The organism is Mucilaginibacter lappiensis, assembly GCF_050433765.1.
Taxonomy (GTDB): Bacteria; Bacteroidota; Bacteroidia; order Sphingobacteriales; family Sphingobacteriaceae; genus Mucilaginibacter; species Mucilaginibacter lappiensis_A.
In genome coordinates this window covers 57,672-173,014 of record NZ_JBNPWP010000013.1, presented here as the reverse complement: position 1 = coordinate 173,014, position 115,343 = coordinate 57,672, and the positions used below count along the sequence as shown (strand labels likewise).

Genomic DNA, 115,343 nt, shown 5'->3' with positions numbered 1-115,343 from the left:
GAGAGGATGGAGCCAGGAGGATGTTGCAAAACGTGCGGATATTTCTATTCTGGCTTTATCAAAGATTGAAACTGGGCTAACCGATATTAATCTATCAAAACTTGAACGCCTGGCTGTTTTATTTGAAATGTCTGTAATTCAGTTAATTACATTGGAGGAGGTTAAATCAGGTTCCGGACATATGGATGAATTGGAGATGGCTAATAGACGCCTGATGGACCAGGAAGCTGAAATTATAGATCTGCAAAAAAAGATAATTGAATTGTTTGAAGAGTTGCGGCGTTCCAAAGCGACAGCATAAGTAATGCATATATATGCTTACTGATAAAATTCTGCTCTTAAGTTTCGGAAGTACATAAATGAGTCGGGGAATTTTTTGCCTTTCTGCAATGCGTTTGGTAGGTAATAGGGTGCTGATTATAAGCGCTGTCTGAGAGTCTTTCTTGCCAGCCGGTTGGCCAATGCAGTGAAACTTTTAAACTCACTGAAAACAGGGTAATCTAAGCTTAAATATAAAAAAAGGGAGAAAAGCACCCCTGCTAATCTCCCCACTATTAATTAAAAATAACCCACTTTTAGGTAGATTATATTTATCTAAACAATATGTGTGCCTAACTCGTAATTAGGTGTAAAAAATGTACTCAATATATGCTCAATACTCATTCAGCTTCAGAATTAGATAGTTAAGTATTATTATGTATTTTTAAATATTCTTATTTGTTGTATGTTTTTTTATAATGTGTGATTGATGCCACTTTTTTAGGACACATTGGCTTTTATTTGGATACATTGTATAACAATGATAACAAGGTAAACGCTCCATGAAAATTAGTCTTTTAACAGAAACAATTCTGCAAAGTCTGTTTGTTTAAAATAAGTTAAATGTAGCCGTTGCAATATTTATCCCAATAACTAAGCATTAGCTTTTTACCAAAGCTTGTAAAGTTCATTCCCATGGATGGCGTAGGTGTAAATTCACCAAAAACACAGCCTTTCCGGGTAGCATATAAATCAATCCGCACAAACATATCGTAGCTTTTGCTCAAAGTTTTAGCTGTTTTAACCATTTCTTTAAAACAAGCGGGGGCCTGCTGATTAAGTTTGGGCTTATAATTAAATTGTACTTTTTTTACCAGGTTCCAATCCTCATCATAAAATGCACCAAATCCGCTTTTAGGGCTTAATCTGTTAATGACATATAAGCATGCTATTTCGCCATTGAAACAATAAAATTTATAGTCTGTAAGTATGGCATGATTTCCTTCCTCGTTCTGTAAAAACTCTTCAACTAAAAATTCAAGATTTTGATTTTTAGTTACTTCCCGTTTCATGGTAGTTCTTATTTCTTCGTGTGTGTATTGTTTTTTATCAAAAAGATTTTGCCCGTTATCCATAACAAACACATAATTGCAAGAATGGCCTATGGTAGGGCGAATAACATAATAGGGTGGAAGTTTTGAAAAATCAAGGTTTTCAACATCGGCACCTTTCCAGTATAAATCCGGCACCTGGCACCCATGCATTTGGGCAAATTCACGTGCATTATATTTATTGCTTAATTTTCTTTGCCAGTACGGAGCTGCTTTCCATTTTTCAATGCAATCGTGCTGACTCATAGGCATATTTCTTATTTTTTCGGCCTGTGAATCATTCCAAAATGTCTCGTATCTTTTTTTTATCCTTTTTGAAAACTGTCCATGGTTTCTCAGATAATGAACAATACGATCAAACATATTAAAGCTTTTAATCAACATAAGTTATATGCGGTAATGATTTCACCGCAGTTTTGTTTATACAATTTATGCAAAAAAAATGAGTTACAGCTTAAAATATAGGCCTGATCAAAAATTGTGTAATAGTGTGTAGCCTGTGTATGGGAATTTTTTTTATTTGGTTTGTTCTTCTAATTAGTAATTAAATAAGTAAATAATACGCCTGCTAACATTTATACAATCAAGCAGTAACGCCCTCGGGCGCACGCCTTTATCTTTCAGTAGTTAAGACAAGCCTTTTGATACGTGACCCTGCCATTCCAGAACCTGAATACCAAAATTTAGCAACGTAATATCACCTTTAAGGAAACATATTCGTAAATTTCATCTACATTTTTTGTAGTTCATCTACAAAATTTCACGCATTATTCTATAATCCATTACTTAGTAAAATGCAGTATACCATAGCCTCCAACACCCAAAAAGCCATAGCAAAAAAAAGCACATGGATATACCTTGTCTACTGGGTTATTGTTACCGCTATTTTTTTGTATGACAGAACTTACCTTATTGTAAAAGCCGGCTTGCCCAGTTTTTTTATGTGTTCAATGGTAAGAATGGGTTTATTGATCGTGCTTGCCTGGGCTAATATCCATTGGCTTATACCACGTTACCTTTTACTTAAAAAATATGCAAGTTATTTTGGCCTGGTTATTCTGCTCATTATAGCCTACCTGTTTGTACAGAGTTTATATGATTATTATTTATTTGGGTTTGTGCTGGGGCCAAACAGAAACGCAAACTTTTCGTTTTCCCTTATCTATAATTTCACCCATACCGCGTTGTACCTATTGTTAATAATAGCACTTAAATTCAGTATTGACTGGTATGAGCAAAAAAAGTTACTACAGGAAATGCGGGTAGAAAAACTACAGGCCGAAGTCAATTATCTCCGCTCGCAGGTAAACCCACATTTTTTATTCAACGCGCTGAACAACCTGTACGCTTTAACCATACAAAAATCAGATAAGGCGCCCGATATTGTATTAAAACTGTCTGAGCTTATGGATTACATGCTGCATGAAAGTGATGAAGCCTATGTACCCCTTGAAAAGGAGATCAGGTATCTTGACAACTACCTGGAGCTGGAAAAGCTAAGGCAGGGCAATCATGCCGACATTAGGTTAACTGTTAACGGCGATGCCGGTAAGTACCTGATACCCCCATTTTTAATATTGCCCCTGGTAGAAAACGCTTTTAAGCATGGTATAAGCAGGGCCGTTCATAATGCTTATTTGCATATCAACATCCGCATAAATCAATCGCTTGAAGTTGTTATAGAGAATAATAAACTCAATTTTCATCAGCGTAATAAAAATGGGGGTATTGGCCTTTTGAACCTTAAAAAGAGGCTGGAGCTATTATATCCAGACAATCATGTATTGAAGATCACAGATCAACCCGACTATTATCATGTATTACTAAAAATAAACCAGCCATGTTAAACTGTGTTATCATTGATGATGAGCCTCTTGCCCGGGAGGTGCTGACCGGTTATCTGGAACGGGTGGATTATACCAAACTGGCAGGTAATTTCAGTAATGCATTTGATGCCCTGCAATTTTTGAAAAGCAATACAGCCGATGTTTTATTTTTAGATATTGAGATGCCCGAAATGAACGGGATTGACTTTTTAAGATCATTACCCCAGCCGCCGATCACTGTTTTTACCACGGCCTTTCGCGATTACGCTTTTGAAGGATTTGAATTAGGGGTTATTGATTTTTTGTTAAAGCCTATCTCCCGCAGCCGCTTCCTGCTCTCGCTCGAAAAAATAAGAGAATTTCTTGCTTTGAAAACAGAAGGTGCCAATATCGAAATTGACCATGATACCCCTGGGTTTATTTTTGTTAAGAGCGGTGTGCGTAGGATAAAGCTCTACTTTGAGGAGGTTTCTCATATACAGGGATTGAAGGACTATGCTATTATTTACACCTTCGACCAAAGAATCGTTATCAAGGGTTCTGTAAAATCAATGCAGGAGATATTTCCTGAAACACGCTTTATAAGGGTGCATAAATCATTTATTGTTGCTAAAGATAAAATACGACGGATAGAAAAGAACAGGATCATCATCAATGATCACCAGATACCAATAGGCCGCAACTATAAAGACGAAGTGGAAAGGAAAATTACAAGCAGTTAAAAACCATAAATAATATGAAAGCTGTAGCAAACATATTTACATTATTTTTAACCAGTATGTATATAACAACCATGCATACCAATTCGCAAGCAATAGTAGCCAATAACAATTCATCGGTTCCTGCTGTTTTCGTAGCAAGTACCCCTTGCAGTAGTGGTACAAAACCTTTGCCCGGTATCCCCAGGAAAGCTGATTGCGAACTCATTAGATGGGAGCTCAAACTTTTTGGAGACATAGGAAAACAAACAGATGGAACATACATACTGAATTGTGTTTATGGAATGCCAAAACAGGGCACAAGAGGGTTTATAAATGGTGGCAACTGTCTTCACCGGGAGGGGAAATGGACTATTATAAAAGGTAGGGGAACAAACCCTTCTGCCACTATTTATCGCTTGGATCCGGATAAGCCCCTGGTCTCGGTTTCATTGCTCCGCTTAAATGAAAATCTGCTTCATTTATTGGATAGCCATCAACAATTGATGATAGGAACCGGTGCGTGGAGTTACACACTTAACAGATTACAATGATGAAACAGCTTGTTTTTATCCTGTCTGTCTGTTTTGGTTTGTCATTAACCCATAATGTCAAAGGCCAAACAGCAGCTATTGACAATAAGGTGTCGGAAAGCATTACGTTCCGTGAAATGCCAAAGGGGACAGCAATTTACGGGATATTTGAAGGCCGTACACCGTGTTTTGAAATAAGCCGGCAATTGGGAACAAACCTGCCGCCCGATTGCGATCACCTGAAATGGCAGGTTATTTTTTTCAGGGATCCGCTAACGCTGAAACCGACCACTTATATATTGACAACAGAAATGTTTGATGGCCGGCCATTGAAAGGACAATGGAAGATCACCAGGAGAACAAAGACTGACCCAAACGCTACGATTTATGTATTGGAAACCAGCCTGCGGGGCAAACCTATTTATCTTTTGAAAGGCGATGAAAATGTTCTATTTATTCTGGATGAAAACCGTAAATTTAGGAGAGGAAACCAGGATTTTAGCTATACCCTTAACAGAGTTCACAAGGTACTGCGCTTGTCTGGTCAGTAAATTGGCAAAGCTTCATCCGGAAGTGTGAAAATTGCAGGCATAGTGGAGCCGTAGTTGCCAATTTCTGAAGGGACGCAAAAACGTTAAAACTCTACTATACTTGCCGTTCATCTACTATATTTTGAAGCGACTGAATGATATAGTTGTTTTGTTTCAGGAACCCCAATAAACAAAAACGCATCATGAAAAATTTAGCATTCATTTTATTTATTACTGTGCTGGCCACCACTTGTTTAGCCCAGACTAAAAAGGTTGGCGGCGTGTGCGAAGGCTGCGAGGCCATTTATGAGAGTCCTATTCCTTTTGAGCAATTGAAATCCTTTGTTTTGCTGCCGGGTACAACCTGGAACGGTAAAAAACCTTTAGGTATCAACGGCGTTGTTTACAAGGCTGATGGCAAAACCCCTGCTCCGGGCGTAGTATTGTACCTGTATCATACCGACGAAACCGGTCATTATCCCAAAAAAGGTGATGAAAAAGGCTGGGCCAAACGGCATGGCTATATTCGCGACTGGCTGAAGACAAATGAAAAAGGCGAGTACAAATTTGGCACGCTTCGTCCTGCTTCCTATCCGGATAGTCCTGTGCCTGCTCATATTCATGTTACTATAAAGGAGCCTGGCATCAATGAATATTATATTGATGAGTTTCTTTTTGCCGATGATCCGTTGTTAACAGCAGAAAAGCGAGACCACCTCCCAAACCGTGGCGGCAGCGGCATTGTAAAACTCATTGATGTGGGCAATATGTATAAAGGGGAGCGAAATATCTATCTCGGTAAGAATATTCCTGATTATCCGTTGAAATAAAAAGTCAGTTCTAAACAAACGATCCAAGTAGTTTTGTATATAGCTACGTCCGGACTTATAGCCCGGTAATACTATTCATCTAAAATGGGAACCTCTAAAATCAATAGGATAGCATTGTTGGAAAGGGCCTCAAATTCTACTTCGTCAACCTCCCATAGGGCCAGGCCGTCGCCCTCATGCATTAGCCGGTATTGTACTTCCAGTTCTCCCTGAATAACAAAAATAAATACACCGGTTTTAGGATTTTTTTTATGATAGATGGCTTCCTGTCGCCCCCTCAATTTACCAATGGTACCGGTATAGCCGGCATTTTCTGCCCCGGGTGTAATCTGGCTAAAAATCTCTATCAGCTGGTAGCTCTCCAAATCAAACTTTGATTCACAGGACAGTGTTTGATTATCAGTGGTTTTTATCCATAACTGCAAATATTTTACAAGATGATCAGTGTAAGGATTTTTTGTTGTACAGGTGCTGCCGGCTTTCAAATGCAATACCTGCACGGCGCCGGCTTCAACCAGGCCTTCGTGGCTGGTACTATCCCAAAATGCTACAACACCAACAATTGGGATTAAAATAATATCTGTATCTTCTTCAATCAGCCATTTTAAAGATTGTCCGCCGCCAAGCGTATCTTCGTTTAACACATAAAGCGAACCAAAAGGCTTTTTATGCTCCTGCTGATATTTGCCAAAATTAAAAGTATTATAACTGCGAAACCATTCCGTTTCATTAAGGCCGCGTTCTTCTGCCAGGTATATTTTTCCTTTAGATTGTGGTAACATCTGCACTTTTCTTTTTGAGGGAGTAAATACTTAAGTAAGGCTGCATGGAAAACATCTCAGTTAAAATACCGCCATGTTCATCCTGCACACCGCCATTAACCGAAACGAGTAACTGGTTGTCTATGGTATCATACCAGGTAAGTGGTTCTGATATGAAATTGATGCCTATCTGGTGTTTGGATATATCCCTGATATCAGAATTAATGATCTCGAACTGGTAGCCCTTAAACGGGAGAAACTTTTTTCCGGCATTGTTAATAATATCGGGCACTTTGCCGTTAAGCTGTTTTAGGTATCCTATAACCGAAGCGCTAACAAGGAAGTGTAATTTTTCGGCTCCCGGAACATGATGAATTAATTCGCCAAAAGTAAAATATTTTTTATCCGGGTTGATGGTTTGCGCCTGCATTAAAAATTCCTTGTAGGTATCTGCAAGCACCAATTTTTCCCATGGCTCCCGGGAGGCAGCAGTGATGATTTTTCGGTATAATAACCGTATGATGGCTTTTTCCATGAGATTAAAAATAAGCAAAGGCGTTATGAATAACGCCTTTGCCGGGTGGGTTATAGTGGATAGGGGAATTAAGCTGCTACATAAATGGTATGGGTAAGTACATATCCCGCTGAAACACTGCCGGTAACGGTTGACAGCTCATTGGCCAGGGAATCGCTGAACACCATGTCAGCTGTATTGGCCGTGTCTTGTTTCCCCCGGTTGGAATAAGGCGATACTGTGGTGTAAACAGTATCGCAAATGTCTGTTGGAAATGCGATCTGCGTGATGAGCAATGATGTACCTGATGAACTATAGATATGCGCGTGAATGTGTGGTGCCCTTGGTGAATACCACCCCGGGAAAATACTGGTAAATGTCACCAATCCATTAGCATCGGTAGTTTGCCTGCCGCGCAAAAAGTGCGAGGAGGTATAATCAACGCTTGCGTAACCACCGCCGGGGGTGTCTGTATATTCTGAATAATACCCTACGGCTGTACAATGCCATATATCAACCAATGCGCCGGATAAAGCTGCACAACTGTTATTGGTATTGCATATCGTTATTTTAATAGTGAGGGCTACACCGGTTTGTCCATCAACAATATTGCTTCTTACATAGGAGGAAGGGGTAATTGTAGGATAAGGGCCCGCGGTTTCAGAAGACGTTACTGAACATGAACCACTACTGGATGATGAGCCGCTGCCGGATGATGAACTGCTGGAAGATGTACTGGTTGTAGTTGTAGTATCTGCATCTTTTTTGCAGGAATTTGCCAAAGGTGCAATAAAAGCTACCCCTAAGGCAGCAATTCCGCTTTTAATGAATGATTTACGTTCCATAATAGTTTAATGGAGTGTCTGAATGCTTATGAAGTGAAATTATAAATTGAAACATTTTTGTTACAATTAGTGTCGATAAACGCCTGTATTGTATCGGTTAAAGCTGTTTTGCATTGTTAATTATCCTTGAAAGTACTTTGTGCTTCTCCCTTGGCTTCGTTAAATTCTTTTACGCCACGGCCTAAACCCCGCATTAGTTCAGGTACTTTTTTACCTCCAAATAATAGTAATACAGCTACAATGATCAGTATTAATTCAGGTGCTCCTAATCCGCCCATAACTTCAATTTTTAATTTGTTAATTATTAATAGTGATCAAATGTATTTATAGCCATATTGTTGTTATATAATGTATCGATGAATAATGCGGATGTGTCGGTTAAGCCTTTGTTAAAATGATGCGTTAGCGTTTATTGCGGTCGTTAATCCAGCTTTTGAATAAGCCAAAACTTACCGTAATCAATCGGCAATAAGTCCCTTTTGTCATCAAACTGCCATCATGTTTCTGTTTTTAAAATCTTTTAGGCACCTAATCGTCTTAGCTACATATGAAGAAACGAATCCCTGCCATCGTGCTGTTATGGCTGATCATTGATATTTACTTTTTTACAGCGGTTGAAACGCTGACCCATGATATTTCCCTATACCTGGCTTACTGGTTATTTGACGCCTTGTTGGCTGGTACGATACTATACAGCGTGATAACCGGAAAGACCAAACTCGTGTCCTGGCTAATGGCGCTGATGCTGCTGTCCTTTATACCCAAGCTGGTGGGCTCCATAGTCCTGATGCTCGAAGATATCACCCGCCTGTTCCGTGGTTTCCCTCCGCGCAGTTATGGTGTGAGCGAATTTGTGTTGGTTGTAGCCGGTACACTTTTTCTGCTATTGCTGTTCGGGATCACTCGTGGACGCCACTACTATAAGGTGCGCCGGGAAACGCTTTATTTTGATGATCTGCCCGAAACTTTTGACGGTTTTACCATTACGCAGTTATCAGATATTCATTCCGGAAGCTTCAGTGACAGGCAAGGTGTGCAAAAAGGGCTTGACCTGGTAAACGCCCAGGGAAGTGACGTGATTTTATTTACTGGTGATTTAGTTAACAACCAGGCAACTGAAATGGATCCCTGGATACCGGCCTTTGCTGAACTGGAAGCGCCCTATGGCAAATATTCGGTGCTGGGTAATCATGACTATGGCGATTACATGCAGTGGGAAAATAAAGCAGCTCAATATGATAACCTGAATCGCCTGAAGCAAGTGCACAAAGAAATTGGGTTCCAATTATTGCTGAACGAGTCCATGCAAATTCAGAAAGATGACCAGTCTGTCGCGCTGATCGGTGTTGAAAACTGGGGCAAAGGTGGTTTTCATAAATATGGCGACCTCGAAAAGGCGGCGGCCAATGTGCCGGATGGAGCTTTCCGGATCTTAATGTCACATGACCCCTCGCACTGGGACGCCGTAACGGTCGACCATCACCAGCACATCCACCTCACGCTTTCGGGGCACACGCACGGCATGCAATTTGGCTTTGAACTATTTGGTTTTAAATGGAGCCCGATCAGGTATATTTATAAGCAATGGGCAGGCCTTTACCAAAAAAGCGGCCAGTACCTGTATGTGAACCGCGGCTTTGGTTTTCTCGGCCTGAAAGGCCGCGTGGGCATCTGGCCCGAGATAGCAGTTATCACTTTAAAGCGTAAATCATTAGTTTAGCTGCATGAATCCAATGACCGGTCCCTTGTTGCCCGCTTCTTGCCTTGATTTTATGCGCGATCTTAAAAGTAATAATGCCAGGGAGTGGTTTGCTCAAAACAAGGAGGCTTACCAAACAGAGCTGGGCTTTGTTGAGGCCTTCGCCGATGCGCTATTAAATAATATAAGCACGCACGATATCATCGAAACACCTACCGGTAAAAAGAGCCTGCACCGCATCTACCGGGATACGCGGTTCTCTAAAGATAAAACCCCGTTTAAAACCAACTGGAGCGGTGGCTTCCGGCGCGCCACCAAATATCGCCGTGGCGGCTACTATTACCATTTTGAGCCGGGTAACAGTTTCGTGTTAGGCGGGTTCTGGGGACCAAACCCACTGGATTTAAAACGGATCAGGGACGACATCGCCTTTGATGCTACACCATTACGGGATATCCTCAGCAGTGTCACTTTTATCGACACCTTCGGTAAGCTGCTGCAGGGCGAACAATTAAAGACCAGCCCTAAAGGCTACGATCCGGCTCACGAAGCCATTGATCTGTTGCGCTATAAACAATTCCTCATTATGCGGCGATTTTCGGACCAGGAAGTTTTAAGTGACAATTTCTTCCTGGAGGTCTGCCAGGCCTTCCGGAATATGCGCCCATTTTTTGATTACATGAGCGAAGTGCTGACCGCTGATGTGAATGGACTTGCCGTTTAAGATAAACAGCTCCTCCCATCAATTCTTTATCTTTGGTTCATGCATCTCAAAGTGGGAGTAGCTCAAAAACAGGAAGACTGGCTTATTAAATAAATGATCATGTTACAGAATCGCGTTGATCCGCAAGGAAATATCATCAAAAGCAGCGCCCGCGGCGTTTGGATGGGCAATCGCGGTCAATTGCATGGTAGTGGGAAAACAATCCTTCGACCCTTTAAACATCAAGCCTGGATCATTTGCCTGCTGGAATTTAAAGGCAGGCACCGGCAGGTAATGTCGCCAAATCTTTGGACAGAATTATTTTTTTTGGATGAGGCTACGGCATTTTCGGCGGGGCACCGGCCTTGCTTTGAATGCCGCCGTGCAGACGCCAATAGTTTTAAAGCCGCCTGGCTGAAGGGCAATCCGGAATTTGAGTTTCCTGACAAAGTAGCCATAAGCAAAATAGATCAGATTATGCACCAGGAAAGGATAGCTAAAAACGGCGGCAAAGTAACATTTGAAGCAGCTGTCAAAAATCTGCCAAACGGTACCTTTATACAAATAGAAAATGAGCCTTACCTGTTAGCAGAACAGTTGATATATCACTGGATGCCATTTGGGTATGAAAAAGGCATTCCGCTGCCATCGTTATCAACAGTCACAGTGCTAACCCCAAAGTCTGTAGTCAATGCCTTTTACATGGGCTACCAGCCTCAGATGGCTATCCTTGAATAGAATAATTTTTTACCGCCGCTGATAAGGCCGATAGTATTGCTCATAAAACTGTTTCTTGAAATCTTTATAATGACTTACCGCGCCAATCATATTCAGCAGTTTAATATAATACCAGGCCAGATCGATCTGCATTGGCTTAAATCCGCTTCTGGCACTTTTGGGGAATAGATGATGGTTATTATGCCATTCGCCAGCTACAAGTCCCGGCCATAACTGATTGATGGATTTGTCTTTACGACTGTAATCGGTTCCGTCCCGTTGCTTGTCTTTGCCTTTTGCATGGCCTTCGTAATTAAAGGTACGTACCCCGATAGCCCAGAACCCGGCTGCACCAAATAAACAAAAGGCCAGGGCATGGCCACCCATCAGGTAAAACGCGAGGTACCAGAATGACCAGTTGAGTATCCAGGATAGTATTGCGCGCCATGGGTTTACATATGAGCCCCAGCGCTGGTATTGCAAATAAGTATTTGCTTTTACCCCTGTGTGTTTCATCAGTGACTTTACCCGGTTGTAATCATCCTCATTCAGTTCTTTGGCTATGGGCTGATGATTTACATCTGCTAAAAAACAATAAAGAAAACCAGCCTGTGCATTGTAAGGATCGCCTGGTTTATCAGATTTGGAATGATGCACGTGATGCGATATGACGTAAATTTCTTCGGGGATAACACAGAGCGTTAAGTTCTGGGTAATAAAACGCCAGAATTTGTTACGGAAGGTGTAAGCTCCATGCGTACAGTAACGGTGGTGCCAAATGGTACCATGTGTACCCATAATGATCATTCCATAAACAAAGGCGGCCAGTATGGTCCACCAGCTTAAAAAATAAATGACAAAGAGTACAAAGAAAGGAATCAGGTATAATACCTTTAGCCAGCTAAAAAAAGGAAGCCAGTTTTTACGGGTTTTAAATACATTTAACCTTGAAAAGAACTCGGTTAATATTTGTTTGACAGTGGGCTTAATTAAAACCGACTGTTCGTCCGTCCAACCGTAGGAGGGAGTTTGCAATACATAATCTAAAAAGGGCATCAGCTAAAAAATTTAAAGGTATCGGGCTCATATAATATAATAAGAAATGTTGATTTGATTCAGGATCGCTGCCGTTGGGGGTTAAAGGCAATAAGGTATTGCAAATGGTTTTTAATGACTGTTTTAGTATCCAATTTTTTTTCCGGATCGGATACAATCATCACTAATTTTTTTTTGATTAATTCAAATAATTCTGCTAATATTTCGGGTAATACTTTAGCCGATATAGTGGGGTAATATTTTTTTTCAAGGACTGATTTTTCATCAGCGGTGGCTAAAATAATCTCCCATGCTTCATCGGTTCTAAACCAGTGCTCTTTGGCGCTGTTATTCAGATCAAACAAAAACATTTTGGCCTGGAATTCAATTGTTTGACTTGCCATGTTAATTGTGTTTTTTATTGGTAGAAATGAGCTCCTCTTTGGAGGATGTGTTTTTGGAAGCCTGGTAATCAGACTGATCTTTTTTACTATTCAGGCTTGGTGCTTTTTTGTGGGCTTTACTGCCTTTATCTTTACTCATTGTTTTTTTGTTTAATGTTAATTTGATATTGATAATCTGCAGCCGCTGGTGCAGGAGCTGCATGGAATTTAAAATACTTTCCGGAGTTTAATGATCCGCATCCAGTGCATCAGTTTCATGATTGGGTAAACGGGGTCAATCTCAAACCATTTTTTGCCAAAGTTGGCGCTGTTGGGATGTTTGTGATGATTATTCTGAAACAGTTCGCCCAGCATTAAAAAGTCAAAGGGGGTAGTGTTTTTGGATTTGTCTTTATTGTCAAAATTCGTATAGCCATATTTATGACCGCACCAATTTACAATAGCGCCATGTATAGGGCCCATTAAAAAATGAATGGGTAGCAACAGGAACATCCACCAATGGGTGGCAAAAAACACATAAAAACAGGTATAAGCTACACCAAAGAGCAGTCTTGACAAGGTGGAAGAACCCATCCGGTCAATTAAAGGCCATTCCGGATAATGCCCACCAAATCTGGCTTCCGGATCCTTTATTCTTTTCAGATGGTCACCAAATGTTTTAAAAGTAGCCTTTGTCATTTGGATAACGTTGGTGAAAAAATGAGGTGAATGCGGGTCCTTTTCGGTATCGCTGTAGGCGTGATGTTCCCGGTGCATAATTGCGTAAGCCCTGGGATTTAAAAAGGAGGCGCCTTCAAAAAGATAGGCCATGATATAAAATACACGCTCCCAGAATTTATTCGTAGTGAACATGCGGTGAGAGGCGTAACGGTGCTGGAAAAAAGTCTGAAAAAAAAGTGACAGGAACCAGTGCGCAATAAAAAAAATCAGGATCAGCATAAAAAATGTATTAGTATTAATAGCAAGTAAGGCATAAGACAAACATGGTTACCCTTATAAAGGAATCATGCATGGTTAGTTAGATGGGATAGAAACAGATGAAGTTTTGTTCTCTGTGGCCTGGATCTGCCTGATGAGATGCAAGCTTGAAATTTAAGATGCGCTTGAGATCAACGGGTAAAATGTTTGTGGTTTAAAACCAAAAACTACAGGTACTGTATAGTCAATAATTAAGACTATTATATAATAGTTAAACGTTTTATACAATTATTTGTTGTTAATATTTTATAATTAATTTGTTAAGCCTAAAGACCCTTTTCCATCCAGACAAATTAATAATTAGTAACTTTACAATAAGTTTATTTCTAATTAAGACAACGTGGCGACAGATAAAATAACTATACTTTATGTGGATGATGAAGCAAACAATTTGTTTTCGTTCAAGGCTACTTTCCGGATAAAATATGAGGTTTTAACGGCGCTGGGTGGAGATGAAGCCTTGAAAATATTGACAACTAATAAGGTACATATAATCATCACAGATCAGCGCATGCCTAAAATGACAGGTGTTGAATTTTTAGAAAAGGTATTGGATAACTTTCCTGATTCAATAAGAATCCTTTTAACAGGCTATGCAGACATGGCAGCGGTGGTAGATGCAGTTAATAAAGGGAAAATATTTCACTATATAACCAAACCATGGAAAGAAGAAGAAATGGATTTGGCCATAAACGCGGCATATGCAGCCTACCTTGAAAAAGCTCAATTAAAAGAGATGAATGAAAAGTTGGAAGGCTCAAATGATCAATTAGAGTTTTTGCTAAGACAAAAGCTACTTTCTTAATAGTTGATTGGGTTAAATAGCAGATCTTATCTCCTTTAATAAGGAAACCAGTTTTTCTTTGGTAAGAGGTTTTTCTATGATGCTATTTACTGTTTCATAAGTAAGTATTCTGTCAATATCGCCGGGATGGCTTGCAGATGATAATATCGTTAACACAATAATCCTATAATTTTTTTTAGTCTCAGCAGGGAATTTTTCAAATTCTTCAACAAATTTTAACCCATTCATTACAGGCATTTGTAAGTCGAGCAAAATTATGGTAGGAATTGACGTATCCTCAATAATGGTTTCACTTATTATTTCCAGGGCATGTTGTGCATTTTGAAAAGTCTTAATAATTAAGCTCTTAGTACTGCGTTCTAAAAACTTCTGGGTAACAAAGCGGTCCAGTTCACTATCATCAATTACTATAAACGAAAATTCTATATTCATCAGATAGATGGAATTGTAACTTTAAAGGTTGTTCCCTTGTGCAAAACGGAGTTGACTTCTATTTGTCCGTTTAATTTTAATAATGCGTTTTTTACATTATATAATCCCAGGCCAGATCCTACTTCTGCAGAGTTTGAACGATAAAAAAGGTTGAATATTTCCCCAACGTGGCTCCCCAAAATGCCTATACCGGTATCTTTCACGTAAATTGTTGCTACTCCTTTCTGTATCTCAACAATAACCTCAACAGATTTATTGTGGCTTTTTTTATTCTGATATTTAAAAGCATTTGATAAAAGATTATTAAGGATGAGCCTTAACGGGGCTTTATCGTTACGAAAAATTTCGTCTTGTGTAACACTTATATTAAACGCTACATTATTTATTTTTGAATTTACTGTATAAATGGCTTGCAATTCATCAATAATTTCATTGAAATCAATTTCTGTTATTTTTAGTTCCCCTCGTTGTAAACTATAATAATCATGCATGCTTAAAACATAAGTATCCAGTTTCTTTAATGATTTTTCCATTAAGAACAACATCTCTTTCATATCTTCAATATCATCCATCTCACGTGCCAGGTTAATTGCTCCCAAAATCCCGGATAGAGGGCCCCTGATATCATGGCTAACACTATAAGCAAACTTATCCAGTTCTACATAGGCTTTTTGTAATTCATCATTTTTAACAGAAAGCATTGAACTGGCCATATAAAACTTATTAGCCTCATCTATTGCCGAAATAAGTTCGGCCTCAGTCCATGGTTTCTGTATATATCTAAAAATATTCCCTTTATTTATAGCGCCAATTATGGATTCAACATCAGCATAGGCCGTTAGTAGGATACGTACCGGAAGCGGGTGGCTGATCTTGATTTCTTCAAAAAAATCAACCCCGGTTTTTTCGGGCATACGGTGATCACAAAAAATAATCCTAATTTCAGGATGATTATTTAGGGAATCTATAGCCTGTGGGATGGTTACAGCTGTTAAAATTTGATAATCAAACCTTAAGGATGCTTTAAATCCTATAAGATTATCCTGCTCATCATCTACATATAATATTTTAATTTTTTCTGACATTTAGTAGATGGGAGTTTTTACATTTTTGTGAAGTTTATGGGTATTTGTAAAACAAATTCAGTCCCCTCACCCTGCAAACTATTAACATTAATAAACCCATTATGTTTTTTGATAGTATTATAAACAATTGACATACCCAAACCTGTGCCTTCTCCAACCTCTTTTGTTGTAAAAAAAGGTTCAAAAACCTTTTTTTGTGTTTGGGCATTCATGCCTGTTCCGTTGTCTTTTATGCTTATGAATATATTTTTTTCATCATGGGTTGTTATGATGGTTATTTCACCACCAGTATTTTCACCAAATCTCTTTTGTACGGCATAAATAGCGTTTGAAATAATATTTAAAAACGCCTGATTTAATTTTCCCGGGTAACATTCTATCTCGGGCAAATTACCATATTCTTTAATGATTTTTATTTTACTATTTAGCAGGTTATTTGCTATAATCATGGTTGAGGCAAGCCCCTCATTCACATCTGCTTTTTTTAACACATCTTCATCCAGGCGCGAAAAAATCTTCAGTCCTTTAACAATTTCAGCAGTCCGGTTGGCCCCTTCATTGATCCCTTTTATTAGATGGTTGATCTCTGATGTAAGGTAGTCAAAATCCAAATTTTCTTTATACTCCTTTATCTGTTTTTGTTTATCAGCAGGGGGGGAGTCAGACATACCTAAATTTTCAATCACCGTTAGGGCATTGAACATTATATCAATGTCACGTTTTAAAGGATTAATATTTGAAGTTACAAAATTAATGGGGTTATTAATTTCATGGGCTATGCCTGCGGTTAATTGGCCCAGGGACGCCATTTTTTCTGATTCTACCAGTTGGGTTTGGGTCTGCTTTAAATTTTCAAGCGTATTTTGGAGTTCCCGGTTTGATTCACTTAATTCAATAGTGCGCTCATTTACCTTTAATTCTAAACCTACATTTTGTTCGCGAATAATCCGTTCGTTTTCTTTTAAGGCATTTACTGTTTCTGCCTGCGATTTTTCCTTTTCGGCTTTAAATATATTTATCTTATCGGCCAATGCGAGCGACAACAAGGTAACTTCAAAAGCTGTACCTAACTGCATGGTATAGTTTGTGAAATTATTATAAGGTAATACACCTAAATTTCGCAATACAAACAAGATTATACCGGTCAAAAACAGCGTCCAGGCCAATAAAAAAAGTCTTGCTGGCCTGTAGCCATTGTAAGAAAGCTTAATTACAACTATATACACACTAAAGGTTAGGCATAATGCAGAAATATCGATCATCCTGTAGCTGGTTTGATCAAAGCCAAAAATTCTTAGCACAATAGCGGCTGCATACAGTAAGATCACCATTTTAAATACCCATCCCATTGCAGGCATTCGTTGTTTAACGCCTAAAAATGATTGTGCAAATATTAAAAGGGAAATACCCGCCAACGCCGGGAATATGACGATGCCTAAATTAAAGAGTTCCGGATGATCAGGAAAAATAAAGCGATAGGTGTAGCCCGATAATGAGGTTTGCGTAAGGCCAATTAATAAAGTATAGGATACATAATATAAATAACTGATGTCTCTGGTAGAGATGAAGACGAACAAGTTATAAAGTACCATGACTGATAATAACCCAATGAGTCCTCCCCAAAGTAAATCATGGGTAAGTTTTGATTCTGCTATTTTTAGTGGTGTACCTAAAACTAAGGGCAAAATCATCTGCTCATTGCTCCTCACCCTGAGGTAAAATGTAGATGTGCTGTCTTTTGGGATTTTTACATCGAAAAGAAAATCCTGGTGTTTATATTTTCTATTTCCAAAAGGTTCTTTATCGCTTAATTTTACTGCGTTGTATACCCCACTAACCGGAAAATGAAGTTCGCATAAACTTAAGGTAGGGTACTCCAGATTAAGCAGAAGCTGATCTTCTGAACTTTCATTCCTGATTGTAAACCTCAGCCAAAAATCTGATGAACTCAGTTGTAGATTTGGCACCTCAGACTGAGAACTCCTAAATCCGGAAGACATGCGCACTGATTCAATTTCAAGACGGCCGGTAGGATCCTCCAAAATAGAGACGTTTTGACCAATAACCATATTATCTCCCTTAAAAACAATTATTTTTTGTGCAAATCCTTTTGGTAAAACAAGGACTTGAAGAAATAAAAGTAGGAGATAAAACCTGTTCATATTAACTGGTAAAAGATTTAGGCCGGATGGTCAATTATAAATTGGTACAGAAATTTAATACTAATCTAACATTAATACTTCGTCTATTGGTAATCTATAAGCTTTTAATGCAGGTTCTTCGGCTACGGCAATCTTAGTAAAAAACACCTCAGCACGGTCATTTCCTAACACAGCAATTTCATCCATTTTTTTTCTTAAACCCATAAGCTCCTGAATAGTTTCGGTATCTAAACCTTCGCCCTTGCCATGTAATATTCTTGAAAACAAATAAAACGGAGAAATTACCGGATGTACGGCCAGATTAAGATTAGTAGCTTCTAACCAGAATCGCTCCATAGCACGTCCGCCTTCAAAAAAATTCATCAGATCGTATTTCGGCAAAGTAATCATACATAGTGCCGATGCTGTTTTCACGATTTTTTTTGCAAGAGAATCAAATCCGTATCCTCCCTTTAGCTTATTAATGGTTCTGATCACACTTTCGTCCCTAATGATGTTTAAAGCTGCCAATTGGGAATTAGTAAAGCCCAGGGTTTTTACATCGATGCCATCTTTTTTAATTTTTGCTTCTTCGGAGGTCCATCTCATTTCATGATTAATAAAATCATGATGTCCGGCCGGATTTAAAAGCCGAGCCCTGTCACATGCACCAACAATATCCCCCAATTCTTTTAGTTCATGCTCATCTGTAAAATATTGAAACCTTGCTCCCTGAATTGACTCGGTAATAGCTGCCAACTTTTGAAAAACACTTAACGAAAGTTCCGTTTTGGGCGAAGGGTTCCTATTGGTGTGGCGTTTAAAAATGGCTTTGTCGAGATTAATCAATTCAGGATTCAACTTATTTCCAGCTTTTTTGAAACGAATGGCTGCAACTAATTTTTCATTTTCAATATCGGGCAAAAATTCATAAAATGGTTCTATCCCTTTACTCAGCGCATGGATATACAAATTTTCATATGCAGCACCAAAAGAAATAAATGAAGCGCTTTTCTGAAAATCACCAAAAGAAAAAGAGCGGTATTGGTCATGATAAAGAAATAAGATCCCATCACGATACAACCATTTCCAGGGCTGGTCATTCCCTGTTGAAGGGGCAGCACAGGCAGCAGTAACCAACTCATTTATTATATCATGATCAGGAGCTATGGTATCAGCTTTATTTTCTGCCTGATACTTATTAACTAATAAACGCATTTCGTCTGCATGGAGCGGTAAAAAAGGATTAACAGGTACTTGTGAAATAAATGGTTCAGGTACCTTATCACTCACTATCTCATCCAGATCAATATAGTATCTTCCTGAATCGTGAAACTGGTTCAATAGAATACGTCTGCAAACGTCAGCCCCCACAGCTCCACCCAACGCAACAGAGCTTGCCAGCTGCGGCCAGGTATTTATGGTTTGTTCAACCTCTATCATAGAAGCCTTTATTCGTAATGATACATTTTCAATACCCAGCATTTGTAAAACAAGGGGTATTTTTTCTTCATTAGTTAATCCTTTTATACTTTCAGGATCTACATCTTCTACTGTTCCATGTAATATAGGCCGGTCTGGTTCCAGGTCAAACCGTTCTACATCCAGCATCCCCCGGTCACTGGTATCCATCACTACCGGTATTTTAAGCGCTCTTGCCTTGAAACGCGACATTATTTTTATATCAAGCCCATCGCATTCATCCACCAGGAGATCAAGCTTTCCATTTTTCAAAAAGAAATCATTCATATTCTCCTCAGTTAAACCTTCAAAAAAACAGGTTACATTAAGGAAAGGATCTATTTCAGCAATTTCCCGGGCCGCGATTACTACTTTGGGAAGTCCCATATTGCGAACCCCGGTACGAATGCGGTTTAAATTACTTAATTCTAATTCATCAAAATCAGCAAGGCGCAGTTCACCAAACCCCCGTTCCATTGCTAATGTTAGCGCTATAGACTGTCCAACAGAAAGACCAATAATGCCGATCTTCTTTGTATGTATTATATCTTGTTCTGCCCTGGTTATTTTATATTGATTCCTGTTCGTACGAACTTCAACAAATTCACCCTCGGCCAGCAGATGTACCAATTGTTGATTCCATGGATAATAAACCCATGTTCCATATTCCTGAATATCTTTTCCTGCCAAATGCTTAGTAATAAGTTCGGGATATTCATCTTGTTTAATTTTTATTGAAGGATTACGGCACTTGATCAGTTCCTGCAGCTGACTATATATTTCGTCACACACAAATGTAACTTTAGCATCTTCAAATAGCCTGTTAAAAGTTACTTTATCCGATTTATCATCCAGTCTTAATATGATTGGCTGGTAAACACTTTTTGTATTCTTAAAGTCTGCCAAAAAAGTTGATATGTTATTCATCTGTATTGTGATTAAGAAATTCTTAACGATTAGAATCTGAATAAGTTACCATTTATCAAAAATAAATAGTTTTTAAAAAAAGTCCGGATCGTTGTTGTCAGTTTTACTTTTCAAAAAAGTCTTTTGGGCCGATTCAATAGTTTGAAATAAATTCCATTTATCAAGGTTCGGGATCTGGAGTTCAAAATCAATGCTTATTTTCTTATTTTTTAATTCAAGTATCTTTAAATTATTAGGATTAGCTCTCATTTGAGATATCAAAAGCTTATCTTCCTCATGAGCTTTACTTAAAACCGGAACATCCTTTAAAATCATGGCTGTTGCAATAAGATCAAGTTTCGGATAATAAAATGTTCCTTTATTGCCGATACTGTCTTCGAGTACCATCCCACAATTCACAACCGGTTTTACAGTATAGGGAGCACATAATGCGAAGAGTGACTGTATGCCGATCTGGGATGAAATGGCAATGCCTGTGCGTATCAGCAAGGGGGTTCCTATTCCATATCCCGAAAGCTCATGCGAATTCCACAGACCACATATCTCCCCGGTGCCATATGGAGCATATTTCCGGACCAATTCAAAAACCGATGGATCTAATTTACCGGTAGCCTGTTCTATGGGCAAAGGCTCTGTCCCCCCTGAAACATGTACCCTTGCACCTCCATATACCTCTTTCCCATTTAATGACTCTACAATTATTACAAAAGCAGCAGGATTTTTTGCCCATTCATTTTTAGAAGATGTAACCTTGGTAACACCAATACTGGTTAATACCTGAGTATGGCCCTGAATAAACAACTCACAGGTTTCAGGTTCATCAATAGCCCTGAACGCCCGAAGCCTGATTTCCGGCTTTTCCCTATTTAAACTTTCTCCCATTTCATAAAAATGATAGCCATTAGTAAATATAACGGTCTCTATACTACATCATTTGGTCAACCCTTTTGATAGGGTATTGTAAACCGCATGCAACAGCCCTTGCCTGCATCACTGTCAATATATATACTGCCTTGCTGCAGATTGATAAGTTGCCGGCAAATATATAATCCCAAACCAGTTCCCGGTTTCCCGTCAGTACGGTTAGCCTGGTAATAACGGGTAAATAATTTAGCCTGATGTTCTTTTGGAATACCTATTCCCGTATCAGTGATACTTACATCCAGTTCGGCGGTATGCTCATTTATCGGGCGAATAAAGGTTTTGACTGTTACCCCACCATCGTCAGTATATTTGATAGCGTTGCTTAAAAGATTGATCATAATCTGTTTCAGCCTGAACGCGTCTCCTTTAACTTTGATTTCTACTTCATCTGTAAATTCGGAAGTTAACTTTATCCCTTTTTTTTCAGCCATAAACTTCATCGTTTCCACTGCTTCCCCAATTTCATGACAGGGATCAAAAGTAACCAGCGTAAGAACACCGGTTTGCTGATGATCCATTTTTCCGGCATCCAGAATATTATTAACCGTTTCTATCAGCATTGTTGAGGAAAGGTTAATAGAGGCCAGTTTTTTTTGCTGATCTTCAGAAAGCACGGTTTTATTGAGCATATAAATAGTACCGGTAATTACCGTTAGCGGGTTTCGTATTTCATGGCTCATTGTTGCCAGTATTTCTGATTTCTGACCCGCAAGCATAACCGCTCTCTCATTCTCCGCTAAATAATTTTGTTCAGCTACCCGGGCCTTACGAATGTATATAATGAGTAAGATAATAAAGATCAGCACCATGCTTATGGCTATTCCCGTGAACTTATTCATTTCACTGGTAGCTGCCTGGTATTGTTTCAGTATTTCGCTCCTGCCTTTTTCCCATAGGCCTAAATCAATATCCCTTAACTGTTGTAAAAGATCGTGTAGTTGCGTAACCAGGCTAAGGTTGGCTGCTATTAATTGTTTATTTGATTGAACAAGCCGACCATTTTTCTGATTTAATTCTTGCAATAATTTCCCAATAACTTCCCCATGTTTCCTGTTAAGGGACCGGATAACAGAATCCCTGACCTGTTTTTCCCTCCTAATGGTTAAAGTTTTGACCGTAGCCTGGTTTTTGTTAGTAATAGCATCCTTTAAACGCCTAAATAATCCATTCTTTTTCCCTTTGTTATTGACGCTTACTGTAGTATCTGCCGAGTACTTTTCTTTTATACTCTGTTTAAAGTAAGTAGCCCTGGTCAAATTCCCAGGCACTGCAGCATTAATACTTTCTATGGTAGTTACTCTCAAAAGGGAGTCGAAATCATGCCGCAACACAAATACCTTTTGAGAGAGCAGCAGCTTTTTTTCAAATGATTCTGAAATATGCTGTTCGCTCCCGGGGAAGTATTTAGCGCTATCCGCCTGGTATTCTCTTAATACAGATTCTATCCGGCTAAAGATGCTTTTGAGTTTAAGCTTATAGTCTTCCAGCTTGTCACTGTGTCCATATAAACCGGCCTGCTGAAAATCGTTTTCGGCCCTGTTCAAATCCAAAAGGATATTGCTAATGTCCTGTGTTTTGGATGGCTCACTAAACTGGCTGCTTAATTTGTCAAGCTTTTGTACAATGGAATACTTTAAGACCAATGAGCCGGCAGTAATCAGGAAGGTAAAAAGCAAAAAGATAATAAACAGGCGATAAAGGTTTTTTGATGCCGTTCCACGTTTTATTAGTTTTTTATTCATCAATAATATGCCAAGTCTTTAATTTTTCCTGCGATAGTCACTTCTATAACTTGGATCGGTTATGTCTGGTATCAATACAGGGCATAAATATATTGAGAAAAACGATATCACCTCATCAATTAAACCGTCATCATATTAATTTTTAACATCGTCCTGTCCAAATCTTAAAAACAAAAGAAGTGTTATGTCAGGTAGTTTAACTATTATAAAATGATACTGCTCCCCGCAAAAGCCGCCAATTGTTTATTTGTGCTGCCGGCTTACCGGCCTGCAATAGTTACGGGGTTAATACACAATTGGTTGCATTATCTTAACAAAAATTATAGAGCTTCACAATCATATTATCAAAAAGCCGTTAATGTAAGGCCAGGGGCCATTGAAACTAAATTTGGATATGTAAAGCCCCTGTCATTCCTGCAGCAGTGGTAACCCACTTAATCGATTCAAAGGGGCTATTTATCGATTCTTGGTCATTCTTATTTGCGCAGCATTGTACTTTTGATATGAACCAATCATCCGCTTTTATTTTCGGTGAGGATGCTTGTAGCTCTCAATGATTAATATGAAATTAAAAAAGATCCTTTTACTGCGGCAACCGATAGCTTGCCTGCTTATTATAGTAACCCTAAACTCCTGTAAAAAAGAGAAAATCGCAACGGCAACCATTAATCCGGTTACAGTTGGTTTGTATGAATATACCAGCGGGGGTGGTAAAAGGATATTTATCCCTATTACACAAATAGGTACCCAGTCGTTTAGCTATTTTGGGGTATTTGATACCGGGTCATCAGGTATAACGATAGATGCAACGGGCATCCTGCCAGCTTCCATGATCACCACATCGGGCATACAGGTAACCGGCGACTCGGTAGTTGTAAACGGGATTACCGTAACTTCAAAAACCGGTACAGTAAGTTTTGGCGATGCTACAGGCACCACTAAAGAATATGGCAACCTGGCCTATGCCAGCATTAAAATAGGTAATACATCGGGAAATTATACATTTAAACGCGTTCCCATTTTTTTGTATTATAAGATAGTTGATGGAGATGGTAAGAAAATGGCTGCACATTCGGCTGATGTTTTTGGAGTGGGGCCAGGTACAAGCTATGCCAACAGCGAGATAACAAGTCCGCTAAGATATTTTGATACAGGTACGGGCCTTATAAGCGGTTTTAAACTGGCCACCTTAAATGCCACGAGCTTTAGCAGCACCGGTACTTATGTTTCCGGACTGCTCACCATGGGGCTAACCACCTCAGATCTTTCATCAGCTGGTTTTATTATGCATCCGCTTACTTATTATTCAAGCGGTGGTTATTCGCCAAATATACCCGGAACCATTTCCTACAGCGGAAAAACCATTGATGCACAGTTCCTGTTCGATACCGGAACGCCATCGGTTACTATTATTGAAGATAAACTGGCCACAACTTCATTGGGTCGGTTACCTGCAAATTCTCAGGTAACTTTAACCACCAATAAGGGTTTTACCTATACATATACTACCTCAAGTACAGGTAACCTTACCGAGATACAAAATCCTAATAACACAGCCGATTACCGGACAATTCTGAGTATCGACTTTTTTTTAAAAAACGAATACCTTACAGATTATACTAATCACCAGATCGGGTTAAAGAATAATTAATCTCCTAAAGTTGTTTTCATTTTCCCGGTTCATCGATACATAGTTGCAGGCATTACTATGCCAGTAATAAGGTATCGTAATCAAAATTACTTAGCCTTATTGGTGTCTTATAATTATACCTCTGCTTTGCTCTTAAAGCCAGTTTTATTTATTAAAAAATAAACTGCAGTATTATTATCTCCAATTCCTTTTTTTTTACTAAAATAATTAAGTAACTTTATTATAACCAATTTATAACCAGTTTATTTCCAAACCCCTAACCAGAAAGGAGCTCATTATGGGATGTGTTAGAAATATCTTATGTACTAAAAGCAAATCTCCAATTTTTGTAAGCCCGGATATTACTGTTTTTGAAGCACTGGAGTTAATGTACGAAAAAAACATAGGTGCCATTTTAGTGATGGAACAAGGAGAATTCATCGGCATTTTCACGGAAAGAGATTACGCACGTAAGGTGATCCTAAAAGGGAGAGCTTCCAAAGAAATCCTGGTTGGGGAAATCATGACAGAAAATCCGGTTACGGTATCCTCCAGCAATAGCATAGAAGATTGCATGAGGTTGATGACCGATAAGTTTATAAGGCATTTGCCGGTAATAGACGATGGCAAATTAATGGGTATTGTTTCCATTGGCGACGTAGTGAAATACATCATCGAAGAGCAAAAATTCATTATCGAAAACATGGAACATTACATTAAAGGCGAAGTATAATTATTTATAATTCCTAAGCTAAAATTCAGGGAAATACCCCATTCAAGGACAAAAGCAGTTTGTTGAGGTTGTTTTATAATATAATAATTATGAATGTATCAAACCCATCCAGTGTACCGTTCTGGCCATTTATAGTTTACGGTGCTTTTGTTTTAGCCTTAATGATCCTTATTATTTCCCTTTCCTATTTTTTGGGCCAACGTCATACAGATAGGGCCACCGGCCAGCCTTACGAATCAGGCATATTAGAAACCGGGTCAGCAAGACTGCGTTTTTCGGCCCAATTTTACCTGGTTGCCATGATGTTTGTCATCTTTGATATCGAGGTGGTATTTATTGTTTTATGGGCCTTGGCATTTAAAGAACTCGGGTGGCCGGGTTATCTCAGTATTTGTGTTTTTATTGGGCTGCTGGTTGCGGTGTTAATTTATGAGTGGAGCCTCGGAGCATTGGATTTTGGCCCCGATGGCAAGAAAATTCTGAAAGCGTATAAAAAACTAAACCTAAAGAAACCTGTAATATGAAATGGTGGCTCAGTAACCCGGCTGAACCGGCAAATACGCTAAAAGGAACAGGTTCTTTTGAAGAGTCTGTGGGGCAAAGTGTTATGCTTACCACAGTTCAGGATTTACTGGCCTGGGGACGAAAAAATTCGATGTGGCCATTTCATTTTGGCCTTTCATGCTGTTTTGTGGAAATGGCCACCAGTTTAACCAGCAAATATGATGTTGCACGTTTTGGGGCCGAAGTGATACGGGGAACCCCCCGTGAAGCTGATGTAATGGTTATAGCCGGAACTGTTTTTGTGAAAATGGCCCCCATCATTAAACGCTTGCACGAGCAAATGATGGAGCCAAAATGGGTAATCTCCATGGGCTCCTGCGCCAACTCAGGCGGCATGTATGATATTTATAGTGTTGTACAGGGAGTAGATAAGTTTTTACCGGTAGATGTATACGTACCCGGATGCCCGCCCCGGCCTGATGCTTTTATGCAGGGGTTGATGTTGCTGGCGGCCTCAGTAGGCAAAGAACAAAGACCTTTAAGCTGGGCCATTGGTCCACAGGGAGTTATAAAGCCCGAACAAGTATCAATGAAGGAAGAAAAAAGGGAAGAACGAAAAAAGATGATCGATTTTCGCTCTCCCGATGAGATTTGAACATGATTTGATACCTGTATCAGGCTATTAGTATTAAATAAACCTAAATAAAGTTTAAAAGAGCATGGATAATCATTCAGGCTTGGCAGATGAATTGACCTCTAAATTTGGAGAGTCTGTCTTTACTCAGCAACTTACAGTTGATGAGATGACTACTTTATGGGTTGCAAAAGAAAACATAACAAAGGTACTTAGCTATCTTAAGCACACTATCCATCATCCGTTTGAATTATTGTATGACCTGTGCGCTATTGATGAGCGGAGCCAGGCTAATAACAACGGATCGCCATCGTCTGATTTTACCGTTGTATATCATCTGCTTTCATTTAAACGAAACGTCTTTATCCGCCTCAAAGTAGCCTTACACGGCAGTTTTCCATCCATGCCATCCATTAGTTCTTTATGGAAAAATGCCAATTGGTATGAACGCGAAGTTTACGATATGTTTGGCATAACTTTCGAAGGTCATCCCCATTTAAGCCGTATACTGATGCCACTGACCTGGGAAGGGCATCCTTTGCGAAAAGAACATCCGGCAAGGGCTACTGAAATGGGCCCATTTAAACTTTGGGACGAAAAACAAGACCGTGAACAGGAAGCCCTGCAATTCAGACCGGAAGACTGGGGATTAAAAAGACATAGTGAGGATGCCGATTTCATGTTCCTGAACCTTGGCCCTCAGCATCCCGGTACACATGGCGTTTTACGCATCATTCTGCAGTTAGATGGCGAAGATATTGTTGATGCTGTTCCCGATATTGGCTTTCATCATCGCGGAGCAGAAAAAATGGGCGAGCGCCAGTCATGGCATACCTATATACCTTATACCGACCGGGTAGATTACCTGGGTGGGGTGATGAACAATCTGGCGTACTTGCTGGCAGTTGAAAAACTGGCCGGCATTACCGTTCCTGAAAAGGTAAAGGTAATGCGCATCATGTTATGTGAATTTTTCCGCATCGCGAGTCATTTGGTATGGTACGGCACTTTTGCCCAGGATTTGGGGCAGCTTTCTCCCGTATTTTACATGTTCACCGATAGGGAGAAGATATTTGATATTGTTGAAGCTATTTGCGGAGCCAGGATGCACCCTAACTGGTTTAGGATTGGGGGAGTTGTCCAGGATTTACCGAAAGGCTGGGATAAACTGGTGCGCGATTTTGTTGCTTATTTCCCCAAACAACTCAGGGAGTATCATCAGATGGTGATGCGTAACAGCATTTTCAAAGGCCGAACCGTTGGTATTGGCATTTACACCCTGGAGGAAGCCATAGAGTGGGGGGTGACCGGCCCGGGTTTACGGGCTTGTGGTTTTGAATGGGATTTCAGAAAAAAACAACCTTATTCTGGTTATGAAAACTTTGAATTTGATATCCCGACAGCACAAAATGGCGATTGTTATGATAGGGCCAGGGTACGTGTTGAAGAAATGTGGCAAAGCCTGCGCATTATTGATCAATGTGTGAAAAATATGCCTGAAGGGGATTATAAGGCCGATCATCCTTTAACTACGCCACCCCTCAAAAAACACACCATGCAGGATATTGAAACGCTAATTACTCATTTTTTAAATGTAAGCTGGGGCCCGGTAATTCCAGCTGGCGAAGCGATGAGTTGTATCGAAGCCACTAAAGGGGCCAACAGTTATTACCTCACCAGTAATGGCAACACATCGCCCTATAGGGTCAGGATCCGAACGCCCTCGTTCCCGCACATGCAAATGTTGCCATATATCAGCAAGGGGTATACGGTTGCCGATTTACTATCCATTTTAGGGGCTATGGATTATGTACTGGCCGATATTGACAGATGAAATAGGCGAAGAATAGAAGTTACAGGATAAAATAAAAAGATATGCTATCAACGGATGAAATTAGGAAGATAGATCATGAGATCGCACTTGTCCCCGTTCGGAAAGCTGCCTGTATTGAAGCATTGAAAATTGTGCAGCATCATCGTGGATGGATTTCGGATGAAAGTCTTCATGCCATAGCCGCCCATATGGATATGTCGGCCGAAGAACTGGACAGTGTGGCAACATTTTACAACCTCATTTTCCGTAAGCCGGTTGGCCGCAATATTATTTTACTGTGCGATAGCATCAGTTGCTATGTAATGGGTTATGAAAAAATTTATGAGCACCTGAAAACCCGGCTGCATATCAAATTTGGAGAAACCACTTCTGATGCCAGGTTTACCCTTTTACCCAATCCTTGCCTCGGCACCTGCGATCATGCCCCTGCATTAATGATTAATGATGATCTGTACCGGGATTTAACCATCGATAAACTGGATGACATATTAAAAGAATATAAATAATAACATGGAAACGCCACTCACACAGCATATCAACATTAATCGCCCCCCGCTTAATCTTAAAGATTATGTGCGTGTGGGCGGTTATCGGGCTGTGCACAAGGCAATTACCATGGCCCCACAGGAAATTACAAAAATGGTGCAGGAGTCGGACCTTAAGGGCCGTGGGGGTGCAGGTTTCAATACTGGAATTAAATGGAGTTTTGTGCCCATGAATGATAGTGCGCAAACCAAATACCTGGTTGCCAATGCCGACGAAATGGAGCCCGGAACTTTTAAGGACCGCCTGCTGCTTGAAGGCAATCCCCATCAATTAATTGAAGGTATGATCGTATCTGCATATGCTATACAGGCTAATATATCGTATGTCTTTTTGCGCTGGGCCTATAAAAAGGCAGCCCGGCTCATCAGGCAGGCCATAGATGAAGCGTATGCAGCCGGTTATCTCGGGAAAAATATTTTGGGTACAGGTTTTAACCTCGAAATGCATTTGCATACAGGTATTGGCCGATATATGTGCGGAGAAGAAACCGCGCTGTTGAATGCGCTGGAAGGAAAGCGGGCCACTCCCCGTACCAAACCTCCCTTTCCGCAGATAAGCGGTTTATTTGGCAAACCCACCATTGTTAATAACGTAGAAACGCTCTGCAACATTCCGCATATTGTTAATAACGGGGCTGATTGGTTTAAAGACCTGAGCCCCGGAGCTGATGCCGGAACTAAATTATATGGCATCAGCGGCAAAGTAAATAAACCCGGCTTATGGGAATTACCAATGACAACTACCATGCGGCAGCTCATTGAAGAACATGCTGGCGGAATGCAAAATGGCTTCAAATTCAGGGGAGCCCTTCCGGGTGGTGCTTCTACTGATTTCCTGGTGACGGAGCACCTGGATATTAAAATGGATTACAAATCGGTAGCCGCGGCCGGCAGTCGCCTGGGCACAGGTACAATGATCATTTTGGACGATCAAACTTGTCCGGTTGGTTTTGTGCATAACCTGGAGCACTTTTTTGCACAGGAGTCCTGCGGCTGGTGTACACCCTGCAGAGAAGGATTGCCCTGGACAGAAAAGATTTTGCTATCGATTGAAAATGGAGAAGGGCAACCGGAAGATTTGGAGTTGTTAAAAATGCATACTAAATATTTGGGACCAGGTAACACATTTTGTGCCCTGGCACCTGGAGCAATGGAACCGCTGCAAAGCGGCCTGAAATATTTCAGCGAAGATTTTGAAAAGCATATAAACGAAAAAAGATGTCCGTGGAGGTAAAACACAATGGCAGCAATTTATATAGATGGTAAAGTTTATGAAGTAAAACCTGGCAAAAATTTGCTTGAAACCTGTCTTACGCTTGGTTTTAACCTGCCTTATTTTTGCTGGCATCCCGCTATGGGGTCGGTAGGAGCCTGCCGCCAATGTGCCATTAAACTTTTTAAGGACGAACAGGACACCAACGGCCGTATAGTGATGTCATGCATGGAAGCGGTGAAAGACAACATGTATTTGTCCGTGAACGATCCCACGGCCAAAGCTTTTCGCTCACAGGTTATTGAATGGCTCATGACTAATCACCCGCATGATTGCGCGGTTTGCGATGAGGGAGGTGCTTGCCATTTACAGGACATGACCGTGATGACAGGTCACACTTACCGTCGGTTCCAATACAAAAAGCGCACCTATAAAAACCAATATCTCGGGCCTTTTATCAATCATGAAATGAACCGCTGCATACAGTGTTACCGCTGCGTTAGGTTTTATAAAGATTATGCAGGTGGAAAAGACCTTGATGTATTTGCAGCACATGATCATGTTTATTTTGGAAGGGCTCAGGATGGTATCCTGGAAAACGAGTTTAGCGGTAATCTTGCTGAAGTTTGCCCTACCGGAGTTTTTACCGACAAAACCCTCAAGGAACATTATACCCGGAAATGGGATATGACCATGGCTCCCTCTATTTGCCAGCATTGCAGCCTGGGCTGTAATATTATTGCAGGCGAACGATATGGTGAACTCCGGCAGATCACCAGCCGCTTTAATGGCGAGGTTAACGGTTATTTTATTTGTGACCGGGGCAGGTTTGGGTATGAATTTGTAAACAGCATAAACCGTATTCAGCAACCTTTAATACGCAGTAAAATTCCAGATGCGGCGGATAAACAAAGTTTATATAGCCACCTGAAAGGGATTTTATCAAACAACAAAGTAATAGGCATTGCCTCCCCACGGGCATCATTGGAAACAAACTTTGCCCTGATGCAATTGGTAGGAAAAGAAAATTTTTACCAGGGGATTTCCGAGAATGAAGCCCAGCTGATGCGAACTATCCTCCATACTGTAAACTCAGGATATATCCATACGCCATCTTTAAAAGAATCCGAAGCGGCCGATGCGATTTTGATACTGGGAGAAGATTTGACCAATACCGCGCCATTGCTGGCGCTGGCCCTGCGGCAGGCTGTAAGTAAAAAGCCTTTTGAAAATGCACAGCAAATAAATATACCCTCCTGGCACGATGCCGCGTTACGTGAGTTTGCCCAGCAGGAAAGGGGGGAGCTTTTTATAGCTTATCCCACTCAAACCAAGCTTGACGAGATTGCTTCCGGTAGCCTGCACATATCGCCCGACGACATTGCACGTTTAGGGTTTACCATTGCCAATTGTCTGAACAATACGGCCCCTGCACCAGGTGATATGGATGATGATAGACTAAAACTTGCCCGGCACGTTGCGGATATCCTGAAAAACGCCAAAAAACCATTGATCATTTGCGGAACAAGCTTGAGTAATGAAGCTATTCTTAAAGCTGCTTCGAACATAGCATTTGCCCTGGGCACTAAAGATGAAAAGGCCAGTTTGTGCTTTGTGGTTCCTGAATGCAACTCGATGGGGTTGGCTATGATGCAGGCGCCATCATTAAACGAGGCAGCGAAAGTTTTGGAAAATGGCGAGGCTGATACCGTGGTTATTGTGGAAAATGATCTGTACCGCAGAGGCGCTAAAAAGGATATTGACAGCTTTTTTGACCATTGCAAACAAGTAATTGTGCTTGATCACTTGCATAATGATACAACTAACCGAGCCACTGTATTGATACCGGTTGGCACCTTTGCTGAAGCCGATGGAACAATGGTTAATAACGAAGGAAGGGCACAGTGTTTCTTCCAGGTGTTTATGCCAAAAAATGAAAATTTAAGGGAAAGCTGGAGGTGGCTGGACGAGTTCAGGCAATTTAAAAATGGAGTAGGTCCGGAAGATTTGACTACACCGGATGATTTGTTAGCTGAAATGGTTGCACTAATGCCGCAATTTAAAGGAGCAGAGACCGTTGCTCCACCTGCTGATTTCCGTATTTCGGGACAGAAAATTCCCCGCGAACCGCATCGTTATAGCGGACGTACTGCTATGTTGGCCAATATTAATGTAAGTGAACCTAAACCGCCCGAAGATCCTGATTCGGCTTTATCGTTTACGATGGAAGGCTTTAAAGGAATGCCACCTGCGCCTATGATCCCATTTTATTGGGCGCCGGGCTGGAACTCGGTACAATCCATTAACAAATATCAGGCAGAGGTTGGGGGGGCTTTGCAGGGTGGTGATCCGGGCAAAAGGTTATTCCCGGAAACCCCGGTTACTGAAAATGCATTTTTGAACAATGTACCTCCTGCTTTTAAACCATCGCCCGGGGAATGGCTGCTTGTGCCTTTTCCGCACATCTTTGGATCGGAAGAACTTAGTATTTACACATGCGGTATTGCAGAGCGGTCCCCCAAGCCATATATCGCCATTAACAAGCATGATGCGGAAAATTTAAATATCAACGAAAGCGATACTGTGCAGGTACAGATAGGGGATCAGCATTATGAACTGCCCGCAAGGATAAATGAGGAGCTGCCTGAAGGCGTGGCAGGTGTCCCTTTCAATATCCCCGGACTGAGCGGCATTGGCTGGCCGGCAAAAGGAATTTTAACAAAAGCTGTGATATGAGTACAATAATTCAATATACCCTGATGATTGTAATTGTATTGTTTACATTAACTACAATTGCTGCCTGGCTAATTTGGCTTGAACGGCGAATGCTGGCGCTTTGGCAGGATAGGTATGGCCCGAATCGTGCTGGCCCGTTTGGTTTGTTTATCGTAGTTGCCGATACTATTAAGCTTTTTTTTAAGGAAGATTGGATTCCCCCGTTTGCTGATAAAACAATTTTTGTGATTGCTCCAACTATTATTGGGGCTACGGTACTTATGGGTTTTGTGATTATTCCGTATGCACCAGGCTTGCTCATTGCCGATCTGAATATTGGGTTGCTTTTCTTTCTGGCCATGTCATCCCTGGGTGTTTACAGCATAGTATTGGGCGGTTGGGCCTCAAACAACAAGTATTCCTTGCTCGGGGCATTACGGGGTGCCTCGCAAATGATCAGTTATGAAGTGTTTATGGGGCTCTCACTCATGGGCGTGGTGATGCTTTCGGGCTCGTTCAGGCTTACAGATATTGTACTTGCCCAAAAAGGGTGCTGGTTTATCATTACTCAACCGGTAGCGTTCGTTATTTTCATGATTGCGGGTATTGCCGAAACTCACCGGCTCCCGTTTGATATTCCGGAAGCCGAAAGCGAGCTCGTGGCTGGGTTTCATTCGGAATATTCAGGGATGAAATTCGGGATGTTCTTTATTGGCGAATATCTGGGCATCACCCTCATTTCTGCCATGGCGGTTACGCTGTTCTTTGGCGGATGGCTGGGCCCGGCATTCTTGCCGCCTTTAATTTGGTTTTCACTGAAAACTTTTGTTTTTATCCTGTTTTTCATCTTGCTAAGGGCTTCGCTTCCGAGGCCCAGGTATGATCAGCTGATGGAATACGGTTGGAAAATATTATTACCTATCGCTTTATTAAACTTACTGATAACTGGAGGGATCGTATTAATGATGAATAAATGATGATGTGATAATGTGTATTGCGATTACCTAAGGGCGGGCCGCGACAATGTAAATTCACCCTTTCACCAATGATAATGTAAAAAAGAGAAACGATGATCAGCATATTAAGAACCATAGGGCTCACTTTTCTGCACATGTTCAGAAAGAGGGAAACCATCCAGTATCCCGAAGAAAAGGTGGTACTGCACCCGCGCTGGCGGGGGCGAATTGTATTGACCCGTGACCCGGATATGGGGGAGCGGTGCGTGGGCTGTTATTTATGTGCCGCTGCTTGTCCCGTAGATTGTATTTCATTACAGGCTACCGAAGACGAGAATGGCAGGAGATACCCGGAGTTTTTCCGCATCAATTTTTCAAGATGCATTTTTTGTGGTTATTGCGAAGAGGCTTGCCCTACATATGCCATACAGCTGATTCCTGATTTTGAGATGGCTGAATATAACCGGCAAAACCTGGTTTATGAAAAAGAAGATTTATTGATAGATAGCGAAGGGAAATATCCGGGTTACAATTATTACAAAGTTGCCGGATTAGCTGCAGGCATAAAAGGAAAAGGTGAAGGAGATAACGAGGATCCACCAGTTGATATACACAGTTTATTACCTTAAAAAATGGACGTCGTTTTTTACATAACCGCTTTTGTAACCGTGATCTCTACAATCATGGTCATCACCAGGCATAATCCGGTACATGCGCTGCTGTACCTCATCATTTCTTTGTTATCCATGTCTGTGATCTTTTTTTTGTTGGGTGCGCCATTTGCGGCATTGCTTGAGATCATCATTTATGCCGGGGCTATCATGGTGCTTTTTATTTTTGTGATCATGCTTTTAAACCTGGGCAAAGAAACAGCAAAGCAAGAAAAAGAATGGCTTAAACCAAAGATTTGGATTGGTCCTGCAATTTTGTCGGCTATTCTTTTTGTTGAGTTTTTTTACCTGATCAATATAGCTCATCCCACATCGTACAACCTGCAAACTGTTGACCCCAAAGCTGTGGCTGTTTCCTTATTCAGGCCATACCTCATTGGGGTAGAACTGGCAGCCATGTTATTAATGGCAGGAGTGGTTGGCGCTGCACACATAGGGCAACATAAAAAAATGATTTTGCATCGATTTTTAAAAGAAGAGGATCCATTATGAAATCATCCGTATCCATAGAAATAGTCATGTTACTGGCAGGTTTACTTTTCGTGCTGGGCATTGCCGGTGTCATTATTCGAAAGAACATCATTTTTATGCTGTTGTCTGTTGAAGTAATGCTGAATGCTGCTGGTTTAGCCTTTGTGGCGGCAGGTTCACGCTGGGCACAGCCGGATGGGCAGGTGATGTTCATCTTTATCCTGGCTATGGCAGCGGCAGAGGTATCAATTGGACTGGCACTCATTCTGCAAATCTATCATCAGCATAAATCATTGGATATAGACAAATTGAAAGAAATGAAAGGATAGTTTTTTTAACAATTTAATAAATAAAAATACTATGAGTAACCTGTTATGGCTTGTACCAGTTTTGCCCTTTGCCGGTTTTTTAATACTGGCATTGGCAGGCAAGCATGTATCCCGTGTTTGGGTTGCCATAATTGGTGCAGGAAGCGTAAGCCTTTCAGCCATCATAGTACTCATGATCGGTATTGGTTTTCTGTTACATCCTCCGGCAACCGGTAACTATTCCCAAACCTTATGGACCTGGATGCAAGTAGCTGGTTTCAATCCTAAGATCACGCTTTTTCTGGATGCACTATCACTCGTTTTTGTTTTTGTGATCACGTTTATAGGTGCCCTGATACATATTTACTCGGTAAGTTTTATGACCGGCGACAAAGACTATTCACGCTTTTTTGCTTGCATGAACCTGTTTGTATTTTCCATGCTCCTGTTAGTATTGGCCGATAATTTATTACTGTTGTATTTGGGTTGGGAAGGTGTGGGGCTGTGCAGTTACTTACTCATTGGTTTCTGGTATGAAAGTGAGGTTAACGGATATGCCGCCCGCAAAGCTTTTATCATTACGCGCATTGGCGACACAGCCATGGCCATTGGGCTTTTTGTAATTTTTTACCAGTTTGGCACATTGGCTATTCCTGATATTTTGGCTAAGGCCCCGGTTTTATGGCAGCAGGGGGCCTCAATAGCTACCATTACGGCCCTGTTGTTACTTGCCGGTGGTGTGGGAAAATCGGCCCAGTTGCCCTTACAAACCTGGCTGCCCGATGCAATGGCAGGGCCATCGCCCGTGAGCGCGCTAATTCATGCCGCTACTATGGTAACGGCAGGTGTTTACCTCATCGCCAGGATGCATGTTATATTCCAACTTTCGCCAATAGCGCAAATGATAATTGCTGTGATTGGAGCGGCGACCTTATTCATCGCTGGTTTTAGCGCCCTCACACAATATGATATAAAACGGGTACTGGCTTATTCTACCATCAGCCAAATTGGGTATATGTTTTTGGCATTGGGTGTAGGCGCGTGGACGGCAGCTATTTTCCATTTCATGATCCATGCCTTTTTTAAAGCCCTTTTGTTCCTGGCAGCGGGTGCTGTGATAGAAGCCTTGCATCACGAGCATAATATGTTTAAAATGGGCGGACTTAAAAATAAGCTTCCGGTCATTTTCTGGACCTTCCTGATCGGTTCGGCCTCATTGGCGGCATTACCATTGATAAGCGCCGGATTTTATAGTAAAGATCAGATACTATGGTATGCCTGGGCCAGCGAAGGAGGGAACCCCTGGCTATGGTTTATTGCCCTGCTTGGAGCCTTCATTACGGCAGTTTATACCACCAGGATGATGATCGTTGTTTTTTGGGGCGAAGCTAAAACAGAGATTGGTCATCATCCCGGCAAGCTCATGACCGTACCTTTGATCATCCTGGCCTTTTTTTCTCTTTTTGCGGGCTTTATAGAACTGCCGCATAATTTTGGCCATTTCAGGCTTTTTTCAGACCTGCTTCACCACGTATTGCCCGAAACGGTTTTAAAGGCTGGTATGGATGCCGAACTGCAATTCCAGCTCCTGGCCCTCCTGTCAACTTTTGGCGGGATTTACCTCGCTTATGTGTTTTATTACAAACAACCGCAACGGATTGAAAAATTAAGGCAATCGGGATTTGTTATGAACCTTTACCTGTTTTGGTTTTCGGGCTGGGGCTTTGATAAATTATACAATGTATTGTTTGTGAGGCCTGTGGTTTTTATAGCCAATATCAACAAAAATGATGTGGTTGATAAACTTTACCAGGGTGTCACGTTTGTAACTATCCGCCTTTATCGTTCATTGTCATTTACCCAGTCGGGCTCATTAAGGTGGTATGTTATGGGGTTGGTTATAGGGGCAATAATCATATTAAGTATACAAATAATGTTATGATATTGGTTTGTGTTATCGGTATATTAATGGGAGGCGGTTTACTGGCGCTTCTGTTGGGGCAATGGAGTAAAAACCTGTCCCGGTGGATAGCACTGTGTACAGTATTAACTGGTTTTATTGCTTTGGTAGCTTTTTGGATTGACCAATACCGCACCGACAATATCCATCTTTCAAACACCTGGATGATTGACTACCGGCATGATTGGATCCCGTCATTTGGGATAAGCTTTCACCTGGCTGTTGACGGGTTAAGCCTGATAATGCTGGTGCTAACTTTTTTCCTTGGAATTTTGGCGGTGCTGTGTTCCTGGAACGATGTGAGAGAACGTGTAGGTTTTTATTATTTCAATTTACTTTGGATACTGGCCGGAATTTCAGGAGTATTTATGGCGATGGATCTGTTCCTGTTTTACTTCTTCTGGGAGGTCATGCTTATCCCGATGTATTTCCTGATTGGTATATGGGGGAGCGAAAACCGGGTATATGCTGCTTACAAGTTTTTCATTTTTACCCAGGCCAGCGGTTTGCTGATGCTGCTGGCTATCATTGGCTTATATTTTATTCATGGCAATAATACTGGTATTTATACCTTTAATTACTTTGAGTTACTGGGAACCGCTATTTCGCCTCATATTGCTTTTTGGCTGATGATGGGTTTTATGATTGCCTTTGTGGTTAAATTACCCATTGTGCCCTTCCACACCTGGTTGCCTGATGCACATAGTGAAGCGCCTACTGCCGGTAGCTTAATACTGGCAGGGTTACTATTAAAAACAGGAGCTTATGGCATATTAAGGTTTGTTCTTCCTTTATTTCCGGAAGCTGCACGGGAGTTAGCGCCCTGGGCAATGCTTGTCGGCGTGATCGGGATTATTTACGGAGCTGTCCTTGCTTATTCACAAACCGATCTTAAACGCCTGGTGGCTTATACAAGTGTTAGCCACATGGGCTTTGTGATACTGGGAATTTTTGCTTTTAATGAACTGGCGTTACAGGGCGTGGTAATGCAACTTGTTACCCATGCAATAAGCACGGGGGCATTGTTCATTATGGCAGGGATGCTGAAAGAACGCCTGCATACCCGTGACATTAACCACATGGGTGGACTTTGGACCCAAATGCCACAAATGGGAGCTATAGGAATGCTGTTCGCCATGGCATCATTAGGCTTGCCCGGATTAGGGAATTTTATTGCTGAGTTCCTGATATTATTAGGCGCTTTCAAAGCCAATATATGGCTTACCGTTATTGCTACAGTCGGACTTATTTTTTCGGCCATTTATTCCTTACGAATTGTACAGAAAGTGTTTTTAGGGCCATCAGAAAGATCGGATCAGGTTCGTGATTTTTCATTCAGAGAAATAGTAGTAATGGCAGCGTTCACACTATCCATTATTTGGCTGGGTTTGTATCCGCAACCGGTAATTAATACCGTTAAGCCGATGATTAACAAATTAGAGCATATTTTTTTAACTGGAAATAAAAGTGTGCTAAAAGGGAACCATCAGGTAACGCCATCAAACGCACATAAATATATAGTCAAAAAATAAGAAGAACGCTATGTCAGGTAACGATTTTTTTGCTCTTACGCCATTATTATTACTTGCCGGTTCTTCCGTGCTCATCATGCTTTTGATTGCCGTAAAATTGAGTCACCGCGTAATCCAGCTCAGCAGCCTGCTTTTATTTACTGTCGCCTTTTCTTCTCTTTTTTATATTCAAAAATTGCTTCCTTACCATATTGATCCATTGCTGGTCATAGATGGGTTTTCGGTATTCGTTATGGGCCTGATCATTTTTTCGAGCCTTGTGGTCAATATCCTTTCTTACATTTATTTTGAAGAAAAAGAGGAAAGTCCTAAAGAATATTACGTACTGCTTTTTCTGTGTACACTGGGGGCTTGTGTGCTGACAGTAAGCAAACATTTTATTTCTTTATTCCTGGGCCTTGAAGTCCTGACCGTTGGTTTATATGCCCTGATTGCCTATTTGCGGGTGAGGCATCATAATATAGAAGCGGGAATTAAATACCTTGTTCTGGCGGCATTCTCTTCAGCCTTTCTTCTTTTCGGGATGGCCTTAATTTACCTTCAAACCGGAAGTATGGAATTTTCAATGATTGCCCGCAACTTAACTTCATTTCAATCATTATCCCCGCTGTTTCTTACAGGTTTGGGAATGGTGTTAGTAGGCGTGGGATTTAAACTGGCTGTGGTCCCGTTCCATATGTGGACTGCCGATGTATACCAGGGGGCGCCCGCACCGGTTACCGCCTTTATTGCTACCGCATCTAAAGGCGGCGTGTTTGCAGTGCTGTTCCGCTTTTTTATAATGATTGATGGTTTCAGGTTCAAGGTTGTAATGCTTATTTTAATCTGCATTGCCGTTGCTTCTATGATTATTGGCAATCTGCTCGCAGTACAACAAAAAAATGTAAAACGTATCCTGGCTTATTCCTCCATTGCGCACCTCGGTTATTTATTAGTTGCCTTTATCCCTGGCAGCATGATGAGCATAAAAGCAGTTAGCTTTTATTTAATGGCCTATTTTATTACTACCCTTACCGCTTTTGGCATCGTGACCGTTTTATCCAATAAAGAAACGGATGCGGAAGATATCGAGAGCTATAAAGCATTATTTTGGCAACACCCCGTTCTGGCCTGCATATTTAGCTCGGCTTTACTTTCCTTAGCGGGGATACCACTCACGGTTGGCTTTGTTGGAAAATTTTATATCCTGGCTGCGGGTCTCCAGGCAGGGTTTTGGGTAATTGCTTTAATCCTGGTTGTCAGCAGCGTGATTGGATTGTATTATTATCTCCGGATTATAACCACGATGTTCGCCGGACAAAAAAGTATCCTGTCTGAAGGGAAAAAAGCGAACCCCATTTTTTATATGGTAAGCATTATAGCTTTATCAGCCCTTAGTTTATTGATTATTTGGTTTGGGGTTTATCCATCAGGAGCAATGGATTTTATGGGATATTTTAAACTCAAATAGTATGAAGTGAAATGGTCAACAGTTCATTGATCAGTAAATCACTGACTTAAGTAGAAGCATTCCTGCATTTGTGGTAAATTGGCAACCCCTTTATATCTTTATTGAATAGTTTTGATTGAAGTTTTATCTGCTTTCTTGCTTTTGCTGCTACCCCATTCTCTAAAAAGTCGTACTTTTAAACCGTCTTATCAGGTCATGATAGTGGCAACATTTAACTATAAATAAGAAGTGTATGAACGCCATTCACAACAAAGATATTGGAACAAAACAAAAAGCGCTTGCCATTAATCTTGATACTGAAATTTATGGCTCATTCGCCGAAATTGGCGCAGGTCAGGATGTAGCTGCTAATTTTTTCAAGGCCGGTGCTTCATCAGGTACTATTGCCAAAACCATGTCGGCTTATGATATGACCTTTTCTGATGCTATTTATGGTGTACAACAAACACGCCGTTACGTAAGCGAAGCCCGGTTGATATCGATGCTTGATCACGAGTATGGCCTGTTAATTGAACGCCTGGCCGCACAGCGTGGGGATTCAACAACCTTTTTTGCTTTTTCTGATACCATATCGGCACTCAATTATAACAAAACAAATGATGGACATGGCTGGATGGGCGTGCGTTTTCAGCTGGAGCCTAAAGGCCCGTTTAATGATGTGGTGCTGCACGTAAAATTATTAGATAACGATAATAATTTGCAGCAGCAGGCAGTGGGGATCTTAGGCGTAAACCTGATGTATGCCTGCTTTTACTATCATGAAATACCACCAGTGTTTTTGCTTTCGTTGATGGACAACTTGTCGAGAGACCGTATTCAAATAGACATGATCCGTTTTGAAGGGCCCGATTTTACTAAGGTGGATAACCGCCTGATGAGTTTGCACCTGGTAAAATATGGCTTTTCGGATGCAGCTGTATTTGGTCCCGATGGTAAAAATATGCAGCCTACTGAAGCCTTGTATAAAAAGCATATTGTAGTGATCCGCGGGCGTTTCCGTCCTATCATCAATGTACATTTAGATATGCTTAACACCGGCGTTAAACAATTTTTTCAAGAGCCCGATGTTGATAAGAAAAATGTTATAGTTGTTACAGAACTTACCCTGCAATCGTTAAAAGAAAGAAACGCCGACCAAACTGCCGAAATTGATGAAAAAGATTTCCTTGACCGTGTGGATATTCTTTGTTCACTTGGGCAAACGGTAATGATCTCTAATTTTCATGAGTATTATAAATTAGTGGCTTACATGTCAAAGATCACCAAATTAAAGCTGGGAGTTGTTCTGGGCTTTCCAAATTTGGAGTATATCTTTTCTGAGGAGCATTATCAAGATCTTCCGGGCGGGATTTTGGAGTCTTTCGCTACCTTGTTCAGCCGAAAGGTAAAGTTGTTTATTTATCCTACTTTGCGCGATGGGGTAATCTGGAATTGCCTGAAGTATAATCCGCCACCGCATCTTATAGACCTGTACCGTTACCTGATTGCCAATAACAAGATAGAAGACATCAGGCATTACAATGAAAATAATCTTCACGTGGAAACCGATAAAGTGCTGCAACTCATAAAACAAGGTGAAGAGGGCTGGGAAGAATATGTGCCAGCCGATGTGGCCACTATGATAAAAGACCGGGCTTTGTTTGGTTATGCCAGTGAGATTGATCCAACCAAAGAAATTACCGCAAACGGCAGTGACCCTAAGACCGAATTAGATCCGGCTTAAATTGTTTTGGTAGTACCATAAAAAATGCGTTCCGTATCTCACCCCGGAACGCAGCACCAAGTGGTTCAACTAAATCTCAGATCTCCTGTTTAGGATCCAAGTTCTTTTTGGTCAGGCAGTATATTACTCGCTTCTTAAACTTTTTACCGGATTAATTAGTGCCGCTATCAAAATGTTCAGCACTCCGGATGTTGCCAAACCGGCAATATTCAAAAAGCTGAAAGCTTTGTTCTTTACCAAGGCACGTAAGGTGGTTTTGAAGTAATTCCTTATCATAATTTCAGGTTAGGAGTTAAATTGCTTGTTTCCTCAACGAAATTATTCGCAAATCTGTGCCATGTGTTTAATTATTTGATGATGAGATATTTATGTGGATTTTAAAAATTGAGATGTATCGAAATCGAACATTTAATGTTCGATTTTAGAACGAATGAGCTAAACAATTACAGATAAAAATGCATTCCGCATTTCCACTACCTATTTAACATCACTACAACGTTTTCGTAAATTATTATGGATCGCTTTTGGTACCAAAAAGCGTAAGGCTTGTATATAGTGTATGAGCTGTACAAACGTTAGCTCATAACCAATTATCATTCATAGCAAATCGTATTTATTAAATATTCAATTTACTATTATAAACCATAGCGGGTAACCGATCCCGCTGAAAAATAAACCAAGATGAAAAAACTCTTTATAGCATGTTTGCTATCTGTATTATTTATGCCTTCCGTTTTTGCTCAAAAAGAACTTACCCGCGACGAACGCATGCAATGGTGGCGTGAGGCCCGTTTCGGCATGTTTATTCACTGGGGCGATTATGCCGAATTGGCCGGCATGTATAAAGGGCACGAGGTAGGCCGTGGCGGCGAATGGATCATGAACAGGGCCAAAATCCCGGTAGCTGAGTACCAACAGTTTGCCAAAAAGTTTAATCCGGTAAAATATGACGCCGATGTTTGGGTAAAACTGGCTAAAGAAGCCGGCATGAAATACATTGTGATCACCGCAAAACACCATGATGGCTTTGCCATGTTTAAATCAAATGCCAGCAAGTGGAATATTGCCGATGCTACACCATATGGCAAAGATGTTTTAAAACCCTTGGCAGCGGCTTGTCATAAGTATGGTATTAAACTGGGTTTTTATTATTCGCAGGCGCAGGACTGGAATAACCCAGGTGGGGCGGTAGCACGCAAAATAAGCAGTGAAGGCTGGGCAAATCCCGATTCGGCCAAGATAGATGCCTATACCCAGGAACACAGCGGTCACTGGGACCCGGCACAAACTACCGCTACCATGGCCGATTATATCGATAAGGTAGCCGTTCCGCAGGTAAAAGAGCTGCTTACCAATTATGGCGAGGTGGCGGTGATCTGGTGGGATACACCAACCAACATGACCGATGAGTACGCACAAAAACTACATGACGTGTTAAAGCTGCAACCCAACATCATCAGTAATGACCGGCTTAAACGCCCCAATTTTGCGGGTGACTATAAAACACCGGAACAAAAAATACCCAACCTGAGTGAGCTTGACGGCAAAGATTGGGAAACCTGTATGACCATGAACGGAACCTGGGGTTATAAAAGCTTTGACCATAAATGGAAAACCCCCGAAACCCTGATCCACAACCTGATTGATATTGCTTCAAAAGGGGGGAACTACCTGTTAAACGTTGGTCCAACTGATGAAGGGGAGTTTCCGCAGGAAAGCATCAATTCATTAAAAAAGATGGGCGAATGGATGAAGGTGAACGGCGAAGCCATATATGCTACCAAGGCAAGCCCGCTGCAACCACTAAGCTGGGGGCGCTGTACCCTTAAGCCCGCAGGTAAAAACACCATCCTGTATTTTTCTGTATTTAACTGGCCTGCGGATGGTAAACTGGTAATTCCAGGATTAAAAAATAAAGTTATTAGCGCTAAAATGCTCGCCGGTGGGGCCAGTTTAAAAACCGATGCAAGTAATGATGACATAACTATAAACGCACCTGATAAGGCTATAGATAATATTGCTACGGTAATTAAGGTGGAAGTAAAAGGAACTGTAGGTACGCAGGGAGTTAAAGCCACTGATAAAATGAAAACTGGTGCGATTGATTAATAACTGGAGATATAGCAATAATAGATCAAGTTGAATGAAGCCACAATTACTTAAAGTATCAGCCGGTCCTGCTCAATCTTTTAGTGTTCGGCAAGATCTTGTTCCCTGTGTTAACAACCGTTGGCATTACCATCCGGAAATAGAGCTGATCCATTTTAAAAAAGGTAGCGGGACCCAATTTATTGGCGATAATATACGGCAATTTAAATCTGGTGATATTGTAATGGTAGGGGCTTATCTGCCACATTACTGGCGGTTTGATAATATTTATTTTGCTCCGGATAATGATGTCCCTGTTGATATTGGGGTCGTCCATTTTACCGAGAATTTTTGGGGAAATGATTTTTTGCAACTCCCCGAAAACAAGATGATCAAAACTATTCTGGAAAAAGCCAGGCGCGGGATACAAATTACCGGCAAAACTAAAAAGGTTATTGCCGAAATTATGGAAAGGCTGTTTATTGCTGAAGGGTCAAAAAGGATAGTTTTGCTAATAGATGCCCTTACTGCAATTGCCGAATGTGATCATATGGATAATTTATCATCAATAGGGTTTAGCCCTAATGTGGAAGAATCGCGAAATGATTGTATCAATGTTATTTATAAATATTCGCTGGCAAACTTCAAAAATAAAATACATATGGATGAACTTGCCGACCTGGTAGGGATCAGCCCAAACTCTTTTAGTCGTTATTTTAAATCGCGTACACGCAAAACCTATTCTAAGTTTTTGCTGGAGATTAAAGTTGGCCATGCTTGTAAGTTGCTTATAGAAAATAAGCTGCCATTAAAACAATTATGTTATGAAAGTGGCTTTAACAATTTCGCCAATTTTCATAAATACTTTAAGCTCATTACGGGTAAAAGTCCTTTAAACTATCAAAAGGAATTTATCCGGGTAAAATCCTAATTCTTTGTATGAAGAAATTTATATTATTTACCTACTTAACTATTTTTTATAGTGCTGTTATTGTAAACGCGCAAGCCCGAAAAGAAATAGTTATTGCTACCAAAAATGTAAGTGTTATACTTACCATCGGCGCCAATAACAGGGTATATCAGTCATATCTGGGCAAGCGGTTTGTAAATCAGGATGATGACCGGTTAATACCCGGTGGTAAACATGAAGCCTATATTACTGGCGGAATGGAAGACCTGCTACAGCCTGCCATCCGTTTAACACATAGTGACGGTAACCCATCGCTCGAACTGCAATATGTAAGCCATGACGCGAAAAACCTGGATGATAATGTTTCGGAAACAAACATTTTGCTGCAGGATCCCAAATATCCGGTTCAGGTAATATTGCATTACCAGGCTTTCAATAAGGAGGATATCATAAAATCATGGACAGAGATCAGGAACAATGAAAAGGGTGAAATAACCTTAGATGATTATGCCTCATCCATGCTGCATTTTGAAGCTAAAGATTACTGGCTTACACAATTTCATGGCGATTGGGCCTCTGAAATGAAAATGCAGGAAAGCAAGCTTACCAGCGGGGTAAAAGAGATAGATAGTAAGTTAGGGACGCGTGCTGATATGTACCAAACCCCAGTATTTTTCCTGGCCTTGAATAAGCCCGCAGATGAAACAACCGGGGAGTTGATAGCCGGTACATTAGCCTGGACGGGTAATTTTAAATTCCATTTTGAAATTGATGAACGCAACGCGTTAAGGGTGATATCGGGCATTAACCCTTATGCCTCGGCTTATAAATTAAAAAAGGGCGAAACTTTTATCACTCCAGCCTTTATTTTCACTTACTCAACCACAGGAAAGGGTGAAGCCAGCCGTAATTTGCATAAATGGGCACGCAATTATGGTGTGCTTGATGGTAATAAGCCACGCCTTACATTGCTTAATAATTGGGAGGCTACGCATGTTAATTTTGATGAAAAGGAATTGGTTAATTTATTTGATGACGCCACAAAATTGGGTACCGATCTGTTTTTGCTTGATGATGGATGGTTCGGTAATAAATATCCACGTAATAACGATAAAGCTGGGCTGGGGGATTGGCAGGAGAATAAATCGAAATTACCAAACGGGATAGGTTATCTGGTTAAACAGGCCGAAGCTAAAGGGTTAAAATTTGGTATCTGGCTGGAGCCCGAAATGGTAAACCCTAAAAGCGAATTGTATGAACAGCATCCTGACTGGATCCTGAAGCTATCCAACCGCAACGAAAACTATCAGCGCAATCAATTAGTACTTGATCTTACAAATCCTAAGGTGGCCGATTATGTGTATCATGTTGTTGTTGATATGTTAGTCAAGAATCCAGGTCTGGCTTATATTAAATGGGATTGTAACCGCAGTATGACCAATGCATGGTCGCCTTATTTAAAAGACCGGCAATCTGCTTTATATGTTGATTATACCTTGAGCCTGTATAAAATATTGGATCGGATACGGCAAAAATATCCACATTTACCCATTATGCTCTGCTCTGGTGGTGGAGGGCGTACCGATTATGGCGCTTTAAAATATTTTACTGAATTTTGGCCGAGCGATGATACCGATCCCCTGGAGCGCTTGTATATACAGTGGGGATATAGTAATTTTTTCCCAGCCTTAACCATCTCAAGCCATGTTACTTCATGGGGAAAGCAATCTATCAAATTTAGAACGGATGTGGCCATGATGGACAAGCTGGGCTATGACATTAAGGTTAGTAAAATGACGGATGAAGAAGTGAAGTTTAGTAAACAAGCCGTTAAAAACTATAACCGGCTAAACAATACAATTTGGTTTGGTGATCTGTATCGTATTGTTTCGCCGTATGAGGAGAATCGTATGGTGGTGATGTATGTAAATGAAGAAAAATCAAAAGCTGTTTTGTTTAATTATAACCTTAACACCCGGTACAAGGAAGTATTAAACAGGGTGCGCTTGCAGGGCCTCGACAGCCATAAACAGTACAAGGTAGAAGAAACAAACCTTGTGCCTGGTACCAAATCAAACCTGGCAGAAAACGGACATGTATTTAGTGGCGATTATTTGATGACGATGGGACTTAATTTAACACCTGGAAAATTAATACCCTTAACCAGTATGGTGATAGAAATAAGTGCAGCGAATTAATAAATCATTTACGATCATGGAGTAACTCATTCAATGCTATTGGCCATCTTTTTCTGTAGGAAAAAGGTGGCTTCTTGTTTTTTGCAAAGAAATCTTTCAATATAAGTACAGCTTGTGTAAGCGCTTCTCAGCCCTGAATATTAATTTCAATTATGACCGGTTGATCAGACTTTTTTAATTGCCTGAATTAATGAAAATGACGAATTGAAAATATCTTGTTATCACTCTTTTTCATTAACTTCAATCAATTAAAATAATTATGTTTCGACGCTTACAGAGCAGGGTCAACCGTCATTTCGAACCTATTTTTTTATTACTTCTGACCGGTTTTTTGCTTATCGGCAGTATGACCCTGAAAGATAATTATCTCATCGTAACCAAATATAGCCCTTCGGGTATCATTAGCTGGGAAATTAATACCAGTAATGCCAGGAGGGATTCCATTTTGAAAGAATGGCAGGCCGGCTTTAAAAAAGATCAGGTTTATACCAGTAAATCTACTTACTCAAAAACTGTAACCGGGATTGATACGGTAATTTTCCAGAACAATGCCGACTATGGCCTTATTGTGTGTTATGTAGGGATCCTGTTTATTTTAATTATCCGGATAGGGTATCAAAAGGTAAACCGCCATCGCCGTGTGATCTCGCAGGGAATGGTTTTCAACTTTATAGTTTTAGCTGTTCTGGCCGGGGTGCTGGATGTATTTGAAAATATCGGGACCAGCCGGATGCTGCACCTCTTCCGGCTTAAAGAAGCATTGCCCGGTGTCTGGACCATCTGTATTTTTGCATGGGCAAAATACCTGTTGTTGGCTATTGTAGCCAGTAAGTTGCTATATGAATCATTTAAGTTAGGTAAGCCGCGGTTTTGGCTTGATTATGTATCAGCGTGGCTGGGGAAATTACTTACCTACTCCTGGCGGTTCCGTATTGTACTGCTCACGCTGCTAACCTTTTTCATGGGGATATTTGTAAGTGATCAGATACAGGATATGCTGCTGTCAATCAACACATCCCGAAGCGCTAGTTTTTATTTCCTGGCCTCAACCACGCTGCTGGCCCTCATGTGCTGGCATTTACCAAAGGCAATTGATAATTCCATTAAAATAAGCTATAAGGCATTTTTTATGGGACCTGTTGATTTTAATACCCGGTTGCAGGCCGGCGCCAGACCAGCCGGTAAAGTAGATGTTGGCCGGTTGCTGGGTGCTGCCGCTTTTTTGATCCCAGCTACGGGTATACTGCATACTATGAACGTTTACCATATTAATTACCTGCTTAACGGAATATCCCCGCTGGTTCTCCTGGTGGCCTCCTTGGGCTTTTATAAAATCGTTTTGCGCTATAACTGGATTGACCGCATATATAAATCAGGAACAACAGTGATTCAATGGCGTTATTGGTTGACCATAGCACTGCTGTTGCTACCAATGTTTATATGGGGGTACGGATATGGTAAACAAAGCCGTGAGCCTTATTTTCTTGCTTATTTATCACTTGACCTGGTCTTTTTATCGGTCATGTTTATGATTACGGTCACCCTGCGTACCAGCGTTCCGGCTATTGCCAAATGGCGTGCCGCGCCCTGGATCATTTTCAGTGGGCTTGCCGCTATGCTTTTTTTTATCTTATGCAATTTTCCGCCTATTTTAAATGAGCTTACCAGTGGCAACCGCTTTTATACCATGCCCATAGTATTATGCGCCATTGCCGGTTATTTATTGTTTTTTTCCTTTTTGCTGTTTGCGGGCAAAAAAGTGGGTATCAGCATGATCACTTTTTTATTGCTGTTTACCCTTTACCGGTCAGTAAGCACCATCACCACCTATCATGAAGCTCACGTTCAAAAACAAAAGAACTATCAAAAATCGCTGGATTCATTAAATAATTATACAGAGCAATGGCTAAACAGCCGTAAACAGGAAATTAAAGCTTTTGTTGCTCAGCATCCTGGTAAGTCTTATCCCGTATTTTTTGTAAATGCCTATGGCGGGGGTATCAGGGCTACAGTATGGACAACCATGGTTATAGGTACACTGGATAGCTTACTCAAGAGCGGGTATAAGGGTGACAATCAGGTGAAGGATTTTCAGCACTATGTTTTTTCCTATTCTGGTGCATCAGGCGGCACGGTAGGTTTATCATTGCTTTGCAGTGCCCGTTATCAATACCGGCAAAATGTGAGCGCCGATACAGTTTTTTACCCGGTTAATTCCCTCGCCGTTTACCGGAATGATTATCTTACTTCGGATATTGTTGCTTTGCTTGGAAGGGATATGCTGGCATCTGCGCTGGGAATAGCGCCATGGACCGACAGGGCAAGATTGATGGAAGAGGACTGGGAAAGGCATACTTATGCCCATCATATGGATCTGGGCGTCACAATGGGTAGGATGTGGAAGGGAGGCAATTACGAAGTGCCGCTGCTGTTTGCCAATACATTTGATGTGGATAGCGGAAAAAAGGGTATATCGGCGCCAGTATTATTGGATAGCCTTGATTTCCCATCAACGGTATTTTTGGAACAGGAAATTGAGGATCCCGGCGACCTGCGACTGAGTACAGCGGCTTTTCTGAGTGCCAGGTTTCCTTATGTAAGTCCTACAGCTAAATTAAACGGAAAGCATCATTTTACTGATGGAGGCACCTGGGATAATTCCGGTGCGGAGACTTCGCTGGGGGTGTTGAACGTGTTTGAGAGGGTACGCAGCAAGCTGATTAAGGAAGATTCCATATTTAATTACATACAGCCGCAATTTTTGTCTCTCCCTAATTCGGTTAAACGGACCGAGCCAATAGGTAAGCCCAAAAATTTATTTGAGCCGCTGGCGCCACCGGTAGGCATATTGAATAGCAGGGTAGGCTATATGAAAAAATCAGATGGATGGAACTACTCTCTTTCTAAAATGAAGCATTATGGTTTTTATTTATTCAAACCTACTACTGATCAGGTACCCAATACAAGTATATGGCCGGTACTGCCACTTGGCTGGCAAATTTCAGATTATGCTATGAACAGGATGCAGGTAAGTGTATTAAGAGATAGTGCTGAAATTAATAGGGTGTTAGCTCGTTTTGGTATCGTCAGAAAAAAGGAGAATTAACTTACATTTTCAAGCCATCTATAATAATTAGGGAAAATATCCGACGGTGTCTCTCAAAAGGCCGTTTACTAACAGGTAAACGGCCTTTTTACTTATAATGCCGCTGTACAATCAATCCTTTTATTCGCTAAGTTTCCCCATGGTTAACAAAAATTTAATTGTGGGTTAAGCGTATCGCGAAAAATATTTTTTTGAACCGATCATAATATTCCTATCGTAACTATACCCTACAAAAGCACTACAACGCTTGTGATTTATGCGTATTATGATATTTGTAAATCATTTATAATCAGTTATTTATAAAATATTATATAGATTTACGCTTATAAAACAACCTGAAAGCCTTTATCCCATCTGCCTTAATATCACATTTTGATATTCATAAGTCCCGCAAATGTCTGTTAACAGGCCGTTTTGACCGAGCAAAGTTTAGATCGACAATTAACAAATATTTATAAACCACTTAACTATTAACTTATGAGATCAAATTTTAACTCTTATCTGCTCTGCGGAGTAATTATGGTATTATTTGCTTTATCATCCTGCCGTAAGGATAACCGGAACGACATTATACCGGCAAATGAACCTGCTCCAAAAGAAAATCAAACCACACATGCGGTAACGGCGGCAACATTTAAAGTAGTAGGCTACTTACCCAGCTGGGAAGGGGATGTAAACGGCATCCAGTACAGCAAACTAACGCACATTAACTATGCCTTTCTTACCCCAACAACCGGCGGAGGTTTAAACCCGCTCGATAATTTACCAAAATTCACCAGCCTGGTATCAGCTGGGCATAATAACAATGTTAAAGTACTTATTGCTGTTGGTGGCGGCGGAGGCGGCGATGCTTTTCATACCATAGTAGCGAGCTCCAGTTTACGTACCGCTTTTGTTAACAACATGGTGAACTTTGTAAATCAATATAATGCCGATGGCGTTGATATTGACTGGGAATTTCCATCAGTTGGCACCGAGGCTAATAATTTTTTATTGATGATGCAGCAACTGGCCACAGCTATGCATAACAATGGCAAGCTGTGTACTGCTGCCGTTATTTCAAATGGCGCCACTTATGTAGTAAGCGGTTTGTTTACTGCCGTTGATTGGCTCAACATCATGGATTATGACGACAATAACTTCCAGCACTCCACCTATCAATCCGCGGTTGACTGTTTAAACTACTGGAACAGCCGCGGTCTGCCTCTTGAAAAAACCATTTTAGGTGTGCCATTTTACGCGCGCGATAACCGCTACGATTATTCTACGGCTAATTATAACACGATACTGGCACAAGGCGGCAGCCCCAATTCAGATACTTTTCAAAACTTTGGTTATAACGGTATCTCTACCATAACCAGTAAAACCAACCTGTCTTTTGACAGGGGGATAGGTGGTATGATGATCTGGGAATTAGCGGGCGATGCTACCGGGGCTAACTCCCTGTTATCGGCCATTCATACAGCAATAGTTGCACATGGCGGCAGCGGTGGTGGCGGTACAACTACCGCCCCGATAGGTACCGTAATATCTCTTAAAGGTTTTAACAACAGATATGTAAGTGGCGAAAACGGTACTCAAGCCATGACCTGTACCCGCACCACCACCGGCGACTGGGAGCATTTTACCGTAATTGACGCGGGTGGTGGCAAAATATCGCTGCGCAGTATGGGCAAATATGTATCCTCAGAAAACGGAACCATGGCTATTACCTGTAGCCGTACTACTGCAAGCGATTGGGAAAAGTTTGACTGGATCCCTACTACTGATGGGAAAGTTACTTTACGGGGCAATAATGGCAAATTCATCAGCAGCGAAAATGGTACGCAGGCGATGACTTGTACCCGCACCACCGCATCCGGGTGGGAAGCTTTTGGGGTAAATCAATAATAAACTAACCTATCATTAACCAATAATCAATTAATTTATGAAAACAAATTTAAACTCCTTTCTGCCATGTTGTATAGCAGCGGTGCTTTTTGCACTTTCATCTTGCCGAAAAGATAATAACTTTTCACCATCAGCCCCAACTCCATCTCCCGATGCAAATCCCAGATCTTTAGGTACATCAGCTATCCCCACCGGCTTTAAGGTAGTGGGTTACATGCCAAGCTGGGCAGGCGCTGTTAACCAGGTTCAGTACTCCAAGCTTACCCACATTAATTACGCGTTTGTAATACCAACCTCATCAGGTGGCCTGGGTGCAATTGATAATATTCCGAAGCTGCAAAGCCTGGTATCAACCGCTCATGCAAATGGTGTAAAGGTGTCTATCTCCATAGGCGGATGGAATGATGGCAACGATAGTGGATTTGAATCGCTGGCTGCTAATTCAGGATCGCGTACTAGTTTTGTCAATAACATTGTCAATATGGTTAACCAGTATAACCTTGATGGTGCTGATATTGATTGGGAATATCCGGATGACGGCGCCTCATCAAATAATTATTCAACCCTGATGCAACAGTTAAGTACAGCTTTGCATAACCAGGGCAAACTGTTAACCGCGGCAGTTATTTCTGGCGATGGCTCCAGCATTCAGAGCAATGTGTTTGGGTATGTGGATTTTTTAAACCTGATGGCCTATGATGGCGAGGGTTCAAATCATTCACCGTATTCATTGGCCGCATCTTCATTAAGTTATTGGCTTGGCAGGGGTTTGCCTAAGACAAAAGCCATATTGGGTGTGCCATTTTATGGCCGGGAGCCATACACTTCCTATGCCGATATACTTGCAGGTGGTGGTAGTCCTAATTCAGATACCTGGAACGGGATAGGTTACAATGGCATCCCTACCATTCAAAGCAAAACAACACTGGCCCTTAACCAGGGAGGCGGTATTATGATGTGGGAACTGTCACAGGATGCCACAGGCGCTAACTCCCTGCTATCGGCTATTTTCACTACGCTTTCTGGCGGCACAGGTGGGGGCACTACTGCGCCAATTGGGCAAACCATAACACTTAAAGGGTTTAATAACCAATACGCAAGCGGCGAGAACGGCACACAAGCCATGAGGTGCAACCGTCCAACAGCATCAGCGTGGGAAACATTTACCGTAGTTGACGCGGGCGGCGGCAAAATATCGCTGCGCAGCATGGGCAAATATGTATCCTCAGAAAACGGAACTATGGCTATTACCTGCAACCGTGCCACAGCCGGCGACTGGGAAAAATTTGATTGGGTACCCACCACAGATGGAAAGGTTACTTTAAGGGGTAATAACGGCAAATTTATTTCAAGTGAGAACGGCACGCAAGCCATGACTTGTACCCGTACCACCGCATCGGGATGGGAGGCATTTGGAGTAAATCAATAATAAAGACAACTATGATCAACAGCCGTTGCATATTGTTGCACCGGCTGTTTTTGTTTAATAATATCCTGACTATTGAAAATTCGGGATAATATCCAAAATAATTTCAATTAAGAGTAAGGGTAAACCGGGATCAACGTGTTTTAAGGGGAAAATAATAAAAAAAATAACCCCAAAACTCATTATGAAAACAAGAATCCTGTCATTAATTGTTATAGTCTTAGTTTCTTTTAAACTGTCAGCCCAAACACAGCCAAGTACACCAGTACAACAAAGCCCGCCCGCCCCAGTCAACCTGCAATTGGGTTCGTTCGAGGCTGATTACACCTATTCGCCATTTAAGGTTAATGGCAAGGATATGAACATACAACAGGTTAATGGTACACTTACATTACCTGTATATAGTAAAATGCAAAATGGCAAGCTTGACTTTTTTTTGGCCGGGGTTGGGTACAGTGGCCTGTTTCTTTCGGGTATGGGATCTGAGTTTGGAGGGTCAAAATTTCACTCATTTTCGGTACCGCTTACTTTTCAGAAATCATTTTCGCCTAAGTATGCCTTGATCGTTTCCGTTATACCATCACTTTCATCTGATTTGAAGGATATCTCTGGTGAGGATATGCTTTATTCTGGCGCTGCTATGTTAAGGATCAAAAAGTCAGATAGGTTTTCTTATTCGATAGGGGCAGCATTCTCCAAACAATTTTTTGGAACGCTACTGGTGCCAATAATTGGTATTGACTGGAACATCAGCGACAAGCTGAGTTTTTCAGGAACATTACCGGTTTCTGAAAAACTAAAATACCAGCTATCAAATAAAAGCGCTACGGGTATAAATATTGATTTTGGCATTGGCGGAGGGTCATACCGCTTGTCAAAGAAAATGAATTCTGATTATTTCCAGGCCCAGCAATTTAAAACCAGTTTGTTTTATGAATATATGCTGGCAAAAAACTTTTCGATAAACGTAAGCGCGGGATATAACTTTACCCAGCAATTAGACTTGTACTCCAAAGATCAAAAAGTAAACTGGGCACCTTTCAACAACTTGAATAAGCGCGTGCCTTTGGCCGAATTAAAGAAAACGGGTGTTGCAGTTCAAACCGGAATTAACTATCGGTTTTAACAAAGCATTTGAATTAGCGGTCGGTAAATAATGATCAAACAAACTTATTTAACAACAACAATGATCAGTAAAATGATAGAGGTTTTTAAAACGGATGTTCAGGATGTTGACCAGTCAAAACTGATCATCCGAAAATTGACAGAACATTTGCCTGGCAGTCGCGTAAACTTCGACCTGGAAGATTGTGATAATGTTTTAAGAGTTGAAGGAGAAAATTTCTCAGCAGAAAGTATTATCCGGTTGCTGAATAATTGCGGCCATCAATGTGAGGTGCTTTTTTAGGGAATAAATTGTTCAGCGCAAATTTCTGAAAGTATTAGCCAGTCGGATATTTAACCCTAGAAGAAAAGTCAAAGCCGGTTCTTGCATAAGAACCGGCTTTATTGATGCTTAGAGTCAGGAATAATTTAAGAAAGCTTTATTTTATCCCATAGCTTACTTTCAACCACCTGAGCTATAACCTGTTCCCTGTAATTTCTGCTAATGGGTATGCGATGGTTTAGTATAAAGATCTCATTGCCTTCGATACCTTCAATTTTACTGATAGATACCATATAGGATTTATGTACCCGGATAAAAGACCGGCTGTCTAAATTTTGCTCTAAACTTTTTAGGTTTAACAGGGTGATATATTTGCCTTTTCCTGTAAAAATGGTCACATAATTTTGCATACCCTGTACATACAGGATATCATCGAAATATATTTTCTCGTATTTGTTACCGCATTTAATAAAGAAGTAATCAGCATCCGGTACATCCTTTTGCTGCCCCGGTGAAGCTGAATTGGTAAGGAGCCGGTGATAATCTTTAGCTTTATGGGCCGATTTAAAAAAACGGTCGAATGTGATGGGTTTTAACAGGTAATCCAATACGTTTAACTGGAAACTTTCTAATGCATAACTGGGATAAGCCGAGGTAATTACCACCATAGGCGGATTTTGCACGATCTTTAAAAAATCTATCCCATTCATTTTGGGCATCTGTATATCCAGGAATATCAGATCAATCTGGTGCTGGTCCAATAGTTTGATCAGTTCAAGCGGGTTTTCGCAGGTCGCGGTCAGATGTAAAAAATCAACCTCTCTAACATAATTAGCCAGGCCCTCCCGCGCTAATGGCTCATCATCAATAATTACACAGTTGATCATCATATATCTGTTAGTGTTCAGGCCATTTGCAGTGTCGACGACAGTTCAAACTCGGCTAATGTAAGCTGCAGTCTTACCTCAAACCTGTTCGTGTTATTTTGTATATCCAGCTCATATTGCTCAGGATATATCAGGTCAAGTCTTCTCCTGACATTTTTTAGACCAATACCCCCGTAATTTAATACTTCATTAGCTGCATCTGTTGATGTGCTGTTGGCAATAAACAGATTCAGCTGTTGCTGATCCAATGCTAGTTTAATGCTGATCCAGTTGGGGCCGTGGGTATGCTTGGAGACATGTTTAAACGCGTTTTCAACAAAGGTCATCAATATAAAAGGGGCAATACCTAAATGATCTGCAAATGGCTCTTCAACTTCAAAGGATACATCTATGTTGTTGTTTTGCCGGAGTTTTTCAAGTTCAATAAAGTTTTCGAGATAGGTAAGCTCTTTACCCAGCGGGATCTGCTGGTCATTACATTCATATAGCTGATACCGCAATAACTCAGAAAATTTGGCAAGGGAAGCCGATGCCATATCAGGGTTTTTATGGATCAGGAAAAATATGGAATTAATACTGTTAAACAAAAAATGCGGGTTAAACTGATATTTTAAAAATTTAAGTTCTGTTTCCAGTTTTTCTTTCTCCAAGAGTTGTTGTCTTCTTTCGGTTTGTATCCAATTCTTGGTTAACTTAATACTCATGGCAAGCGTCATACTGGCCACGGTAGAAGGGAGCGACGTGCCAAAAAAATGAAAAAAACTGCCTGCTTCGGCTCCAAACATCGTCTGAATAGTACAGTGCGCTAAATAGGCACTCAGGTAATACCCGGTATTAATTAATGAAGCCGCGCAAACTATAGTTACGGTGAGGTAAATGATATATTCGGTCAGCTTGTTTTTTTCGAGGTATCGCGGGATCAGAAAATATAAATTAAAATATACCGCCAACGCCTGGAAAACTACATAAGCAAGGATCTTTACCGTATAAGCCGAAAAAAACATGGAGTGTGCAGCTTTTAAAGGATCGCCAACAGCCAGCAGCCACCACAAATAATGGTAAACACACCAAAACGGAATATGGTATAGCTTGTATTTAAACAACCAGTTGTTATTTGAACTATTAACTGATAAAGCGCTCATTTCCTTTTGGTAACATTTTATCTAAGATACGTCAATTGTATTTATTTATACAGCGCTTTTACATGAACCACCTTAAATAATTGACCAATTACCTGCACCAATGTATGAGTGGTGATTTTAGCGTTCCGGCTAATGTTATATTGCTTTTTGGTTGATTTTCTGCGTTTTATCAATTATATGCTGCCGCTTGTCATTCCCATTTTTTAAAGTTTTTACTCCGCTATTTCTTTGGGTTAGCAAATAAAAAACGCCGAACCCACATGAAGACCCTTTGCTTTAGCTTGTTACTATTTTGTTTATTACAAGATACCTTTGCACAGGTATCCGGAAAAATTACCATTAATAATGGCCAGCCACTTTCATTTGCAAATGTATCCGTGCTAAAACGCACCGATACATCGATAGTAAAAAGTACTCAGACCAATGAAAATGGCACTTACCGGATGGCAAATATCTCACCCGGCATTTACGTGCTCAGGTTAAGCAGTATTGGGTACCAAACCTGGATTTCTCCCGCGTTTGAGCTAACCGCTAATAAAACTGATAAAGATTTTGGAACCATAGTAATGAATGAGGCTACCAGGCAGTTAGGGGAGGTGGTGATACGGGCCAATAAGCCATTGTACCAGCAAAGGCCTGATGGCATGGTGGTGAATGTTGGAAACAGTGTACTCACTAAAGGGAGCTCGGCTTTACAGGTTTTAGAAAGATCGCCTGGAGTAGTTATTGATCGCCGGAATAATGGTATTAATTTAAATGGTAAAAGCGGGGTAGTGGTAATGATGGATGGCAAACTCATGCGTATGCCGACAGATCAGGTGGTCACCATGTTAAACGGTATGAGCGCCGATAATATTGATAAAATAGAATTATTGACAACTCCACCTGCCGGGTACGATGCGGAAGGTAGTGCAGGCTTGATCAACATTGTATCAAAGAAAAATAAAAAGCAGGGCACCAACGGTTCATTTACCCTGAGCGGCGGGCACGGCTGGGGCGAAAAGGGATCGGGTAGTATTAACCTGGCTAAAAATACCCAAAACACTAATTTATATGGATCCTATTCGTTTTCGCACAACAGGACGTATAGTCACCTGTTTATCACAAGCGCACAATATATGCCCTTTTTAGGGGGAGATGCAACTGTTGTTTTTACCAGCGTTACAAAACGCGTACAAAATGATCACAATGCCATATTGGGAGCTGATTTTAAGCTAAACCCCAAAATAACTATTGGAGGAAGTATCACTTATAACAACAGTAATTCACCGGCCACTACTTATAATCATGCCTTGTACACCGTTTTGCCCGATTCCTTATTGACATATGATGGCCGTATAAGTGGTTTGAATGCCTGGAATAATTTGATAGGCTCTGTTAACCTTGAAAAAGTGATCAGCGAAGGAGAGAAGGTCAATTTTGATGCAGATTACATCTATTATAAAAACGACAGCCCCACCGATGTACAGAGCTCCTTTGTTAATAAAAACGGCGAGCAGGTGTATGCCGATAATAGCGTTAATGCTCCGCTGCAAAAGGGTTTTGCAAATACTTCGATAAAAGTAGGTGTAGCCACAATGGATTACACCAAACAATTAAACACCAAATTAAAATTGGAAACGGGTATTAAAGGCACTTATACCACAAGCTCAAGTTCATCGGGAATAGAAAGCCTGACGAATGGTGCTTGGGTTAAAAATACCGAAACAGCTAATGATATTTACATGAAGGAGGGTATAGGAGCTGCTTATGCTTCTGTTAATGCGCAAATAAACCCATCAACCAACCTGGTTATAGGGGCAAGGTATGAGTATTCCTATACCAATATGGATGATCCGCATACAGGGGAAAGCCTGGTAAACCGTAAACTTGGGGTGCTGTTCCCCAATGTTTCGTTTTCTAAAAAGCTTAATGACAATTCTGAGTTGCAATTGTCTTACACCAAAAGGATTAGCAGGCCCACTTATAATGACCTTGCATCCTATGTAGCCTACAGTGACCCTACGGCAGTTTATACCGGCAATCCTTTTCTTAAACCTACCATTACCAATAACATAAAACTGGGTTATAATTACCGGGACTATTCATTTTCATTGCTTTTTAGCAGAGATGATCATCCTATAACAAGGTATCAGCTAAGCACGGGGCCGTCAAAAGATCTGCTGTACATTTCGCCGCAAAACCTGACATTTCAAAACAATATAACCTTTCAGGCCAACGTGCCGGTGAAAGTCAACAACTGGTGGGATATGACCTATAGTTTTACCGGAGGGCTAAGTCAGCTTAAAGGTGCTGGTTATACTATCAACCCGTTCGAAAAGAGCTACTTCATTTATTCCCTGAATTTCAATGAGTCATTTAAATTGCCCAAAAGGTTTTCCTTTGAATTATCGGGCTGGTACAATTCCTTATCCTATAATGGAACGGTAAAAGTTGACGGTTTTGGCTCCCTGAATGCAGGGATAAAAAAAGAATTAAAAAACAATGGCGGCAGTTTTCAGCTCTCTGTTGCTGATATTTTAAGAACCGTACGCATACATGTTCATTACGGCACTGTAACACAGGAGGCTTTTGCTATAAAGAGCCATGTTGATGTTCAAACAGAATCTGCTAAGTTTCCGATCATAAAACTTACTTATTCCAGGTCATTTGGCAGCACCCGTGCTGGCCAGGGTAACCAGGACAACGGTAGTAAAGACGAAAGGGACAGACTAAGGAAAGATTAAAGTGTAAATTAAAAATATTAAAATGATTTTTTAGTACTGACATACTGCTGTCACCACCCTATATCATTTTTGTATAAACTTAATGGTATTTAATGAATGAACAGGATAGACAGGCTTTTGGAGATGCTTGCAGTTTTACAAACAAAAAAGGTTGTAACGGTTGACTATTTAAAAGAAAAATTTCATATCAGCACCCGTACGGTATACCAGGATATTCAATTGATTGCTGAACTAAGGATATCGGTACAGTACGAAAGCGATAAAGGTTGCATTATTTTGAAAGGGTACTACCATTCTCTGTCCGGAGATCAATCTTCAGACCCTGGTGCCCACGTTTCACAGAGCATCATACTCATACCGGCGGCTCTAAAAAACGACATAATGACCCTGATTTCAGCCAATGAAAGCGAGAAAGGCAAGTTAAAATAATGTCAGTTATTTCAATATAACTGTAATGATCGGGGTATTCTTAATACAAACTTAACACTGGTGTTTTGTTATCTAAACATGCCCGAGCGAAATTTGCAATCCGTATGGAAACAGTAAATATGCCCTTATTACATACATTAGATGGATTTGAATGCATATTTAAAGACAATTACTCTCCTCTTTTTCGCTACGTAAATTCTATAGTGAATGACGAAGATATGGCGAAAGACATTCTTTCTGATCTGTTTTTAAACCTATGGCAGCAAAAGGATAAATTGCAAATTAATGAGCTAAAGCCGTATTTGTTTCGGGCTGCAAAAAACGGCGCGATAAAGGCCCTTTCAGCCCGCTATCAAACTTCACAACTACCCGATGATGCATTCAATATCCCGGAGAATACTTACAATCCGTTCGAGAAATTTGTTGCCAAACAATCCATAAAAATTGTTGAAGATCTTATCAACAGGCTGCCATCTCATCGCAAAGAAATGATTGAGTTAAGATTGTTGGGTTTAAAAAATGCCGAAATAGCCCAGGTGCTTGACATATCAGAGAAAAAGGTAGAATATAATATGCGGGAAGCTATTGAACAGCTGAGCCATGCTGTACAAAATCGCAATCTGGATAAGGCAACCATTGCAGGCGGACTTATGCTGATCAATATAATCTTTAAAATAATATAACTCTTTGTTTGGCGATTAAATAAAAGCCATAGCATTTCAACAAAAGCCGGGATCATATTCCGGCTTTTATTGTTTTGATGGTACTTAACAAAAGTTTAACATATAAATAATTATTTCTTTAGGTGGAAAGCGACCCTGTAATGCTCTTTAAGTAAAATTAAAAAGCGTGAACTGGGAAACAATATTAAATTATGTAAATGGCGAAAGCCGCCCTGAAGAAATACAGGAGGTTACCGATTGGGCCGATGAGCAAACGGAACACCGGTATTTACTCACTTACCTGGAAAGGAAAAAAAGGCAACTTGAACAGCCCTTGAAGCCAGGCGATATTGACGAACAATGGTTGCATCTCCTCAACAGGATCTTCGGATCGTCAGAATCAAACAATAAAAAAGATTTTAAAACATCGCGCTGGCTTACCGGTATTGCTGCCAGCTTATTGCTGCTTTGTTCTTTAGGATGGCTTTATGTACATAATACAAGGTCACAGATTGAAAACACTACGCAAACTTTACAAAGCGCTCAAAATTTAGGTGGTCGCCTTACGCTGCCCGATGGCACAAAGGTGTTCATGGCGCCTAATTCAAAAATAAGCTATAACAACTCATTTGGTAGCGCTAAACGCGAAATACAATTAACAGGCGAGGCCTTTTTTGATGTTAAGCATGACTCGCACAAGCCTTTTATCATCCGTACCGATAATCATTTAGCGGTAACGGTACTGGGTACATCTTTTAATATTTACGCCCGCCCAAATACAAATACCGAAGTAAAGGTTGCCACGGGGCTAGTGGGTATAACCGAAAATAACCACACACATTTTGTAAAGGCCGGTCAGCAACTCATTTACCAATTAAGCACGCATAAAATAACCATTAAGGAAGTAAATGCTCAGGATGCATCGTCGTTGCAAAACCAAACCCTGTTTTTTAAAGAAGACAATGCCGATGAAATAGCCGAAAAACTGCAACGGTGGTACAATATTAAAATAGAAGTACAGCCATCAGCCAGGAAACGCGCACGCTTTAGCGGCGAAATGAAGGATACAGGCATTGATCATCTTTTACATGGCTTAAGCTATGCTACAGGTCTGCATTACCACTATAAAAACCCACATACTGTTATAATATTCTGATTAAACATGAAACAACTTAAACTTTTATTTATTAGCAAAAAATTAAGCCCGCTTTTACTGCTGCTGCTATTTTCAGTAATGGTAAAAGCACAGGTAAAACCATCAGATCAGTACAGCTTTGATCAAAAGCGTATCAGCATACAAACAATAGTAAATACCCTTAAAACCAAATATGGCTATAAGGTTTCTTTTGGCACTGATATAAATATGAACAGCCAGGTTACATTACCAGATGAAAACCTGCAGTTTGATAAACTTGCCCAGGTATTACAACAACAGGCCGGCATTGGCATTAAAAACATTGATGGCAACCTGGTTATTAAAAAGCTGGATATGATTACAGTTAATGGCTCTGTTATATCGGCAGATGATAAATTACCACTTGTAGGGGTTACCGTAAGCGACCTGGCAAAGAAGCTGTTGCTTTTCACTAATGCCGATGGTAAGTTTTCTGTTTTGGTACCGGAGGGTAGTACCATAAACTTTTCTACAGTTGGCTACACCACCCAAAGCCAGGTTTTTAATAAAACTACGGCGGGTGTAACCATCACCTTAAGCCAATCAAACGCTACTTTGAATGAGGTAGTAGTTACCGCATTGGGCATTAAACGTGATGAGAAAGCATTGGGCTATTCGACCAGTAACATAAAGGGGCAGCAACTTACAGACGCGCTTTCAAGCAACTGGACCGATGCGCTTTCGGGCAAAGTTGCCGGGTTAAACCTGATCCGCTCAAACAGCGGACCGACCGGATCGAACAAAATTATTTTAAGAGGCCAAAATAACCTTACCGGTGATAATGAAGCACTAATTGTTATAGATGGAGTAGTGATCAACAATGGTAGTGGAAGGCGCACAGGAATTGCCGGCGAAAACGTGTATGGTACAGGCAGTGATAATATGCCTGCAGATTATGGCAGCAGTATCAATGATATTAATCCTGAAGATATTGAAAGTGTTTCTATACTAAAAGGTCCCGGCGCCGCAGCTTTGTACGGCCAGCGGGGAGCCAATGGCGCTGTCATCATCAACACTAAATCAGGCAGCTCCAAAAGAAAAGGTCTTGGTATAACCGTAAACTCCAATGCATCTATAGAAAAAATTAACCGCTGGCCCGATTTGCAATATGAATACGGACAAGGCCTGGCCGGTGCATCTTATTATTCCTATGGTGCAGGACCTGATGGTGCAAGTACCAGCGGTACAAGTTCGGCTTACGGCCCACGGTTTGACGGGCAAATGTTTTACCAGTTTGATCCCATAACCCAAAAACAATCAACCGTCAGAACGCCCTGGGTACCTTATAAAAACCAGACACGTGAGTTTTTTGATACGGGCCAAACGTTTACCAACTCAGTAAGTATTGATGGCGGATCAGATAAAACCACCGCCCGTTTTTCGGCAACCAATGTAAACAACAAATGGATAGTGCCCAATACCGGCTATGGCCGTAATACGATTGCCTTATCCGTAAACTCCAAGATCAATGATAAACTTACGATAAGCTCAAAAGTAAATTATCAGAACAAATTCAGTGATAATTTGCCCGGAGCTGGCTATGGTAACCAATCGCTCATGTACTGGTATATTTTCTGGCAACCCAGCGCCGATTTGAACTGGCTTAAAAACTATTGGAAAAACGGGCAAACAAACCGGGCTATCGAATATCCGTTCAGCTCATTTCCTGAAAACCCTTACGCGGTTTCGTACGAGTTTATAAACAGATCAAGCCGTAATGCGGTAACCGGAAATGTTCAGGCTACTTATAACATCACCAAGGAGCTAAGCCTGCAGTTAAGAACCTCATTAGATATGGGGTACGAGCAGCGCGCCCAGGAACGTCCTTATGATGCCGGAACCAAATTTCCTAAAGGTTCCTATCGCACACAAAATATTTTTTCGCAGGAAGTAAGCGGCGATTTCCTGTTAAGATATAACAAAGCGATAAATAAGGATATTACCATAACCGGTACAGCGGGAGGCAGTATGCTAAGAAATACTTACAGGGTAGACGAAGTAAGGGCCGATTCACTGATCAATCCGGGTGTATATACCATGGCCAATACTGCCGGTACATTGATAACCATACCCAATAGCAGCAAATACGCCATTAATAGCTTTTATGGCCTGTTATCAACCAGTTTTAAAAACTATCTATACTTAGACATTACCGGCCGCGAAGATTGGAACAGTGTTTTGGCAACACCACGAAGAACTGATAAAGCGGGATTCTTCTATTCTTCGGCGAGTGCCAGTTTTATTTTGTCGGATGCTGTTAAGCTGCCGGAAACCATCAGTTTTGCCAAAGTTAGGGCATCAGTTTCCAGCGTTGGCAGTGGAGGGCTTAATCCATACGCAACTGCATACGCTTATCCGTCAGCAGGGAGTACTTATCCGGGTGGGCTAAAAAATCCTACAACGTTGCCTGATGAAAACCTGGAACCATTAAGAACCAATACCATTGAAATTGGATCGAACGTGCAGTTTTTTAAAAACCGCCTGGGTTTTGACCTGGCATTATATTCGGGTGTTACCAAAAATCAGATCCTTAACCGGGTTGTTGATGCCTCATCTGGTTACAGCAGGCAGGTGCTTAACATCGGTAAGGTTGCTAACAAGGGTATAGAGGTGGCCATAAATGGTAGCCCGGTATCAAACCCTAAAGGGTTTACATGGACAACTAATTTTACATTTTCGGCCAATAGTAATAAAATAAAAGAATTGGCAGACAGTGCAGTTGTGCTCCAGTCAGGTCCAACCGGCGGCGGGCAGCTTGTGGCAAAAGTAGGAGGTAGTATGGGCGATCTGTATGGCAGGGGTTATCAGCGTGCTCCTGATGGGCAAGTGGTTTTTGATCCGAAAACAGGTGTTGCATTAATTTCGCCCGATATTTTATACCTCGGTAATACATCACCTAAATGGAAAATGGGGTTAAGTAATGATTTCAGATATAAGCAATTCCATTTTAGCATATTATTTGATGCACAATATGGTGCCGTGGCTTACTCGCTTACTTCCTATAAACTGGCCGAACAGGGAAAAACGACCAATACGCTTCCCGGCAGGTACAATGGCATTATTGGAAATGGTGTGGTGCAAAATCCAGATGGAACATATCGTAAAAATGATGTTGTAGCCTCAGATATTGATCAGTATTACCAATCAAACTTTGGAGCTAATAACGCGGAAGGTGCCACGTACAGTACCAATTTTATCAAACTGAGGGAAGCCCGGTTTGATTATACCCTTCCACCAAGGTTAACCTCCAGATTAGGCATACAGCGGGCTACTATCGGCGTTTATGGCCGCGACCTGTTCATATGGACAAAATGGCCTGGTTTTGATCCGGAGTTTGGTACGCTTAGCGGCTCTGATATTACACAGGGTTTCGAGATAGGGCAGTTTCCTTCAACCAGAACCATGGGCGTTAACCTTGTTATTTCACTTTAATCTGCTATAAAATGAAAAGAAATATTTATAAAATTATTTTTGTTGTAATACTATTTGCTATAATACAACCATCGTGCAAAAAAGATTTTGAGGCGATAAATACCGATCCTAACACTTCACCTATAGCATCACCAAAACAGCTCCTGGCGCCGGCATTGGTTAGCGTCTTAACCACTAATATGCTGCGCTGCCGCACTTTTAATAATGAACTGATGCAGGTTACCGTAAATCAAAGTGATTCAGAAGGGCAGGTTTTCAGGTACGATATCAAAAACACCTGGGGCGATTATACCTGGAATAACTGGTATATGCAGTTAACAAATTTTAAGTCGATCCACACTATAGCCAGTGATTCGCTTACTTTAGACAAAGGATACCAGGGGATATCACTGATCTGTCAGGCCTGGATCTACTCCATGCTTACTGATACTTATGGTGATGTGCCGTACTCACAGTCAAACCAGGGAAGTGAAGGGAATTTAACACCGGCATTTGACAAACAGAAAGATATATATCAGGGAATATTTAAACAATTGGAAGAGGCGAATACGGTGCTTACCGGAGCGGTCAACGTTGTTGGTTCAAGCGATCCGGTTTTTAATGGAAATGTTTCACTGTGGCGTAAATTTGGCAACTCGTTATACTTAAGGTTATTAATGCGCATATCGGGTAAGGCAGAGGTTTCTGCCGATTGCATTGCCAAAATTAAGGACATTGTTGATAATAATGCTGCTACATACCCTATTATGGCCAGCAACAATGAATCAGCAGTTTTAAAATGGACAGGGTCGGGTTATCTTACCTCACCATTTATTGCCGGTGTAAGGGCGCAGGACTGGACCGCACCATCCATGGCATCCTTCTTTATTGATAATTTAACTAAATGGGCCGATCCTCGTTTGTACCAGAACAGCTGGTCAATAGCTACCTACAATGGTGGTTATGTTGGTGTACCAAGTGGTTATGCTCCGGGTAACGCGCCGGTTAAAAAATCCTACTTTCTTTCTACCACCTCCACTAAAACTTTAATGAGTGAGCCTTTAATGGGTAATATCATGAATTATGCCGAGCTGCAGTTTATCCTGGCCGAAGCTGCTGCCAAAGGCTGGATATCAACGCCTGCCCAAACCTATTATGATAAAGGGGTTATCAATGCCATTACCCTTTGGTTGCCTACCTATGCTATTCCGGTTGCTGATTATGAGGCTGGTGCGGATATTACCTGGGATGATACAAAATCTCTTGACGAAAAAATGGAGATGATACACGTGCAAAAATATTATACCATTTTTTGGACAGACTTTGAGCAATGGTTTGAATATCGCCGGACCGGCCACCCTATATTACCTAAAGGAGCGGGGCTGTTAAATGGTGGCGTAATGCCTGCCAGGATAACTTACCCTGTTTATGTACAATCTGCTAATCCTACAAGTTATAAAGCGGCAGTGGCATCGCAGGGAGCCGATGTAATAAGTACTCAGGTTTGGTGGCAAAAACCATAATTGTTTTAACAGTATAATTTATCATGATATAAATTGAAAAAATGAAAAAGATATTATTTTATATGTTCCTTTTGTTTTCCTCAGCCGGTATTTTGCCTGGTTGTAAAAAGGGGAATAACTATCCGGGCGGAGTTATAGCTCCAACCATAGCCATTACAGATATAAGAACCATATACAAAGGAGCGGATGTAACGCTTGATACCAAAAACATGTTTGGCGGGCACCAAATAGTTGGTATTGTTGTTTCTGACCACTCAGGGGGTAATATGCCTGCTGGTTTATTGGTAGTACAAAATAACCGCCGCACAAAGTTAAGGGGGATATCTATACCCATTGGTGCAGCAGCAGCTACTTATGCTCCCGGAGATTCGGTAATAATAAATGTAGAAGGCGGGGTTTTAAAACGTATTGACGGTACTTTACAAATAACCGGTATCTCAACCAGTGCTATTACAAAAGTTTCTTCGGGTAATGCGGTGATCGGTCAAAGAGTAGCCAGTAGCGCTATCCTGGCAAATCCGGATGCCTATGAAAGTACTTTAGTTGCTGTAGTTAAAGGAGGCTTTGACCCGCTGCCTGCCTTAACTGATAAATTTGGAGGCGACAAGATGGTAAACGATGGTTTCGGGAACATCACACTGCATACGGAAGCAACAGCTGAATTTGCAGGTACCGGATTACCTGTAAGTGCTAATTTTACAGGTATCATATTCGGAACTACCGGTCAGGATGGTGTTGTTATTCCGCAGTTACGTATGCGTAAAAGCGATGATGTGCGGATACTTAGTTCGGTTATAGAGATTACACCGATTGTTATCAGTGGTTTTATTACCGACCCTTTAGGTACCGATGCTAATTATGAATATATACAATTGGTGGCTACAAGGGATATCGATTTTTCGGTAGAAAACTTTACATTGGTTACCACAAATAATGCCGGGGCATCAACACCCGCAGGATTTCCTACAAAAGGGTGGGCAACCGGTGATTTGAGGACCTATAAGCTTGAAATTACATCAGGCAGGGTAACTAAAGGTTCATACTTTTACGTTGGTGGCACAGGTAAAAAAATAGCAGGTTCAGCTTCTACTGATATCAGTTCTTCTAACTGGGTAACAGCCTTTAATTATTCAACTTCTGATAGCCCTAATTTTAATACTACCAGTGTTCCGGCAACGCATGGTACCAAAACAGGTAATTTGTTGGCAAATAGTGGCAACGCCGCAGGAATTGCTGTATTTGCCGGAACTAACATAACTGAAACCAGCAAACCTGTTGATGTAATATTTTATTCGGGCGGCGGTAGTTTATATGATCCTAATACTAATGTGGGTTACCGTATCACTAATACCGATTTTTATGACCTGAAGGACTTGATCACCCTGGCTGATCAACCTTTCTACAAACAAGGCAGTAATACGCTTTTCTTCCCTTACCCAACGGCTGTTTCTGGCACCTATGCTCAGCTTGGTGGAGAATATAATGCTACATTAGGCAAATGGACGGCTGCAAGGACATTAGTTAACTTATTGCTAACAAACTCTTCTGTTATTACCGATATAGAAGGAACCGGAGCAACAAAACTTAAATAATAGCCGGTGGATTGAAAAAGAAATGGGGTAGGCTTTAAAGCTTACCCCATTTCTTTTTTTGGAAAGATCCAATGAATCTAACTTCCAGACGGTGTTATTACCACCACTTTAAAGGAAACTCAATTTTATCAACCGATCCAACAATCAAGTCTGGCTTGAAAGCATAATGGCCCAGCTGATCTTTACTGGAAATTCCTGATAATACCAGTATTGTTTTATAACCCATCTGTACACCACCCTGAATATCTGTTTCCATAGTATCTCCAACTACTGTTGTTTCTGCGGTTTCCAACCCAAGAAACTTGCGTGCAGAACGCATCATTACGGGGCTTGGTTTACCGGTCACAAATGCTTTTCGGCCAGTGGCTTCTTCTATCATTGCTGTTGTGGCGGCAATCCCTAAATTATTCCAGCCTGGCTTTTTAGGAGATGGGTCCCTGTTAGTGGTAATAAATTTGGCACCGGCCAGGATCATATCAACAGCTCGCTGAACCATTTCCAGCGTAAAATTTCTGCCTTCTCCTAAAACCACAAATTCGGGATCTGTATCAACCAATGTAATGCCATTTTCATGCAGACTGGTTAATAAACCGCCTTCACCAAGTACATAGGCGGTACCGTTGGGGCTTTGATCTCCCAGGAACTTACCCGTTGCCATAGCGCTTGTATATATATGTTTGGGTTCAACAGTTATCCCTAATCTTTTTAGCTTACGAACTACCTCAAGACTTGTTCTTTGACTATTATTTGTCATAAAGGCAAAGGGTATTCCTTTGTCCAATAAATGTTTGATGAATTTGTCTGCTCCGTATATTAATTCTTCGCCGCTGTATATAACGCCGTCCATATCAATTAGTAGTCCTTGTTTCATTTTTTAGAATTTTATTAGCTATTAAGGTTTTTGTTAAAACAAAGTAAGGTATATTCCATTAATAAAATCTCAATTATATTACCATATTATGTTATGTCAAAAATATCAATCAACGGTACATGAAAATAGTAAAGTCTTCATCGCTGTAATCGTTTTTTAAAAGCACCTGTTTGCTTAGGGAAAGGCAATAATCCATAATCTCTTTTGGGTTGTAAGCAACTATTAGTCCGTTGGGTATAGCATGGCTTAACAGGTTAAAGGCAAAGCCCAGTTTGCAGTGTGCATACAGTTTGAAAATTGCCTTGAATATAAACTCCGGGTCAAGGCTGTAGTAGTTAAGCGAACCACTGGCCACTACATAATCTGTAACAGGTATAAGGCCATTAACAAAATTCCCGCAAATAAAGGAGGTCCCCGGCCATTCCCCATAACGGCGAACCGCTTCATCCAGCAGTTCAGGGATCTGTTCTATGCCACAATAAAAAACTTCGGGATAGAGCCGGTGAAGATACGCGCGGAGGTCTCCGTGGCCGCAGCCTGCATCCAATACCGTATGACCATTCAGGTCAGCAATCTCTGCAAGCGCTTTAAAGCGGATTACCTGACTTTGCAAATCTCTCCAACCCAAAGCAGCGGTTCCCTGGTTGCCATGCAACATGATCATGTACCTGTGATATTGAAATACAGCCGTCGAATCGGTTAAAATGCTCATTAATTTGCTCTTTGGTTAAACTAAAAATCGTTAAAGGATAATTTAAGTGGTAATTACGTGTTTTTTTTGCGTAAAACTACTTGATTTTTAAATAATGCTTTGATTTTGAGCGATATATCAAAATAGTTGTTTAGATTTATTAAAACATTCATCATGAAAATAGCGCGGTTTTATATCAGCCTTGTATTGCCCCTATGCCTGTTTTTGGGTTGCAGTCCACTCATGTCAACATTTGATCAAACTGCATACATGCAGGTTACTTCCTTAAAGGTAGATGCACTTGATCTGATGGATAAAGCTACCGAAAATTACGCGACCCATGAAACGGAAGTAAAAACTATTCAGCTGAAAATAGATAAGGCTATTGAATATGATACGCACCGTCCTCATAATCAAATTACCAACCAGCTGTGGACTATTCTTAATAACCCGGATGGGCATTTATTCGGCGGATTCGTGGGAAAGTGGAAAAAGGACGGTACATGTGGTGCTACTTTTATCCAGGAGGAGAAGAAACTGATAGGAAAGGCTTTTGATCAGATAGCCGAACTTGAAAGCAAAAAGATAAAACCATCTGACGTAACAACAAATCAATAAGTTTAACCATGGCGATAGATTTTAAAAACGTACTTGAAACGCTGAAGAACGGTGTTAAAGACTTAGCTGAAAAGAATTTAAAAGATTTTGTAGCTTCAGCAACAGCTGACGGCCAGGCTATTATTACTGACCTTCAGGATGATCTGGAAGCCTGGACCCAACAGCTCGCGAATGGGGAAATATCTAAAGATGACTTTACGTTCCTGGTATTAGGGCAAAAAGAACTAATTCAAATGATTGCCTTAAAACAAGCGGGATTGGCCCAGATAGCTGCCGACCGGTTTAAAAATGATGTTTTTAATCTGATCTCTAATACAATTGTAGGCCTAATCCCTTAAGGTTTAATACATATAAATACCATTATGCAGGGCCAGGTAACTCAAAATGCTACTCAATCTGCCCAATTTTTCATTGTTTTCTAACTAAAAAGATTGCAAATCTTCCTTTTTCGCCCTATAAATTGAATTTTTAATGAGAAAATTAAATTATTGTACATAAAATCTATAGAAATAGTAGTAATTGTAAAAACAATTATTTACATTTGCCCAAGAGATAAAAAACATAACATAAAACAGTTTTAAAAGCACAAAAAAATGCAATCCGACCACACCCCAATTTCCGGCCTTGCTGCTTATCAACTTCCAACTGATTTTTCTCTTCGTTTTTGTTGTTGCTGTTGATCCAGCCATCAAAAGATCTTTCTTTTCCATCAATTATTGTCGTGCGGCAACGATCTGATTTCTAAATTTTCTTATTGAATTTTATAAACAGTGCAACTATCAGTACACAAAACTGAATTTGCCTATAACCTGATATTTTAATCACCTTATACAAATTTATTATGACCATTAATGACGTATCCCTGCTGGGAAAAAAGATATTGGTAGGTGTTATAGTAACCCTGATACCCTTTATCATCATTTTCGGTGGCCTGTGGCTTACTAAAAAATTACTTTCTGAAAACCATAAACCCGAACAAGTGTCCACAACTTCAACTAAATCAAACTAACTATGAAACTGGAACCAGCTACCCAAAAAAGAATTGTAAAAAATGCCCTGCTTAGTTTGCTAATATACGCACTGCCCATTGTGCTGATGTTCGCGACCTTTTATTTTACCGGCCAACGTCCCTGGGAAAAGAAAAAGCAGGAGCAAAAAATATCCCAGGCTCCTGTAAAAAGTAAATCTGTAAATCCTTAAATACCAATATCATGATTGAACTGATAAAAAAAGTAATTGACAACCTGAACGGATATGGTTTTTCCGTTTTAGTGTTGGTGCTCGGAGTGCTCGAGTTCTCTTTTGGCCTTTATAAAAAACGCTGGAATAAAAATGAACGTTGGGTAGATATTGCCTGCTTTACCATTCCCAAATTAATTGTAAAACCAGTGGTCGCTTATTACGGACTTAAAGTTTTACCATCCATATTACCCGGCTTTAAAGATGCTTTTAACTGGGTGCCATTTTTCTGGGGATTCATCATCATTGCCGTTGCAGACGATCTGACCCAATACTGGTATCATCGCCTGCACCATGAAGTTCCGTGGTTATGGCGGTTTCACCGTACCCACCATTCAGCATCATATATGGGTATGGCTATGGCCAGCAGACAAAATGTGATCTATACACTGTTTTTTTCGCAAACTTATTTAACCACTGCATTGGTTTACCTCGGTTTGGGTATCCCCGCTATTATAGTAAAAGGCATAAAAGGCACTATTACTACACTGGCACATTCCAGTATCCCGTGGGATAAACCTTTTTATCAATATAAAGTACTTCACCCGCTGGCCTGGGTATTGGAACGTACTATATCTACCCCAGCCACCCATCATGCGCACCATGCTGCCACTACTGATGATGGCGTAGGTTATTATAAGGGCAACTTTGGTAATATGTTCTTTTTATGGGATGTTATTTTTGGAACGGCGCATATCTCTCGTCAGTACCCTAAAGCGTATGGCATATCACATTATGAAGGCGACCAATGGTATGCACAGTTATTGTGGCCCATTTTTAAATCGAAGGTTCCTGGAAGTGAACTTGCTGCCGATGGCCCAACAGTTAAAGCTGATGTACCATTAAAGGAACACCAACTTTACAGGCCCGAAAAGCAAGAGAATGCAGGAGGGGAAATATCTCAGGAAACATATGATCTACAGCCTGTAAAAGTATAATGTCGGGCTATAATAAATTCATGGATCTAAAAGAAGTTAACCGGATATTGTTAATAATTGGTGTAACTGTCACAGTCTTTTCTGCATGTAAACAAAAGGAAAAAGCTAAAAATGCAGCTAAAGCCAATGTTGTTGCCGAAAAGAAGAAAGCCATATGCTGCGAATCAAATATTCCGAGCCGGTTTAAACCGGCTCACTTAACCGGGGCAGTACTGACCGGGCCCGACACCAGTCATGATCAAATGGTTTGGGTCCCGGCAGGTACTTTCAGAATGGGCGCGGATAATGAACAGGCCGAAAAGGATGAATACCCCAAGCATAAGGTAACGGTTGATGGCTTTTGGATAGACCGTACGGAAGTAACCAACGCGCAATTTGAAAAATTTGTTAAGGCCACAGGTTATATTACTACAGCCGAACAAAAACCAGATTGGGAGGTGTTAAAAAAACAAATGCCTCCGGGAACTCCAAAACCAGCCGATAGTTTGCTGGTAGCCGCTTCCCTGGTTTTTGTTCCATCCAAACAGCCGGTAACCTTAAGCGATTATAGCCAATGGTGGGCCTGGAAGTCGGGGGCCAGCTGGAAATATCCGCATGGTCCCGGAAGCAATATAAAAGGCAAGGAAAATTATCCGGTGGTACAGGTATCTTATTATGACGCACTGGCTTATTGTAAATGGGCCGGTAAGCGTTTACCTACCGAAGCTGAGTGGGAGCGGGCCGCAAGAGGTGGGTTAAACGATAAGATATACCCATGGGGTAATGAAAAAATAAGTGAGGGAAAGGCCAAAGCCAATACCTGGGAAGGTGATTTCCCATACAGGAATACCCAGCATGACAAATTCTATTACACAGCACCCGTAAGTTCATTTGCACCCAACGGGTATGGCTTATATGATATGGCTGGCAATGTTTGGGAGTGGTGTGCCGACCTGTATAGTTATGGATATTATAGTACGATCAATAAACCTGAGGGAGTAAAAGATCCTGTCGGCCCATCAAAATCATATGACCCTGACGAACCTTATGCCATTAAGCGGGTGGTTAGGGGAGGCTCATTTTTGTGTAACGACAGCTATTGTTCAGGATACAGGGTATCCAGAAGAATGAAGACAACCGAAGACAGTGGTATGGAGCATTTAGGCTTTCGCTGCGTAAAAAATTAAGTTAAAAATACCCCTAATAAAAATAAACAGAAAAGAATATGAAAGAAAAATAACAAATCCGAACAAAAAAATAAGGGAAAAGCAATTGCTTTTCCCCAAGCGTTAAAACAACGAAACAGGGATCGATTGGCGTTGAGCCTGTTTCAATGGTGTCATTTTAAACTATTTCAAATTTATGCAAAATATTGCAAAAGTCGGGAAAGGCTACGTGCTGTTCGTGTCCCGGCTTGTACAACAATTCACACTTCAAATCGCGACAGGCGATTTTCAATACAGGCAGTTTTACCTGCTAAGCGTAGGATCCAATAAAAGGTATTCATTAGTTGCTCTTCATTCGTCCAGTTTTTTAACCTCTTTAACTAACTCTCCGACGACATGAAAAAACTTTTATTAATCCCATTACTACTCACTTTTTTTATCCCGTTTAGCTCATTGGCCCAACAAACACAGCCTATTATCAATTCAAAATTAGTAGGCCGGGTAATAGATGGCACTACCAAAGAGCCACTGCCTGGTGCCGTGGTACGCATTGAAGGAACTACTCACGTGGTTTCGACCAATGGGGAAGGAAAGTTCAGTTTTGTTACCGGCCAAAAATTTCCTTATAAGTTGATCATCACCTTTATTGGCTACGAAAAGCAGGAGTTTATAGCCGATGGCAGTCCGGTAGAGATAAAGATGAAAGATATACAGAGCCAGTTGAACCAGGTGGTTGTGGTTGGTTACGGAACGCAAAAACGAAAAGATATTACCGGTTCCGTAGCCTCTGTCCCCAATATCGCGTTAAAGCAATCCGTACCATCATTGGACAGGGTATTGCAGGGAACCATATCAGGTATCCAGGTAACCCAGGCCACAGGTCAGCCGGGTGCAGGGGTTACCGTTCAGATACGTGGTGTTAACTCCATTAATGCGGTAGCCGAGCCTTTGTATATTATTGACGGGTTCCCTACTTCAAACAGTAACTCATTAACGGATGCCGGGGTAACCAACGGGCCAAAGATCAATCCATTAGCTTCTATTAATACATCTGATATTGAAAATATTGAAGTATTAAAGGATGCCTCGGCCACCGCGATATATGGTACCAGGGGCGCCAATGGTGTAATTATCATTACCACCAAAAAAGGAAAATCAGGTTTATCATCCATTAATTACGATGGTAGTTATGGCTGGCAAAATGTGATCAAAACCATACCGTTGCTCAATTCAGATCAGTGGGGTGCACTCCGTAACGATGCATTAATTAACACCGGGAAAACTCCCCAAACCCCTGCTCAGCTTAACCCTTATAATGCGAATACCGATTGGCAGGGCGCAGCTTTCAGAACAGGGAATTCTCAAAATCATAACCTGTCTATCCTTTCAGGAACTGACAGGACACGCCTTGCCTTTTCTGGCAATTACTTTAAGCAGGATGGTATATTACAGAATACAAATTTTGAGCGTTACGCGGGCCGGGTAAATGTGGAGCATGATTATAATGATAAATTGAAGATCTCATCATTTATTACAGGGAGCCGCATCAGTGCACAGGTGGCGCCTCAGGGTGTAGTGCCTGCAATTTTGCTGATGACACCAACTACCCCGATATATAATCCAGATGGGTCATTTTTCATAAAAAACGTATTTGAGGGAACTTATGGTAACCCCATCAACACACTCTATAACCAAATTAATACCACCACCACAAGTCGTATCCTCGGTAACATATCAGGCGATTATAAGATCACTGATGATTTGACCGCAAGGGTTTTGGCCGGTGTTGATATTATTGATAACAAACAGAACCGGTACCTACCAGCCTCTGTGTATGAAGGATCCGGCTATTCAGGACTGGGCGAAACCGGGACACTCAATTCCACCAACTGGCTTAATGAAAATACCCTGACCTATACTAAAAAACTGGGGCTACATAATCTGAATATACTGGCAGGTTTTACCCAGCAAAAGTTTAAAGCCGAGGGCTCAGTAGCCGGCTCTTCTGGTTTTGTAAGTGATTATGATACATATAATAACCTGGGTTCTGGCAGCATTACCTCTATTTCAGGCAGTGGGTTTGCCATAGCACCTTCTTCATCATCCAATACCTGGGCGCTAAAATCATACCTCGGTCGTATCAATTATGGCTTTAATGGCAAATACCTGGTTACGCTTACTTTACGGGCCGATGGGTCTTCGAAATTTGCTCCCGGCCATCAATGGGCATCCTTTCCGTCTGCAGCCGTAGCCTGGAACGCTTCAAGCGAGAGTTTCCTGCGCAATGTAGAACAGATCAGCCAGCTTAAATTCAGGTTGAGCGCCGGCCAAACCGGTAACAGCGATATCCCTGCTTACCAATCTTATTCCCAACTGGGTTATTACCGTTACAACTTTGGTAACACTACGGTGGCCGGTTTTGCTCCCAACAGTTTAGCCAACCCAAACCTAACATGGGAAAAAACAACGCAATACGACTTTGGTTTTGATCTGGGCTTGCTCAAAGACAGGATTAGTTTTACTGCTGACATTTATTACAAGAAAACAACCAACCTGTTGCTTTATCTACCACTACCGGCAACAAGCGGACTTACCATCATCACCAATACCGCCATTACCAACCCACAGCAATATGAAAATGTTGGTTCGGTGGAGAACAAAGGTTTTGAGCTTAGCTTAAACACCCGCAATTTTACCGGGTCGTTTGTGTGGAATACCAACCTGGTTTTTGCTATAAACCGCAATAAGGTGCTTAGCCTTGGTGGCAACGGTGTTAACCAGTTTATACCTGATTCATCCCTGCCTTCTATTTTAAGGGTAGGTCAGCCCATAGGTTCATTTATAGGGTATAAAACTAACGGATTGATACAGGCGGGAGGCACTGCGCTTACCCCAGCAGCTAATACATCTCCCGGCGGACAGGCCTACCAGGATATCAATGGCGATGGTAAGATCACCCAATCAGCAGATCGTGTGATCTTGGGTAACTCACAACCTAAATTTACCGGCGGTATTACCAATACATTTTCTTTTAAGGGCATTGATCTGAGCGTATCCCTGCAAGGTTCTTATGGTAATAAGATCTACAACCAGCAAAGGAGTGTACTGGAGCTGGGTACTGGTTATACCAATGCCACTACTACCTTACTTAACCGCTGGACACCAACTAATACCAACACCGATGTACACAGCGCTTTCCAGGACCCTGCTGCAACCATATCTGACCGCTTTATTGAAAATGGGTCTTATTTAAGGGTTAAAAATCTAAGCCTGGGTTATACCATTCCAACATCGATTGTTTCCCGGTCGCCTATAAAAAAGATCCGGATCTATATAACCGCCCAAAACCTGGCTACCTGGACCAAATATACTGGGTACGATCCTGAAGTGAGCAGTAATGAACAATCGGCTATTACCTCGGGTGTGGATAATGGTGCCTATCCAAACAATAAATCCATCATTGCAGGGGTCGGTATCACCTTATAAGGCAGCTTTATTTTGATTTAAAACACATGAAAACGAAAAATATTAAATATCTGATCATACTGATTGCCTTTGGCGCTGTTTCCTGCGCCAAGCTGAATGAAGACCCGCGGTCCTTTATCCCGGCAAATCAGTTCTATAAAACACAGGCCGATGCTGTGGCCGCTGTTAGTGCCGCCTATTCACTATTAAATGCCGGCTCCAATGCCGTACAAACACCCTATAACACACTGTTTAATACCGGGATGAATTTTATGGGCGATGATGAAGGCCCGGGGCCGGGTGCTACCAATGCCGATGTACGCTCACAGGCGGTGCTTGGTCATTCATCGTCAGGGTTGCGCATTTTACAAATATGGCAGCAGCATTACGCGGGTATAAAAAAAGCCAATATCGCTATTGATACCATACCGCATATACAATTTGATGCTACATTGAATAAAAGGCTGGTAGCCGAGGCCAAATTTTTAAGGGCCTTATATTATTTTAACCTGGTGCGTTTATATGGTGATGTGCCGCTGGTGCTGCATGACCAAACCTCCATTAACCTGTCCGATCTGCAAGTTCCCAGAACCGCGGCGGCTACTGTTTATAAGCAGATAGAGGCCGACCTGACAGCGGCCGCTACCGATCTGCCAAATATTTATACCGGGGCCGATCTGGGCAGGGCAACCGCGGGAGCAGCTAACGCACTGCTGGCTAAAGTTTACCTTACTGAGCGTAAATGGGATAAAGCGGTTAGCCAGGCCGAAGTGGTGATCAACGGCCCTTATGGTTATGACCTGTTTGCTAATTATGCTGATGTATTTTTACCCGCATCAGAAAATGGTAAAGAGCATATTTTTTCGGCTCAGTTTAAGTCCAATTCGCAAGGACAGGGTAATAACCAGGCTCCCCGGTCAATACTGAATGGGATACCCGGAATGGTGGGCAGTTATGCCGATCAGGTAGTATTTTATTCGGTGCCCGATGCTACAAAACCTAACGGTGTAGATAAGTTCTTCAGTATTTACAAGCTTTATACTGTTAAGGATAAAAGGAGAAATGTGAGTTTTGTAACCCGTTTCCAAAGCCCAACTACCAATCTATATTATGGCAAGCTGAATGATGCCACTATCCCCGGCGATTCGATACCCTTTTTTAATAAGTACTACGATCCAGGTGTTGTTTCCAACGAAGCCGAATCAGGTGCTAATGTATCTATCATCAGGTTTTCAGAGGTATTGCTGATCCATGCCGAAGCAGAAAACGAGCTTAACGGCCCAACTGCCAAAGCTTATACTTCTATTAACAGGGTGAGGGCCCGCGCCGGGCTTGATGCCTTGTCGGGATTGAGCCAGGCTGATTTCAGAGATGCGGTTTACCTGGAGCGCCGTCTTGAATTTGTATTTGAATATCAGCGCTGGTTCGATCTCATCCGTGAAAAAGATGCCAGCGGTAATGGCATACTCGAGGCCAGTCTACTCAAAGTAGGCAAAACTAACGTAAGCAAAGGGGCTAAGGGCAAGTTCTATCTTTTCCCTATCCCACAGCAGGAAATTGATAACAGTAACGGAAAGCTCACCCAAAATCCTGGATGGGAGTAAATAATATAATACCTAAATCAACTTTGATATGAAATATTTAAACTTTAAAATCTTCTCTCTTAAAAAAAATAATGGCTTACCGCTGGCTATAGCCTTTGGTTTGCTGATGACACAAGGGGCAAAGGCCCAAAATAATCAACCTTATGGCGGCGTAGTAGGGAAAACGCTTAATGATTCAAAGGAGTGGTGGCCTGAGCCTCATAAAGCGCCTACTGGCGCGCCAAATGTAGTATGGATCATCCTGGATGATGTAGGTTTTGGAGCAACAAGTACATTTGGCGGTATCATTAAAACGCCAAATTTTGATACGCTTGCCAATAACGGCTTACGGTATACCAATTTTCATACGGCGGGAATTTGTGCGCCCACACGTTCTGCTTTGCTTACTGGTCGTAACCACCATTATGTCCACGAAGGCGGCTTTTCGCATGTTGCTTTATCTGCCGGTTTTCCGGGTTATGATGGCAGGATCCCTTCTGATAAAGGAACCATCGCCGAAATACTACGCGAAAACGGGTATAACACTTTTGCGGTAGGCAAGTATGGCTTAACACCCGATGAGGATGCTACCGATGCCGGTCCGTTTGACCGCTGGCCAACAGGTAAAGGCTTTGATCATTTCTTCGGTTTCCTGGGTTCGGCAACTGATCAGTATAAACCTGATCTGGTAGAGGATAATGCCCATGTAACACCGGATGGCCGCCACCTCACCGAGCAGATCACTGATAAGGCAATAGGCTATATTACCAGGCAGCATAAAGTAGCGCCCGATAAACCTTTCTTTTTATATTATGCACCAGGAGCCACACACTCACCACACCAGGTAGCAAAAGAATGGAGCGACCTGTACAAAGGCCAGTTTGATTCGGGTTGGGACGATTTCAGGGAAAAGGTGATAGCCCGTCAGAAAAAGCTGGGCATTATACCTGCTTATGCCAAATTACCAGAACGTAATCCCCGCATAGCGGCGTGGAAATCATTGCCTCCTGCAGAGCAAAAGCTATACGCCCGTTTCATGGAAATTTATGCTGGTTATTTAACCTATACCGACCATGAAGTGGGTCGCCTGGTAGGCTATTTAAAACAAAGCGGACGACTGGATAACACCCTCGTATTTGTGATCATCGGCGATAACGGAGCCAGTAAGGAAGGAACGGTTCATGGGGTAATCAACCCTAAAAAGAACTCCGCCAAATTGGTTGCGGAAGATACTTACCTGAAAACAAATCTCGAAGATATTGATGATATAGGCACCCCGCAGGCTACTACCAACTATCCTTTAGGCTGGGCGCAGGCGGCCAATACGCCATTTAAATACTGGAAACAGGACGCCAATTCTGAAGGAGGTACCCGTAATCCGCTCATCGTTTATTATCCCAAAGGAATTAAGGATAAAGGCACTATCCGTACCCAGTATGGCCATGTGATAGATGTACTGCCTACCACACTTGAATTTACAGGCATTAAACTACCTGAATACATAAGAGGTATTAAACAGGATACGCTGCAGGGAACATCGCTGGTTTATTCGTTTGATCATCCTGAAGCTGCAACAAGGCATAATTTACAGCATTATTATATTTTTGGTTCGCGCTCTGTATACAGTAATGGCTGGAAAGCAGAGGCTGTGCACCACCCGGATAATGTAGAGCTCGGTGATTTTAAGGTTGGGCAAAACATACCTGATAAAAGTTTTGATGATGATATATGGGAACTTTATAACCTGAACGACGACTTTAACGAACGCATAGATCTGGCCAAAAAAAATCCTGAAAAGCTAAAAGAGCTGAAAGCGGTTTTTGAAGAACAGGCTAAAAAGAACAACCTATATCCCTTTATTGATTGGTACGACGTTTACCACCAGCGTATACATCAAAACTATAAAAAGTAACCTTAAAATCATATCATCATGAAATACGATCATAAAAAAGCTTTTGCGATAGTTGTTATTGCTTTAAGTTTTACATTGCCCGTGGCAGCGCAGACTACTATTAAAGTTTCTGCCGCCAATATTGCGCCCTCAGATGCGGCAACTTATAAGGGAGTGGTGGGTAAAACCCTGGCCGAATCAAAAGAATGGTGGCCGAAACCACTTAAGGCACCTAAAGGCGCGCCTAATATTGTCTGGATATTGCTGGATGATGTAGGGTTTGGCGCATCGGGTACCTTTGGCGGGCTCATCAGCACCCCCAACTTTGATACGCTGGCCAATAATGGGTTACGGTATATTAATTTTCATACGGCGGGTATTTGCGCGCCAACACGTTCGTCACTGTTAACCGGGCGTAATCACCATTATGTGCATGTGGGTAATTTTTCTCATGCCTCAACAGCAGCAGGTTTCCCGGGGTATGACGGCAGGATCCCGCCCGATAAAGGTACTATTGCCGAAGCTTTACGTTCCAATGGCTACAGCACCTTTGCAGTTGGTAAATGGGGTATAACACCCGATGAAGATACTACTGCCGTTGGGCCTTTTGACCGCTGGCCTACCGGTAAGGGTTTTGATCACCATTTCGGTTTCCTGGAATCTGCTACAGACCAGTACAACCCGCCTCATTTGGTAGAGGATAATTTCCATATAAAACCTGATGGCCGCAATTTGAACGAACAAATTACGGATAAGGCCATCGGTTATATTGATGCGGCTCATAAAGCAGCGCCAGATCAGCCTTTCTTTTTGTATTATGCTCCCGGCGCTACCCACGCACCGCATCAGGTAAGCAAGGAATGGAGCGATCTGTATAAAGGTAAGTTTGATGAAGGCTGGGATGTTTACCGTGAAAAAGTTTTCGCCAATCAAAAAAAGGCAGGTTATATACCAGCCTATGCCAAGCTGCCTGAACGTAACGAGCGCATCCAGGCATGGAAAAACTTACCACCCGACCAGCAAAAATTGTATGCCCGTTTTATGGAAGTTTATGCAGGTTACTTGACCTATATTGATAACCAGGTGGGCCGTGTGATTAGTTATCTGAAAACTTCGGGTCAGTTTGATAATACCTTGGTATTTGTGATGATAGGGGATAACGGTGCCAGTAAAGAAGGAACTGTTCACGGCGTGATCAAGCCTAAAAACTTGGCGTTGACCACACCAGAGGCAGATTATATCAAAAACAATGAGGCCGATCTGGAAGCGATAGGTACACCGGAGGCATCAACCAACTATCCGCTGGGATGGGCACAAGCTGCCAATACTCCATTTAAATACTGGAAATCAGATGCCGATGCCGAAGGAGGCACCCATAACCCATTGATCGTTTATTATCCAAAACTGATCAAAGAAAAAGGTGGTATTCGTAACCAGTATGGTCACGTTTCAGATATATTTCCTACTACTATTGAAGCCGCAGGCTTAAAACTACCAGAATATGTTAAGGGCATTAAACAGGATACCCTGCAGGGGAAATCACTATTCAACTCATTTAATAATGCCCAGGCTGCATCACTGCATACCAAGCAATATTATTACATTTTTACCTCGCGCTCTATTTATAAAGATGGCTGGAAGGCCGAAGCCGCCCACCGCCCGGATAATGTTGATCTGCTCAATTTTCCGCAAGGCAAAACCATCCCTGAACGCAACTATGATAAAGATGTATGGAAGCTGTATAACCTGAACGAGGACTTTAACGAACGTATAGACCTGGCTAAAAAATATCCCGAAAAGCTAAAAGAGCTTCAGGAGCTTTTTGATGCTGAGGCTAAACAAAACCACATATACCCCTTTATTGACCGCGACGATATAAACAATAAAAGGATCCATCATTTAGAAAATAACAACTAAACAATTGATCATGAAAAATTTAAAGACCTATTTACTGGTGATGCTTATATTAGTTACAGGTATTGTAAAGGCGCAGACGGCACTCGGTAATCCACCCTTATTATCGCTTGAAGCATTTGCTGCAAAGCTTAACGATGCAAAAAATGCACAGATCCTGGATGCACGCTCGGCAGAGGAATTTGCACAGAACCACATTAAAGGCGCGATTAATGTTGATGCCAAAGCTGCTGATTACCAGCAGCGCCTTGATGCGCTGCAAAAAGATAAACCAACTTTTGTTTATTCCATTGCCAATGGCCGGAGCGCGGCTTTATCACGCGAGCTGCGTGCAAAAGGATTTAAAGATGTAGAAGAGCTTCCCGGTGGTTTGGCCAACTGGATAGGTTCGGGACACCCCATTATTTCAACCACTAAAAAAGGTTTTTCCTTATCAAAAGCGCAGTTTATAGAGCTCACCGGTTCATCCCAACTGGTGCTGGTTGATTTTGGTTCCCGATACTGCGGTGCCTGTAAAAAACTGGTGCCTGTACTTGATTCCCTGAAAGCTGAAACAGGTTTTACACCTAAGATCATCAGCATTGAAGTGTATGATAATACTGCGCTGGCACGTGAGCTTAAGGTAAATGTATTACCAACCCTGGTGCTTTACCAAAACAAAAAGGAAGTTTGGAAAAAGCAGGGTTTTTCATCAGTAGCACAGGTAGAAGCTGCCGTTAATGGGGTAAAAACAGGCTTAGCAAGTACAAAATAAGCGCAATTAGCATTATAAATTAATAAGTCATCAAATTAATAAGTCATCCCGAACTTGTTTCGGGATCCCACATGCAAGGTTGGGTATAAAGGTATATAGCATGCCTACAGCCACCCTGTGAGATCCCGAAACAAGTTCGGGATGACCTTTCATAGGAATATTCACCAACATACCACCAATGTTAAAACGAATAGCTTACCTTATTTTATTCCTGTTCTTGTGCGATAATGCCTTTGCACAAGCCCCAAATACTAAGCCCAACATCGTGATCATTTTAGCTGATGATATGGGCTTTGCCGATCTGGGTTGTTTCGGTTCGGAAATTCATACCCCCAATATTGACAGGCTGGCTAAAGAAGGTTTAAAAATGACCCAGTTCTATAACGCAGGTCGGTGCTGCCCTTCACGCACATCGCTGTTAACCGGCCTATACCCACACCAGGCTGGTGTAGGTGATATGGTAAAGTATAAAGGTTCGCCTGCTTACCAGGGTTATTTAAATGATCATTGCGCTACCATTGCCGAGCTGCTAAAAGATGAAGCCGGTTATAATACCATTGTATCTGGCAAATGGCATGTGGGTTTACAGTCATCTGCATTAGCTTATAACCGAGGGTTCGACAAATCTTTTACCATGTTGAATAACGGCAGCAGCTATTTTAACTCGAAGCCTTTGTATAATGATGGAAGCAAGATCACCTTTATGCTTAACGATAAAGAAATCATAAGGAACGACACCTCGAAGTACCTTACCCAGGCCATTACAGATTTTGCTATAAGCTCATTAGACGAGATCAAGGATAAGAAAGATCCATTCTTCTTGTATGTGGCCTATAACGCGCCGCACTGGCCCATACAGGCATTGCCCCAGGATATTGCACGTTACAAAGGCAAATACCTTAAAGGCTGGGACAAGCTGCGTCGTGAACGCTATGAAAAGCTGCTGGCAAGCGGTATTATCAAAAAAGAATGGAAACTATCTGAAAGGGATAGCAGAGTGCCCGACTGGGATTCGTTATCACCCCAGGAAAAAGATAAATGGGACATCCGCATGGCTATTTACGCGGCCATGATTGATAGGATGGATGCAGGTGTGGGCGAGATCATGAACAAGCTAAAGCAATTAGGAAAAGATAAAAATACCATCATACTTTTTGTATCAGACAATGGTGGCAGCGCCGATGAAGTAAAAAGTCTGGCAACAGTGATCCAAAAAAACGGAACGCCGGGATCAGTTGAATCAATCGACAGTTATGAAATTCCCTGGGCCAATGTAAGTAATACCCCGTTTAAACTATTTAAAAGAAATACGCACGAAGGTGGCATTGCCACTCCATTTATAGCCTGGTTTCCGGGAGTTATAAAAGCAGGTAGCACCAATACTCAACCCGCCCATTTTATTGATATTATGCCTACCTGCCTTAACCTTGCCGGGGTTAACTATCCAGCTGAATTTAAGAACAGAAAGCTAACGCCATTGGAAGGGGTAAACCTGGTTAATATATTTAACAACAAACTCTTTAAAGGTCACGATGCCATTTTCTGGGAGCACGAAGGGAGCAGGGCCATCCGAAAAGGGAAGTGGAAGCTGGTTGCCGAAATTGATAAACCCTGGGAGCTTTATGACCTGGAAGCCGACAGATCTGAAACTAATAACCTGGCTGCCAAATATCCGGATAAGGTAAAAGACCTGGAGACCGAATACCTGCAATGGGCACAAAAAGTAGGCGTGGTCGACTGGAATAAGATCAAAGCATTATAGAATGATGCAGTGATAGTGTGAGTTTGTAACAAAAATGATAACCGTTTTCTTGTTGCATACTAAAACATCAATCGGTTACTTTATAAAATATAAACCTATCAGGATGGATTTTTTTATGGATAAGTATCTGGGTAAGCTGGTATTATTAGTATTGCTGCTGATAACGGTTAGCACCCATGCACAGCAGCGGCCCAATGTTATTTTTGTTTTGGCCGACGATATGGGCTATTCGGATCTGAGCTGTTATGGCAATCCGGTTATAAAAACACCCTTTTTAGATAAGATGGCGCAAAAGGGCGTTCGTGAAACCAATTATGTGGTATCCAGTCCGTCCTGTACGCCGTCGAGGGCATCGTTATTAACAGGCCGTTATGCTTCAAGGATGAACTTGCCTTATCCTATTCCACCAGGGTCAGAGTTGGGATTACCCGATCAGGAAGTAACCATTGCCGAAATGCTTAAAACCGTGGGTTATAAAATAGCCATGATAGGCAAATGGCATTTGGGCGATCATAAACCTTTTAATCATCCAATGGCACAAGGATTTGATTCCTATTACGGCCTTTTATACAGCCACGATTATAGGGCGCCTTACGTAAAATCTGATACAACCTTAAAAATATTCAGGAATCATACCCCGGAAGTTATTAAGCCTGCAGATTCATCGATAGTGGATCTTTATACTAACGAAGCTATAAGATATATAAAAGATCAAAAAAAGGGTAAACCATTTTTCCTGTACCTGGCTCATAACATGCCGCATTTGCCGGTGGCTTTTGCATCATCTCAAAAAAACAGGGGCCGTTCAGACGGCGGCCATCTTGGTGATGTGGTTGAACAACTGGATGCGAGTTTGGCCGAGATCTGGCAGGAATTGGAAAAACAAGGACTGGCAGATAATACAATATTCATGTTCTCGAGCGATAATGGGCCATGGATCGATTTTCCTTCACGCATGTCAGGCGATGGCGCAACAAAACGCTGGGATGCCGGTACGGCAGGTGTTTTCCGCGGCAGCAAAGGGCAAAGTTATGAGGGCGGCGTGCGCGAACCATTTATTGTTTACTGGAAAAACCACACGCCGGTAGGAGCTTCAATTACCAGCATGGTTAGTAATCTTGATGTACTACCAACACTTGCCCAATGGACAAATGCCCCGCTTCCGAAAGGACGTACACTCGACGGGCAATCTATTTCTGACGTGCTTTTGGGTAAAGCCCCAGCACATTCCACTCATCGCGAAATATATTATGTGAACAATGGTATTTGTGAGGCCGTGCGAAAAGGAGATTGGAAATACAGGGAGGTAAAATCAGGCAACACTAATGGTGGGATCTCAAATCAAACACAGGAATCCAAAACAGAATTATTTAACCTGTCATATGATCCCAGCGAACGTACCAATGTGATTGATGATTATCCGGATAAAGCCAAAGAACTGAAAGCATTGTTTGATAAATTTCCTGGCAAAACAGAAAATTAAATTGTAATTGTTGATACTGTATAAAAGGAGAACTACTTTTATGCCACACCATTTATCCCATGCGAAACAAATTTCTCTGCTTAATATTATCCCTGCCTTTGTCAGCTACTATAGTCTTGGCCCAGTCCACATCAAATAATGATGCCGGGCAAAAAGAACGTACATACCTGGTTAAATCGCTTACCCGCATAGCCGACCCTGTATTAACAGCATTGAGTAAAAACCAGCTTAAGCTGCAAATGCCGGTTGAAGCCAGCACTAATGACCGCAGAAATTATACCTATCTGGAAGCATTTGGCCGTTTGCTGGCCGGTATGGCGCCATGGCTGGAAATAGGACCGGATCAAACACCCGAAGGTATACTGCGAAAAAAGTATATCGAACTGGCCCGTACCTGCCTTCATAATGCCACGGACCCAAACTCGCCTGATTTTATGAATTTTAATAAGGGTGGCCAGCCCGTAGTAGATGCCGCTTTTTTAGCCCAGGCATTGTTGCGTGCACCCCGTCAATTATGGGATCCGCTAGATGCTACCACCAAAGCAAATATTATTGCTGCCCTGAAATCATCACGGGTTATTACACCCGGATATTCCAATTGGCTGCTGTTTAGTGCAACTATTGAAGCCGCATTGTTAAAGTTTGACAATTATGGCGACCGGATGCGCATGGATTATGCCATTAAACAGCATCAGCTTTGGTACAAAGGGGACGGTTTGTATGGAGACGGGCCAAATTTTCATTGGGATTATTATAACAGTTTTGTTATTCAACCAATGCTGTTAGAGGTGCTGCAGACTTTGCAAGACGCGGATAAGAATCAAAAAAATACTTTCGAAACAGCTCTTAAACATGCCCGGCGCTATGCTGCTATTCAGGAAAGGCTTATATCGCCCGAAGGCACTTATCCACCCATTGGCCGCTCATTGGCTTATAGGTTTGGTGCTTTTCAGCTGCTATCAAAAATAGCGTTGATAAAAGCATTGCCTGATAATATTAAACCACAGCAGGTAAGGGCCGCATTGTACACCATGATCAAAAGGCAATTAGAAGCCCCAGGAACTTTTGACGATAAGGGTTGGTTACAGATAGGACTTTATGGCCATCAGCCTAACATAGGCGAGGGGTATATATCTACGGGAAGTCTTTATCTTTGTTCTGAGGCTTTTCTTATTTTAGGGTTGCCCTCTTCAGACGAGTTATGGCAAAATGCTGATGAGGACTGGACCGCCAAAAAGGTATGGAAAGGGCTTGATCCTGGTACAGATCACGCTATTGATTGAAACTTGAAGGTTAATCTTTTAAAATATAATCAACATGAACATTATACCGATCATGAAATGCAGGGATATGGATGAGTCTGTGCGTTTTTACACAGAGGTATTGGATTTTAAGGTTTTAAATCCCGAGTCCGAAAATTCTTATATTTTGCTGATCAGGGACGGGGCACGACTGGATCTGTCGACAAATAGTGGTGATGGTGTATTTGGTAACAGGGTTAATATTATAGTGAGCAATGTTGATGCACTCTTTCAAAAATTTATAAGAAGAGGCTTAAACACGTCAAATAAACAAGAATCGCCGGTACACCAGGGGCCGGTTGATCAAACATGGGGCATGAGGGAGTTTTATGCGGATGATCCTGATGGGAATACCCTGAGATTTGGCCAGTTAATTGTTTAGCATATTTTTTCATTGATCCTATAAACACTTTTTCTGCCATAGATCATAATTCTTTTATTGACTTTATTTCTTATAAATTTATAAGTGGTAACCTAATCAATTGAAAATACTTTATGATATCTTCGGCTTCTGCTCCTGATCAAACAGGAAAAACAATTCCAGTAACGAGGGTTCGTTCAGTTGATCTGTTACGCGGCGCCGTTATGGTGCTGATGGCCATTGACCATGTACGCGTATACTCAGGGATACCAGCGGGTGGACCGGATCCCGGTATCTTCTTCACCAGGTGGGTCACTCATTTTTGTGTGCCGGCCTTTGTGTTTTTTGCTGGTACCGGAGCATTTTTATACAGACTAAATTTGAATGATAAGCATGCAGTGTCGCGCTTTTTGGTTAGCCGGGGGCTTTTGCTGGTATTTCTCGAATTAACCCTGATCCGCTTTTGCTGGACATTTAACCTGAACTATGCACAATTTACCCTGGCCGGCGTAATCTGGATGCTGGGCTGGTGTATGGTTGTTATGGCCGCGCTTATAAGGCTTCGAGCTAAAACCATTGGGCTCATTGGGCTTGCTGTCATCTTTTTTCAACAGGTTTTTGGATTACTAACACGGTTTTTACCCCAAGGTTGGCACAGCTACTTTGGCTGGTTATGGGAGTTCATCTATCCGTCGGGGCTGGACAGCGTTCCGGGTATCAATATTTTATACGTTTTGGTGCCCTGGATAGGGGTAATGATGGCCGGTTATGGCTTTGGTCCGATAGTGATCAGGGAGACAGCCGCGCGCCGCAAGATTTGCCTTTGGATAGGTCTTTCAGCTATCATATTATTCTTAGTTGCAGGTAGTTTATCGATTCGCTTTAGCCCACCATATAAAGGTGATATACCATTCATATTCCGCCTGCTTGCTCAGCAAAAATACCCGGCATCACAACTTTATCTTTTAATGACGCTTGGCCCGCTGATTGCGCTTGTGCCATTTGCAGAAAAGGCTCGTGGCTGGTTTGCCGGAGTACTAACCACATTTGGTCGTGTACCGCTGTTTTATTATCTCTTGCATATCCCGCTTATTCATATTGCAGCACTCTTTGTTAATTATATGAGGGAGGGCAGCTTTCATCAGGAATGGTACGGAACAGCCCCATACACACAAATGCCTGACGGGCACCAATGGGGGTTGGCATTGCTTTACCTGGTATTTATTATTGTTGAGGTGATCCTGTATGTGGTTTGCCGCAGCTATGCCGGTTATAAAGCTAATCACCCGGAAAAGAAATGGCTGAAATATTTATAAGAATTAACAAATTGGCCTATGACTCAAACAACCGTTAAACCCAACATCAAACAAACTGTACCATTTTTAGCAGTTTCAAATATGGAAGCATCGTTGCACTTTTATGTGGATGGTTTGGGGTTTGAGATCACAAATCAATGGATGCCCAAAGGAAAGATAGAGTGGTGCAGCCTGCAACGTGGGGGCGGTACGCTAATGCTACAGGAATCTCATAAAGAAGGATTTCATGAATGGGTACCTGGAAGCAAAGTGGGAGTAGGAGTGTCTTTAGTTTTTATATGCGAGGATGCTTTGGCCATGTACCACGAGTTTATCGGGAACGGATTGGAAGTTTCAGAACCTTTTGTGGGTAACGGAATGTGGGTTGTTTCCCTGAAAGACACTGACGGATATAGCGTTGAATTTGAAAGCCTTACTGATGTGCCGGAAGAGACCCGATTTTCTGAATGGAATAAATAAACTTTAACTGTCGCAAAACAATTTAATTGCTGGACTATTTGTTTTGGAAAACCTGGACTATATAAATAGACCAATAATGATTGAAATTAGTTGACAATTATTAAAGTCATCAAAGAAAAAATTACATCATGAAACCTATAAAAAATACTTGCCGCACCTGCGGAACACAATATCCAGCTGAGGCATCAATACCAGACCTTTGCCCAATTTGCAGCGATGACAGGCAATACTTTACTGACGAAGGACAGATCTGGACCAATACAACAGAAATAATAACTCATCATAAAGTAAGCATCACGGAACTTACTCCCTCATTGTATGCTTTGCAGGTAGTCCCTTTGTTTGCCTTAGGCCAAAGAGCATTATTAGTACTTTCGCCGGGAGGTAATATTCTGTGGGATTGCATTCCGCTGCTTAACCAGGAAATAATTGATTTTATCAGGTTAAAAGGTGGACTAAAGGCTATCGCGTTTTCTCATCCGCATTTTTATAGCAATGTAAACCAGTGGGCCGAAACTTTCGATTGCCCGGTTTACATTAACCATGCCGATGAGCAATGGATGTTTAATAAAGGGTCGATGATCAGGTTTTGGGAAGGATTGGAACAATCTCTTTGGGATGGGATTTCCATTATAAATACGGGCGGCCACTTTCCAGACAGTAGTGTATTGCGGGTGCCCGCCTTTTCGAAGGCCGGGGCGTTGCTTACCGGAGACAGTATTTACGTTGCAAAAAGTAAAAAACATTTAGCTTTCATGTATAGTTACCCCAACTTTATCCCTCTGCCGGCAAAGGAATTGGCAGAAGTGCTCCGACGGGTCGAAAAAATAGATTTTGATACTATATATGGTGGATTTGAATGGCAAAATTTAAAAGACATTGCAAAAACTGTTTTTAATTCATCAGTAGCAAGATATAATGTACCAGGTACAACACTTAATTTGTCGGCTGTTTAAAACAGGAACAAACCGTTCATCTACTTGATAAAAAAATGCCTTTGAATAATTTTAAGGGCATTTTTTATGAGGCTACTAAGTTTAATGTAAACGACTCCATATTAACACTAAATTATACTACCAACTATAATCATTTTGTACTGGCATAGCATATCCGCTTTTATCATTTTGAAATTACAAGCCTATCATTATGAGTTGATATTGATCATACCTAATTAACTAAATCTGCATTTAAACGCTAAAAACACGGTTTATATTAATCAACAATACAAATGGCATTGCTTTGGCATGTTTAGCTAAAATGTTATGGAAACGCTTTAACAGTGAACACCAAACATTTGAAGCATATATTAAAGTTGAATGTTATGTATTTAGTAATAATTGAAATAATTTGTTTTTTGGCTTTCATGATCCTTCCTTTCATTGGGCCCCGCAAAAAGAAGAAAAAGCTTATAGTTAAAAGAAACAGGCCTAACACAACTGCATCCTATGCAGTAAATAAAAATGGTTACCTGGAAAGAGCATTCATTAGCCGGTAACATAAGAGATTGCCTAAACTATATGCAATTGAGCCACGACATCTGTAATTATATCCGGCCCAGTAATCTGGTGAATAGTTCAAGAAACTTGCTTTTTAATTTAGTAGGTAAATTTAGGTTCTGATTGGAAGCCGGGGGTAGTTGCCCGGCTTTTTTATCCCGCGCTGTTTCCATGCATTTTCAAATCGCTTAACTTTTAAATAAACAATATCGTAATCACAATGAAAAAGTTCAGTTCAATACTGCTGGCGCCTCTCTAATAAATATACAAACACACACATAGTTTGACGGATTAGCTAACTGCTCAAATTTAAATACAAAAGATCTTACCGGTAACAACCGTAAGCCTGGTGCCCATGCACCAGGAGCAATACACTTATATTTTATAAAAATGAAAAAACTTTTCTTATCTATTGTTTTAGGCGCATCTTTAACTTATGCCTATTCCCAGGATCTGACGGCATCCACTTCAAAAGGTAATGCCCAAATCAAGGACTCTACAACTACCCAAAGTAAAAAAGACACTGTTGTTGCCAAAAGCGAACCCTTTGCCTTTGGCGATTTTACCTGGCTGAATGGTAACGACCGCAGGCATAAAGCCCTGCTTGATACCAAATATTTTACCGGTCGTTTCCTGCTCGATTTTAATTATACCGCATCAAACCATAACCCTGTAGACCATACGGTGGTAGGTTCTACAGCCCTGGCCCGTGACCACGAATTTGAAATTTCAACCATTGCCTTTGGCGGCGACTTTCATTATGATAATGTTCGTGCCAGCGTACTTACACAGTTTGGTACACGGGCAACTGTTGTTCCCCGTAACGATTTTAGCGTTACCCGCGGACAGTTTGATCTGGCAACCGCATACCGCTATTTAAGCGAAGCCAATGCAGGTTATCACTTTAACGTATTACACGGTATTAACGTGGATGCGGGTATATTCATGTCATATGTTGGTTTGTTTTCTTATTACAATGCCGAAAACTGGGCCTATCAGCCATCTTTTACATCTGATAATACACCATGGTTTTTTAATGGTATCCGTGTGCAGATCTTTGTAAGCGATAAATTGAAAATTGAACCCTGGTTGATCAATGGCTGGCAGTCTTATGGTATGTTCAATAGTCAGCCGGGCATAGGTGGTCAGATTTTATGGCGTCCGGTAGAATGGTTCCAGGCTTTAACTAACACTTATTATGGTGCGGATACACAAGATAAACCAGGAAGAAAACGGTTCCATTCTGATAACAGTATTGAGGTAAGGTATTTTAAAAGCCAGGATAAAGGCAGTTTTATTAACAGCGCCGCATTTTCAATCACAGGTGATATTGGTTTTGAAAAGGGTGATGGTGTAAACGGTTTCCATGCCGACCCGATTAAAGGCCCGGCTCAGTATTTTGCCAGTGGAATGATCTATCACCGTATGGTGATGGCTAAAGGTCACTTAGGTTGGACAATTGGTGGTGGAGTGATCAATAATCCTGGTCGTTACCTGGTATTGTACCCAACTGGTGATGCAAACCCAATACCTGCTATTAATACCGGTGCGGTTGGCTCACATCCGTTTACAGCTAATCCCGGCGATCAGTTTCATGGTTATGATTATTCAACAACTATCGACCTGATGCCGAATGATTACTTAACCTTCCGTTTAGAGGTTGTTCACCGCCATGCAAGTGTGCCTTACTTTGCGGGCCACGGTGGCGTAACCTCCCCAGACGGATATAATACTACACCCGTGCCAACGGATTTTACACCTGATCTGGTACCGTCCGAAACCAGATTTATTGGTGCTTTGCTGGTACGGTTTTAATCGCCATATCTTAGGATTTAATACTCTAAAAGGACCTGTTCTTTAGTGAACGGGCCCTTTTTTATAGGCTTCTAATTCAACCAGATCAGCGGATACCTTACCGGTAAATTTCTAATGATCTCTTCGTCGGCAGGGGAGTGTTCCAATTTTTTCCAGGTGTTTAGCCAATCGGCATTGTCATAAGCAGCGGCCCCAAAAACCAATGAGGGCTGTGCAACCGGCCAGCTTTCCCAGTGCATTACATCATGCGGGTAAGGCCAGGTGTTTTTATCTTTTAAATAAGGATATAAAAACTCGATCCCTTTTTTTATAGAACGACCATCACTTGTTTGATAAGTCCATAAATTATCTGTTTTATCGCTTAATAACTGGCAAATGGTGGTCATGGCATCCAGGTTAAATATGGAATAACCATAAGGTTTGGTACGCTTTAATTCCAGTGGAAAGCTGCCATCGGCGGCTATCTGGCTTGGTAATAGAACCTCCTTGAAACGATTGCGGCAAAAGTCCATGATCTCCTTATTTCCGGTAAACTTTGCAAAACAAGCAGCTTGCATTGTCCAGCAGGTGCCATGATTATTTTTGGCATTCATTTCATCTTTGCCATAAGGATGTGTGGTAAGCCAGGTAAGATATTGGCTAAACCAGCCCTTAATACCATCCATAGCTTGTTTACCTATCAATGGGGAACTTTGCATAGCTTCCAGGCCCTGCACTACTTCCATCAATTGTATAGTATCAATTATACCAATACCCCGCCCGGTAGCTATGCCTTTAATAGCCTGCGCATATTGCAAATTGGGATTCATCAAAGTTTCCTGATTAATGAACCAGGCTTTTAGATGCCAGAGGGCCTGCTTAACATATTTTTTATCCCCGGTAATTTTATAGGCCGATGCCAGCGCGCCAATAATGCGGCTAAAACGGATCATCGCCAAACGGTGGGCTACAAAATTTTGCGGATTGGTTAGTCCGTCTTTTTGAATATAAGGGCCGTCAGGGTTTTGTGGATTAGGCCACCAGTAATCGCCTTCGGAGTAAAAATCATGTTTGCCACCGGCACTTCGGGCACAAGTTTCGGTAGTAACTGTTACCGGCTGCTGTTGCAAAGCCCAGGCGGCTTCTTTCAAAATATCAACTTTTAAAGCGGCTGTTACCTGCTCCTTAACCGATGGTTGGGTATCTGTTTGCCAGCTCAGCATAAGTAAGGGCAAAAAGAATAATATATATCTTGTTTTAAACTTCATCACTATAAGTTTATAAATACTGTTGATAATCCCGGCGATTGTATGCCAACCACGCTTTTGCCATTATTTGTTTTTACACTGATCTGAGCCCGGCCGTTGTAAGCTTGTACCTTGCGCGATCCTCGTGAAGTACCCAGATCATCTATCAGTGTACCATCACCGGTTAATGAGAAGGCTATCCAGTTAACAGCATCAAGGCATTGCACCCCTTTGTTGTCCACCAGTTTTACCTGTATCGTAGCTTCGCCGTTTTCATCCTTGATTTTTTCGATCAGTAATTTGGCTGGCTTATCCCATTTTTCAGTTTGGTATTGCTGACTGATCTGATCGGTAACGGTTTGTTTGCCTTTATGTGCAATTACCTTAATGTCATTGTTGCCTGATTGTAATGGAACCATCCAGCGTAATCCTGCAGCCGGGAAATCCTGGCTGTTTCGTTTTTTTGTACCATAACTTTTGCCGTTCACAAAAAGCTCGGCATTATCGCAGTTGGAGTATACTTTAACCATCTTTTGCTCACCTGCATCGCCCCAGCGAACAGGCCACGTGTGTCCGTAAATATGGGCCATCGGCTTATCTGTCCAGTAGGATTGAAATACGTAATAGGATTCCTTTGGGGTAAGATCACGTTCTACCACGCCCTTTTGGTTCATATAAGGGATAGGGTTATCCGGGCGGATAGGGGTCGAAAAATCTTTAAAGATCCAAAACGCCGCGCCTGTTAACCAGGGCATGTTTTCCTGCTCTTTCAGGTGCCAGTCGAACAGGTTACAGATATAACTTTCGCTCCAGTCGCCATCTTTTGATGCACGGGCTGCGCCTCCGTATAATGAAGCATCTCCCAGGCGTTCATCGGTACCGCTGCCGGTCTTTATCAAACTAAGTGCCTTATCCGGATTTTCGGAGTGACGCAGGGCATGGCTGTCGCCGCCCCATTCTGCATGGAAAAAGTGTTTTACTTTCTTAAACTCATCTTCGCTGGTCTGTTTGTACTCGGTATATAAACCACGGTACCAGCCTGCCCAGATAGATGGCGAGTACACATCAGGTATATCTTTACAAAAATCACAACGCCTGATGGTTGTTTTGCGCGATGGATCAAGCTGATGAGCAAGATCGTTCTGCGCTTTCATGAACGTTCTTATCTTTTCTTTATCAAATACCGGGAAATCGCCCTCCCAGTCGTTCTCATTACCCAAACCCCATAAAATGATAGCCGGATGATTGTAATGTTGCTCAATCATGTTGGTCATCATTTGTTTGGCCTCATATTGATAAATTTCACCACCCAAGCCACCACGACACCATGGTTCTTCTTCCCAAACCAAAATGCCCAGGCTATCGCATAAATTCAATATGGTTCTGGATTGCTGGTAATGGCCCAATCTGATGAAGTTGACACCCATGTCTTTCATCATTTGCATTTCCTGGTGCATCATGCTGTCGGTCATTGCCTCGGCTACGCCGGCCTGATCCTCATGGCGGTGCGTACCGCGTAATAGCAAGCGTTTGCCATTAAGGTAAAAAGGTCCGTTATCAGCAAATTCATAATTGCGGAAACCCACTTTTTCCGTTTGTACATAAACCTGATCGCCCGATTTAACCGACACTTCTACTGTATACAAAGCCGGGCTTCCTGGCAACCATAGCTTAGGCTTTTTAACCTGGAAATCGCCAACGGCAGCATCGCCGGCTATACTGTTCAGCTTATAAGTTTTTTGGGCAACAACCTTGCCTTGTGGGTCGGTAAGCTTAATAGAACCTTCGGCAGCGGTGGCATTTGCAGGGTTATAAAACCTTGCTTTAATTTGAAGCTGCCCCTGTTTGCCTTCTTTATCAGTTTGGGCAGCAGCAAATATTTTATCTATGGAAAGCGAAGGCACGTACACAAGGTTCAGGTACCGGTAAAGGCCACCATAAACATTAAAATCAGATAATTGTGAAGGAATGGTTTCCAGATCGCGGGAGTTATCACACCTGACCTCAATTGGTATGCGTCCTTTAAACCGTTTTTGGTATACATCTGTTTTTTTGAAATCCTCTACAGCCTTGGTAATGTCAACCGTCCACTCATCATATCCACCTAAATGGGCGCCCACTTTAGTTGTATATACATATACCTCTGTTTTTTGCCCGGCCCCCTCAAAATGCAGTAAGGTTTGTCCGTTAGCATATGGGTTTTGAATATCAAGCTGGGTACGGTACCATCCGGGGCCTTGATAATAGTTTACATCAGGATCAACCGCGTCACGGGCATTAAAGCAATGAGGAAGATTTACCTTTTGCCATACCGGTACACTTTCAGGATTGCCAGGAGTAACCGGGCGTACGGCCTCCCATACACCGCCAATGTCTTGTTTTAAAAATTCCCAGTTATTGGTAAGCCTTGTTTTTTGCTGGGCGTAACTAAAGCTGTACGAAATACAAATAAAAAATAGTAAGACTGATCTTCTCATAGATGCAATAAATTCCTGATAAGTGTAACTGTAAGGTTTTCTAATGAAGGGGTACAATCAAAAGTATATACTAAAAATAATTAGCCATTATACTTTAGGTGGTTTATTTACGCAAACGTTTCCGGGAGGTGTTAAACGTTGGCGGTTTCGGTATGGTTAACTTAATACAGCAATTTTATGCTTTTATTGATTTTAATGAAGAATTACGGATAAATAGCTCTGTGGGTAAAACCACGTTTTCAAATTCGGTAACGGGGCGCTTGCTGTTAATAATGCTCAAAAGCATTTCGGTAGCTTTTCTGCCAATTTCAAAAGCGGGTTGATGTACCGAGGTTAATGACGGATTTAAAACATCGGCCAATACGGTATTGGTAAAGCCAACTAAAGCTATATCCTGAGGTATTTTTACGTTTAGTTTATGCAATAAAGTTAAAGTAGAAGTGGTGATCCTGTCAGAGGCCGTAACTATAGCATCCGGTTTTATATCTAACAATAGCAGTTCATCAATAGCTTGCTGAATTTCATCCAGGTCCTTTCCACCATGATGACAATATTTAATATATCGCTCATCTATCTCCAATCCGCTTTCGCTAAGTGCCTGCTTATAGCCATATAACCTTTCATAGGTAACTGACGAGCTCACGGAACTGGTAATATGTGCAATATGTTTGAAACCCGAATCAAGTAAATGCATGGTGGCTTCAAATGCTCCTTTAGCATTGTCAACAATAACCTTATGGGTTTCAATTTCATTACTTACACGGTCGAAAAAAACAATGGGCAAACCCTGGTTTTGCAATTTTCTAAGGTGTTCTACATTATTGGTTTCTGTGGATATTGAAATTAAAAGCCCATCTATGGCACGATGTATCAGGTGGCCTACATTTTGTACCTCCAGATCATATGACTCATGACTTTGCGTAATGATTACGTTATAGCCCTGGCTATACGCTTCTGATTCCATACCGTTAATTACCTGGGAAAAAAATTGATTGTCGATACTTGAAACTACAATACCGATAGATTTGCTATGCCCCCTTTTGAGACTTTGTGCCATAGGATTAGGCCGGTAATTGTTTTCCTGAGCATACTCCAGTACCAACTTCTTGGTCTTTTCGCTAATCTCATAACTGTCTCTCAACGCTTTGGACACTGTTGATACGGATAGATGTAATTCTTTGGCAATGTCCCTTATAGTAATGGCATTAAAATTCATAATTGGCTCTTCACCGGCAAATCAACAAAATAAATAACAGCACAAGCCGGTTTTTCATAAAAATAGATAAAAAACTTCGAATCATAATGCTATTTAAACCTGTTTTTGAAATATAATAATACTTTTTGGCTGATTTTAAATCTTATTGTTTTACAGATAAAATAACCAACTCAAACGTTTTCGTAAAAATTAACCGGGTATACTTTTAATTTGGTGCTAATACATCGTAATATTGAACTAACCATCAGGGCCTTTAACTTCCCCTAAATTTTAAGGTACTAAAACTGATCATGAACTTCATGTATAAACTATGAGAACCAATTATTTCATTGCTTTTTTTTTGCTGAATTTATCGGCCATAAAAGCCTTTTCACAAACTGATGTAGCCCAGGCTTTTTCATTTGCCGAAAAACAAACTGTACTAATGCTTAAGGAGGTTGACAGTGCTAAAATTGATCCGGACAATCCAGCACTGGTCTCTCCCCGTACTTTAAATGCCGATGGGAAATTTGTAATGGTACCTTCAAAAGACTGGTGCAGTGGCTTTTTTCCTGGTGAACTGTGGTTTTTATATGAGTATTCAAAAGACAAAGCATGGATGGATCTGGCCAAAAAATTCACCGCTAATATTGAGGTTGAAAAAACCAATGGTATTACCCATGATATGGGCTTTAAGGTATATAACAGTGTAGGTAATGGCTATCGTTTAATAAAGGATCCGCATTATAAAGAGGTTATTATTGAAGCTGCTAAAACGCTCTCAACACGTTTTAACCCCGTGGTGGGGTCTATTAAATCATGGGATAACCGTAAACAATGGAAGTTTCCGGTAATTATTGATAATATGCTTAATCTGGAGCTGCTTTTTGAAGCTACCCGATTAACCGGCGATTCAACTTATTATAAAATTGCAGTTGCGCATGCCAATACAGCCATGAAAAACCATTTTAGGGCCGATTATAGTTCATATCATGTAATTGATTATGATCCTGAAACCGGCAAGGTACTACATAAGCAAACCCACCAGGGCTATGCCGATGAATCAGCATGGGCGCGTGGGCAGGCATGGGGTTTATATGGTTATACCATGTGCTACCGCGAAACCCATAACAAAGTTTATTTGCAGCAGGCAGAAAACATTGCCAAATTTATTTTCAGCAACCCTAATTTACCGGCTGATCTGGTGCCATATTGGGATTATAACGACCCTGCCATTCCCAAAGTGCCGCGTGATGTTTCGGCAGCAGCAATAGCTGCTTCGGCTTTATATGAATTGAGCACTTATATTAAAAATGCCAAAGACTATCGCTCAACAGCCGATAAGATAGTTGCAACCCTGAGTAAACATTACCAGGCACAGGCCGGTGGGAGTAAAGGCTTTTTGTTACTGCACAGCACCGGACACAAACCGGCGGGTACCGAGATAGATGCGCCAATAATTTATGCAGATTATTATTACCTGGAGGCTTTGTTGCGCAAACAACACTTATACAAAGGGCAGCCTGTAATTAACCGTTTTTAAGATCAGCTATGAAAAAAATATTATTGCTGGCGGGGTTCATTATTTCATTTTTGAATGCCAGGGCACAGTATGTAAGTTTAACCGATACCGAAATCAACACCTTAAAAAATAATATTGAAAGTAAAGACGAGGTTAAAAAAGCATTTGAGCCTTATAGGCAAACTGCTGAAAATGCCATGGACGAGCAGCCGGATCCAATAGAAACCATCGTATCACAAGGGGTACTGGCTGGAAACCCTGCAAAAACCGCGAGCTTAAAGGCTCTGCATGACGGCGACAAAGTATACGCGTTGACCTTGCTTTATAAATTATACGGCCAAAAACAATATTTGCAAAAAGCGCAGGATTACCTGCAAGCCTGGGCAAAAATCAATAAACCCAACGGCGACCCTATCAATGAAAGTAAACTGGATGATTTTATAACCGGATATGACCTTATCAGGAATGAGGTTTCATCTGATGCCCGAAATGAGGTTGATGCCTGGTTAACCAATATTTATAATGCTGAATTGAACAGCCCATCGGCAAAACCAGGTAAAACTACTGGGTTTAACAACTGGAATTCGCACCGTATTAAAGTGATGACACTAACGGCCTTTACTTTGCATAATGACGGGTTTATGGAGCCAGTGTACAAACTGCTTGAAAAACAGATTGATGATGACCTGTACGCTGATGGAACCAGCTTTGATTTTAAGGAGCGGGATGCCTTTCATTACCATACGTATACCCTTGAGCCACTGTTAAAAACCTGTATGGCAATATATCGAGCTACCGGGAAAAAATATTTCACCTATGAGTCGGCTAATGGATCATCCATACAAAAATCAGTTGACTTTTTGGTGCCATTTGTTACCGGTGAGAAAACACATGCCGAATTTGTAAACAGCAAGGTAGGCTTTGATAAAGCGAGGGCCGCCAATCACGAAAAGGGCTATGAAGCAGGTACACTATTTGAGCCCGTAAATGGTATCAGCACGCTTTCACTTGCTGCTTATTTTAACCCGAGCTATGTAAATGCTATACAGCAAAGCCCGGTGAAGGAAAAATTTAACTGGCAGCTGGCACTTGATCAGGTAATGAAACCCGTAGCCATCAATAATTAATAACAATTGTTTATTTAAATTACTCATGGCAAACATGCGTAAAAGCCGAATGCGAATAACGTGTTTGTACTATTGTAATTGATTGATTTTAAGGCGAAATTTACTTGTAAATTGTAAACTTCGCATGAAAAAGATCATTACTCTCCTGATATTATTAGGAGGCGCTCTGTTTGCCAGTGCGCAAAATTGCAACCAGTTTATAGGTACCGTAAATGGTAAAAAGCTTATTTATTTAAATCAGGACGCTAAAGGAAACTCCCAGGGGAAACTAATATACACGGCAACAAAAAAAGATGCTAATACGGTAAGCGTTCATAGCGAGGTTTTTGATAAAAATGAAAAATCAATAGGAGGCGGCGATTCTGAAATGATATGTAATGGCGATGCTATTAAAATTGATATGAAAGCCTTTGTACCTGCTTCATCCATGAAACAATTTAGCAATATGCAAATGACTGGCGATGCCAAGTACCTGGCTTATCCGCTTAATCTTAATGCCGGTCAAAAGCTGGATGACGGGGCAGTCACTATCGATATCAGTAATAATGGGCAATCCATGTCACAAATACAGATGGATATTACTAACCGCCTGGTTGATAAAGCCGAAACAGTTAGTACCAATGCCGGTAGTTTTGATTGTTATCGCATCACTTATGATGCCACCATGAAAATGAAAATGATGGGAATAGGTATACCCGTACGTATGAAAGTGGCCGAATGGTTTGCCCCAAAACTTGGCCGCTTTGTAAAGTCAGAAACCTATAATAAAAATTCAAAGCTCATGGGCAGCATGGTGCTTGATTCCATAAATTGATGCCCGGATTGTTTTAATCAAAACGGAAAATCGACGAAAAAACTTTAACCTACCCTTATCACAAAAAGAAAGGCCGGCATTGCTAAATGATGGCCTTCTTTTTTTATCGTATCTTCATTCAGGGGAAATACCAGTAACGGGCAAATTTGTACTGTTATGATTTTTTTTAAATTTCCTGTAACCATTTTATTTTACCGAAGTCTCCAGTATAAATTAAAACACTAAACCTGTTTGAATACGCTAACTGATAATGCCATCATGCACCGGGTAAAAACCGGAGATCTGGAAAAAATGGGGTTGCTTTTTGAACGGCATCACCGGCCTTTGTATGGCTTTCTGTTTCACATGACGTATAACAGAGAGGGTAGCGAGGATATGGTACAAACCGTTTTTTACAAGATGCTCAAATATCGCAACACCTTTACCGGCGATGGTGAGTTTGTAGCATGGATGTACCAGATAGCCCGTAATGTGTTAAAGGACAGCTTTAAAAAGAAACCACAACAAGCGCCGCACTATGATGTGGAAGCGTTTGCAGATAAGCTTGCGGGTGGTGTTTCGGCAGAGGAGCAGCTGGAAACAAAACAAACCCGTGCAGAGCTTTACGGGGCTATGGGAAATTTAAGCAGCGACTATAGGGAAGTTTTGATCATGAGCAGACTGCAGGAACTTAAACACCAGGAAATAGCGCAAATACTGCAAATTACCGAAGGTGCGGTTAAGGTAAGGGTACACCGGGCCATGCAGGAGTTAAAAGGTGTTTATTTAAAAATGAAACGCTAAACAGAAATATGATGAAATGTGAGCAATACCAGGATCTGTTTACAGATTATATGAATAAGCAGCTGACAACTGCCGAACAAGGGGAGTTGGAGGAACATATTGCCGGCTGTGATGCCTGCCAGCAGGAATTGGCTGTGATGAAAAATATATGGAACCAACTGGGTGAATTAAAAGCGCCTGAACCGTCGGCACATGTAAAAGTAAGGTTTCAGGCCATGCTGGATACTTACGCGGCATCGGTAACAGAAAATAGGAGTTTGGGGGATAAGATCAACGATAGCTGGAACAGGCTGTGGCAATTGCAGCCAAGATGGCCCCTCGCTTATAGCATTATAGTTATACTGGTGAGTTTTGGTTGCGGTTTTTGGGTTTTTCATAACAGCCGGAATGATAAGCAGGCACAACAGTTACAAGCACTTACTACGCAAGTACACGAGTTAAGGCAAACCATGATGCTGGCCCTGCTCGAAAACCCATCGGCTTCGGAACGGATCAGGGGAGTAAGTTATACCAGTGAGATAAAACATGCTGATAAACAGGTTATTGATGCATTGCTGGCTACTTTAAATAATGATCCCAATGTGAATGTGAGGCTGAGCACGCTTGATGCCCTGGCACATTTAGCCAATCATCCCGAAGTAAGGGAGGGGTTGATACAGTCAATTGTACAGCAGGATTCGCCCTTGCTGCAATCAGCTATCGCTGATGTGATGCTGAAGCTACAGGAAAAACGTTCGGTAGGCTCATTTAAAGAATTATTAAAACAAAAAGACCTTGACCATGGTGTACGTGAAAAGATCAAAGAAACCATAACCCAACTCATTTAAAAAAACAACATATGAAAAGATTACTGATCCCCGTTTTGGCGGGAGCCGGGCTTTGCTTTGCCCAAATTTCGGCCTCGGCCCAGGAGTTTAAACAGCACGTTAGCAAACAATTTACGCTGCAAAAAGGTGTGGTAGCTATTTACAACATCAGCGGATCCATTAACGTAGAGGGTTATTCCGGCGATAAGGTTATCATGGAGATCGAAGAAACCATTTCTGCCGATGATCAGGCAACGCTGGAACAAGGTAAAAAGGAATTTAAACTTGCTTTTGATCAGAAACAGGATACGGTAATGGCTTACATTGCTGAACCCTACGATTCAAGACCCCGTCACAACTGGAACAGAGGGCATGACGACAGGGAGATCCATTACCAGTACAATCTGGAGTTTACAGTGAAAGTGCCATTCAATATGGATCTGAAGGTTTCCACAGTAAACAACGGTCATATCACGGTTAAAGATGTTTATGGGGCATTAAAAGTAAACAATGTAAACGGGCCCATTGATATTGTTAACGCGAAAGGTACTACAGATGCGCATACAGTTAACGGCGCGGTAACGGCCAATTACCTAAAGATCCCATCTGATGCTTCATCGTACAGAACCATAAACGGAGAAGTTAAGATTACCTATCCCGCGAGTTTAGCTGCCGATCTGGAATTTAAAAGTATGAATGGCCAGTTCTATACCGATTTTCCTGATGCGGAGGTAATGCCCGGCAAAGTGATTAAAACACAATCAAAAAGCAGCAATGGTACTGTTTATAAACTCAGCAAAAATTCCGATGTAAGGATTGGAGCGGGCGGTAAAACATTCAAATTCGAAACCCTTAACGGGAATATCTATATTAAAAAACAACAATAAAAGCTAACAACATGAAAAAGATAAAAACAATAAAAATTGCAGGGATATTGATGCTGGCTTTATTGCTCAGTACGCGTATATGGGCGCAGGGTAACACGTCTGAACAGTTGGTCGTTCCGTTAAGCGATCCGGGTAAACCCTATAAATTGTACGCGCACCTCATTAACGGATCAATTACATTGGTGAGCTACGAAGGGAAGGATGTCATTGTAGATGCACAATCGGGCGAAGAAAAGAGTGGGCGCGTGAAAGAGACTAATGGTATGAGACGTTTAGCCCCGGCTAATAACCTGGATATAACAGCCGAAGAGAATAATAATCAGGTTAATATTCATAGCAGCGCCGGTAATAAGAATATCAATCTCACTATCAAAGTGCCACAAAGCGCGGTTTCATTAAAGCTTTCAACCGTAAACAATGGGAATATCAATGCCAGTAATGTGAACGGTGAACTGGAGATCACCAATGTGAATGGTTCTATAAAACTAACTAATGTTTCAGGCTCTGTAGTGGCAAACACTGTTAATGGAGAGGTGAAAGTATCATTTAAAACCATCGACATTAAGGCTGCCATGGCATTTTCAACGCTCAATGGAAATGTTGATGTAACTTTTCCGGCTACGCTAAAAGCCAATGTAAAGCTAAAATCAGATCGTGGTGATATTTATACCGATTTTGATGTAGTTACTACCCAGCAAAAGCCAGCCGTTAGTCGCAGCAATAAAGCTGGTATGTATAACTTAAAAATTGACGACTGGGTATACGGTAAAATTGATGGTGGTGGTCCCGAAATACTCATGAAAAACATGAACGGCAATATTTATATCCGTAAGGCAAAATAATAGCCATAGTTAATGGATTAATTTGATCATTTTAAAAGGTATCACCTGCATATCTGCACATTTGAAATCTGCAAATCTTATAAAGTCATGTTAAAAAATTATATTAAAACAGCCTGGAGAAACCTCCTGAAGAATAAGTTCTATTCTATAATTAACATAACAGGTTTAACTGTAGGGTTGGCCATAGGGATATTGATATTGCTATGGGTACAGGATGAGTTTAGTTTTGACACTTTTCATAAACAGGCTCCCAACATTTACAGGCTTGAACTTTTTGGCGGCACAGGTACCAGCAGGCAAATTTATTCCATTGGAGTGGCACCTATAGGCCCGATGGCCAAGCAGGAACTGCCTGAGGTAACAGATGCAGTACGTATAACGGGTAATTATAATTATTCGCTGTATAAATACCAGGATAAAGTATTTGGCGATGAAAACGTAATTTTTGCTGATCCCTCGTTTTTTTCAGTGTTTGATTTTCCTTTGATAAAAGGGAATACGGTAAAACCCTTTACTGACGACAATTCAGTTATCATCACTCAAAAAACTGCAGAGAAATTCTTCGGCGATCAGGACCCAATTGGTAAGGTGATCCGTGCAGATAATAAGACTGATTTTATTGTTAGTGGTGTAATAACCGATTTTCCTAAAAACTCCAGCATGAATTATGATATGATCATGCCCATGAGTTTTCATATTAAAGCCATGCTGGCCGATAATACGGATATTAACAACAATTTTAGTTTTTTTAACTATGAAACTTATGTACTGCTTAAACCGGGCAGTTCATTAAAAAAACTTACTACTCAAATAAGGCAGATCCACCTTAACCATAAGCCGGATGATACCGATGCGGAATACCTGTTATTACCACTATCAAAAATGCATTTATACAACGCTGATCTTACCGATAAAGGGATCTCAACCGTCAGGATATTTATCATTATTGCCCTGTTGATATTGGTAATAGCCTGCATCAATTATGTAAACCTGTCAACTGCCCGTTCCATGCTGCGGTCAAAAGAGATCAGTATGCGCAAAATAATTGGCGCAGGAAAAATGCAATTGTTCATGCAATTTATTGTTGAAACGGCTTTACTCTTTTTATTGGCCGCTGTTTTGGCACTGGGCCTGATATTTACATTAATGCCTGCATTTAACCAGTTAACAGGTAAACAAATGGTGTTTAACCTGGCTAATTACCATGTCTGGTTCATCCTGCTTTCGGCCGTAGCGGGTACACTGATCGCTTCAAGTATCTATCCTGCTTTGTTGTTGTCGTCGTTTGAGCCATTGAAAGCATTAAAGGGTAAGATAACAGCAGGGGTAGGTGATGTAATGTTCCGGAAGGTATTGGTAGTTACACAATTTGTATTTTCGGTAATACTCATAATCGGCACCATAGTTATTACCAGTCAGCTTAATTACATTCGTAAAAAGAATCTGGGCTATGATAAAACAAATGTATTAACCTTTTGGATGCGTGACATAGGCGATCATTATGACGCGGTAAAGGCCGAATTAATGAAACAACCAGGTGTGTTAAATGTAACCCGATCCAATCAAAACATAGTTAGGTTTGGCGGTTTTACCGGAAATGTTAACTGGGACGGCAAGGATATTAAGCAAAACCTCATTGTACATCCCATAGTGATAGATAAAGACCTGATCTCATTTTTTAAAATGAAATTAGTACAGGGCGCACCTTTTACAGGTGCGATAATAGATACCGCACATTTTATTTTAAACGAAACCGCCATTAAGGAGGCCGGTATTAAAAATCCTATAGGCAAGCGGTTCAAAATGAATAATATCAATGGGACTATCATTGGTGTGATAAAGGATTTTCACTACGCATCCATGAAAGAAAAAATAGCACCGGCAGTGTTTTGGTATTCCCCCAAAAACTTTAGTACCATATATATTAAAACTACGGGCAAAGACGCACAGAAGGCCATAAGAGCGGCTGAAACTCAGTTTAAACAATACAATGGCGAATATCCGTTTGTATATAATTTTCTGGACAACATATTTAATAAAATGTATCAAACTGAGCAACGCGAAGGAACTCTGTTTAGCTATTTTGCAACCATTGCTATCCTGATATCATGTTTAGGTTTATTAGGATTAGCAGCCTACACCGCACAGGTTCGTACCCGCGAAATCGGTGTTCGTAAAGTATTAGGCGCAAGTGTAAACGGCATTATCACGCTTTTGGCTAAGGATTTTATAAAATTGGTACTTATAGCTATTATAATTGCCATGCCCGTTGCCTGGTATATGATGCATAAATGGCTGCAGGATTTTGCTTACAGAACAACTATTGGCTGGCAGGTTTTCTTGTTTGCAGGCACCATCGCTATACTCATTGCTTTTTTAACCATAAGCTTTCAGGCAGTAAAAGCAGCGGTGGCCAATCCAGTTAAAAGCTTAAGAAGCGAATAACTCAAAACTAAAAGCTCAAACTCCCGAACAGGCCGTTTTTATAATCAGAAATGGCCTGTTCATTTTCTTCGGGCGAGTTCATTACAAAATTGTCTTTGGCAGCAACAGATTCTTCAATAGGCTCGGCCGACAGGAACAGTACCTGCGCATCAGTAGTAGCGGTTATTGCAATGTCTTCATTTTCCTTACTGAACACGATCAGGTGATGAGGGGATATGGTCTCATCGTTCACTACCACATCGCCATGTATAATATATAATAAGGTCCAGTAACCCGGTTTGGCTGTAAAATTTGCTGTTTTTCCCGCAGCTATTTCACCCACTATGGATATTACAGGGGTAAAGTTTTTTATAGGTCCCGTTTTTCCTTCATAATCGCCGCTGGCTAACCTAAAATTCAGGCCATCGCCTGGTAGTACCGATGGTAATTGATCTTTGGTGGCTGCCTGGTAAAAAGGTTCATCCCATTTATTGGCTTTAGGGGCGTTTATCCAAAGCTGTATAAGTTCCTGTGTACCGCCGTGTTTTAACAATTCATCTGTTGGGCCCTCACTATGCAAAATACCCCGGCCGGCAAACATCCATTGTACGCCACCAGCCTTAACAATCTCGTCATTACCCGCATTATCCCGGTGATAACCTTCGCCCTGCAGCATGAAAGTATAAGGACTAAAACCGCGATGCGGATGTGGGTTTATCCTGGATGATTGCCCCGGGTGGATAATTACCGGCCCCATATGATGTAAAACGATGAACGGATTTGCAAACCGAAAATTTTGATGTGGCAGCGGCTGCCTTACAACATCTTCGTCGGTTATTCTTTTTTCGCGACCTTCCAGTATATGATCGATGGTCTTTTTCATGGCAGATATCAGGCATAAAAATTAATCTAATATATTTATTATTAGTAGAACTGAAATAGTGCCAATGTCATAAAGCAGTAAAGGCAGCTCATGAAAATGAGCTGGCTTTACTATATAGGAAAATATTTCCCTCAAAAGTTGAAACCAATGCGTGCAAAAAAGCGGCGGCCATTTTGGCCCATTTGTACGGCATCAAACGGTCCTGAAGGTTCATTATTAAAGGCCCAGCTTTTTGCTCCTTTTACATAGGCCAGGTCAGGGTGCACGTTAAATACATTATCCGTACCTATAGAAATACGTGTTGATTTATTTAGTTTGTATGACAGGTAGATGTCGCTCACAACTTTGCCATTGTAATTATACACATCAGGCAATTGTCCTGAGCCATCATCGGCCGGTACGGTTGGGGTAAGGGTAGATCCATCACCATAACCATCAATTACAACTTTACCAAAGTAAGTAAAGCGTGCACCAACGGTAAAATTTTTGTGCCCGAACTCGGGATTTAAAGAAAGCTTTTGCGGCGGGGCCGATGCCAGGATAAATCTTTTTTCGCGTTCGCTTAAAAAGGTTTCCTGCAAGGCAGGTGTAGTACCTAATATGGGTGGATAATTAACCTTGTCAATTTTCATGTGTTGAAAGTTACCGGTAAACAATAGCCGGAAACGATTTTGACCTATGGTTTTATTATAATCAATAACTACATCCAAACCACGGTTAGTGGTGTTTACCGCGTTGGCAAAAAATTGAGCCGAACTAACATGTAAATTATTTAATGCAGCTATAAATGCCGGATCAAGCGTTTCATCAGATGCACTGAATTGCCCCGAAAGCACTACGCGGTTAGTAACTTTTATCAGGTAGCCATCTGTGGTTATGCTTAAATCAGGTATGGGTTTAAATGTAAATCCTAAACCGGCGTTTTTTGATTTTTCCTGTTTTAAATTCGGTATGCCCGCCGCTTTGGTAATTGGGCTGTAATTAGGTGCTATTTTAACTTCGGATATTACGGTTCCCTGCACATTGGTAAATGTTGAACTATAATTAATTTGTTGTAGCGATGGTGCGCGGAAGCCTGTACCCACAGAACCACGGATATTGAAATTATCGGTTATTTTGTAACGGGTGGCAAACTTAGTACTAAAGTTATAACCAAAATCACTGTAATGCTCCAGTCGGTTTGCAAAATCTATGAGCCATTTTTTGGTAACATCGGCTTCCAGATCAACATATCCTCCCAATACAGAACGGTTGGCGCCAACAGCATCACTGGGCTGGTAACCAGGAAACCCTTGAGCGCCGGCGGCTTTTACACCTGTAGGATCAAAGTTTTTATAAGATCCTTCTTCGCCTGCAAATATTTTATAATGTTCATACCGGTACTCTGCACCAAACCCAAGGTTTAAGCCCTGCATCACTTTTGAATAATGTTTGGTGATATTGAGGTTTGAAGTGCTTTGCAAAAACTCCGATCCGCCATCATCAAAATGTGTTTGTGTAGCACCTAAGGATGCATTGAATGTTTTTTCACCAAAAAAGTGGAATTTATTATTACCTGTATTATTGCTCAGGTCCCAGTCCCAGCCATCGCCAATAGTGCCTTTAAAACCGGCTGCAAGTGCTAAATCGGTATTATGAGTTTGGATGATAGGGTTATAATATGATTCGCCATCGGGCGTATTAAATATAATACCGCTAACCGGAATTATATTACCATCATTAGTTGGGAAACGCTCAGGTCTTGATGAAAAATTGCGGGTGAAAGCGTACGCGTCAGATGCTTTATAGCTGTAACCGCCAAAGCTATAAAAAGTAGTGCGGGTGCCTGCCAAAGGAATCTCATTGTTAAAAAAGATGGTACCGCTCTCTGATGAACCATCACCATTAGCCCGCCTGTATGGATTTAAAGGTAAAGCCTTTGGGTTTGACATGGTGGTATCATGTGTTTGGCGAAATGTTTTGCCGTTTTTTGAATAATCGCCGGTGAAGTTTATAAAACCATCGCCCTTGCCAATGGCTAAACCATAATTGGCATCAATGGTAATACCATTACCATCAATAGCACCACCATGCGGATACTGAGCTGCAATAACACTTTTGCCACTGTTAAAAGCAGGGTCATAATAACCAGAATAGCCCACATTTGCCGTGAACTGGTTTATGTTTTTCTTTAACACCAGGTTAATTACCCCGGCTATAGCGTCTGACCCATATTGGGCCGATGCTCCGTCACGTAATATTTCTACCCTATCGATAGAGGCGGTTGGTATTGAGCTTAGGTCGACGCCGGAGTTACCGCGACCACGGGTGCCAAATACCGAAACAAACGCGGTAGAGTGCCGGCGTTTACCATTAACCAATACCAGTGTTTGATCGGGTCCAAGGCCTCTTAAAGTTCCCAATTCCACGTGATCGGCACCGTCAGATCCTGATTGTTTGTTGTAGTTGAATGATGGGGCCGAGTAGTTTAAAATATCAGTCAGATCCAACCGGCCGGTTGTTGACGCGGCCTTGCTTACATTCACCACATCTACCGGTACCGCGGTTTCTAACTTAACGCGTCCGGCAGACCGTGTACCTATCAGTACCACTTCGTTTAATTGTGATACATCACTAACTAAAGTGACATCAATTTTAGTACGGCCGTTTATGGCAATAGTAAGCGACTTATAACCTGTATAACTGATGGTAATTTCATCAGAAGCAGCTGCAGAAATAGAGAACTGGCCTTTTGCATTGGTACTTGTACCCTGGTTGCTGCCTTTCACACGTACCGAAACACCAGCCATGGGGTCTTTATTGGCGGCGTCTGTAACGGTTCCGGTAACGGTTGTTTTTTGCGCATTAGCTATCCCTGTGCCTAACAGAAATAAGGCAATAAAAAGTAATAGATTTTTGATCATAAGAATAGGGGTATGTTAAATAAAAATTAAACTAATATGACCTAATATAACACTTATTGAAGAGTTTTTAAATTATTATATAATAAATTGTGTGTTTTTCAATCTTTTATTCTGTTTTTTGATAAAATGACAAAATGTTTTGATGCGATAATTTATAGCTTTATTTCTAAAGAAAATATTTCTTAATTAAATAAGATGATTTGTTAAGGCAGCCGAATTAGAGCCATGAATTGGCTGGCTGCTTATTCGGACTGGTAGCCCTGGGAAATAAGAGGTTATTTAAGCGTTAAACGTACCAGGTACTGCTTATATTCATCCTCCAGTAAAACTTCCATGTTATAACCTGCTGCATCAACAATTGTAGTAAGTGTTTTTTCATCAACATATAACCACGGGAACCAGTCCGTTTTTTGCCGATTATATTGGTACTGGTATTGGATCTCGCCATAATATTGACCGTTATCAGGCAGTTTACCCTCGTATAAATAAGCTATATCTGATGAATCGAATAGTATTTGCCCGCCCTGGTTAAGCAGTTGTTTGGTATGCTGCAAAAACACTTTCAGATTAAGTAAGGTGCCGGTTAAACCAATCCCGTTCATGAGCATTAACAGGGTATCGTATTTTTTCTGCTGATATTCAAATATATCCGCAGTTATCACTTTATTAACCCCACGGGCTTTCATCACATCAGCAGCCAGGGCAGATATTTCCAGCGCGGTAACATCAAAGCCGCGTTCCTGTAACAACAGGGCATGACCACCGGCACCGGCGCCAATGTCCAGTACTTCGCCTCGGCACTCATTTAAGGCCAGCCATTCTATATCAGGCATATCATCTTCCTCGCGAAAATAGATGTCAATAGGCATTTCTTCTTTTGGGCCGTACTGATTATTGATCCACAACTTATGCTTTGGGTTTTTATAATAATGATCATGTATGGCCTGGCCTAATATATCTTTCATGCTGGGCCCAAAAGTATGAATTGATGGCTTAATTTAATTAATATGCGTACAATAAATACCTTTGGACATTGCACCTTAAATTATGCTGGCACATTACGGTTTACTGATCCTTATTTTAATTTCAGGTATTGCGTACAGTATATCTGCCAAAAAATTGACCGTTATAGCTGCAATAACCGGTGCTGCTGTGGCTTGTTTTGTTTTTGCGGGAGCTGGTTATACCGGTATATCCGTGATGACCACTTTTTTTATTTTAGGTTCGGCAGCCACATCGTGGCAGCGCCATAAAAAGCAAAGTTTTACGAACAAAGAAGAACATAAAAGCGGACGCACAGCCGGACAGGTTTTGGCTAATGCCGGGGTTGGTGTTATAGCGGGAATATTGGTTTTATTATTCCCTTTATATATAAATTTATGGGTACTCATGATGGCTGCCAGTTTTGCCTCAGCAACGGCCGATACGTTATCCTCAGAATTAGGCACGGTTTACGGTCGGCGGTTTTTTAATATCATCACATGGAAACCGGATAAACGGGGACTTGATGGCGTAGTTAGTTTAGAGGGTACTTTAATAGGCATCGGCGGGAGCATGATCATCGCTATAGTTTATGCCATAGGCTTTGGCTGGAGTACTACCCTGATCAGTATTATTATTGCTGGAACGGTGGGTAATTTAGTTGATTCGGTATTAGGTGCAACGCTGGAAAGGCGTGGTTACATAAGCAACAATGCCGTGAACTTTTTAAACACCCTGATAGCGGCTTTGGTTATGCTGCTGATTTACTTTATTTAATGCCGATATTTGAATTATCATGATTTTAGCCATCATTTTGTTAAGTATAATTGCGGTTTGCGGATTTTATTTTTTGAGCAACAAGCATAAGAAAAAAGTAAATATAAGGGCTTCGGGTACTGTTTATAAATCCCTTTTAACACAGCAAATTCCATTTTATCAAGCCTTGGATAACTCGTCTAAAATTTTGTTCGAACAAAAAATTGCTGATTTTTTATTGGGAATAACTATTGAAGGGGTAGGTACCGTAGTTGAAGATATAGACCGGGTAATGATCGCATCGAGCGCGGTTATTCCCATTTTTGGGTTTAAGGATTGGAAATACAGGAACTTAACCAACGTGATATTGTATCCGGATACTTTTGATAGCGAGTTTCAATTTGAAGGGGAAAATCGAAGCATTTTGGGTATGGTAGGAACGGGTTATATGAATGGGCAAATGATCCTGTCGCGGGCCGCGCTCATCAAAGGATTCTCCCGGTCGGCAGGTAAGGAAAATACTGCTATACATGAATTTGTTCACCTGCTGGATAAGTCGGACGGAGCAACTGATGGCATCCCTGTAAATTTGCTTGCACATAATTATGTTATACCCTGGCTAAAAATGATACACCAGGAGATACATCAAATTGAAGAGGGTAAATCTGATATAAACCCATACGCTATTACCAATGAGGCAGAGTTCTTCGCTGTAGCAGCCGAGTACTTTTTCCAGAAACCCGATGAGCTAAAACACAAACACCCGGAGCTATATGCCATGCTGAGCACTATGTTTATGCAGGATAGAGCAGGGGGAGTATCAAGTAGTTAGTATCAAGTATTTTTTAGGGCAAGCATTCTTTAAAAAAATTAAGTATTTGTTAGTCTTGATACTTGATACTCGCTACTTGATACTATAATTTAATTCGTTAGTCTTGATACTTGATACTCGCTACTTGATACTATAATTTAATTCGTTAGTCTTGATACGTGATACTAACTACTTGATACTTTCTATGAGTTAAATCCAAGATCCAACTGCCCGACATAGGCATAGGTTTTATCGGTATGGCCAATGTGATAAACCGGCGTTTCCTCAAAGCGCGAAGCCACGACAATATTAATGCCGCTATCACAAGCTACAAACAGATCCTCTACCAGTTTTGGGTTATTGTTGTTGTGCGAAAGATGTGACAGCAGCAGGTGGGTCATGTGCGGTGGTTTATGCGTCATGAATAAAGCCAGCGCCTGTTTGTTTGATAAGTGGCCTTTACCGCCACGAATCCGTCTTTTCAGATGATAGGGGTAACCTCCCTTATCCAGCATTTCATCATCATAGTTAGCTTCCAGGAACGCGGCATGGCACTGACTAAAATATCGGATTAGTTGATCACAAACCACGCCTATATCTGTAAATACACCTACATTAACATCGCGGCAGCTCACCATAAAACTATGCGGCTCGGCGGCATCATGAGCTTTGGGGAAGGAGGTAACTTGCAGCTCGCCAATGTTCACGGTTTCGAACTCCCTCAAATGATGAACAAGCTCCATATTCAGGCTGTTGCCTAAATGGAGCAACGTTCCCGGCGTTATATATACCGGTAGTTTAAACTTTTTTGCCAGTACAGGTATACCACGAATATGATCAGAATGCTCGTGCGATACAAATATGGCTTTCACCTTTTGCATGGATAAGCCCAGCCTGGCCATGCGTTTTTCAGTTTCACGGCATGAAATGCCTGCATCAACCAATATAGCCTCCCGCTCGTTCCCTATGTAATAGCAATTGCCATTACTCCCCGAATTTAGTGATGTAATGAATAAAGACATGTAAATACAAAGTAACGGATTTAAGCCAAATTTTACCATTCATTAATATGAAGTGTTTAAAAATAATCGCTAATATTTTGGGGCTATAAAAAGCTGCTTATATTTAGCCATGGATTCACCGCAAACTTTACCCGAACTTGATGCCACTGAACTGCGTGTACTTGGTTCCTTAATGGAAAAGAGTAAAACCACGCCTGATTATTATCCAATGACACTCAACGGTTTAACGGCTGCATGCAATCAAAAAACGTCGCGCAAGCCAGTGGTGAACTATGACGAGGGCACCGTTACCGAAGCATTAAACACATTAAAAAGAAGAGGACTGATCTCGACCGCAACCGGTGGATCTATCCGTAACATAAAATACAAACACAATTTTGCCATTGTTTTCC

Annotated in this window: 98 protein-coding genes (2 of these 98 cut by a window edge); 71 read left to right on the top strand and 27 right to left on the bottom strand. The window is 41.3% G+C overall.

All coding sequences use genetic code 11. The features are described from left to right. A protein-coding gene (locus tag M2273_RS28330) for a helix-turn-helix domain-containing protein (protein ID WP_429401343.1) crosses the window boundary here: on the top strand, positions 1–301 show its 3' portion. The gene continues 41 nt to the left of window position 1, outside the view; the window shows 301 of its 342 coding nt (coding positions 42–342); its start codon lies beyond the left edge, outside the window; it ends in the stop codon at positions 299–301. Between the two features lie 577 nt (positions 302–878). Here M2273_RS28330 and M2273_RS28325 read toward each other — a convergent pair. Next, entirely contained in the window at positions 879–1,616 is a 738-nt protein-coding gene (locus M2273_RS28325) for an ATP-grasp fold amidoligase family protein (protein ID WP_429401341.1), read from the bottom strand. A gap of 548 nt (positions 1,617–2,164) precedes the next feature. Here M2273_RS28325 and M2273_RS28320 point away from each other — a divergent pair. From M2273_RS28320 to M2273_RS28300, 5 genes are all read left to right on the top strand, one after another. Further along, a complete protein-coding gene (locus tag M2273_RS28320; RefSeq protein ID WP_429401339.1) occupies positions 2,165–3,217 on the top strand; it encodes a sensor histidine kinase in 1,053 nt (350 codons plus the stop codon). Continuing rightward, positions 3,211–3,918: a LytR/AlgR family response regulator transcription factor gene (locus M2273_RS28315; protein ID WP_429401337.1), complete on the top strand. Its 708-nt coding sequence runs from the start codon at positions 3,211–3,213 to the stop codon at positions 3,916–3,918. The genes M2273_RS28320 and M2273_RS28315 overlap by 7 nt, the downstream gene beginning before the upstream one ends. Before the next feature lie 14 nt (positions 3,919–3,932). After that, positions 3,933–4,448 carry a hypothetical protein gene (locus M2273_RS28310; protein WP_429401335.1) on the top strand — a complete coding sequence of 172 codons (516 nt, stop codon included), beginning with the start codon at positions 3,933–3,935 and terminating at the stop codon, positions 4,446–4,448. Continuing rightward, positions 4,445–4,978, top strand: a complete 534-nt coding sequence (locus tag M2273_RS28305; protein ID WP_429401333.1) for a hypothetical protein — start codon at positions 4,445–4,447, stop codon at positions 4,976–4,978. The genes M2273_RS28310 and M2273_RS28305 overlap by 4 nt, the downstream gene beginning before the upstream one ends. 182 nt (positions 4,979–5,160) lie before the next feature. Further along, the gene (locus M2273_RS28300) at positions 5,161–5,787 is read left to right on the top strand and encodes an intradiol ring-cleavage dioxygenase (protein ID WP_429401331.1); all 627 of its coding nucleotides are present in this window, start codon (positions 5,161–5,163) and stop codon (positions 5,785–5,787) included. A 71-nt stretch (positions 5,788–5,858) separates the two neighbouring features. Here M2273_RS28300 and M2273_RS28295 read toward each other — a convergent pair whose 3' ends face one another. From M2273_RS28295 to M2273_RS28280, 4 genes are all read right to left on the bottom strand, one after another. Beyond that, positions 5,859–6,569, bottom strand: a complete 711-nt coding sequence (locus M2273_RS28295; protein WP_429401329.1) for a pirin family protein — start codon at positions 6,567–6,569, stop codon at positions 5,859–5,861. Further along, a complete protein-coding gene (locus M2273_RS28290; RefSeq protein WP_429401327.1) occupies positions 6,553–7,083 on the bottom strand; it encodes a hypothetical protein in 531 nt (176 codons plus the stop codon). The genes M2273_RS28295 and M2273_RS28290 overlap by 17 nt, the downstream gene beginning before the upstream one ends. A gap of 68 nt (positions 7,084–7,151) precedes the next feature. Continuing rightward, entirely contained in the window at positions 7,152–7,907 is a 756-nt protein-coding gene (locus M2273_RS28285) for an intradiol ring-cleavage dioxygenase (RefSeq protein ID WP_429401325.1), read from the bottom strand. A 116-nt stretch (positions 7,908–8,023) separates the two neighbouring features. After that, positions 8,024–8,185, bottom strand: a complete 162-nt coding sequence (locus M2273_RS28280; protein ID WP_429401323.1) for a Sec-independent protein translocase subunit TatA/TatB — start codon at positions 8,183–8,185, stop codon at positions 8,024–8,026. Between the two features lie 269 nt (positions 8,186–8,454). Here M2273_RS28280 and M2273_RS28275 point away from each other — a divergent pair, with 269 nt between their 5' ends. The 3 genes from M2273_RS28275 (at position 8,455) to M2273_RS28265 (ending at position 11,047) form a co-directional block, all read left to right on the top strand. Next, positions 8,455–9,627 (top strand): metallophosphoesterase, encoded by a 1,173-nt coding sequence (locus tag M2273_RS28275; RefSeq protein ID WP_429401321.1) that lies wholly within the window; start codon positions 8,455–8,457, stop codon positions 9,625–9,627. Positions 9,628–9,631: 4 nt separating this feature from the next. Next, positions 9,632–10,330, top strand: a complete 699-nt coding sequence (locus tag M2273_RS28270) for a DUF2461 domain-containing protein (protein WP_429401319.1) — start codon at positions 9,632–9,634, stop codon at positions 10,328–10,330. 99 nt (positions 10,331–10,429) lie between these two features. Continuing rightward, positions 10,430–11,047: a hypothetical protein gene (locus M2273_RS28265; RefSeq protein ID WP_429401317.1), complete on the top strand. Its 618-nt coding sequence runs from the start codon at positions 10,430–10,432 to the stop codon at positions 11,045–11,047. Between the two features lie 9 nt (positions 11,048–11,056). Here the strand turns inward: M2273_RS28265 and M2273_RS28260 are convergent, their stop codons facing one another. The 4 genes from M2273_RS28260 to M2273_RS28245 all read right to left on the bottom strand — a co-directional run bounded on the left by M2273_RS28260 (position 11,057) and on the right by M2273_RS28245 (position 13,404). Beyond that, positions 11,057–12,082 carry a fatty acid desaturase gene (locus tag M2273_RS28260; RefSeq protein WP_429401315.1) on the bottom strand — a complete coding sequence of 342 codons (1,026 nt, stop codon included), beginning with the start codon at positions 12,080–12,082 and terminating at the stop codon, positions 11,057–11,059. 59 nt (positions 12,083–12,141) lie between these two features. Beyond that, complete coding sequence (locus M2273_RS28255; protein WP_429401313.1) at positions 12,142–12,465, bottom strand: hypothetical protein; 324 nt, start codon at positions 12,463–12,465, stop codon at positions 12,142–12,144. A gap of 1 nt (position 12,466) precedes the next feature. Beyond that, the gene (locus tag M2273_RS28250; RefSeq protein ID WP_429401311.1) at positions 12,467–12,604 is read right to left on the bottom strand and encodes a hypothetical protein; all 138 of its coding nucleotides are present in this window, start codon (positions 12,602–12,604) and stop codon (positions 12,467–12,469) included. 68 nt (positions 12,605–12,672) lie between these two features. Further along, a complete protein-coding gene (locus tag M2273_RS28245) occupies positions 12,673–13,404 on the bottom strand; it encodes an acyl-CoA desaturase (RefSeq protein WP_429401308.1) in 732 nt (243 codons plus the stop codon). A 379-nt stretch (positions 13,405–13,783) separates the two neighbouring features. On the opposite strand from M2273_RS28245, the gene M2273_RS28240 reads away from it, so the two are divergent. Next, positions 13,784–14,248: a response regulator gene (locus M2273_RS28240; protein ID WP_429401306.1), complete on the top strand. Its 465-nt coding sequence runs from the start codon at positions 13,784–13,786 to the stop codon at positions 14,246–14,248. 12 nt (positions 14,249–14,260) lie between these two features. Here M2273_RS28240 and M2273_RS28235 read toward each other — a convergent pair whose 3' ends face one another. From M2273_RS28235 to M2273_RS28210, 6 genes are all read right to left on the bottom strand, one after another. After that, positions 14,261–14,680, bottom strand: coding sequence for a response regulator (locus M2273_RS28235; protein ID WP_429401304.1), 420 nt, complete (start codon positions 14,678–14,680; stop codon positions 14,261–14,263). Beyond that, positions 14,680–15,765 (bottom strand): hybrid sensor histidine kinase/response regulator, encoded by a 1,086-nt coding sequence (locus M2273_RS28230; protein WP_429401302.1) that lies wholly within the window; start codon positions 15,763–15,765, stop codon positions 14,680–14,682. Before M2273_RS28230 ends, M2273_RS28235 begins: the two co-directional genes overlap by 1 nt. 17 nt (positions 15,766–15,782) lie before the next feature. Continuing rightward, positions 15,783–17,834 carry a sensor histidine kinase gene (locus M2273_RS28225; protein ID WP_429401300.1) on the bottom strand — a complete coding sequence of 684 codons (2,052 nt, stop codon included), beginning with the start codon at positions 17,832–17,834 and terminating at the stop codon, positions 15,783–15,785. A 153-nt stretch (positions 17,835–17,987) separates the two neighbouring features. Next, complete coding sequence (locus M2273_RS28220; RefSeq protein WP_429401298.1) at positions 17,988–20,294, bottom strand: Rv1355c family protein; 2,307 nt, start codon at positions 20,292–20,294, stop codon at positions 17,988–17,990. Positions 20,295–20,366: 72 nt separating this feature from the next. Beyond that, the gene (locus tag M2273_RS28215; RefSeq protein WP_429401296.1) at positions 20,367–21,176 is read right to left on the bottom strand and encodes a hypothetical protein; all 810 of its coding nucleotides are present in this window, start codon (positions 21,174–21,176) and stop codon (positions 20,367–20,369) included. Positions 21,177–21,232: 56 nt separating this feature from the next. Next, positions 21,233–22,960, bottom strand: coding sequence for a sensor histidine kinase (locus M2273_RS28210; protein ID WP_429401294.1), 1,728 nt, complete (start codon positions 22,958–22,960; stop codon positions 21,233–21,235). 562 nt (positions 22,961–23,522) lie between these two features. Between M2273_RS28210 and M2273_RS28205 the strand changes: the two genes are divergently transcribed. The 16 genes from M2273_RS28205 (at position 23,523) to M2273_RS28130 (ending at position 41,839) form a co-directional block, all read left to right on the top strand. Next, positions 23,523–24,611, top strand: a complete 1,089-nt coding sequence (locus M2273_RS28205; RefSeq protein ID WP_429401292.1) for a hypothetical protein — start codon at positions 23,523–23,525, stop codon at positions 24,609–24,611. A 277-nt stretch (positions 24,612–24,888) separates the two neighbouring features. Continuing rightward, positions 24,889–25,323: a CBS domain-containing protein gene (locus tag M2273_RS28200; RefSeq protein ID WP_429401290.1), complete on the top strand. Its 435-nt coding sequence runs from the start codon at positions 24,889–24,891 to the stop codon at positions 25,321–25,323. An 89-nt stretch (positions 25,324–25,412) separates the two neighbouring features. Further along, positions 25,413–25,847 carry an NADH-quinone oxidoreductase subunit A gene (locus M2273_RS28195; RefSeq protein WP_429401289.1) on the top strand — a complete coding sequence of 145 codons (435 nt, stop codon included), beginning with the start codon at positions 25,413–25,415 and terminating at the stop codon, positions 25,845–25,847. Then, positions 25,844–26,482: an NADH-quinone oxidoreductase subunit NuoB gene (gene nuoB / locus M2273_RS28190; RefSeq protein WP_429401287.1), complete on the top strand. Its 639-nt coding sequence runs from the start codon at positions 25,844–25,846 to the stop codon at positions 26,480–26,482. The genes M2273_RS28195 and nuoB overlap by 4 nt, the downstream gene beginning before the upstream one ends. Before the next feature lie 64 nt (positions 26,483–26,546). Continuing rightward, a complete protein-coding gene (gene nuoC, locus M2273_RS28185; protein WP_429401285.1) occupies positions 26,547–28,295 on the top strand; it encodes an NADH-quinone oxidoreductase subunit C/D in 1,749 nt (582 codons plus the stop codon). A gap of 41 nt (positions 28,296–28,336) precedes the next feature. Next, positions 28,337–28,801: an NADH-quinone oxidoreductase subunit NuoE gene (nuoE, locus tag M2273_RS28180; protein ID WP_429401283.1), complete on the top strand. Its 465-nt coding sequence runs from the start codon at positions 28,337–28,339 to the stop codon at positions 28,799–28,801. A gap of 4 nt (positions 28,802–28,805) precedes the next feature. Continuing rightward, positions 28,806–30,074, top strand: coding sequence for an NADH-quinone oxidoreductase subunit NuoF (nuoF, locus tag M2273_RS28175; RefSeq protein WP_429401281.1), 1,269 nt, complete (start codon positions 28,806–28,808; stop codon positions 30,072–30,074). Between the two features lie 6 nt (positions 30,075–30,080). Further along, positions 30,081–32,789: an NADH-quinone oxidoreductase subunit NuoG gene (nuoG, locus tag M2273_RS28170; protein WP_429401279.1), complete on the top strand. Its 2,709-nt coding sequence runs from the start codon at positions 30,081–30,083 to the stop codon at positions 32,787–32,789. Beyond that, complete coding sequence (gene nuoH, locus M2273_RS28165) at positions 32,786–33,745, top strand: NADH-quinone oxidoreductase subunit NuoH (RefSeq protein WP_429401277.1); 960 nt, start codon at positions 32,786–32,788, stop codon at positions 33,743–33,745. The genes nuoG and nuoH overlap by 4 nt, the downstream gene beginning before the upstream one ends. A 92-nt stretch (positions 33,746–33,837) precedes the next feature. Further along, on the top strand, positions 33,838–34,353 hold the full coding sequence (gene nuoI, locus M2273_RS28160; protein ID WP_429401275.1) for an NADH-quinone oxidoreductase subunit NuoI: 516 nt from the start codon (positions 33,838–33,840) through the stop codon (positions 34,351–34,353). 3 nt (positions 34,354–34,356) lie between these two features. Beyond that, positions 34,357–34,887 (top strand): NADH-quinone oxidoreductase subunit J, encoded by a 531-nt coding sequence (gene nuoJ / locus M2273_RS28155; RefSeq protein WP_429401273.1) that lies wholly within the window; start codon positions 34,357–34,359, stop codon positions 34,885–34,887. Further along, the gene (nuoK, locus tag M2273_RS28150) at positions 34,884–35,195 is read left to right on the top strand and encodes an NADH-quinone oxidoreductase subunit NuoK (protein WP_429401271.1); all 312 of its coding nucleotides are present in this window, start codon (positions 34,884–34,886) and stop codon (positions 35,193–35,195) included. Before nuoJ ends, nuoK begins: the two co-directional genes overlap by 4 nt. A gap of 31 nt (positions 35,196–35,226) precedes the next feature. Beyond that, positions 35,227–37,116, top strand: coding sequence for an NADH-quinone oxidoreductase subunit L (gene nuoL / locus M2273_RS28145; RefSeq protein WP_429401269.1), 1,890 nt, complete (start codon positions 35,227–35,229; stop codon positions 37,114–37,116). Continuing rightward, complete coding sequence (nuoM, locus tag M2273_RS28140; RefSeq protein WP_429401267.1) at positions 37,113–38,666, top strand: NADH-quinone oxidoreductase subunit M; 1,554 nt, start codon at positions 37,113–37,115, stop codon at positions 38,664–38,666. The genes nuoL and nuoM overlap by 4 nt, the downstream gene beginning before the upstream one ends. Before the next feature lie 10 nt (positions 38,667–38,676). Further along, positions 38,677–40,116 (top strand): NADH-quinone oxidoreductase subunit N, encoded by a 1,440-nt coding sequence (locus tag M2273_RS28135; protein WP_429401265.1) that lies wholly within the window; start codon positions 38,677–38,679, stop codon positions 40,114–40,116. 232 nt (positions 40,117–40,348) lie between these two features. Beyond that, the gene (locus tag M2273_RS28130; protein WP_429401263.1) at positions 40,349–41,839 is read left to right on the top strand and encodes a TonB-dependent receptor; all 1,491 of its coding nucleotides are present in this window, start codon (positions 40,349–40,351) and stop codon (positions 41,837–41,839) included. Positions 41,840–41,962: 123 nt separating this feature from the next. On the opposite strand, the gene M2273_RS28125 is transcribed toward M2273_RS28130, so the two are convergent. Continuing rightward, positions 41,963–42,115: a hypothetical protein gene (locus tag M2273_RS28125; protein WP_429401261.1), complete on the bottom strand. Its 153-nt coding sequence runs from the start codon at positions 42,113–42,115 to the stop codon at positions 41,963–41,965. Between the two features lie 405 nt (positions 42,116–42,520). On the opposite strand from M2273_RS28125, the gene M2273_RS28120 reads away from it, so the two are divergent. From M2273_RS28120 to M2273_RS28085, 8 genes are all read left to right on the top strand, one after another. Then, a complete protein-coding gene (locus M2273_RS28120) occupies positions 42,521–43,948 on the top strand; it encodes an alpha-L-fucosidase (protein WP_429401259.1) in 1,428 nt (475 codons plus the stop codon). Positions 43,949–43,982: 34 nt separating this feature from the next. Continuing rightward, complete coding sequence (locus M2273_RS28115; protein WP_429401257.1) at positions 43,983–44,858, top strand: AraC family transcriptional regulator; 876 nt, start codon at positions 43,983–43,985, stop codon at positions 44,856–44,858. An 8-nt stretch (positions 44,859–44,866) separates the two neighbouring features. Next, positions 44,867–47,035, top strand: a complete 2,169-nt coding sequence (locus M2273_RS28110) for an alpha-galactosidase (protein ID WP_429401254.1) — start codon at positions 44,867–44,869, stop codon at positions 47,033–47,035. Positions 47,036–47,381: 346 nt separating this feature from the next. Continuing rightward, positions 47,382–50,141, top strand: a complete 2,760-nt coding sequence (locus M2273_RS28105) for a hypothetical protein (protein WP_429401252.1) — start codon at positions 47,382–47,384, stop codon at positions 50,139–50,141. Positions 50,142–50,618: 477 nt separating this feature from the next. Beyond that, positions 50,619–52,031 (top strand): glycosyl hydrolase family 18 protein, encoded by a 1,413-nt coding sequence (locus tag M2273_RS28100; RefSeq protein ID WP_429401250.1) that lies wholly within the window; start codon positions 50,619–50,621, stop codon positions 52,029–52,031. Between the two features lie 37 nt (positions 52,032–52,068). Next, positions 52,069–53,460 (top strand): glycosyl hydrolase family 18 protein, encoded by a 1,392-nt coding sequence (locus M2273_RS28095; RefSeq protein ID WP_429401248.1) that lies wholly within the window; start codon positions 52,069–52,071, stop codon positions 53,458–53,460. A gap of 181 nt (positions 53,461–53,641) precedes the next feature. Next, on the top strand, positions 53,642–54,583 hold the full coding sequence (locus M2273_RS28090; RefSeq protein WP_429401246.1) for a DUF6268 family outer membrane beta-barrel protein: 942 nt from the start codon (positions 53,642–53,644) through the stop codon (positions 54,581–54,583). 60 nt (positions 54,584–54,643) lie between these two features. Next, positions 54,644–54,865 carry a hypothetical protein gene (locus M2273_RS28085; protein ID WP_429401244.1) on the top strand — a complete coding sequence of 74 codons (222 nt, stop codon included), beginning with the start codon at positions 54,644–54,646 and terminating at the stop codon, positions 54,863–54,865. Positions 54,866–54,990: 125 nt separating this feature from the next. Here M2273_RS28085 and M2273_RS28080 read toward each other — a convergent pair whose 3' ends face one another. Continuing rightward, positions 54,991–55,734 (bottom strand): LytR/AlgR family response regulator transcription factor, encoded by a 744-nt coding sequence (locus M2273_RS28080; protein WP_429401242.1) that lies wholly within the window; start codon positions 55,732–55,734, stop codon positions 54,991–54,993. A gap of 14 nt (positions 55,735–55,748) precedes the next feature. Beyond that, positions 55,749–56,873 carry a sensor histidine kinase gene (locus M2273_RS28075; protein ID WP_429401240.1) on the bottom strand — a complete coding sequence of 375 codons (1,125 nt, stop codon included), beginning with the start codon at positions 56,871–56,873 and terminating at the stop codon, positions 55,749–55,751. Between the two features lie 260 nt (positions 56,874–57,133). Between M2273_RS28075 and M2273_RS28070 the strand changes: the two genes are divergently transcribed. The 7 genes from M2273_RS28070 (at position 57,134) to M2273_RS28040 (ending at position 68,390) form a co-directional block, all read left to right on the top strand. Then, positions 57,134–59,599 carry a TonB-dependent receptor domain-containing protein gene (locus M2273_RS28070; RefSeq protein ID WP_429401238.1) on the top strand — a complete coding sequence of 822 codons (2,466 nt, stop codon included), beginning with the start codon at positions 57,134–57,136 and terminating at the stop codon, positions 59,597–59,599. Between the two features lie 96 nt (positions 59,600–59,695). After that, a complete protein-coding gene (locus M2273_RS28065; RefSeq protein ID WP_429401236.1) occupies positions 59,696–60,028 on the top strand; it encodes a helix-turn-helix transcriptional regulator in 333 nt (110 codons plus the stop codon). Between the two features lie 104 nt (positions 60,029–60,132). Beyond that, positions 60,133–60,711 carry an RNA polymerase sigma factor gene (locus M2273_RS28060; protein ID WP_429401234.1) on the top strand — a complete coding sequence of 193 codons (579 nt, stop codon included), beginning with the start codon at positions 60,133–60,135 and terminating at the stop codon, positions 60,709–60,711. Between the two features lie 166 nt (positions 60,712–60,877). Further along, the gene (locus M2273_RS28055) at positions 60,878–61,846 is read left to right on the top strand and encodes a FecR family protein (RefSeq protein ID WP_429401232.1); all 969 of its coding nucleotides are present in this window, start codon (positions 60,878–60,880) and stop codon (positions 61,844–61,846) included. 6 nt (positions 61,847–61,852) lie between these two features. Continuing rightward, on the top strand, positions 61,853–65,296 hold the full coding sequence (locus M2273_RS28050) for a SusC/RagA family TonB-linked outer membrane protein (RefSeq protein ID WP_429401230.1): 3,444 nt from the start codon (positions 61,853–61,855) through the stop codon (positions 65,294–65,296). 11 nt (positions 65,297–65,307) lie between these two features. Next, positions 65,308–66,798: a SusD/RagB family nutrient-binding outer membrane lipoprotein gene (locus tag M2273_RS28045; protein ID WP_429401228.1), complete on the top strand. Its 1,491-nt coding sequence runs from the start codon at positions 65,308–65,310 to the stop codon at positions 66,796–66,798. A 41-nt stretch (positions 66,799–66,839) separates the two neighbouring features. Beyond that, the gene (locus M2273_RS28040) at positions 66,840–68,390 is read left to right on the top strand and encodes a DUF5689 domain-containing protein (protein ID WP_429401226.1); all 1,551 of its coding nucleotides are present in this window, start codon (positions 66,840–66,842) and stop codon (positions 68,388–68,390) included. Between the two features lie 97 nt (positions 68,391–68,487). On the opposite strand, the gene M2273_RS28035 is transcribed toward M2273_RS28040, so the two are convergent. Together M2273_RS28035 and M2273_RS28030 are read right to left on the bottom strand one after the other, a co-directional pair. Further along, a complete protein-coding gene (locus tag M2273_RS28035) occupies positions 68,488–69,261 on the bottom strand; it encodes an HAD-IIA family hydrolase (RefSeq protein ID WP_429401224.1) in 774 nt (257 codons plus the stop codon). A gap of 109 nt (positions 69,262–69,370) precedes the next feature. Then, entirely contained in the window at positions 69,371–69,973 is a 603-nt protein-coding gene (locus tag M2273_RS28030) for a class I SAM-dependent methyltransferase (RefSeq protein WP_429401222.1), read from the bottom strand. Positions 69,974–70,126: 153 nt separating this feature from the next. Between M2273_RS28030 and M2273_RS28025 the strand changes: the two genes are divergently transcribed. The 19 genes from M2273_RS28025 to M2273_RS27935 all read left to right on the top strand — a co-directional run bounded on the left by M2273_RS28025 (position 70,127) and on the right by M2273_RS27935 (position 93,492). Further along, positions 70,127–70,570 carry a hypothetical protein gene (locus M2273_RS28025; RefSeq protein WP_429401220.1) on the top strand — a complete coding sequence of 148 codons (444 nt, stop codon included), beginning with the start codon at positions 70,127–70,129 and terminating at the stop codon, positions 70,568–70,570. 8 nt (positions 70,571–70,578) lie between these two features. Further along, positions 70,579–70,908 carry a hypothetical protein gene (locus M2273_RS28020; protein ID WP_429401218.1) on the top strand — a complete coding sequence of 110 codons (330 nt, stop codon included), beginning with the start codon at positions 70,579–70,581 and terminating at the stop codon, positions 70,906–70,908. Between the two features lie 503 nt (positions 70,909–71,411). Continuing rightward, a complete protein-coding gene (locus M2273_RS28015; protein ID WP_429401216.1) occupies positions 71,412–71,579 on the top strand; it encodes a hypothetical protein in 168 nt (55 codons plus the stop codon). A 2-nt stretch (positions 71,580–71,581) separates the two neighbouring features. Then, positions 71,582–71,770: a hypothetical protein gene (locus M2273_RS28010; protein WP_429401214.1), complete on the top strand. Its 189-nt coding sequence runs from the start codon at positions 71,582–71,584 to the stop codon at positions 71,768–71,770. 11 nt (positions 71,771–71,781) lie between these two features. Then, the gene (locus tag M2273_RS28005; RefSeq protein ID WP_429401212.1) at positions 71,782–72,747 is read left to right on the top strand and encodes a sterol desaturase family protein; all 966 of its coding nucleotides are present in this window, start codon (positions 71,782–71,784) and stop codon (positions 72,745–72,747) included. A 20-nt stretch (positions 72,748–72,767) separates the two neighbouring features. Then, positions 72,768–73,913, top strand: a complete 1,146-nt coding sequence (locus tag M2273_RS28000) for a formylglycine-generating enzyme family protein (protein WP_429401210.1) — start codon at positions 72,768–72,770, stop codon at positions 73,911–73,913. A gap of 375 nt (positions 73,914–74,288) precedes the next feature. Further along, positions 74,289–77,378, top strand: a complete 3,090-nt coding sequence (locus tag M2273_RS27995; RefSeq protein ID WP_429401208.1) for a SusC/RagA family TonB-linked outer membrane protein — start codon at positions 74,289–74,291, stop codon at positions 77,376–77,378. Between the two features lie 26 nt (positions 77,379–77,404). Then, on the top strand, positions 77,405–78,961 hold the full coding sequence (locus M2273_RS27990; protein WP_429401206.1) for a RagB/SusD family nutrient uptake outer membrane protein: 1,557 nt from the start codon (positions 77,405–77,407) through the stop codon (positions 78,959–78,961). Positions 78,962–78,989: 28 nt separating this feature from the next. Then, complete coding sequence (locus tag M2273_RS27985) at positions 78,990–80,852, top strand: arylsulfatase (RefSeq protein WP_429401204.1); 1,863 nt, start codon at positions 78,990–78,992, stop codon at positions 80,850–80,852. A gap of 18 nt (positions 80,853–80,870) precedes the next feature. Further along, a complete protein-coding gene (locus M2273_RS27980) occupies positions 80,871–82,748 on the top strand; it encodes an arylsulfatase (protein WP_429401202.1) in 1,878 nt (625 codons plus the stop codon). A gap of 10 nt (positions 82,749–82,758) precedes the next feature. Then, positions 82,759–83,499 carry a rhodanese-like domain-containing protein gene (locus tag M2273_RS27975; RefSeq protein ID WP_429401200.1) on the top strand — a complete coding sequence of 247 codons (741 nt, stop codon included), beginning with the start codon at positions 82,759–82,761 and terminating at the stop codon, positions 83,497–83,499. A 178-nt stretch (positions 83,500–83,677) separates the two neighbouring features. After that, on the top strand, positions 83,678–85,261 hold the full coding sequence (locus M2273_RS27970) for an arylsulfatase (protein WP_429401198.1): 1,584 nt from the start codon (positions 83,678–83,680) through the stop codon (positions 85,259–85,261). Between the two features lie 103 nt (positions 85,262–85,364). Then, complete coding sequence (locus tag M2273_RS27965) at positions 85,365–86,744, top strand: sulfatase family protein (RefSeq protein ID WP_429401196.1); 1,380 nt, start codon at positions 85,365–85,367, stop codon at positions 86,742–86,744. 98 nt (positions 86,745–86,842) lie between these two features. Next, entirely contained in the window at positions 86,843–88,027 is a 1,185-nt protein-coding gene (locus M2273_RS27960) for a DUF2264 domain-containing protein (RefSeq protein WP_429401194.1), read from the top strand. A 34-nt stretch (positions 88,028–88,061) separates the two neighbouring features. Continuing rightward, a complete protein-coding gene (locus M2273_RS27955) occupies positions 88,062–88,427 on the top strand; it encodes a bleomycin resistance protein (RefSeq protein WP_429401192.1) in 366 nt (121 codons plus the stop codon). A 113-nt stretch (positions 88,428–88,540) separates the two neighbouring features. Then, positions 88,541–89,722, top strand: coding sequence for a DUF1624 domain-containing protein (locus tag M2273_RS27950; RefSeq protein ID WP_429401190.1), 1,182 nt, complete (start codon positions 88,541–88,543; stop codon positions 89,720–89,722). 18 nt (positions 89,723–89,740) lie between these two features. Continuing rightward, a complete protein-coding gene (locus M2273_RS27945) occupies positions 89,741–90,181 on the top strand; it encodes a VOC family protein (RefSeq protein ID WP_429401188.1) in 441 nt (146 codons plus the stop codon). A 128-nt stretch (positions 90,182–90,309) separates the two neighbouring features. Then, positions 90,310–91,137: a hypothetical protein gene (locus M2273_RS27940; protein ID WP_429401186.1), complete on the top strand. Its 828-nt coding sequence runs from the start codon at positions 90,310–90,312 to the stop codon at positions 91,135–91,137. Positions 91,138–92,067: 930 nt separating this feature from the next. Next, complete coding sequence (locus tag M2273_RS27935) at positions 92,068–93,492, top strand: outer membrane beta-barrel protein (RefSeq protein WP_429401184.1); 1,425 nt, start codon at positions 92,068–92,070, stop codon at positions 93,490–93,492. Between the two features lie 71 nt (positions 93,493–93,563). Here M2273_RS27935 and M2273_RS27930 read toward each other — a convergent pair whose 3' ends face one another. The 3 genes from M2273_RS27930 to M2273_RS27920 all read right to left on the bottom strand — a co-directional run bounded on the left by M2273_RS27930 (position 93,564) and on the right by M2273_RS27920 (position 98,411). Beyond that, positions 93,564–94,739 carry an alginate lyase family protein gene (locus tag M2273_RS27930; RefSeq protein WP_429401182.1) on the bottom strand — a complete coding sequence of 392 codons (1,176 nt, stop codon included), beginning with the start codon at positions 94,737–94,739 and terminating at the stop codon, positions 93,564–93,566. A 2-nt stretch (positions 94,740–94,741) separates the two neighbouring features. Further along, a complete protein-coding gene (locus M2273_RS27925; RefSeq protein ID WP_429401180.1) occupies positions 94,742–97,195 on the bottom strand; it encodes a glycoside hydrolase family 2 TIM barrel-domain containing protein in 2,454 nt (817 codons plus the stop codon). Between the two features lie 175 nt (positions 97,196–97,370). Beyond that, on the bottom strand, positions 97,371–98,411 hold the full coding sequence (locus tag M2273_RS27920) for a LacI family DNA-binding transcriptional regulator (RefSeq protein ID WP_429401178.1): 1,041 nt from the start codon (positions 98,409–98,411) through the stop codon (positions 97,371–97,373). Between the two features lie 310 nt (positions 98,412–98,721). On the opposite strand from M2273_RS27920, the gene M2273_RS27915 reads away from it, so the two are divergent. From M2273_RS27915 to M2273_RS27880, 8 genes are all read left to right on the top strand, one after another. Continuing rightward, positions 98,722–99,933 carry a glycoside hydrolase family 88 protein gene (locus M2273_RS27915; protein ID WP_429401176.1) on the top strand — a complete coding sequence of 404 codons (1,212 nt, stop codon included), beginning with the start codon at positions 98,722–98,724 and terminating at the stop codon, positions 99,931–99,933. A gap of 8 nt (positions 99,934–99,941) precedes the next feature. Continuing rightward, the gene (locus tag M2273_RS27910) at positions 99,942–101,039 is read left to right on the top strand and encodes an alginate lyase family protein (RefSeq protein WP_429401174.1); all 1,098 of its coding nucleotides are present in this window, start codon (positions 99,942–99,944) and stop codon (positions 101,037–101,039) included. Between the two features lie 124 nt (positions 101,040–101,163). After that, positions 101,164–101,853, top strand: a complete 690-nt coding sequence (locus M2273_RS27905) for a hypothetical protein (protein ID WP_429401172.1) — start codon at positions 101,164–101,166, stop codon at positions 101,851–101,853. Positions 101,854–102,084: 231 nt separating this feature from the next. Then, complete coding sequence (locus M2273_RS27900; protein ID WP_429401170.1) at positions 102,085–102,636, top strand: RNA polymerase sigma factor; 552 nt, start codon at positions 102,085–102,087, stop codon at positions 102,634–102,636. An 8-nt stretch (positions 102,637–102,644) separates the two neighbouring features. Further along, complete coding sequence (locus tag M2273_RS27895; RefSeq protein ID WP_429401168.1) at positions 102,645–103,463, top strand: zf-HC2 domain-containing protein; 819 nt, start codon at positions 102,645–102,647, stop codon at positions 103,461–103,463. Positions 103,464–103,474: 11 nt separating this feature from the next. Then, complete coding sequence (locus tag M2273_RS27890; protein WP_429401166.1) at positions 103,475–104,329, top strand: DUF4097 family beta strand repeat-containing protein; 855 nt, start codon at positions 103,475–103,477, stop codon at positions 104,327–104,329. Between the two features lie 11 nt (positions 104,330–104,340). Continuing rightward, entirely contained in the window at positions 104,341–105,171 is an 831-nt protein-coding gene (locus M2273_RS27885) for a DUF4097 family beta strand repeat-containing protein (RefSeq protein ID WP_429401164.1), read from the top strand. An 87-nt stretch (positions 105,172–105,258) separates the two neighbouring features. Continuing rightward, positions 105,259–107,616: an ABC transporter permease gene (locus M2273_RS27880; RefSeq protein ID WP_429401162.1), complete on the top strand. Its 2,358-nt coding sequence runs from the start codon at positions 105,259–105,261 to the stop codon at positions 107,614–107,616. 7 nt (positions 107,617–107,623) lie between these two features. Here the strand turns inward: M2273_RS27880 and M2273_RS27875 are convergent, their stop codons facing one another. From M2273_RS27875 to M2273_RS27865, 3 genes are all read right to left on the bottom strand, one after another. After that, on the bottom strand, positions 107,624–108,478 hold the full coding sequence (locus M2273_RS27875; RefSeq protein WP_429401160.1) for a pirin family protein: 855 nt from the start codon (positions 108,476–108,478) through the stop codon (positions 107,624–107,626). Between the two features lie 131 nt (positions 108,479–108,609). After that, positions 108,610–111,381, bottom strand: coding sequence for a TonB-dependent receptor (locus M2273_RS27870; protein WP_429401158.1), 2,772 nt, complete (start codon positions 111,379–111,381; stop codon positions 108,610–108,612). Between the two features lie 275 nt (positions 111,382–111,656). After that, a complete protein-coding gene (locus M2273_RS27865) occupies positions 111,657–112,346 on the bottom strand; it encodes a class I SAM-dependent methyltransferase (RefSeq protein ID WP_429401156.1) in 690 nt (229 codons plus the stop codon). Between the two features lie 82 nt (positions 112,347–112,428). Between M2273_RS27865 and M2273_RS27860 the strand changes: the two genes are divergently transcribed. Then, the gene (locus M2273_RS27860) at positions 112,429–113,139 is read left to right on the top strand and encodes a DUF92 domain-containing protein (RefSeq protein WP_429401154.1); all 711 of its coding nucleotides are present in this window, start codon (positions 112,429–112,431) and stop codon (positions 113,137–113,139) included. A gap of 19 nt (positions 113,140–113,158) precedes the next feature. Next, positions 113,159–113,950: a zinc-dependent peptidase gene (locus M2273_RS27855; RefSeq protein WP_429401152.1), complete on the top strand. Its 792-nt coding sequence runs from the start codon at positions 113,159–113,161 to the stop codon at positions 113,948–113,950. A gap of 182 nt (positions 113,951–114,132) precedes the next feature. On the opposite strand, the gene M2273_RS27850 is transcribed toward M2273_RS27855, so the two are convergent. Continuing rightward, positions 114,133–114,951: an MBL fold metallo-hydrolase gene (locus tag M2273_RS27850; RefSeq protein ID WP_429401150.1), complete on the bottom strand. Its 819-nt coding sequence runs from the start codon at positions 114,949–114,951 to the stop codon at positions 114,133–114,135. A 109-nt stretch (positions 114,952–115,060) separates the two neighbouring features. Between M2273_RS27850 and M2273_RS27845 the strand changes: the two genes are divergently transcribed. Next, positions 115,061–115,343, top strand: the start of a protein-coding gene (locus M2273_RS27845) for a YceH family protein (RefSeq protein WP_429401148.1). 371 nt of this gene lie beyond the right edge of the window; only the first 283 of its 654 coding nucleotides appear in the window; the start codon lies at positions 115,061–115,063; its stop codon lies off the right edge, out of view.

Excerpts from the sequence above, each read along its gene's own strand:
- M2273_RS28325 (WP_429401341.1), bottom strand. The coding sequence starts at position 1,616 with ATGAGTCAGCACGATTGCATTGAAAAATGGAAAGCAGCTCCGTACTGG.
- M2273_RS28320 (WP_429401339.1), top strand. The coding sequence starts at position 2,165 with ATGCAGTATACCATAGCCTCCAACACCCAAAAAGCCATAGCAAAAAAA.
- M2273_RS28315 (WP_429401337.1), top strand. The coding sequence starts at position 3,211 with ATGTTAAACTGTGTTATCATTGATGATGAGCCTCTTGCCCGGGAGGTG.
- M2273_RS28310 (WP_429401335.1), top strand. The coding sequence starts at position 3,933 with ATGAAAGCTGTAGCAAACATATTTACATTATTTTTAACCAGTATGTAT.
- M2273_RS28305 (WP_429401333.1), top strand. The coding sequence starts at position 4,445 with ATGATGAAACAGCTTGTTTTTATCCTGTCTGTCTGTTTTGGTTTGTCA.
- M2273_RS28300 (WP_429401331.1), top strand. The coding sequence starts at position 5,161 with ATGAAAAATTTAGCATTCATTTTATTTATTACTGTGCTGGCCACCACT.
- M2273_RS28295 (WP_429401329.1), bottom strand. The coding sequence starts at position 6,569 with ATGTTACCACAATCTAAAGGAAAAATATACCTGGCAGAAGAACGCGGC.
- M2273_RS28290 (WP_429401327.1), bottom strand. The coding sequence starts at position 7,083 with ATGGAAAAAGCCATCATACGGTTATTATACCGAAAAATCATCACTGCT.
- M2273_RS28285 (WP_429401325.1), bottom strand. The coding sequence starts at position 7,907 with ATGGAACGTAAATCATTCATTAAAAGCGGAATTGCTGCCTTAGGGGTA.
- M2273_RS28280 (WP_429401323.1), bottom strand. The coding sequence starts at position 8,185 with ATGGGCGGATTAGGAGCACCTGAATTAATACTGATCATTGTAGCTGTA.
- M2273_RS28275 (WP_429401321.1), top strand. The coding sequence starts at position 8,455 with ATGAAGAAACGAATCCCTGCCATCGTGCTGTTATGGCTGATCATTGAT.
- M2273_RS28270 (WP_429401319.1), top strand. The coding sequence starts at position 9,632 with ATGAATCCAATGACCGGTCCCTTGTTGCCCGCTTCTTGCCTTGATTTT.
- M2273_RS28265 (WP_429401317.1), top strand. The coding sequence starts at position 10,430 with ATGTTACAGAATCGCGTTGATCCGCAAGGAAATATCATCAAAAGCAGC.
- M2273_RS28260 (WP_429401315.1), bottom strand. The coding sequence starts at position 12,082 with ATGCCCTTTTTAGATTATGTATTGCAAACTCCCTCCTACGGTTGGACG.
- M2273_RS28255 (WP_429401313.1), bottom strand. The coding sequence starts at position 12,465 with ATGGCAAGTCAAACAATTGAATTCCAGGCCAAAATGTTTTTGTTTGAT.
- M2273_RS28250 (WP_429401311.1), bottom strand. The coding sequence starts at position 12,604 with ATGAGTAAAGATAAAGGCAGTAAAGCCCACAAAAAAGCACCAAGCCTG.
- M2273_RS28245 (WP_429401308.1), bottom strand. The coding sequence starts at position 13,404 with ATGCTGATCCTGATTTTTTTTATTGCGCACTGGTTCCTGTCACTTTTT.
- M2273_RS28235 (WP_429401304.1), bottom strand. The coding sequence starts at position 14,680 with ATGAATATAGAATTTTCGTTTATAGTAATTGATGATAGTGAACTGGAC.
- M2273_RS28230 (WP_429401302.1), bottom strand. The coding sequence starts at position 15,765 with ATGTCAGAAAAAATTAAAATATTATATGTAGATGATGAGCAGGATAAT.
- M2273_RS28225 (WP_429401300.1), bottom strand. The coding sequence starts at position 17,834 with ATGGTTATTGGTCAAAACGTCTCTATTTTGGAGGATCCTACCGGCCGT.
- M2273_RS28220 (WP_429401298.1), bottom strand. The coding sequence starts at position 20,294 with ATGAATAACATATCAACTTTTTTGGCAGACTTTAAGAATACAAAAAGT.
- M2273_RS28215 (WP_429401296.1), bottom strand. The coding sequence starts at position 21,176 with ATGGGAGAAAGTTTAAATAGGGAAAAGCCGGAAATCAGGCTTCGGGCG.
- M2273_RS28210 (WP_429401294.1), bottom strand. The coding sequence starts at position 22,960 with ATGAATAAAAAACTAATAAAACGTGGAACGGCATCAAAAAACCTTTAT.
- M2273_RS28205 (WP_429401292.1), top strand. The coding sequence starts at position 23,523 with ATGAAATTAAAAAAGATCCTTTTACTGCGGCAACCGATAGCTTGCCTG.
- M2273_RS28200 (WP_429401290.1), top strand. The coding sequence starts at position 24,889 with ATGGGATGTGTTAGAAATATCTTATGTACTAAAAGCAAATCTCCAATT.
- M2273_RS28195 (WP_429401289.1), top strand. The coding sequence starts at position 25,413 with ATGAATGTATCAAACCCATCCAGTGTACCGTTCTGGCCATTTATAGTT.
- nuoB (WP_429401287.1), top strand. The coding sequence starts at position 25,844 with ATGAAATGGTGGCTCAGTAACCCGGCTGAACCGGCAAATACGCTAAAA.
- nuoC (WP_429401285.1), top strand. The coding sequence starts at position 26,547 with ATGGATAATCATTCAGGCTTGGCAGATGAATTGACCTCTAAATTTGGA.
- nuoE (WP_429401283.1), top strand. The coding sequence starts at position 28,337 with ATGCTATCAACGGATGAAATTAGGAAGATAGATCATGAGATCGCACTT.
- nuoF (WP_429401281.1), top strand. The coding sequence starts at position 28,806 with ATGGAAACGCCACTCACACAGCATATCAACATTAATCGCCCCCCGCTT.
- nuoG (WP_429401279.1), top strand. The coding sequence starts at position 30,081 with ATGGCAGCAATTTATATAGATGGTAAAGTTTATGAAGTAAAACCTGGC.
- nuoH (WP_429401277.1), top strand. The coding sequence starts at position 32,786 with ATGAGTACAATAATTCAATATACCCTGATGATTGTAATTGTATTGTTT.
- nuoI (WP_429401275.1), top strand. The coding sequence starts at position 33,838 with ATGATCAGCATATTAAGAACCATAGGGCTCACTTTTCTGCACATGTTC.
- nuoJ (WP_429401273.1), top strand. The coding sequence starts at position 34,357 with ATGGACGTCGTTTTTTACATAACCGCTTTTGTAACCGTGATCTCTACA.
- nuoK (WP_429401271.1), top strand. The coding sequence starts at position 34,884 with ATGAAATCATCCGTATCCATAGAAATAGTCATGTTACTGGCAGGTTTA.
- nuoL (WP_429401269.1), top strand. The coding sequence starts at position 35,227 with ATGAGTAACCTGTTATGGCTTGTACCAGTTTTGCCCTTTGCCGGTTTT.
- nuoM (WP_429401267.1), top strand. The coding sequence starts at position 37,113 with ATGATATTGGTTTGTGTTATCGGTATATTAATGGGAGGCGGTTTACTG.
- M2273_RS28135 (WP_429401265.1), top strand. The coding sequence starts at position 38,677 with ATGTCAGGTAACGATTTTTTTGCTCTTACGCCATTATTATTACTTGCC.
- M2273_RS28130 (WP_429401263.1), top strand. The coding sequence starts at position 40,349 with ATGAACGCCATTCACAACAAAGATATTGGAACAAAACAAAAAGCGCTT.
- M2273_RS28125 (WP_429401261.1), bottom strand. The coding sequence starts at position 42,115 with ATGATAAGGAATTACTTCAAAACCACCTTACGTGCCTTGGTAAAGAAC.
- M2273_RS28120 (WP_429401259.1), top strand. The coding sequence starts at position 42,521 with ATGAAAAAACTCTTTATAGCATGTTTGCTATCTGTATTATTTATGCCT.
- M2273_RS28115 (WP_429401257.1), top strand. The coding sequence starts at position 43,983 with ATGAAGCCACAATTACTTAAAGTATCAGCCGGTCCTGCTCAATCTTTT.
- M2273_RS28110 (WP_429401254.1), top strand. The coding sequence starts at position 44,867 with ATGAAGAAATTTATATTATTTACCTACTTAACTATTTTTTATAGTGCT.
- M2273_RS28105 (WP_429401252.1), top strand. The coding sequence starts at position 47,382 with ATGACCCTGAAAGATAATTATCTCATCGTAACCAAATATAGCCCTTCG.
- M2273_RS28100 (WP_429401250.1), top strand. The coding sequence starts at position 50,619 with ATGAGATCAAATTTTAACTCTTATCTGCTCTGCGGAGTAATTATGGTA.
- M2273_RS28095 (WP_429401248.1), top strand. The coding sequence starts at position 52,069 with ATGAAAACAAATTTAAACTCCTTTCTGCCATGTTGTATAGCAGCGGTG.
- M2273_RS28090 (WP_429401246.1), top strand. The coding sequence starts at position 53,642 with ATGAAAACAAGAATCCTGTCATTAATTGTTATAGTCTTAGTTTCTTTT.
- M2273_RS28085 (WP_429401244.1), top strand. The coding sequence starts at position 54,644 with ATGATCAGTAAAATGATAGAGGTTTTTAAAACGGATGTTCAGGATGTT.
- M2273_RS28080 (WP_429401242.1), bottom strand. The coding sequence starts at position 55,734 with ATGATGATCAACTGTGTAATTATTGATGATGAGCCATTAGCGCGGGAG.
- M2273_RS28075 (WP_429401240.1), bottom strand. The coding sequence starts at position 56,873 with ATGAGCGCTTTATCAGTTAATAGTTCAAATAACAACTGGTTGTTTAAA.
- M2273_RS28070 (WP_429401238.1), top strand. The coding sequence starts at position 57,134 with ATGAAGACCCTTTGCTTTAGCTTGTTACTATTTTGTTTATTACAAGAT.
- M2273_RS28065 (WP_429401236.1), top strand. The coding sequence starts at position 59,696 with ATGAACAGGATAGACAGGCTTTTGGAGATGCTTGCAGTTTTACAAACA.
- M2273_RS28060 (WP_429401234.1), top strand. The coding sequence starts at position 60,133 with ATGGAAACAGTAAATATGCCCTTATTACATACATTAGATGGATTTGAA.
- M2273_RS28050 (WP_429401230.1), top strand. The coding sequence starts at position 61,853 with ATGAAACAACTTAAACTTTTATTTATTAGCAAAAAATTAAGCCCGCTT.
- M2273_RS28045 (WP_429401228.1), top strand. The coding sequence starts at position 65,308 with ATGAAAAGAAATATTTATAAAATTATTTTTGTTGTAATACTATTTGCT.
- M2273_RS28040 (WP_429401226.1), top strand. The coding sequence starts at position 66,840 with ATGAAAAAGATATTATTTTATATGTTCCTTTTGTTTTCCTCAGCCGGT.
- M2273_RS28035 (WP_429401224.1), bottom strand. The coding sequence starts at position 69,261 with ATGAAACAAGGACTACTAATTGATATGGACGGCGTTATATACAGCGGC.
- M2273_RS28030 (WP_429401222.1), bottom strand. The coding sequence starts at position 69,973 with ATGAGCATTTTAACCGATTCGACGGCTGTATTTCAATATCACAGGTAC.
- M2273_RS28025 (WP_429401220.1), top strand. The coding sequence starts at position 70,127 with ATGAAAATAGCGCGGTTTTATATCAGCCTTGTATTGCCCCTATGCCTG.
- M2273_RS28020 (WP_429401218.1), top strand. The coding sequence starts at position 70,579 with ATGGCGATAGATTTTAAAAACGTACTTGAAACGCTGAAGAACGGTGTT.
- M2273_RS28015 (WP_429401216.1), top strand. The coding sequence starts at position 71,412 with ATGACCATTAATGACGTATCCCTGCTGGGAAAAAAGATATTGGTAGGT.
- M2273_RS28010 (WP_429401214.1), top strand. The coding sequence starts at position 71,582 with ATGAAACTGGAACCAGCTACCCAAAAAAGAATTGTAAAAAATGCCCTG.
- M2273_RS28005 (WP_429401212.1), top strand. The coding sequence starts at position 71,782 with ATGATTGAACTGATAAAAAAAGTAATTGACAACCTGAACGGATATGGT.
- M2273_RS28000 (WP_429401210.1), top strand. The coding sequence starts at position 72,768 with ATGGATCTAAAAGAAGTTAACCGGATATTGTTAATAATTGGTGTAACT.
- M2273_RS27995 (WP_429401208.1), top strand. The coding sequence starts at position 74,289 with ATGAAAAAACTTTTATTAATCCCATTACTACTCACTTTTTTTATCCCG.
- M2273_RS27990 (WP_429401206.1), top strand. The coding sequence starts at position 77,405 with ATGAAAACGAAAAATATTAAATATCTGATCATACTGATTGCCTTTGGC.
- M2273_RS27985 (WP_429401204.1), top strand. The coding sequence starts at position 78,990 with ATGAAATATTTAAACTTTAAAATCTTCTCTCTTAAAAAAAATAATGGC.
- M2273_RS27980 (WP_429401202.1), top strand. The coding sequence starts at position 80,871 with ATGAAATACGATCATAAAAAAGCTTTTGCGATAGTTGTTATTGCTTTA.
- M2273_RS27975 (WP_429401200.1), top strand. The coding sequence starts at position 82,759 with ATGAAAAATTTAAAGACCTATTTACTGGTGATGCTTATATTAGTTACA.
- M2273_RS27970 (WP_429401198.1), top strand. The coding sequence starts at position 83,678 with ATGTTAAAACGAATAGCTTACCTTATTTTATTCCTGTTCTTGTGCGAT.
- M2273_RS27965 (WP_429401196.1), top strand. The coding sequence starts at position 85,365 with ATGGATTTTTTTATGGATAAGTATCTGGGTAAGCTGGTATTATTAGTA.
- M2273_RS27955 (WP_429401192.1), top strand. The coding sequence starts at position 88,062 with ATGAACATTATACCGATCATGAAATGCAGGGATATGGATGAGTCTGTG.
- M2273_RS27950 (WP_429401190.1), top strand. The coding sequence starts at position 88,541 with ATGATATCTTCGGCTTCTGCTCCTGATCAAACAGGAAAAACAATTCCA.
- M2273_RS27945 (WP_429401188.1), top strand. The coding sequence starts at position 89,741 with ATGACTCAAACAACCGTTAAACCCAACATCAAACAAACTGTACCATTT.
- M2273_RS27940 (WP_429401186.1), top strand. The coding sequence starts at position 90,310 with ATGAAACCTATAAAAAATACTTGCCGCACCTGCGGAACACAATATCCA.
- M2273_RS27935 (WP_429401184.1), top strand. The coding sequence starts at position 92,068 with ATGAAAAAACTTTTCTTATCTATTGTTTTAGGCGCATCTTTAACTTAT.
- M2273_RS27930 (WP_429401182.1), bottom strand. The coding sequence starts at position 94,739 with ATGAAGTTTAAAACAAGATATATATTATTCTTTTTGCCCTTACTTATG.
- M2273_RS27925 (WP_429401180.1), bottom strand. The coding sequence starts at position 97,195 with ATGAGAAGATCAGTCTTACTATTTTTTATTTGTATTTCGTACAGCTTT.
- M2273_RS27920 (WP_429401178.1), bottom strand. The coding sequence starts at position 98,411 with ATGAATTTTAATGCCATTACTATAAGGGACATTGCCAAAGAATTACAT.
- M2273_RS27915 (WP_429401176.1), top strand. The coding sequence starts at position 98,722 with ATGAGAACCAATTATTTCATTGCTTTTTTTTTGCTGAATTTATCGGCC.
- M2273_RS27910 (WP_429401174.1), top strand. The coding sequence starts at position 99,942 with ATGAAAAAAATATTATTGCTGGCGGGGTTCATTATTTCATTTTTGAAT.
- M2273_RS27905 (WP_429401172.1), top strand. The coding sequence starts at position 101,164 with ATGAAAAAGATCATTACTCTCCTGATATTATTAGGAGGCGCTCTGTTT.
- M2273_RS27895 (WP_429401168.1), top strand. The coding sequence starts at position 102,645 with ATGATGAAATGTGAGCAATACCAGGATCTGTTTACAGATTATATGAAT.
- M2273_RS27890 (WP_429401166.1), top strand. The coding sequence starts at position 103,475 with ATGAAAAGATTACTGATCCCCGTTTTGGCGGGAGCCGGGCTTTGCTTT.
- M2273_RS27885 (WP_429401164.1), top strand. The coding sequence starts at position 104,341 with ATGAAAAAGATAAAAACAATAAAAATTGCAGGGATATTGATGCTGGCT.
- M2273_RS27880 (WP_429401162.1), top strand. The coding sequence starts at position 105,259 with ATGTTAAAAAATTATATTAAAACAGCCTGGAGAAACCTCCTGAAGAAT.
- M2273_RS27875 (WP_429401160.1), bottom strand. The coding sequence starts at position 108,478 with ATGAAAAAGACCATCGATCATATACTGGAAGGTCGCGAAAAAAGAATA.
- M2273_RS27870 (WP_429401158.1), bottom strand. The coding sequence starts at position 111,381 with ATGATCAAAAATCTATTACTTTTTATTGCCTTATTTCTGTTAGGCACA.
- M2273_RS27865 (WP_429401156.1), bottom strand. The coding sequence starts at position 112,346 with ATGAAAGATATATTAGGCCAGGCCATACATGATCATTATTATAAAAAC.
- M2273_RS27860 (WP_429401154.1), top strand. The coding sequence starts at position 112,429 with ATGCTGGCACATTACGGTTTACTGATCCTTATTTTAATTTCAGGTATT.
- M2273_RS27855 (WP_429401152.1), top strand. The coding sequence starts at position 113,159 with ATGATTTTAGCCATCATTTTGTTAAGTATAATTGCGGTTTGCGGATTT.
- M2273_RS27850 (WP_429401150.1), bottom strand. The coding sequence starts at position 114,951 with ATGTCTTTATTCATTACATCACTAAATTCGGGGAGTAATGGCAATTGC.